At 71.0% G+C, this 112,869-nt stretch carries 110 protein-coding genes, 1 tRNA gene and 1 pseudogene (1 of these 112 cut by a window edge); 40 read left to right on the top strand and 72 right to left on the bottom strand.

Features of this window, described 5'->3' with window-relative positions:
- The 17 genes and pseudogenes from nuoF to paaA all read right to left on the bottom strand — a co-directional run.
- Window positions 1-960 carry the 5' portion of an NADH-quinone oxidoreductase subunit NuoF gene (gene nuoF, locus OH804_RS26290; RefSeq protein WP_196920662.1) on the bottom strand. It extends 357 nt beyond the left edge of the window, so 960 of the gene's 1,317 nt are visible here — the first part of the coding sequence; it begins with the start codon at window positions 958-960; its stop codon lies off the left edge, out of view.
- Entirely contained in the window at window positions 957-2,156 is a 1,200-nt protein-coding gene (gene nuoE / locus OH804_RS26295) for an NADH-quinone oxidoreductase subunit NuoE (protein ID WP_196920661.1), read from the bottom strand. Before nuoE ends, nuoF begins: the two co-directional genes overlap by 4 nt.
- The gene (locus OH804_RS26300) at window positions 2,153-3,478 is read right to left on the bottom strand and encodes an NADH-quinone oxidoreductase subunit D (protein ID WP_196920660.1); all 1,326 of its coding nucleotides are present in this window, start codon (window positions 3,476-3,478) and stop codon (window positions 2,153-2,155) included. Before OH804_RS26300 ends, nuoE begins: the two co-directional genes overlap by 4 nt.
- Window positions 3,475-4,212, bottom strand: a complete 738-nt coding sequence (locus OH804_RS26305; RefSeq protein WP_196920659.1) for an NADH-quinone oxidoreductase subunit C — start codon at window positions 4,210-4,212, stop codon at window positions 3,475-3,477. The genes OH804_RS26300 and OH804_RS26305 overlap by 4 nt, the downstream gene beginning before the upstream one ends.
- Window positions 4,209-4,886, bottom strand: coding sequence for an NADH-quinone oxidoreductase subunit B family protein (locus OH804_RS26310; RefSeq protein ID WP_088986765.1), 678 nt, complete (start codon window positions 4,884-4,886; stop codon window positions 4,209-4,211). The genes OH804_RS26305 and OH804_RS26310 overlap by 4 nt, the downstream gene beginning before the upstream one ends.
- A 14-nt stretch (window positions 4,887-4,900) precedes the next feature.
- Window positions 4,901-5,266 (bottom strand): NADH-quinone oxidoreductase subunit A, encoded by a 366-nt coding sequence (locus OH804_RS26315; protein ID WP_007454588.1) that lies wholly within the window; start codon window positions 5,264-5,266, stop codon window positions 4,901-4,903.
- Window positions 5,267-5,401: 135 nt separating this feature from the next.
- A complete protein-coding gene (locus tag OH804_RS26320; RefSeq protein ID WP_406060165.1) occupies window positions 5,402-6,679 on the bottom strand; it encodes a geranylgeranyl reductase family protein in 1,278 nt (425 codons plus the stop codon).
- A 139-nt stretch (window positions 6,680-6,818) separates the two neighbouring features.
- Entirely contained in the window at window positions 6,819-7,043 is a 225-nt protein-coding gene (locus OH804_RS26325) for a hypothetical protein (RefSeq protein WP_196920657.1), read from the bottom strand.
- A gap of 87 nt (window positions 7,044-7,130) precedes the next feature.
- Entirely contained in the window at window positions 7,131-7,841 is a 711-nt protein-coding gene (locus OH804_RS26330) for a demethylmenaquinone methyltransferase (protein WP_196920656.1), read from the bottom strand.
- 738 nt (window positions 7,842-8,579) lie between these two features.
- Window positions 8,580-9,665: pseudogene (locus tag OH804_RS26335) on the bottom strand (cell wall anchor protein); the annotation flags it as partial.
- A 374-nt stretch (window positions 9,666-10,039) separates the two neighbouring features.
- Window positions 10,040-11,230 (bottom strand): cyclic dehypoxanthinyl futalosine synthase, encoded by a 1,191-nt coding sequence (mqnC, locus tag OH804_RS26340; protein WP_196920655.1) that lies wholly within the window; start codon window positions 11,228-11,230, stop codon window positions 10,040-10,042.
- Window positions 11,231-11,304: 74 nt separating this feature from the next.
- Window positions 11,305-11,706, bottom strand: coding sequence for a hypothetical protein (locus OH804_RS26345; protein ID WP_406060168.1), 402 nt, complete (start codon window positions 11,704-11,706; stop codon window positions 11,305-11,307).
- Complete coding sequence (gene paaE, locus OH804_RS26350) at window positions 11,703-12,812, bottom strand: 1,2-phenylacetyl-CoA epoxidase subunit PaaE (RefSeq protein WP_406060170.1); 1,110 nt, start codon at window positions 12,810-12,812, stop codon at window positions 11,703-11,705. Before paaE ends, OH804_RS26345 begins: the two co-directional genes overlap by 4 nt.
- Window positions 12,809-13,285, bottom strand: a complete 477-nt coding sequence (gene paaD, locus OH804_RS26355) for a 1,2-phenylacetyl-CoA epoxidase subunit PaaD (RefSeq protein WP_406060172.1) — start codon at window positions 13,283-13,285, stop codon at window positions 12,809-12,811. Before paaD ends, paaE begins: the two co-directional genes overlap by 4 nt.
- Entirely contained in the window at window positions 13,282-14,007 is a 726-nt protein-coding gene (gene paaC / locus OH804_RS26360; RefSeq protein ID WP_406060174.1) for a 1,2-phenylacetyl-CoA epoxidase subunit PaaC, read from the bottom strand. Before paaC ends, paaD begins: the two co-directional genes overlap by 4 nt.
- A gap of 34 nt (window positions 14,008-14,041) precedes the next feature.
- Window positions 14,042-14,362 (bottom strand): 1,2-phenylacetyl-CoA epoxidase subunit PaaB, encoded by a 321-nt coding sequence (gene paaB / locus OH804_RS26365; protein WP_406060176.1) that lies wholly within the window; start codon window positions 14,360-14,362, stop codon window positions 14,042-14,044.
- Entirely contained in the window at window positions 14,359-15,435 is a 1,077-nt protein-coding gene (paaA, locus tag OH804_RS26370) for a 1,2-phenylacetyl-CoA epoxidase subunit PaaA (protein WP_406060178.1), read from the bottom strand. Before paaA ends, paaB begins: the two co-directional genes overlap by 4 nt.
- Before the next feature lie 371 nt (window positions 15,436-15,806).
- On the opposite strand from paaA, the gene OH804_RS26375 reads away from it, so the two are divergent.
- Window positions 15,807-16,796 (top strand): hypothetical protein, encoded by a 990-nt coding sequence (locus tag OH804_RS26375; RefSeq protein WP_406060180.1) that lies wholly within the window; start codon window positions 15,807-15,809, stop codon window positions 16,794-16,796.
- A complete protein-coding gene (locus OH804_RS26380) occupies window positions 16,796-17,758 on the top strand; it encodes a hypothetical protein (protein ID WP_406060182.1) in 963 nt (320 codons plus the stop codon). The genes OH804_RS26375 and OH804_RS26380 overlap by 1 nt, the downstream gene beginning before the upstream one ends.
- 54 nt (window positions 17,759-17,812) lie before the next feature.
- Here the strand turns inward: OH804_RS26380 and OH804_RS26385 are convergent, their stop codons facing one another.
- From OH804_RS26385 to OH804_RS26395, 3 genes are read right to left on the bottom strand one after another with little or no spacing between them, the layout of a single operon-like run.
- Window positions 17,813-18,664 carry a menaquinone biosynthetic enzyme MqnA/MqnD family protein gene (locus OH804_RS26385; protein ID WP_196920646.1) on the bottom strand — a complete coding sequence of 284 codons (852 nt, stop codon included), beginning with the start codon at window positions 18,662-18,664 and terminating at the stop codon, window positions 17,813-17,815.
- Window positions 18,616-19,986 (bottom strand): MFS transporter, encoded by a 1,371-nt coding sequence (locus tag OH804_RS26390; RefSeq protein ID WP_196920645.1) that lies wholly within the window; start codon window positions 19,984-19,986, stop codon window positions 18,616-18,618. The genes OH804_RS26385 and OH804_RS26390 overlap by 49 nt, the downstream gene beginning before the upstream one ends.
- Window positions 19,987-20,028: 42 nt before the next feature.
- Window positions 20,029-20,610, bottom strand: a complete 582-nt coding sequence (locus OH804_RS26395) for an ArsR/SmtB family transcription factor (protein ID WP_406060185.1) — start codon at window positions 20,608-20,610, stop codon at window positions 20,029-20,031.
- A 161-nt stretch (window positions 20,611-20,771) separates the two neighbouring features.
- Between OH804_RS26395 and OH804_RS26400 the strand changes: the two genes are divergently transcribed.
- Window positions 20,772-22,022: a DUF222 domain-containing protein gene (locus tag OH804_RS26400; protein WP_406060187.1), complete on the top strand. Its 1,251-nt coding sequence runs from the start codon at window positions 20,772-20,774 to the stop codon at window positions 22,020-22,022.
- A gap of 331 nt (window positions 22,023-22,353) precedes the next feature.
- Here OH804_RS26400 and OH804_RS26405 read toward each other — a convergent pair whose 3' ends face one another.
- Entirely contained in the window at window positions 22,354-23,640 is a 1,287-nt protein-coding gene (locus tag OH804_RS26405) for an IS256 family transposase (protein ID WP_406060189.1), read from the bottom strand.
- Between the two features lie 93 nt (window positions 23,641-23,733).
- Window positions 23,734-24,861 (bottom strand): IS30 family transposase, encoded by a 1,128-nt coding sequence (locus OH804_RS26410; protein ID WP_406060139.1) that lies wholly within the window; start codon window positions 24,859-24,861, stop codon window positions 23,734-23,736.
- A 362-nt stretch (window positions 24,862-25,223) separates the two neighbouring features.
- On the opposite strand from OH804_RS26410, the gene OH804_RS26415 reads away from it, so the two are divergent.
- Window positions 25,224-27,401: a HelD family protein gene (locus OH804_RS26415; RefSeq protein ID WP_406060191.1), complete on the top strand. Its 2,178-nt coding sequence runs from the start codon at window positions 25,224-25,226 to the stop codon at window positions 27,399-27,401.
- On the opposite strand, the gene OH804_RS26420 is transcribed toward OH804_RS26415, so the two are convergent.
- The 4 genes from OH804_RS26420 to OH804_RS26435 are packed head-to-tail and all read right to left on the bottom strand — an operon-like array spanning window position 27,390 to window position 29,673.
- Complete coding sequence (locus OH804_RS26420; protein WP_406060193.1) at window positions 27,390-28,001, bottom strand: hypothetical protein; 612 nt, start codon at window positions 27,999-28,001, stop codon at window positions 27,390-27,392. The genes OH804_RS26415 and OH804_RS26420 overlap by 12 nt on opposite strands.
- The gene (locus OH804_RS26425) at window positions 28,001-28,345 is read right to left on the bottom strand and encodes a YbaB/EbfC family nucleoid-associated protein (RefSeq protein ID WP_196920641.1); all 345 of its coding nucleotides are present in this window, start codon (window positions 28,343-28,345) and stop codon (window positions 28,001-28,003) included. Before OH804_RS26425 ends, OH804_RS26420 begins: the two co-directional genes overlap by 1 nt.
- A gap of 9 nt (window positions 28,346-28,354) precedes the next feature.
- Window positions 28,355-29,281 carry a WXG100 family type VII secretion target gene (locus OH804_RS26430; protein ID WP_406060195.1) on the bottom strand — a complete coding sequence of 309 codons (927 nt, stop codon included), beginning with the start codon at window positions 29,279-29,281 and terminating at the stop codon, window positions 28,355-28,357.
- The gene (locus OH804_RS26435) at window positions 29,278-29,673 is read right to left on the bottom strand and encodes a type VII secretion target (protein ID WP_406060197.1); all 396 of its coding nucleotides are present in this window, start codon (window positions 29,671-29,673) and stop codon (window positions 29,278-29,280) included. Before OH804_RS26435 ends, OH804_RS26430 begins: the two co-directional genes overlap by 4 nt.
- Before the next feature lie 135 nt (window positions 29,674-29,808).
- On the opposite strand from OH804_RS26435, the gene OH804_RS26440 reads away from it, so the two are divergent.
- The 5 genes from OH804_RS26440 to OH804_RS26460 all read left to right on the top strand — a co-directional run bounded on the left by OH804_RS26440 (window position 29,809) and on the right by OH804_RS26460 (window position 33,336).
- Window positions 29,809-30,453 carry a transporter gene (locus tag OH804_RS26440; RefSeq protein ID WP_406060199.1) on the top strand — a complete coding sequence of 215 codons (645 nt, stop codon included), beginning with the start codon at window positions 29,809-29,811 and terminating at the stop codon, window positions 30,451-30,453.
- Window positions 30,450-30,761 carry a transcriptional regulator gene (locus OH804_RS26445; protein ID WP_366605853.1) on the top strand — a complete coding sequence of 104 codons (312 nt, stop codon included), beginning with the start codon at window positions 30,450-30,452 and terminating at the stop codon, window positions 30,759-30,761. The genes OH804_RS26440 and OH804_RS26445 overlap by 4 nt, the downstream gene beginning before the upstream one ends.
- Entirely contained in the window at window positions 30,758-31,729 is a 972-nt protein-coding gene (locus tag OH804_RS26450) for an ABC transporter ATP-binding protein (RefSeq protein ID WP_406060202.1), read from the top strand. The genes OH804_RS26445 and OH804_RS26450 overlap by 4 nt, the downstream gene beginning before the upstream one ends.
- A gap of 10 nt (window positions 31,730-31,739) precedes the next feature.
- On the top strand, window positions 31,740-32,477 hold the full coding sequence (locus tag OH804_RS26455) for an ABC transporter permease (protein ID WP_196920636.1): 738 nt from the start codon (window positions 31,740-31,742) through the stop codon (window positions 32,475-32,477).
- Window positions 32,478-32,571: 94 nt separating this feature from the next.
- Window positions 32,572-33,336, top strand: coding sequence for a VOC family protein (locus OH804_RS26460; RefSeq protein WP_406060204.1), 765 nt, complete (start codon window positions 32,572-32,574; stop codon window positions 33,334-33,336).
- Between the two features lie 16 nt (window positions 33,337-33,352).
- Here OH804_RS26460 and OH804_RS26465 read toward each other — a convergent pair whose 3' ends face one another.
- The 4 genes from OH804_RS26465 to OH804_RS26480 all read right to left on the bottom strand — a co-directional run bounded on the left by OH804_RS26465 (window position 33,353) and on the right by OH804_RS26480 (window position 38,417).
- On the bottom strand, window positions 33,353-34,171 hold the full coding sequence (locus OH804_RS26465) for an ABC transporter ATP-binding protein (protein ID WP_406060206.1): 819 nt from the start codon (window positions 34,169-34,171) through the stop codon (window positions 33,353-33,355).
- Window positions 34,168-35,238: a FecCD family ABC transporter permease gene (locus tag OH804_RS26470; RefSeq protein ID WP_406060208.1), complete on the bottom strand. Its 1,071-nt coding sequence runs from the start codon at window positions 35,236-35,238 to the stop codon at window positions 34,168-34,170. The genes OH804_RS26465 and OH804_RS26470 overlap by 4 nt, the downstream gene beginning before the upstream one ends.
- 13 nt (window positions 35,239-35,251) lie before the next feature.
- Entirely contained in the window at window positions 35,252-36,181 is a 930-nt protein-coding gene (locus tag OH804_RS26475; protein ID WP_406060210.1) for an ABC transporter substrate-binding protein, read from the bottom strand.
- A 355-nt stretch (window positions 36,182-36,536) separates the two neighbouring features.
- Entirely contained in the window at window positions 36,537-38,417 is a 1,881-nt protein-coding gene (locus OH804_RS26480) for a M14 family metallopeptidase (RefSeq protein ID WP_406060212.1), read from the bottom strand.
- Window positions 38,418-38,627: 210 nt separating this feature from the next.
- On the opposite strand from OH804_RS26480, the gene OH804_RS26485 reads away from it, so the two are divergent.
- The gene (locus OH804_RS26485) at window positions 38,628-39,965 is read left to right on the top strand and encodes a C39 family peptidase (protein ID WP_406060214.1); all 1,338 of its coding nucleotides are present in this window, start codon (window positions 38,628-38,630) and stop codon (window positions 39,963-39,965) included.
- A gap of 78 nt (window positions 39,966-40,043) precedes the next feature.
- Here OH804_RS26485 and OH804_RS26490 read toward each other — a convergent pair whose 3' ends face one another.
- The 3 genes from OH804_RS26490 to mqnE form a co-directional block, all read right to left on the bottom strand.
- Window positions 40,044-40,334: a DUF4229 domain-containing protein gene (locus OH804_RS26490; RefSeq protein ID WP_196920629.1), complete on the bottom strand. Its 291-nt coding sequence runs from the start codon at window positions 40,332-40,334 to the stop codon at window positions 40,044-40,046.
- Between the two features lie 73 nt (window positions 40,335-40,407).
- Window positions 40,408-40,845, bottom strand: a complete 438-nt coding sequence (locus OH804_RS26495; RefSeq protein ID WP_366630363.1) for a hypothetical protein — start codon at window positions 40,843-40,845, stop codon at window positions 40,408-40,410.
- Between the two features lie 23 nt (window positions 40,846-40,868).
- Window positions 40,869-42,038, bottom strand: coding sequence for an aminofutalosine synthase MqnE (gene mqnE, locus OH804_RS26500; RefSeq protein ID WP_091395685.1), 1,170 nt, complete (start codon window positions 42,036-42,038; stop codon window positions 40,869-40,871).
- Window positions 42,039-42,277: 239 nt separating this feature from the next.
- Between mqnE and OH804_RS26505 the strand changes: the two genes are divergently transcribed.
- The 4 genes from OH804_RS26505 (at window position 42,278) to OH804_RS26520 (ending at window position 48,546) form a co-directional block, all read left to right on the top strand.
- On the top strand, window positions 42,278-43,846 hold the full coding sequence (locus OH804_RS26505) for an NlpC/P60 family protein (protein WP_406060217.1): 1,569 nt from the start codon (window positions 42,278-42,280) through the stop codon (window positions 43,844-43,846).
- A gap of 114 nt (window positions 43,847-43,960) precedes the next feature.
- The gene (locus OH804_RS26510) at window positions 43,961-45,571 is read left to right on the top strand and encodes a hypothetical protein (RefSeq protein ID WP_406060219.1); all 1,611 of its coding nucleotides are present in this window, start codon (window positions 43,961-43,963) and stop codon (window positions 45,569-45,571) included.
- Window positions 45,572-45,768: 197 nt separating this feature from the next.
- Window positions 45,769-47,823: a DEAD/DEAH box helicase gene (locus OH804_RS26515; protein WP_406060221.1), complete on the top strand. Its 2,055-nt coding sequence runs from the start codon at window positions 45,769-45,771 to the stop codon at window positions 47,821-47,823.
- A gap of 102 nt (window positions 47,824-47,925) precedes the next feature.
- Complete coding sequence (locus OH804_RS26520) at window positions 47,926-48,546, top strand: putative glycolipid-binding domain-containing protein (protein WP_196924734.1); 621 nt, start codon at window positions 47,926-47,928, stop codon at window positions 48,544-48,546.
- Window positions 48,547-48,571: 25 nt separating this feature from the next.
- Here OH804_RS26520 and OH804_RS26525 read toward each other — a convergent pair whose 3' ends face one another.
- Genes OH804_RS26525 through OH804_RS26535 form a run of 3 tightly spaced genes read right to left on the bottom strand, consistent with a single transcriptional unit; the run spans window position 48,572 to window position 51,035 of the window.
- On the bottom strand, window positions 48,572-49,663 hold the full coding sequence (locus OH804_RS26525) for a PLP-dependent cysteine synthase family protein (protein WP_406060223.1): 1,092 nt from the start codon (window positions 49,661-49,663) through the stop codon (window positions 48,572-48,574).
- Between the two features lie 32 nt (window positions 49,664-49,695).
- Complete coding sequence (locus OH804_RS26530; RefSeq protein ID WP_406060225.1) at window positions 49,696-50,526, bottom strand: SDR family NAD(P)-dependent oxidoreductase; 831 nt, start codon at window positions 50,524-50,526, stop codon at window positions 49,696-49,698.
- A gap of 50 nt (window positions 50,527-50,576) precedes the next feature.
- A complete protein-coding gene (locus tag OH804_RS26535; protein ID WP_196920624.1) occupies window positions 50,577-51,035 on the bottom strand; it encodes an Lrp/AsnC family transcriptional regulator in 459 nt (152 codons plus the stop codon).
- 270 nt (window positions 51,036-51,305) lie between these two features.
- Here OH804_RS26535 and OH804_RS26540 point away from each other — a divergent pair, with 270 nt between their 5' ends.
- A complete protein-coding gene (locus OH804_RS26540) occupies window positions 51,306-51,572 on the top strand; it encodes a BldC family transcriptional regulator (RefSeq protein WP_007454516.1) in 267 nt (88 codons plus the stop codon).
- A 124-nt stretch (window positions 51,573-51,696) separates the two neighbouring features.
- On the opposite strand, the gene OH804_RS26545 is transcribed toward OH804_RS26540, so the two are convergent.
- Window positions 51,697-52,326 (bottom strand): UbiX family flavin prenyltransferase, encoded by a 630-nt coding sequence (locus OH804_RS26545; RefSeq protein ID WP_406060228.1) that lies wholly within the window; start codon window positions 52,324-52,326, stop codon window positions 51,697-51,699.
- A gap of 152 nt (window positions 52,327-52,478) precedes the next feature.
- On the opposite strand from OH804_RS26545, the gene OH804_RS26550 reads away from it, so the two are divergent.
- Entirely contained in the window at window positions 52,479-53,462 is a 984-nt protein-coding gene (locus OH804_RS26550) for a terpene synthase (protein ID WP_406060230.1), read from the top strand.
- Window positions 53,463-53,484: 22 nt separating this feature from the next.
- Here the strand turns inward: OH804_RS26550 and mqnP are convergent, their stop codons facing one another.
- Entirely contained in the window at window positions 53,485-54,396 is a 912-nt protein-coding gene (gene mqnP / locus OH804_RS26555) for a menaquinone biosynthesis prenyltransferase MqnP (RefSeq protein WP_196920622.1), read from the bottom strand.
- Window positions 54,396-55,856 carry a menaquinone biosynthesis decarboxylase gene (locus tag OH804_RS26560; protein WP_196920621.1) on the bottom strand — a complete coding sequence of 487 codons (1,461 nt, stop codon included), beginning with the start codon at window positions 55,854-55,856 and terminating at the stop codon, window positions 54,396-54,398. Before OH804_RS26560 ends, mqnP begins: the two co-directional genes overlap by 1 nt.
- Before the next feature lie 376 nt (window positions 55,857-56,232).
- On the opposite strand from OH804_RS26560, the gene OH804_RS26565 reads away from it, so the two are divergent.
- Window positions 56,233-57,108, top strand: coding sequence for an alpha/beta fold hydrolase (locus OH804_RS26565; RefSeq protein WP_406060233.1), 876 nt, complete (start codon window positions 56,233-56,235; stop codon window positions 57,106-57,108).
- A 24-nt stretch (window positions 57,109-57,132) separates the two neighbouring features.
- Here the strand turns inward: OH804_RS26565 and OH804_RS26570 are convergent, their stop codons facing one another.
- On the bottom strand, window positions 57,133-57,687 hold the full coding sequence (locus OH804_RS26570) for a carboxymuconolactone decarboxylase family protein (RefSeq protein ID WP_406060235.1): 555 nt from the start codon (window positions 57,685-57,687) through the stop codon (window positions 57,133-57,135).
- Between the two features lie 82 nt (window positions 57,688-57,769).
- Here OH804_RS26570 and OH804_RS26575 point away from each other — a divergent pair, with 82 nt between their 5' ends.
- Window positions 57,770-58,246, top strand: a complete 477-nt coding sequence (locus OH804_RS26575; protein ID WP_112586377.1) for a MarR family winged helix-turn-helix transcriptional regulator — start codon at window positions 57,770-57,772, stop codon at window positions 58,244-58,246.
- Window positions 58,247-58,378: 132 nt separating this feature from the next.
- On the opposite strand, the gene OH804_RS26580 is transcribed toward OH804_RS26575, so the two are convergent.
- From OH804_RS26580 to hemL, 8 genes are all read right to left on the bottom strand, one after another.
- On the bottom strand, window positions 58,379-58,567 hold the full coding sequence (locus tag OH804_RS26580; RefSeq protein WP_196920618.1) for a DUF397 domain-containing protein: 189 nt from the start codon (window positions 58,565-58,567) through the stop codon (window positions 58,379-58,381).
- Window positions 58,558-59,259 (bottom strand): DUF5753 domain-containing protein, encoded by a 702-nt coding sequence (locus OH804_RS26585; RefSeq protein ID WP_406060238.1) that lies wholly within the window; start codon window positions 59,257-59,259, stop codon window positions 58,558-58,560. The genes OH804_RS26580 and OH804_RS26585 overlap by 10 nt, the downstream gene beginning before the upstream one ends.
- A 90-nt stretch (window positions 59,260-59,349) precedes the next feature.
- Entirely contained in the window at window positions 59,350-60,327 is a 978-nt protein-coding gene (gene ccsB, locus OH804_RS26590; RefSeq protein WP_406060240.1) for a c-type cytochrome biogenesis protein CcsB, read from the bottom strand.
- Entirely contained in the window at window positions 60,327-61,964 is a 1,638-nt protein-coding gene (locus OH804_RS26595; RefSeq protein ID WP_406060242.1) for a cytochrome c biogenesis protein ResB, read from the bottom strand. Before OH804_RS26595 ends, ccsB begins: the two co-directional genes overlap by 1 nt.
- On the bottom strand, window positions 61,964-62,782 hold the full coding sequence (locus tag OH804_RS26600; protein WP_406060244.1) for a cytochrome c biogenesis CcdA family protein: 819 nt from the start codon (window positions 62,780-62,782) through the stop codon (window positions 61,964-61,966). Before OH804_RS26600 ends, OH804_RS26595 begins: the two co-directional genes overlap by 1 nt.
- The gene (locus OH804_RS26605) at window positions 62,782-63,348 is read right to left on the bottom strand and encodes a TlpA family protein disulfide reductase (protein ID WP_406060246.1); all 567 of its coding nucleotides are present in this window, start codon (window positions 63,346-63,348) and stop codon (window positions 62,782-62,784) included. Before OH804_RS26605 ends, OH804_RS26600 begins: the two co-directional genes overlap by 1 nt.
- Window positions 63,348-63,995 (bottom strand): histidine phosphatase family protein, encoded by a 648-nt coding sequence (locus tag OH804_RS26610; RefSeq protein ID WP_091395739.1) that lies wholly within the window; start codon window positions 63,993-63,995, stop codon window positions 63,348-63,350. Before OH804_RS26610 ends, OH804_RS26605 begins: the two co-directional genes overlap by 1 nt.
- Window positions 63,996-64,058: 63 nt before the next feature.
- Window positions 64,059-65,396, bottom strand: coding sequence for a glutamate-1-semialdehyde 2,1-aminomutase (gene hemL, locus OH804_RS26615; RefSeq protein ID WP_196920612.1), 1,338 nt, complete (start codon window positions 65,394-65,396; stop codon window positions 64,059-64,061).
- A 178-nt stretch (window positions 65,397-65,574) separates the two neighbouring features.
- Between hemL and OH804_RS26620 the strand changes: the two genes are divergently transcribed.
- Window positions 65,575-65,910: an STAS domain-containing protein gene (locus OH804_RS26620; RefSeq protein ID WP_007454492.1), complete on the top strand. Its 336-nt coding sequence runs from the start codon at window positions 65,575-65,577 to the stop codon at window positions 65,908-65,910.
- Between the two features lie 14 nt (window positions 65,911-65,924).
- Here OH804_RS26620 and OH804_RS26625 read toward each other — a convergent pair whose 3' ends face one another.
- A complete protein-coding gene (locus OH804_RS26625) occupies window positions 65,925-66,479 on the bottom strand; it encodes a two-component system response regulator (protein ID WP_196920611.1) in 555 nt (184 codons plus the stop codon).
- Complete coding sequence (locus tag OH804_RS26630) at window positions 66,476-70,843, bottom strand: HAMP domain-containing protein (protein WP_406060249.1); 4,368 nt, start codon at window positions 70,841-70,843, stop codon at window positions 66,476-66,478. The genes OH804_RS26625 and OH804_RS26630 overlap by 4 nt, the downstream gene beginning before the upstream one ends.
- Before the next feature lie 282 nt (window positions 70,844-71,125).
- On the opposite strand from OH804_RS26630, the gene OH804_RS26635 reads away from it, so the two are divergent.
- Window positions 71,126-73,198 (top strand): SpoIIE family protein phosphatase, encoded by a 2,073-nt coding sequence (locus tag OH804_RS26635; protein ID WP_406060251.1) that lies wholly within the window; start codon window positions 71,126-71,128, stop codon window positions 73,196-73,198.
- A gap of 49 nt (window positions 73,199-73,247) precedes the next feature.
- Window positions 73,248-73,655, top strand: coding sequence for a hypothetical protein (locus OH804_RS26640; RefSeq protein WP_406060253.1), 408 nt, complete (start codon window positions 73,248-73,250; stop codon window positions 73,653-73,655).
- 21 nt (window positions 73,656-73,676) lie between these two features.
- Here OH804_RS26640 and OH804_RS26645 read toward each other — a convergent pair whose 3' ends face one another.
- The gene (locus tag OH804_RS26645; protein WP_196920607.1) at window positions 73,677-75,035 is read right to left on the bottom strand and encodes an FAD-binding oxidoreductase; all 1,359 of its coding nucleotides are present in this window, start codon (window positions 75,033-75,035) and stop codon (window positions 73,677-73,679) included.
- A gap of 96 nt (window positions 75,036-75,131) precedes the next feature.
- Here OH804_RS26645 and OH804_RS26650 point away from each other — a divergent pair, with 96 nt between their 5' ends.
- Together OH804_RS26650 and OH804_RS26655 are read left to right on the top strand one after the other, a co-directional pair.
- Window positions 75,132-77,228 (top strand): S9 family peptidase, encoded by a 2,097-nt coding sequence (locus OH804_RS26650; RefSeq protein ID WP_196920606.1) that lies wholly within the window; start codon window positions 75,132-75,134, stop codon window positions 77,226-77,228.
- Window positions 77,229-77,247: 19 nt separating this feature from the next.
- The gene (locus OH804_RS26655; RefSeq protein ID WP_406060255.1) at window positions 77,248-77,403 is read left to right on the top strand and encodes a hypothetical protein; all 156 of its coding nucleotides are present in this window, start codon (window positions 77,248-77,250) and stop codon (window positions 77,401-77,403) included.
- A 33-nt stretch (window positions 77,404-77,436) separates the two neighbouring features.
- On the opposite strand, the gene OH804_RS26660 is transcribed toward OH804_RS26655, so the two are convergent.
- The 6 genes from OH804_RS26660 to OH804_RS26685 all read right to left on the bottom strand — a co-directional run bounded on the left by OH804_RS26660 (window position 77,437) and on the right by OH804_RS26685 (window position 83,638).
- A complete protein-coding gene (locus OH804_RS26660; RefSeq protein WP_406060257.1) occupies window positions 77,437-79,557 on the bottom strand; it encodes a bifunctional polysaccharide deacetylase/glycosyltransferase family 2 protein in 2,121 nt (706 codons plus the stop codon).
- Window positions 79,557-79,988, bottom strand: a complete 432-nt coding sequence (locus OH804_RS26665) for a hypothetical protein (protein WP_406060259.1) — start codon at window positions 79,986-79,988, stop codon at window positions 79,557-79,559. Before OH804_RS26665 ends, OH804_RS26660 begins: the two co-directional genes overlap by 1 nt.
- Window positions 79,989-80,093: 105 nt before the next feature.
- On the bottom strand, window positions 80,094-81,617 hold the full coding sequence (locus OH804_RS26670; protein WP_406060261.1) for an FtsX-like permease family protein: 1,524 nt from the start codon (window positions 81,615-81,617) through the stop codon (window positions 80,094-80,096).
- The gene (locus tag OH804_RS26675; protein ID WP_406060263.1) at window positions 81,614-82,315 is read right to left on the bottom strand and encodes an ABC transporter ATP-binding protein; all 702 of its coding nucleotides are present in this window, start codon (window positions 82,313-82,315) and stop codon (window positions 81,614-81,616) included. The genes OH804_RS26670 and OH804_RS26675 overlap by 4 nt, the downstream gene beginning before the upstream one ends.
- Window positions 82,312-82,848 (bottom strand): PadR family transcriptional regulator, encoded by a 537-nt coding sequence (locus tag OH804_RS26680; RefSeq protein WP_196920601.1) that lies wholly within the window; start codon window positions 82,846-82,848, stop codon window positions 82,312-82,314. The genes OH804_RS26675 and OH804_RS26680 overlap by 4 nt, the downstream gene beginning before the upstream one ends.
- 205 nt (window positions 82,849-83,053) lie before the next feature.
- Window positions 83,054-83,638: a TIGR03086 family metal-binding protein gene (locus tag OH804_RS26685; protein ID WP_196920600.1), complete on the bottom strand. Its 585-nt coding sequence runs from the start codon at window positions 83,636-83,638 to the stop codon at window positions 83,054-83,056.
- 31 nt (window positions 83,639-83,669) lie between these two features.
- Here OH804_RS26685 and OH804_RS26690 point away from each other — a divergent pair, with 31 nt between their 5' ends.
- Window positions 83,670-84,497, top strand: a complete 828-nt coding sequence (locus OH804_RS26690; RefSeq protein WP_406060266.1) for a DUF6597 domain-containing transcriptional factor — start codon at window positions 83,670-83,672, stop codon at window positions 84,495-84,497.
- A gap of 21 nt (window positions 84,498-84,518) precedes the next feature.
- Here OH804_RS26690 and OH804_RS26695 read toward each other — a convergent pair whose 3' ends face one another.
- From OH804_RS26695 to OH804_RS26720, 6 genes are read right to left on the bottom strand one after another with little or no spacing between them, the layout of a single operon-like run.
- Window positions 84,519-86,048, bottom strand: a complete 1,530-nt coding sequence (locus tag OH804_RS26695) for a SpoIIE family protein phosphatase (protein WP_196920598.1) — start codon at window positions 86,046-86,048, stop codon at window positions 84,519-84,521.
- 13 nt (window positions 86,049-86,061) lie between these two features.
- Entirely contained in the window at window positions 86,062-87,423 is a 1,362-nt protein-coding gene (locus OH804_RS26700) for a sensor histidine kinase (protein ID WP_406060268.1), read from the bottom strand.
- Window positions 87,420-88,433 (bottom strand): SpoIIE family protein phosphatase, encoded by a 1,014-nt coding sequence (locus OH804_RS26705; protein ID WP_406066678.1) that lies wholly within the window; start codon window positions 88,431-88,433, stop codon window positions 87,420-87,422. Before OH804_RS26705 ends, OH804_RS26700 begins: the two co-directional genes overlap by 4 nt.
- Complete coding sequence (locus OH804_RS26710; protein ID WP_406060270.1) at window positions 88,430-88,849, bottom strand: anti-sigma regulatory factor; 420 nt, start codon at window positions 88,847-88,849, stop codon at window positions 88,430-88,432. The genes OH804_RS26705 and OH804_RS26710 overlap by 4 nt, the downstream gene beginning before the upstream one ends.
- Window positions 88,846-89,256, bottom strand: coding sequence for an STAS domain-containing protein (locus OH804_RS26715; RefSeq protein WP_196920595.1), 411 nt, complete (start codon window positions 89,254-89,256; stop codon window positions 88,846-88,848). The genes OH804_RS26710 and OH804_RS26715 overlap by 4 nt, the downstream gene beginning before the upstream one ends.
- Entirely contained in the window at window positions 89,256-90,116 is an 861-nt protein-coding gene (locus OH804_RS26720) for an STAS domain-containing protein (RefSeq protein WP_406060272.1), read from the bottom strand. Before OH804_RS26720 ends, OH804_RS26715 begins: the two co-directional genes overlap by 1 nt.
- Window positions 90,117-90,279: 163 nt before the next feature.
- Here OH804_RS26720 and OH804_RS26725 point away from each other — a divergent pair, with 163 nt between their 5' ends.
- A complete protein-coding gene (locus OH804_RS26725; RefSeq protein ID WP_196920593.1) occupies window positions 90,280-90,636 on the top strand; it encodes an STAS domain-containing protein in 357 nt (118 codons plus the stop codon).
- Between the two features lie 13 nt (window positions 90,637-90,649).
- On the opposite strand, the gene OH804_RS26730 is transcribed toward OH804_RS26725, so the two are convergent.
- Window positions 90,650-91,930 (bottom strand): MFS transporter, encoded by a 1,281-nt coding sequence (locus OH804_RS26730; protein ID WP_406060274.1) that lies wholly within the window; start codon window positions 91,928-91,930, stop codon window positions 90,650-90,652.
- Window positions 91,931-91,980: 50 nt separating this feature from the next.
- Here OH804_RS26730 and OH804_RS26735 point away from each other — a divergent pair, with 50 nt between their 5' ends.
- From OH804_RS26735 to OH804_RS26750, 4 genes are all read left to right on the top strand, one after another.
- Entirely contained in the window at window positions 91,981-92,697 is a 717-nt protein-coding gene (locus tag OH804_RS26735) for a FadR/GntR family transcriptional regulator (protein WP_406060276.1), read from the top strand.
- A gap of 39 nt (window positions 92,698-92,736) precedes the next feature.
- Window positions 92,737-93,210 carry a large conductance mechanosensitive channel protein MscL gene (mscL, locus tag OH804_RS26740; RefSeq protein ID WP_124823134.1) on the top strand — a complete coding sequence of 158 codons (474 nt, stop codon included), beginning with the start codon at window positions 92,737-92,739 and terminating at the stop codon, window positions 93,208-93,210.
- Window positions 93,211-93,291: 81 nt separating this feature from the next.
- The gene (locus tag OH804_RS26745; RefSeq protein ID WP_030486188.1) at window positions 93,292-93,543 is read left to right on the top strand and encodes a hypothetical protein; all 252 of its coding nucleotides are present in this window, start codon (window positions 93,292-93,294) and stop codon (window positions 93,541-93,543) included.
- 258 nt (window positions 93,544-93,801) lie between these two features.
- A complete protein-coding gene (locus tag OH804_RS26750) occupies window positions 93,802-94,173 on the top strand; it encodes a hypothetical protein (protein ID WP_184180542.1) in 372 nt (123 codons plus the stop codon).
- 67 nt (window positions 94,174-94,240) lie between these two features.
- Here OH804_RS26750 and OH804_RS26755 read toward each other — a convergent pair whose 3' ends face one another.
- On the bottom strand, window positions 94,241-95,479 hold the full coding sequence (locus OH804_RS26755) for a benzoate/H(+) symporter BenE family transporter (RefSeq protein WP_406060280.1): 1,239 nt from the start codon (window positions 95,477-95,479) through the stop codon (window positions 94,241-94,243).
- A 55-nt stretch (window positions 95,480-95,534) separates the two neighbouring features.
- Here OH804_RS26755 and OH804_RS26760 point away from each other — a divergent pair, with 55 nt between their 5' ends.
- The 4 genes from OH804_RS26760 to OH804_RS26775 all read left to right on the top strand — a co-directional run bounded on the left by OH804_RS26760 (window position 95,535) and on the right by OH804_RS26775 (window position 99,626).
- The gene (locus tag OH804_RS26760; RefSeq protein ID WP_307788562.1) at window positions 95,535-96,095 is read left to right on the top strand and encodes an XRE family transcriptional regulator; all 561 of its coding nucleotides are present in this window, start codon (window positions 95,535-95,537) and stop codon (window positions 96,093-96,095) included.
- A gap of 115 nt (window positions 96,096-96,210) precedes the next feature.
- Window positions 96,211-96,930, top strand: coding sequence for a PP2C family serine/threonine-protein phosphatase (locus OH804_RS26765; protein WP_124770664.1), 720 nt, complete (start codon window positions 96,211-96,213; stop codon window positions 96,928-96,930).
- 121 nt (window positions 96,931-97,051) lie between these two features.
- Window positions 97,052-98,242, top strand: a complete 1,191-nt coding sequence (eis, locus tag OH804_RS26770) for an enhanced intracellular survival protein Eis (RefSeq protein ID WP_406060283.1) — start codon at window positions 97,052-97,054, stop codon at window positions 98,240-98,242.
- A gap of 199 nt (window positions 98,243-98,441) precedes the next feature.
- Complete coding sequence (locus OH804_RS26775; RefSeq protein WP_406066680.1) at window positions 98,442-99,626, top strand: hypothetical protein; 1,185 nt, start codon at window positions 98,442-98,444, stop codon at window positions 99,624-99,626.
- 11 nt (window positions 99,627-99,637) lie between these two features.
- Here the strand turns inward: OH804_RS26775 and OH804_RS26780 are convergent, their stop codons facing one another.
- The 4 genes from OH804_RS26780 to OH804_RS26795 all read right to left on the bottom strand — a co-directional run bounded on the left by OH804_RS26780 (window position 99,638) and on the right by OH804_RS26795 (window position 102,745).
- Window positions 99,638-100,720, bottom strand: a complete 1,083-nt coding sequence (locus tag OH804_RS26780; protein ID WP_406060285.1) for an NAD-dependent epimerase/dehydratase family protein — start codon at window positions 100,718-100,720, stop codon at window positions 99,638-99,640.
- A gap of 145 nt (window positions 100,721-100,865) precedes the next feature.
- Window positions 100,866-101,168: a hypothetical protein gene (locus OH804_RS26785; RefSeq protein ID WP_406060286.1), complete on the bottom strand. Its 303-nt coding sequence runs from the start codon at window positions 101,166-101,168 to the stop codon at window positions 100,866-100,868.
- A gap of 108 nt (window positions 101,169-101,276) precedes the next feature.
- Complete coding sequence (locus tag OH804_RS26790; RefSeq protein ID WP_406060288.1) at window positions 101,277-102,326, bottom strand: GlsB/YeaQ/YmgE family stress response membrane protein; 1,050 nt, start codon at window positions 102,324-102,326, stop codon at window positions 101,277-101,279.
- Window positions 102,323-102,745, bottom strand: a complete 423-nt coding sequence (locus OH804_RS26795; RefSeq protein ID WP_406060290.1) for a PadR family transcriptional regulator — start codon at window positions 102,743-102,745, stop codon at window positions 102,323-102,325. The genes OH804_RS26790 and OH804_RS26795 overlap by 4 nt, the downstream gene beginning before the upstream one ends.
- A gap of 246 nt (window positions 102,746-102,991) precedes the next feature.
- Here OH804_RS26795 and OH804_RS26800 point away from each other — a divergent pair.
- The 3 genes from OH804_RS26800 to OH804_RS26810 all read left to right on the top strand — a co-directional run bounded on the left by OH804_RS26800 (window position 102,992) and on the right by OH804_RS26810 (window position 105,533).
- A tRNA-Lys gene (locus tag OH804_RS26800) sits at window positions 102,992-103,063 on the top strand.
- A gap of 487 nt (window positions 103,064-103,550) precedes the next feature.
- Entirely contained in the window at window positions 103,551-104,435 is an 885-nt protein-coding gene (locus OH804_RS26805; RefSeq protein WP_406060292.1) for a DUF1963 domain-containing protein, read from the top strand.
- A 339-nt stretch (window positions 104,436-104,774) separates the two neighbouring features.
- Window positions 104,775-105,533 carry a hypothetical protein gene (locus OH804_RS26810; RefSeq protein WP_406060294.1) on the top strand — a complete coding sequence of 253 codons (759 nt, stop codon included), beginning with the start codon at window positions 104,775-104,777 and terminating at the stop codon, window positions 105,531-105,533.
- Window positions 105,534-105,664: 131 nt separating this feature from the next.
- On the opposite strand, the gene OH804_RS26815 is transcribed toward OH804_RS26810, so the two are convergent.
- The gene (locus OH804_RS26815; RefSeq protein ID WP_406060296.1) at window positions 105,665-106,126 is read right to left on the bottom strand and encodes a hypothetical protein; all 462 of its coding nucleotides are present in this window, start codon (window positions 106,124-106,126) and stop codon (window positions 105,665-105,667) included.
- A 92-nt stretch (window positions 106,127-106,218) separates the two neighbouring features.
- On the opposite strand from OH804_RS26815, the gene OH804_RS26820 reads away from it, so the two are divergent.
- From OH804_RS26820 to OH804_RS26835, 4 genes are all read left to right on the top strand, one after another.
- Entirely contained in the window at window positions 106,219-106,440 is a 222-nt protein-coding gene (locus tag OH804_RS26820; protein ID WP_406060298.1) for a hypothetical protein, read from the top strand.
- Between the two features lie 270 nt (window positions 106,441-106,710).
- Complete coding sequence (locus OH804_RS26825) at window positions 106,711-107,481, top strand: IclR family transcriptional regulator (protein WP_406060299.1); 771 nt, start codon at window positions 106,711-106,713, stop codon at window positions 107,479-107,481.
- A gap of 438 nt (window positions 107,482-107,919) precedes the next feature.
- Window positions 107,920-109,350, top strand: a complete 1,431-nt coding sequence (locus tag OH804_RS26830; RefSeq protein ID WP_196924727.1) for an extracellular solute-binding protein — start codon at window positions 107,920-107,922, stop codon at window positions 109,348-109,350.
- Window positions 109,351-109,475: 125 nt separating this feature from the next.
- Complete coding sequence (locus OH804_RS26835; protein ID WP_406060302.1) at window positions 109,476-111,383, top strand: ABC transporter permease subunit; 1,908 nt, start codon at window positions 109,476-109,478, stop codon at window positions 111,381-111,383.
- Window positions 111,384-111,450: 67 nt separating this feature from the next.
- On the opposite strand, the gene OH804_RS26840 is transcribed toward OH804_RS26835, so the two are convergent.
- Both OH804_RS26840 and OH804_RS26845 read right to left on the bottom strand, forming a co-directional pair.
- The gene (locus OH804_RS26840; protein WP_406060303.1) at window positions 111,451-112,062 is read right to left on the bottom strand and encodes a dihydrofolate reductase family protein; all 612 of its coding nucleotides are present in this window, start codon (window positions 112,060-112,062) and stop codon (window positions 111,451-111,453) included.
- 109 nt (window positions 112,063-112,171) lie between these two features.
- On the bottom strand, window positions 112,172-112,816 hold the full coding sequence (locus OH804_RS26845) for a TetR/AcrR family transcriptional regulator (RefSeq protein ID WP_406060305.1): 645 nt from the start codon (window positions 112,814-112,816) through the stop codon (window positions 112,172-112,174).
- Window positions 112,817-112,869: the final 53 nt, after the last annotated feature.

Raw genomic sequence — 112,869 nt, forward strand, 5'->3', positions numbered from 1 at the left:
GAGGATCGAGCCGGCCGCCGCCACCCCCTCGAAGTCCAGTGGCACGTCCAGGTGCTCGGCGGCGAGCAGCGGGGTGGACGAGCCGCCCGGGGTCCAGAACCGCAGGTTGTGGCCGGGCTGCATGCCACCGGCCAGCTCCAGCAGCTCGCGCAGCGTGACACCCATCGAGCACTCATACTGGCCCGGGTTGGCGACCCGGCCGGAGAGCGAGTAGATCATCGGCCCGGAGGACTTCTCGGTGCCCATGCTCTTCCACCAGTCGGCCCCACCGAGCACGATCGGCGGCACGCTGGCGATGGTGCCGACGTTGTTCACCACAGTCGGGCTCGCGTACAGGCCGTGGGTGGCCGGGAACGGCGGGCGCAGCCGGGGCTGACCCCGGAACCCCTCCAGCGAGTCCAGCAGCGCCGTCTCCTCGCCGCAGATGTACGCCCCGGCGCCGGAGTGCACCACCAGCTCCAGGTCGTAGCCGCTGCGCAGGATGTTCCGGCCCAGGTAACCCTTGTCGTACGCCTCCTGGACCGCGTTGCGCAGCCGGCGCGCGGCGTGCACCGCCTCGCCCCGGATGTAGATGTAGGCGCGGGCGGCCCGGATCGCGTACGACGCGATGATCACGCCCTCGACCAGCGCGTGCGGGTCGTGGGTCATCAGCGGCAGGTCCTTGCAGGTGCCCGGCTCGCCCTCGTCGGCGTTGACCACCAGGTAGTGCGGCTTACCGTCGCCCTGCGGAATGAAGCCCCACTTGAGGCCGGTGGGGAAGCCTGCGCCACCTCGGCCCCGCAGCCCGGAGTCCTTGATGAGCTGGATCAGGTCGTCCGGGTGGGCCTTGAGCGCCTTGCGCAGCGCGGCGTAGCCGTCCAGCTGCTCGTACGTGCCGATCTGCCAGGCGTCCGGCGACAGCCAGCGCTTGGTCAGCACCGGCGTCAGCTTGGCCAGCGTCTCCGGGCGGGGAGTGGTCACTTCTGGGCCCCCGTTTCGTTCGCGTCCGCCGGTCCGGCGCCGTCGGCGTCCGTCCCAGCCTTCGCTTCGGTGAGGTTGCGCTCCTGCGCCCCGGCCTCGTCGCCGGCGGGCTTGCCGTCGCCGGCCGGCGCGTTGGCCGCCACGCCGGCGGCCTCGGCCGCCCGCGCGTCGCCAGCCTCGGGCGCGGTGCCGGTGCCGTCCGTCGGGACCTTGGTGCCGGGGGCGTCCGGCACTGCGGTGCCCGCGTCCGGCTGCCGGGTCTCGGCGGTACGCACCTGCGGCGACTTGTCGTCCGGTGCCTTGACGTCCCGCGTGGTGCTGCCGGTGGCGTCTGCCGGCTTCGCCGGCCCGGTGGCGTCTGCCGGCTTCGCCGGCTCGGCGACCCCGGCCGCCCCCGTCGGGGCGGACGCCCCGTCGCCGCCCTTGACCGGCGCCGCACTGGCCTCGACGGGCGCCGGCTTGGCGGCCTCCGCCTTCGCCTTCGCCTCAGCGGCGGCCTTGTCGGCCTCGGCCTTGCTGCGGATCGGGGTGTTCGGGTCGAAGCCCGGCACGGAGACGCCGTGCTGCTGGGCCAGTCGCAGCCCGCGCAGGGTGGGCTCGCCCGGCCCGCCGTCGGCGACCGCGCCGTCACGCTCGTCGGCGAAACCGGCGAGCTGCACCGCCATCTCCTTGAGGGTGCAGAGCCGGGCGCCCCGGGTCGGCATCGGCCGGCCACCGGCCCGCAGCTCGTCGACCACACCGACAGCGGTGGAGGCGTCCACGCCGTCGAAGAAGTCGTAGTTGACGGTCATCACCGGGCCGTAGTCGCACGCCGCCAGGCACTCGGCGTGCTCCAGCGTGATCGTGCCGTCCGCTGTGGTCTCGTCGTGCCCGACGCCCAGGTGCTCGGCAAGGGTGTCGTAGACCTCCTGGCCGCCGAGCACGTTGCACATCGTGTTGGTGCAGACGCTGACCAGGAAGTCACCGGTCGGCTTGCGCTTGTACATCGTGTAGAAGGTGGCCACCGCGCCGACCTGGGCCTTGTTCAGCCCCAGCACCTCCGCGCAGAAGGCCACCCCGGCCGGGGAGACGTACCCCTCTTCGGCCTGCACCAGGTGCAGCAGCGGCAGCAACGCCGAGCGGGACCGGTCCGCCGGGTAACGGGCGATGATCTCGCGCGCCCGCTCCCGGGTCTCGTCAGTGAAAGTCGTCGTCATCGGTCACAACCACCCATCACGGGGTCCAACGAGGCGCCGCCGGCGATCACGTCGGCGATCAGGCCGCCCTCGGCCATCGCCGGGAGGGCCTGCAGGTTGACGAAGCTCGGCTCCCGGTAGTGCACCCGGTAGGGCCGGGTGCCGCCGTCGGAGACCGCGTGGACGCCCAACTCGCCGCGGGGCGCCTCGATGGCGACGTACACCTGGCCGGGCGGGACCCGGAAGCCCTCGGTCACCAGCTTGAAGTGGTGGATCAGCGACTCCATCGACTGACCCATGATCTTCGCGACGTGCTCCAGCGAGTTGCCCATGCCGTCCACGCCGATGGCCAGCTGCGCCGGCCAGGCGATCTTGCGGTCGGCGACCATCACCGGGCCCGGGCGGAGCCGGTCCAGTGCCTGCTCGACAAGCTTCATCGACTCCCGGATCTCGGCGAGCCGGACCTGGTAGCGGCCCCACACGTCACCGTCGGGGTGGGTCGGCACGTCGAACTCGTACGTCTCGTAGCCGCAGTACGGCATGGTCTTGCGCAGGTCCCAGGCGAGGCCTGCGGAACGCAGCACCGGGCCGGTGATGCCGAGGGCCACGCAGCCGGTGACGTCCAGCACCGCGACGTTCTTCGTCCGCTCGGTCCAGATCGGCTGGCCGGAGAGAAGGTCCTCGTACTCCTTGAGCTTCTTCGGCATCATCTTGAGGAACTCGCGGATCTTGACGATCGCGTCGTCCGGCACGTCCTGCGCCACACCGCCCGGCCGGACGTACGCGTGGTTCATCCGCAGACCGGTGATGGTCTCGAAGATGTCGAGGATGTACTCCCGCTCGCGGAAGCCGTACAGCATGATCGAGATCGCGCCCAGCTCCATGCCGGTGGTGGCCAGCCAGACCAGGTGCGACGAGATCCGGTTGAGCTCCATCATCAGCACGCGGATCGTGGTGGCCCGCTCGGTGATGTCGTCGGTGATGCCGAGCAGCTTCTCGACCGCGAGGGCGTACGCCGTCTCGTTGAAGATCGGGGCGAGGTAGTCCATCCGGGTCACGAACGTCGAACCCTGGACCCAGTTGCGGTATTCGAGGTTCTTCTCGATGCCGGTGTGCAGGTAGCCGACGACCGAGCGGGCCTCACGGACCGTCTCGCCCTCCAGCTCCAGGATCAGCCGCAGCACCCCGTGCGTGGACGGGTGCTGCGGACCCATGTTGACCACGATCCGCTCGTCGTTGATCGGGTCGGTGCCCGCGACGATCGTGTCCCAGTCCCCACCGGTGACGGTGAAGACCCGGCCCTCGTCGGTCTCGCGCTCGCTGGCGTAGTTCGACGTCGTCACTGGTACGACCTCCGCTCGTTCGGCGGTTGGATCTCCGCGCCCTTGTACTCGACGGGGACGCCGCCGAGCGGGTAGTCCTTGCGCTGCGGGTGGCCCTCCCAGTCGTCCGGCATCAGGATCCGGGTCAGGCTGGGGTGGCCGTCGAAGACGATGCCGAACATGTCGTACGCCTCGCGCTCCTGCCAGTCCGCAGTCGGGTAGACGGCGGTCACGCTGGGCAGGTGCGGGGCCTCGACGGAGACCGCGGCCTCCAGCCGGACCCGCCGCCGGTACGTCATCGAGGTGAGCAGGTAGACCACGTGCAGCCGGCGTTCGTCGGCGCCCAGGTAGTCCACGCCGGACACCGAGGAGCACAGCTCGAACCGCAGCGCCAGGTCGTCCCGCATCACCTGGCAGACCTCGGCGATCCGCTCCGGGCGTACGTGCAGGGTCAGCTCACCCCGGTCGACCACTACCTTCTCGATCGCGTCACCGAAGGCCGGGTACGCCTCCTCCAGCGCGTCGCGGACCTCGTCGAAGTAGCCCCCGTACGGGCGGGACGCCTCCTCGATGGGCTGGCGCTGGCGGACCAGGCCGCCGTAACCGGACACGTCGCCGGTGCCCTGGTTGCCGAACATCCCGCGACCGGCCGGGCTGGCCGGCGGAAGCTCGGCGGGGGCACCACTGGTGGCGCCGGCCGGCACCACCGGCACCGGCACCCCGCCGTCGTTTGGCTTGTCCGTGGGTGACGTCATTTCGGGCCTACCTGCGGGTGGAGGTGGTTCTGAGCGTTCATCCAGTTCTCGATGCGCAGCTGCTCCTCGCGGCCCTCGCGGACCGCCCGGGTCCACTCGGCGCGCCGCGCCTTGTCGCTGCGGTACGAGGAGGGCATCGAGCCGTAGGGCACTACCGGAACGTCACCGCGCTCCTGGCGGGCAGCGAGCATCTTGCGACCGTTCGGGCCCAGCGGCTCGTACATGATCTTCTCGCGGAGCTTGAGGATCGCGTCGATGAGCATCTCCGGCCGGGGCGGGCAGCCGGGGAGGTACATGTCGACCGGCACCACGTGGTCGACGCCCTGCACGATCGCGTAGTTGTTGAACATGCCGCCGCTGCTGGCGCAGACGCCCATCGAGAGCACCCAGCGCGGCTCGGCCATCTGGTCGTAGATCTGGCGCAGCACCGGGGCCATCTTCTGACTCACCCGGCCGGCCACGATCATCAGGTCGGCCTGCCGGGGCGACGCCCGGAAGACCTCCATGCCCCAGCGGCCCATGTCGTAGTGCGGACCACCGGCGGCCATCATCTCGATGGCGCAGCAGGCCAGGCCGAAGGTGGCGCCCCACACGGACGACTTCCGAGACCAGTTGACCAGCTTCTCCACCGAGGTGAGCAGGACGCCGGCGGGAAGCTTCTCCTCGATGCCCATCTGACGTTCCTTCCTCAGTCCCAGTCCAGGCCGCCGCGCCGCCACACGTAGGCGTACGCAACGAAGACCGCGACGATGAACAGGACCATCTCCACGAAGCCGAAGATCGGCAGAGCGTCGAACGAGACCGCCCAGGGGTAGAGGAAGATGATCTCGATGTCGAAGACGATGAAGAGCATCGCCGTCAGGTAGAACTTGATCGGGAACCGCCCGCCGCCGACCGGCTGCGGGCTGGGCTCGATGCCGCACTCGTAAGCCTCGAGTTTGGCCTTGTTGTAGCGACGGGGACCGGCGAAGCGGGCGGCGCCAACGGAAAACAGCGAGAACGCCGCGGCGAGGGCGAACAGCCCGATGATCGGTGCGTAAGGCGAGAGCGACATCGTTTTCTCCTGCTCGTCCTTCCCTGCCCTCGGTGCTTGACGAAAATCACACTATTCACGTCCCTCGCAGTGGCAGTCGGCGGGGGTCGATCTTTGTCGGCATCGGGGCTGTGACCAGCACCGATGCCGTCCTACTTATACGGCTGGGGCTGCCTTCGTCATCGCGTTGATGACCCGGTCCATCGCATCCCCGCCACGCGGGTCGGTCAGGTTGGCCAACAGCTTGAGGACGAAACGCATCAGCGTCGGGTGCGGCATGCCGTGTTTGGTGGCGATCCGCATGATCTCCGGGCGGCCGATCAGTTTCACGAAGATGCCGCCCAACCGGTAGTAACCGCCGAGTCGGGCCTTCAGCTCGTTCGGGTACGCCATCAGCGCCCGCTCCCGCTCCGGGCCGGCCGGCCGGGCGAGGGCCTGGACCATGGCCTCCGCGGCCAGTTCGCCGGACTCCATCGCGTACGCGATGCCCTCACCGTTGAACGGGTTGACCATGCCGCCCGAGTCACCGACCAGCAGCACGCCACGGGTGTAGTGCGGCACCCGGTTGAAGCCCATCGGCAGCGCAGCACCGAGGATCGGGCCGTCGGCGTTCGTCTCGTCGGTCATCCCCCAGTCTTCCGGGGTGTTGGCGAGCCAGTCGGTGAGCAGCCGGCGGTAGTTGGTCTTGCCGAACGCCGAGGACGAGTTGAGCACGCCGAGGCCGACGTTGACCCGCCCGTCACCGAGGCCGAAGATCCAGCCGTACCCGGGCAGCAGGTTGTCGCCGCTGTCCTTGCTGCGCAGCTCCAGCCAGGACTCCAGGTAGTTGTCCTCGTGCTTGGCCGGCGAGCGGTAGTAGCGGCGGACGGCCACGCCGATCGGCCGGTCCTCCCGCTTGGCCAGCCCGAGCGCGAGCGGGAAGCGGCCGGAGACGCCGTCCGCCGCGACGACCAGCGGGGCACGGAAGGTGGTGGGCTCCTTGCCCGGACCGACCTCCGCCTCGACACCGGTGACGCGGCCATCGTCGTCGAGCACCGGGCCCAGGACGTTGACGCTGGTCCGCAGCTTCGCGCCGGCGGCCACCGCCCGCTGGGCGAGCAGGTCGTCGAAGTCCAGTCGGGTGCGCACCAGACCGTAGTTGGGGAAGCTGGCCAGCTCCGGCCAGTCCAGTTCGAGGCGCACCCCACCACCGATGACCCGCAGGCCGCGGTTGTGCAGCCAGCCGGCCTCGGGCGAGGTGTCCACACCCATCCGGATGAGCTGGCGCACCGCGCGCGGGGTCAGCCCGTCGCCGCAGACCTTCTCCCGGGGGAACTCGGTCTTCTCCAACAACAGCACCCGTACGCCGTGCCGGGCCAGGTGGTACGCAGTCGCTGATCCACCGGGACCGGCGCCCACGACAATGACGTCGGCGTCGTGTTCCACCGCGGTCATTCGCGCCTCCTCCCGCACGCTCGTGAAATGCTTCACAAGCCAGACGGGACGAGTGTATGACCGGCGTCATACCAGCGCAGGATCAGGGGTACCTAACTCGCCGATGTGACAGCCCACCACCGTCCACAGCAGTCAGGTGTCAGGTCGAGCTGGCGGCGTCCAGGCCCGCGTCGACCCGGATCGTCTCCGGCAGATGCTCCCGGAGCGCTCCGCCCGCCGCGCGGTCCAGCGCCGCCAACACCTCGGCGACCACCTGCCGGACCTCCACCGGGTCGGCCCCGGCCAACTCGCGCAACTGGGCGATGAGTTCGGCCGCGTCGTCGTCGGTGGCGGCCACCGGGTCCGCCGGGTCTGCTCCGGTCATGCGATCGAGCGTACGGGGCAAAGTGGACTAAAGGCTGATATTAGCGAAACCTGACTAATGTCCGTGCCCGGTGGTGCGGTCCGTCCGCTACTCGCGGATCCCCCGGTGCAGGGCCACCACACCACCGGTCAGGTTGCGCCACGCCACGCGCCCCCACCCGGCCGCGGCCACCCGGCCGGCCAGCGCGGACTGCGCCGGCCAGGCCCGAACCGACTCGGCGAGATAGACGTACGCCTCGGGGTTGCTCGACACCGTGCGGGCCACCGCCGGCAACGACCGCATCAGGTACGACAGGTAGACCGTCCGGAAGACCGGGTTGACCGGGGTGCTGAACTCGCAGACCACCAGCCGGCCCCCCGGCCGGGTCACCCGGGCCAGCTCACGCAGCGCCGCGTCGGTGTCGTTGACGTTGCGCAACGCGAAGGAGATGGTCACCGCGTCGAAACTGGCGTCGGCGAACGGCAGCCGCAGCGCGTCTCCGGCCAGCAGCGGCACCTCGGGCCGGGCCCGCTTACCGGTGTGCAGCATGCCCAGCGACAGGTCGACCCCGACCGCGTACGCCCCGGACTGGGCCAGCTCGCGCGTCGAGACGCCGGTGCCCGCGCCCACGTCCAGCACCCGCTCGCCCGGCCGCAGCCCGAGCGCCGCCCGGGTGGCCCGGCGCCAGGAGCGGTCCTGGCCCAGCGAGATCACCGTGTTGGTCAGGTCGTAACGCTCTGCCACGCCGTCGAACATCGCGGCGACCTCGTGCGGCTGCTTGTCCAGACTGGCGCGCTGGCCCTGCGGGGTACGGCTCACCCCTTCACTCTGCCAGCCGCCCGCCAACCGACGCTCGCTGGGTGGCGCGGCACGCACCCGTACGCGAAAGGGCGGGGTGGTCGCCCACCCCGCCCTCACGTCGTGCCTGCGTTCGTGACACCTCGGTCAGAACGCCTGTTGCCATCGCGACCCGTCGCGGTCGCGCCTCTTCCGCGCGCCCCGGTCAGGGCGTCGGTGTCAGTCGGTCGACTTCTCGTCGGCCGGCGAAACCAGGACCACCTTGCGGCGACGGGTGAGCACCAGCAGCACCCCGCCCACGAGCAGGATGACGATGCCGATCCCACCGATCAGGCCGACCTGCACACCGGTCACCGGCAGGCCGCCACCGCCCGTGCCGCCACCGCCGGAGCCGCCACCGGCGCCCGGCGAGACGGTGGTGCCCGGCGTCGGCGTACCGCTCGGGTTCGGCGTCGGGCTGGCCGTCGCGGTCTGGGTGGCCGTCGCGGTCGGGGTCGGCGTGACCGTCGGGGTCGGCGTCGGGGTCGGCGTCTCCGTCGGGGTGACCGTCGGCGTCAGGGTGACCGTCGGCCTCGGCGTCGGCGTCTCCGTCGGGGTCGGGGTCTCCGTCGGGGTCGGCGTCATCGTCGGCCTCGGCGTCTCCGTCGGGGTGACTGTCGGCGTCGGCGTCGGCGTGACCGTCGGCGTCGGCGTCTCCGTCGGCGTGACCGTCGGCGTCGGAGTCGGCGTTGGCGTCTCCGTCGGGGTCGGCGTCTCCGTCGGCGTGACCGTCGGGGTCGGGGTCGGCGACCCGGTCGGCGTGAGCGTCGGCGTCGGCGTCGGCGAATCCGTCGGCGTGACCGTCGGCGTCGGAGTCGGGTCCACGGCCAGGTCGACGAAGACGTCGAAGATCGCCTGGTTGTCGCCCTCGTCGACCTCGGTGAAGGCCTTCCGCTGAGCGGTGCTGGCCCGTCGCGGCTGCTCCTCGGGCTTGCCGGCTGCCGCGTCCAGACCGTGCGCCACCAGCTCGCCGACCCGCAGCACCGGCTCGGTGACGTCAGCGCCGACTGTCACCTTGATGTCCGCCGTGTAGTAGTCACCGGGCCGGATCACCGCGCCGTCGTCCTGGCAGAGCGCCTGAGCGACGCCGAAGGTCTGCGTGATGCAGGTGTCCGGCAGGGTGTCGAAGGTGACGCCCGCCGGCAGGGTCAGCACGTAGGCGAGGCCGGTGGCCTTACGGCTGCCGTCGTTGTAGACCGCCCAGTCGACAGGCACCGTCTCGCCCGGCCGCACCGGCCGCAGGTTGGGGTCGTCGCCGTTGACGCCGTTCAGCACGACGTTCGCGTTGACGTCCTGCACCCAGCTGGTCAGGTCGTACCCCGGCTCGGTGACGGTGATGTCGTGCTCGACCCTGTTGTCTTCCTCGTTGGGGTCCTCGGTGGCCGAGCGGATGGTGACCACCAGGGTGCCGGCGGCGCCCTTACCACCGGTGGAGAAGATCGGAATACCGAAGTCCTCGCTGGTGCCGGCGGCCAGGTCGCCGAGGCGGCAGGTGAACTTCTTGCCGTTCACCCGGCAGCCGTCGGGCACCACGACCCGGACCTTGTTCGTCTTCAGCTTGCTGGTGTCCACCGTGTAACTGACACCCTTGGCGTCTTCCTCGCTCCGGGTGTTGTCGACAGTGAACTTGAACGGCTTGCTCCTGGCCTCCGTGACACCCTTGGCCAGGTTGTAGCTGAGCGGCACCAGAGCCAGATCGGCCTCCTCGGCCGCCAGCACTGGGGCGGCCACGGCGGCGATGCCGCCGGCCGCCAGCAGCGCCACGACACTGGCGCGAACCAGCGTCGAGCGGTGGAACGCTGTCATCAGTCCCCCGGGGGTAGGGAAGAAAGAATGGTTGCGGAACGAGCGGACGCTATCGGAGGCCGATCTTCCACGCCAGCAGGCGGACCCGTTTTCAGCCGTCCGGTTTGAGCTGGGCAGACAGTACGGGCGGGATGGTCACCCATCCCGCCCGTACTGCCGTGCGTTATATGAACGACCCGCAGCGGGCCGATGGAGGACAGCCCCATCCGTCGACGGTGGTGACGGATATGAGCCGGGACGCTAGCCGCCGACGATCATCTCCACCAGCCCCGCACCGGACAGCCTGACGCTGCGGCGGCCGGGACCACCCGTACCGCCGGGGTGATCCGGCGGGAGCATGAGCGTCGATCAGCCGAACGGTCGGGTGTCGACAGTCAGCTGACGTCGACCAGGGGGAGGGACTTCCCCGCGCCGCCGCCGGGCAGCGCGATCGAGGAGAAGTGCGAGACCACCCGCTCGTCGGTCGGGTCGTCGGCTGGCGTGTGGTGCACGGCGAGCCGGTTGTAGAGGGTGTCGCGCTGGGCGGGGATCCGGTCCGCGGAGCGGATCATGCCGATCAGCTCGTGCAGGTTGGAGCGGTGCCGGGCACCGGCGGAGGAGATGACGTTCTCCTCCAGCATGATCGAGCCGAGGTCGTCCACGCCCATGTGCAGCGCGAGCTGCCCGACGTCCTTGCCGGTGGTCAGCCAGGACGCCTGGAGGTGCGGCACGGTCTCGAAGAAGAGCCGGGCCACCGCGACCAGCCGCAGGTATTCCAGCGTGGTCGCCTGGGTGCGGCCCTTCAGGTGGTTGTTCTCCGGCTGGTACGTCCACGGGATGAAGGACCGGAACCCGCGGGTGCGGTCCTGCACGTCCCGGATCATGCGCAGGTGCTCGATCCGCTCGGCGTGCGTCTCGCCGGTGCCCATCATCATGGTGGCTGTCGACTCGATGCCCTGCCGGTGGGCCAGCTCCATGACCTCCAGCCAGCGCTCGCCCGACTCCTTGAGGGGCGCGATGGCCTTCCGGGGGCGCTCGGGCAGCATCTCCGCGCCGGCGCCGGCGATCGAGTCCAGGCCGGCGGTCTTGATCCGGGCGATGGCCTCGTCCAGGCTCACCCCGGAGACCTTGGCCATGTGCAGGATCTCGCTGGGGCCGATCGAGTGGATGACCAGCTGCGGGTACGCCTGCTTGACCGAGGAGAACAGCTCCTCGTAGTACTCCACGCCGTAGTCCGGGTGGTGCCCGCCCTGGAGCATCACCTGGGTGGCGCCCAGCTCGACCGCCTCGCCGCACCGGCGCAGGATCTCCTCGGTCGGGTGGGTCCACCCTTCCTTGTGCTTGGGCGCGCGGTAGAAGGCGCAGAACTTGCACGCCGTCACGCAGACGTTCGTGTAGTTGATGTTGCGGTCGATCAGGTACGTGACGACGTTGTCCGGGTAGCGTCGCCGACGCACCGCGTCCGCCGCCTCGCCCAACGCGTGGAAGGGCGCCTCGGTGTAGAGCAGCAGCGCCTCCTCGGGCGTGATCCGCCCGCCGTCCGCGCCGCGCTGCAGGATGTCGTCGATCTCCCGGCTCACCGTCACACCCCGAGCCTACGTCGGCCCACCCGACTCGACCGCCGGACCCCGGTGGGGTGCGGCACGTCCCACAGCCGCCGTCAGCTCTCGCGTACCTCGACGTGTATGCCGTAGCTGTCCCGTAGCTCCGCCGCAAGCTCCGGCCCCGCCCACGCCGGCACGTACGCCTCCCACCACGGACGCTCGGAGCCCCCCGGCATCGGCTGCTCGGAGAGCAGCGCTCGAAACCGCTCGTCCGCCGCCCCGATCCGCTCCCGGACCCACCCCATCTGCGGAAAGCCGAACAACCGTTCGTCGGTCAGTACCCTCTCGATGGCGTCCCGGATGCTGAGGTCGGACCAGTACTCGTCGAGGATGTCGTCGTAGCCCTCCTCGCAGAACTCGACGAACTGCTCCCACCCCTCCACGTAGCTGGTCGGACGCCGTCCTCCGGTGACCTCGGCGAACCGCTCGACGAACTCCCTGTCGTTCGGCGCCGTCATGCGTCGTAGTCGACAGTGAGCTTGTCGGTGGTCGGGCTGGACTGGCAGGTCAGCACGTAGCCGGCGGCCAGCTCGTCGGGCTCCAGCGCGTAGTTGCGGGCCATCGTGACCGCCCCGTCGACGACCTTCGCCTTGCAGGTCGAGCAGACGCCACCCTTGCAGGCGTACGGCAGCTCGCCGCGCACCTTCAACGCGGCGTCAAGCACCCGTTCCTCGCGGCCCATGGTGAAGCTCGACGACCTTCCGTCCAGCACGATGGTCACCTCGGCCCCGGCGCCCGCCTGCTCGACGGGTCGGCGCACCGGCTCCGGCGGCGTGTCGACGTGGAACAGCTCGGTGTGCACCGCCGACTCGGGCAGCCCGCGTGCGGTCAGCACGTCCCGGACGTCGACCACCATGCCGTACGGGCCGCAGAGGAACCACTCCTCGATCAGGTCGCCCGGCACGATGGTGCCCAGCAACCGGCTCAGTCGCTCGGCGTCGATCCGACCGGAGAGCAGCGGCGACTCGCCCTGTTCCCGGGAGAGGACGTGCACCAGGTGCAGCCGGGTGGGGTAACGGTCCTTCAGGTCGGCCAACTCCTCGGCGAACATCACGGTGTTCGCCGTGCGGTTGCCGTACACGAGGGTGAAGGTGCTGGCCGGCTCGACGGCCAGGGCGGTCGCGACCAGCCCGAGCACCGGCGTGATGCCGGAGCCGGCGACGACCGCGCCGTAGTGCCGCACCCGGTCCGGCGCGAACGCCGTGGTGAAGGTGCCCAGCGGCGGCAGCACCTCGACGGTGTCGCCCCCGCGCAGCGCCCCGCAGGCGAACGCCGAGAAGGCGCCGCCGGGGATCTCCCGCACCCCGATCCGCAACCGGCCGTGCCGGGCCAGGTCGTCGGGGGTGGAGCAGATCGAGTACGACCGGCGCACGTCCGCGCCGTCCTCAGCGACTCGCCGCACGGTGAGGTGCTGGCCGGCGCGGAACGCGAAGGTCTCCCGCAGTTCCTCGGGTACGGCGAAGGTCACCGCCACGGAGTCGTCGGTGACCCTGTCGACGGCGGCGACGGACAACGGGTGGAAGACCGGCCGGCGGCGAACCGGGCGGGTGATGGTGACAGTCACAGCGCCTTCAGGTGGTCGAAGGGTTCGGAGCAGGAACGGCACCGCCACAACGCCTTGCACGCTGTGGAACCGAACCGGCTGACCTGCTCGGTCTCCGGTGAACCGCACTGCGGGCAGCGGACCGCGAGCGTCACTGACACGACGCCGGCGGTGCGTACCGGGGCCGGCGGGGCGATCCCGGCGGCGGCGAGCTTGGCCCGCCCACCCTCGGAGATCCAGTCGGTGCTCCACGGTGGGCTGTAGACGGTCCGGACCTCAGCGTCAGGGTGGCCGGCGGCGGCGAGCGCGCGGCGGATGTCGGCCCGGATCACGTCCATCGCCGGGCAACCGGTGTAGGTCGGGGTGATGGTGACGGTGACCCGGCCAGTGGCCGGATCCTCCTCGACCGCGCGCAGGATTCCCAGCTCGTCGATGGTGATGACCCGGATCTCCGGGTCCACGACGCTGGCGGCGGCCGTCCTCGCGTCACTCACCACCTAGCTCCGGGGTGGGCGCGGTGCAGCACCTGCATCTCGGCGAGCAGGTAGGCCAGGTGCTCGGTGTGCACACCGGTCCGCCCGCCGGCCGGGGCCCAGGCACCATCCGGCTGGGTGAGCGTCGCCTCGGCCAGCACCGGGCCGACGACCTCGTCGAACGCCGGCCGCACTGTCGCCGGGTCGACCGGCGCCGCCGGGTCCGCGGCGAACAGCTCGTGGGTGTACGGCCACACCTGGTCGACGGCCGCCTGCATCCGACGGTGCGACTCCTCGGTGCCGTCACCGAGCCGCTTCACCCACAGCGCGCCGTGGTCCAGGTGGTACGCCGACTCCTTGCGCGCCTTCGCGCCGATCGCGGCCAACCGCTCGTCCGCGCAACCGGCCAGCGCGGTGTACAGCGGCAGTTGGTACGCCGCCAGGAAGAACAGCTTCGCCATCGTTACCGCGAAGTCGCCGTTGGGCAGCTCGACCAGTAGCGCGTTGCGGAACTCGCGGTCGTCGCGCAGGTACGCCAGCGCGTCCTCGTCGCGCCCGGCGCCCTCCAGCTCGCCCGCGTACGACAGCAGCAGGCGCGCCGCGCCGAGCTGGTCGAGGGCGATGTTGGCCAGCGCGATGTCCTCTTCCATCTCCGGGGCACGAGTGGTCCACTCGGCCAACCGCTGGGCCGCGACCAACGCGTCGTCGGCGAGAGCGAGGGTGAAGTCGAAGGGCCCGTTCACGCCGTCACCTCGCTGCTCTCGCTGGTTCGCTCGCTCACAGGTGGGCCACCCCGTCCGGCACCTCGTAGAAGGTGGGGTGGCGGTAGACCTTGTCGGCGGCCGGGTCGAAGAAGGCATCCTTCTCGTCCGGGCTGGACGCGGTGATCGCGCTGGCCGGCACCACCCAGATCGACACGCCCTCCTGGCGGCGGGTGTAGAGGTCACGGGCGTTGCGCAGAGCAAGCTCGGCGTCGGGGGCGTGCAGGCTGCCGACGTGGGTGTGCGACAGCCCGCGCCGGGCCCGCACGAAGACCTCCCACAAAGGCGAATGACTCGTCATGCCGGGTTGCTCGGCTTGCTCGCTACGCTCGCTCACGCGGCCACCGCCTCCTTCTGTCCCGCCCGCTTCGCGGCGTACGCCGCGGCGGCCTCGCGTACCCAGCTGCCGTCGGCGTGCGCGGCCCGGCGGTGCGCGATCCGTTCCCGGTTGCACGGCCCGTTGCCGGAGATCACGCGCATCAGCTCGTCGTAGTCCGGCTGGGTGTAGTCGTACGCCTGCCGCTCGTCGTTCCAGCGCAGGTCGGCGTCGGGGATGCGCAGCCCGAGGATCTCGGCCTGCTGGACGCACATGTCGACGAAGCGTTGCCGCAGGTCGTCGTTCGAGAAGCGCTTGATCTTCCAGGCCATCGACTGGGCGGAGTGCGTGGAGTCGCCGTCCGGCGGGCCGAACATGGCCAGCGACGGGTACCACCAGCGGTCCACCGCCTCCTGGGCCATCGCCTGCTGCTCGGGGGTGCCGTGCGCCAGCGTGTGCAGGATCTCGTAGCCCTGCCGCTGGTGGAACGACTCCTCCTTGCAGACCCGGATCATCGCTCGGGCGTACGGGCCGTAGGAGCAGCGGCAGAGCGGCACCTGGTTGACGATCGCCGCGCCGTCCACCAGCCACCCGATGGCGCCCACGTCGGCCCAGCTGAGGGTGGGGTAGTTGAAGATCGAGCTGTACTTCTGGCGGCCGTCGAGCAGCAGTTGGACCAGCTCGTCGCGGCTGATGCCGAGGGTCTCGGCGGCGGCGTAGAGGTAGAGGCCGTGACCCGCCTCGTCCTGCACCTTGGCCAGCAGGATCGCCTTGCGCTTGAGCGACGGCGCCCGGCTGATCCAGTTGCCCTCCGGCTGCATGCCGATGATCTCGGAGTGGGCGTGCTGGGCGATCTGCCGGATCAGCGTGCGCCGGTACGCGTCGGGCATCCAGTCGCGGGGCTCGATCTTCTGCTCGGCGTCGACCACCTCGGCGAAGTACGCCGCCAGGTCCTCGTCCGGCGCGGGCCCGCCGCGCCGCCCGCGCGCCGCCGCTGCCCGCAGCTCGGCCTCGGCGGCCTCGACCTCGCCCAGCAGGCCGCCGGGCGAGTCGTCCGGGGCGCCGTTCGGGGCGGAGAAGTCGTTGCCATACATGAGGCTAAGTGTTACAGCTTGCGCCGCGTTGCACCAGGGGGTGTAACAGGAATCCGCCCATCCCATCTGTAAGCGGATGAGTGCTTTGTGCTACCTGAGGGCCGACAGTTCGCCGTGACGTAGGCCACGAAACAAAGGTGAATCACTGCAAAAACCTCATACCGGCCCCATATCCCGCCTTTATCCCAGGTTGCCTAGTGTCGAACCCTGGCGGTCCGCCGGTCCGGACGTAGACTTCTGCCGGACAACCGATCAGGTGCCAGCATCGACATCTCCACAGAGGCCACCTCCCCCGGCCTCGGCGATCGCACCCGATTCGTCCCGACGACAAGCCGGTCCCCCCGGCCCTGACACCTGGAGTTCACCCACTCATGCGATCTCGCGTGACCCTGGTGCTCGCCATCACGGCGGTCGTGCTCGGCGGCGTCCTACTGGTCCCCACCGCGTACGCCCGACTCGCCAGTGACGACGGCAGCGGAGGCGGCGGAGGCGGCACGTCGAGCGTCGCCGCGCCCGCGCCCGCCCCACCACCACCGCCCACCCTGGCGGCCGGCCCGGTGTCGGTGAGCTTCAAGGGTGAATTCTTCTCGTGGGCCCTGCTGGATCGGAAGACCGGCAAGATCTCCGGGTCGCCGAACATGACCGCGACCAGCTCCACCGAATCGATGATCAAGGCGTGGATCGTCTCCGACTACCTGCGACAGCTCGGCGACAAGGAGCCGTCCGCAGCGATGAAGGAAGCGGCTCGAGTCGCCATCATCGACAGCAACGACGGAGCGGCCAACAAGGTCTACGCCGCTGCGGGCGGCTCCTACAAGGTGCCGCCGAACGGGCTGCCGGGACCGGTCATCCAGCGGGCGATCAAGATCTGCGGGCTGACCGACACCAAGCGCGGCAACGTGCCGAAGTACGAGGGCTGGTGGAGCTTCACCCGGATGTCCCCCCGCGACGCGGTCCGGGTCGGCGACTGCATCGCCGACGGTAAGGCCGCCGGTCCGAAGTGGACCAAGTGGGTGTTGGACCAGATGAGCAAGGTCCGGGGCACCACCGCAGCCAAGGACCAGAAAGCCTCGTCCGGCGGTGGCCGCTGGGGGATCATCGACGGCCTACCGAAGTCGATCACCGCTCAGGGCCCGGTCAGCATCAAGAACGGCTGGACCCCCATCTACGGCGATGGCACCTGGCACGTCAACTGCCTCGCCGTCACCAGCAAGTGGAGCCTCGCGGTGATGCTGCGCTACCCGATCAGGACCGGTCTGGACTACGGCGCGAAGGTCTGCGCCAGTGTGACCACCCAACTGGTCACCCCGCAGCCGGGCGCCGCGCTCAAGGTGCCGCAGCAGCCGGTCGGGAAGCTCTGATGGCCGGTAACCGTCGGGTAGACCGGCGCAACGGCGGCGAGGCCTCCCCGATTCGGCTGATCGCCATCGCGGTCATCCTGATCGGGCTGGTGCTGGTGTCGCTGCGGCTGCTGCCCGGGTCGCCGTTCCAGTCGTCCGCCGCGGCCAAGTGGGGCGACGCCGGCTCCGGCACGAGCGACCGCCCCACCGGCGCCGGCACCGACCGCAGCGCCCGCCAGCCGTCCTCGCCGTCACCGAGCCCCAGCCCGTCGCTGGAACCGCTGCCCTTCGTGGCCAAGGACCTCAAGCTGAACATCGAGGGCTGGTATTCCTGGAGCGTCCTCGACCGCCGCACCGGAAAGATCATCGGTTCGAAGAACATGGGCGAGACCAGCACGACCGCCTCGCTGATCAAAGCCTGGATCGTCGCCGACTACCTGCGTCGCGCCGCCGACGACGGCCGGACCCCGAGCGACGCGAAGCTCGCCGACGCGACGCGGATCATCCGGGACAGCGACAACACCCGTGCCGAACAGTTCTACAACCAGGTCGACCGGGACGCCTCGATCAAGCGGCTCATCTCCATGTGCAAGCTGACCGACAGCAGCGTCGCCCCCGACGGCGGCTGGAGTCGGACGGCGCTCTCCCCCCGGGACACCGCCCGGATGGGCAACTGCATCGCCACCGGCACCGCCGCCGGGCCGAAGTGGACCAAGTGGCTGCTCAACGAGATGAAGCAGGTTCGCGGTGCCGGCGACTTCGGCATCCGCAAGGCGTTCCCGGCAGCCGAGCAGAAGAAGATCGCCATCAAGAACGGGTGGATCGACCGGACCAAGGAGCAGGAGATGCACATCAACTGCCTGGCCATCGGTGACACCTGGACGATGGGCGTGATGGTCAAGTACCCGATCAACATGGGCTACGACTACGGCATGAAGAACTGCGAGAAGATCACCGAGGCCCTGCTCCGCCCCGGCACCTGAGCCGCTCAGGCTGACGTTGCCGGCCCGGGCCACTGACGGGCCGGCGGGCGACGGTCAGCCGGCGAAGAACTCCGGGCCGCCGTCCGGCAGTGCCGGGGCCTCGCCGATGGCGGCGGCCCGTCGGGCCCACTCGCGCAGCCCGGCGACCTGCCGGTCGCCGAGGGAGAAGTCGAGGGTCCGGAAGTACGTGGCCAGCGTCTCCGCGTCGAAGGTCTCCCAGCGGGCCGCCGCTTCGGCGACCTGGTCCAGCTCCGCCAGGCAGAGGTCCCGCGAACGCAGGAAGGCCTCGTGCACCTCCTTGACGAGGCCCGGGTGGGCGGCGGCGAAGTCGCGGCGGACCGCCCAGACGGCGAAGACCATCGGCAGGCCGGTCCACTCCCGCCACGCCTGCCCGAGGTCGGTGACAGTGAGGCCCTTCTGCGGTGCCTCGTAGTACGCCCGCAGCGCCACGTCCCCGATCAGCACTGCGGCGTCGGCCTCCAGCAGCATCTGGGTCAGATCCGGCGGGCAGCGGAAGTATTCGGGCCGCACGTCGTACTGCTCGGCGAGCAGCAGCTGAGCCAGCATGACCCCGGTCCGCGAGGTCGAACCGAGCGCCACCCGGGCGCCGTCCAGCTCGCCGAGGGGCCGGGTGGAGACCATGTTGACCGAGAGCACCGGGCCGTCGCTGCCCACCGCCAGGTCCGGCAGGAGCAGCAGCTCGTCGGCGTGCTTGAGGTACTCCAACAGCGTGATCGGGCCGATGTCGAGGTCACCGGCGACCAACGCCGCGCTCAACCGGTCCGGTGAGTCCTTGTGCAGGTCCACGTCGAGCAGGGCACCGGAGCGCATCAGACCCCAGTAGATCGGCAGGCAGTTCAGGAACTGGATGTGCCCGACCCGCGGGCGTGCGATGCGCTCAGCCATGGCCCGACCGTATCCCCGGCCGCTGGCTCCGGCTCGGCGGGCCGGCCCGGAGTGGCCAACCCCGCACTTGACGACCGTCGTACCGCCCGGGCCACGACCGGCACGAAGGCCAGCACCACCAGCAGCCCGACCACACCGGCGCCGGCGATCAGCGGCCGAGGCGGAACGGCCGCGAGCAACGCCCCGCCGACCAGGAAGCCCGCCATCGAGCCGCCCTGCACCGCCGCGCCGTAGGTGGCGTACGCCCGAGCTCGCATCGCCTCCGGCACCCGCCGAGCGGTGAGCAGGTTGGCGAAGACGTTGTCGCCGCCGTTGGCCGCGCCCCCCACCAGCCAGAGCGGCACCAACACGCCCGCCGCCGGCACCGTCGCCGCGAGCAACACCATCAGGCTGCACACGGCCAGGGTGGCCAGCACCCCCCGTACCAACGCGCCGTCGTCGTCGAGCCGCCTGGCGAGTCGTACGGCAAGCCAGCTCCCCGGCAGCATGCCGGCCATCCATGCGGCACTGACCAGGCCGTACGTGGTTGCCGAATCCCCAAGCGTCTCCCGGATGAAGAAGACCTCGATCACGTTGATACCGCCGATCGCCGCGATCACCACGGCGGTGCTCACCACCATGACGAGCATCAGCGGGTCGCGGCGCAGCCGCCAGCCCATCTCCGTACCCCCGGCGGTTGCCACGCCGGCCTCGCTGCTGGCAGCGGCCGGGCTGGCATTGGCGGCGGTCTGGCTGGCGGTGGGTCGGCGGCCGCCGCGTCGGGTCCGCAGCAGCAGGCCGGCGACCACGAGCGCCAGGTAGGTCGCGGCATCGAGAAGCAGCGGTACGCGGGTGCCGAACTGCCCCACCAACAGGCCGGCCAGCACCGGGCCGCCGAGCGCACCGAGCGAGACGGCGGTCTGACTGATCGCGCTGGCTCGTGGCAGGTCGGCTGGGCGGACCATCGCCGGCAGCAGCGCCGCCAGGCAGGGTTGGGTCACCGCGAGCCCGCAGGCCAGCACTGCGACGAGCCCGACCACCAGGACCGGCTGTTCGACGACGGCGAGGAGCGCACAGATCGCGGCCTGCCCGAACCCGACGGTCACCAGCAGGGTACGGCTGTCCGTCCGGTCGGCGAGTCGGCCCGCGAGCGGGGCGAGCACCACCAGCGGCAGCGTGGCGGCCAGCAGCAGCCCCGACACGGCCAGCCCGCCGGCACCGGCACCCTGTAGGGCCAGCGCGAGCGCGGTAGCGGCGAGGAAGTCACCGCAGATGGTGGTGCCCCGAGCGGCAGCGGCGAGCCAGACGTCCGCCCAGCGCGACTCGTCAGTTGTGAAGGACATACTTCGAAAATAATCCTTCACAACTGATTCATGCAACCCCGCCTATGCCAAGGGCACCGTCCGGTAGTGCACGGCGACGGTTCGCGCCCCCGGCGGTGGGTCACCTTGCCGCCGTCGCGGGTGGTACGGCCGGAGCAGCGCCAGGACCGCCTCGTTCAGCTCGGCCAACTCCTCCGCGGTGAGCAGCAGCAGCGAGTCGTTGAACAGCGCCTTGTCGTACCACTCGGCGGGCTCATCCGCGGCGCGCCGCGACCAATCCCGAATCCGCTCCATCCCCCGGAGCGCATGTGCCTCCACCACCGCCTGCTCGGCCGCACGTGCTGCGGGCCCGGCCTCGCGACCTGCGTCGACCATCCAACCCGCAGTCAACACACGCCACACCCGCTCGCGGGCGTCCCCCCTGCTCGGCGCCGCTTCGACGAGGCCGAACTTCGCCAGCGCCCGGAGGTGGTAACTGGTCGCGCTCGGCGACAGCCCGACAATCTCCGCGAGCTCGGTCGCGGTTCCGCCGCTCTCACGACTGCTCAGGTATTCCATGATCGCGATCCGGGCCGGGTGGGCCAGGGCCCGCATCACCTGCGGGTCACTGATCATCCGGCGCGCATCGGGACGGGCCTCGGTCATAGGCCCATGATCCCGGCCGGCCCCCCAACCTGCCACCACCCCCACGTCCCGCTCAGACCACGAGTAGGGCGTGGGCAGCTCGCCATGGTCGACGAACTCGGTGTCCATCCATTGATCGACACTGACCTGAAAGTGTCGTACACCAGTTCTATTGTGGGTCCATGCTGGAGGCGTTGGAGCAGGTGGGCGGTGCTGTTGACGACTGCGCCGAAACCACGCTCTGGGGGCTCTCCGATGACGAGTTGCTTGCTTCTCTCGACGCGACTCAGGTGTTGTCGCAGCGGCTGGCAACCGTTCAGCTCGGCCTGGTCCGCGAGTTGGACGGTCGCGGCGTGGCTGTCGCGCAGGGTGCCTCGTCCACCGCGGTCTGGCTGCGGGAGCGACTGCGGCTCTCCGGTCGCAACGCGCGCCAGCTGGTCCAACTTGCCGCCACCATCGACGCCGCCCCGCCAGCGGTGCGCGACGCGCTGCTCAGCGGCGCCATCACCGTCGAGCAGGGGCGAGTGGTTGCCGAGACGATCGCCGCCCTCCCGGTCGAGGCTGGTCCCGAAGTCGCCGACAAGGCCACTCAACTGCTTGTCACCTGGGCCGACCGTTTCGATCCGACAATCCTCAGTCGGCTCGGCGAACGCGTTCTCACGCATGTCGCCCCGGAGCTGGCAGACCAGGCTGAGCTGAAGGCTCTGGAGCGGGCCACCGAGCGGGCCGAGGCCCGCCGGCACGTCACGCTCTCCGAGCAACAGAACGGGCAGGTACGCCTCAGCGGCAACCTCGACACCGAAACCGCGAGCCTGCTCCGCGAGGCGATCGATCCGCTCTGCGCCCCAGCCGGTGAGCACGACGACCGCAGTCATGGTCAGCGCCGCGCCGACGCCTTGGGCGAGATCTGCCGACTGGCGCTCCGCACGGGCCAGCTGCCCGACAACGGCGGCGACCGTCCTCAGCTGGTGGTGACCGTGTCGCTGGACGAGCTGGTCAACGGCGTACGCGCCGGAACACTGGAGACCGGCACGCGCCTCACGCCCGGTGCGGTCCGCCGCCTTGCCTGCGACGCTGGCGTGCTGCCGGCTGTGCTCGGCGGCAACAGTCAGGTCCTGGACGTCGGTCGCCAGCGCCGGCTCTTCACCGGCCCCCTGCGGCGCGCGCTGGTCCTACGCGACGGCGGTTGCGCCTTTCCTGGTTGTGATCGGCCGCCGAGGTGGTGCGACGGCCACCACGTCCGACACTGGGCCGACGGTGGGGCGACTGCGCTGGGAAATGCGGTGCTGCTCTGCGGCTACCACCACCGGCTCATCCACCGCGGTGACTGGGAGGTCCGTATCGCGGCGGACGGTCGACCTGACTTCCTCCCGCCCAGCTGGCTCGACCCGCTGCGCATCCCACGGCGCAGCCTCTACCACCTGCGCTGCTGACGCCGCCGACCACGCCCACGCCACCCAAGACCGCGACCGGCGACCGCGACCCGCGCCGACCGCGACCCACGCCCCGCGACCGCGACACGCGCCGACCGCGACCACGGCCCCGCGACCGCGACCGCGACACGCGCCGACCGCGACCCACGCCCCGCGACCGCGACACGCGCCGACCGCGACCCACGCCCCACGCCCTTGACCTTGACCCGCGCCAGACATACGACAACCCCGCTGGCCTGCCGCCCCAAGTCGCGTCTCCCGTTGATCGACTCGATTTCCTGGAAACCGGGCCGTGGGGCTGTCTCGCTAACGGTGTTTCCGGCGATCTTGGTTAGTAGGTTTCAGCGGCTGGGAAGCGGTCGCTGAAGGTGATGGCGAAGGCGTTCAACGCGGGTTTCCAGCGCATCGTCCATCGGGTTCTGCCTGCTCCGGTGGGGTCCAGGGACCGGGTCACCAGATACAGACACTTCAACGCGGCCAGCTCGTTGGGGAAGTGGCCGCGGGCCTTGACCGCCCGCCGGTAGCGGGCGTTCAACGACTCGATCGCGTTCGTGGAGCAGATGACTTTGCGGATCTCCACGTCGTAGTCGAGGAACGGGATGAACTCGGCCCAGGCGTTGTCCCACAGGCGGATCACCGCCGGATACCTGCCGCCCCACTTCTCGGCCAGGTCGTCGAACGCGGCCCGGGCCGCGGTGGCGTTGACGGCGGTGTAGATCGGTTTGATGTCGTGCTTGATCGCGTCCCAGTACTTGCGGGAGGTGAGCCGGAACGTGTTGCGGATCAGATGGATGATGCACGTCTGGACCACGGTCTGGGGCCACACGTTCGTGACCACCTCGGGCAGGCCTTTCAACCCGTCGCAGACGAGGAAGAACACGTCCTTCACACCCCGGTTACGCAGGTCGGTCAGCACGCTCATCCAGAACTTCGCACCCTCACCACCGGTGCCGGCCCACAGTCCGAGGATGTCTTTCTCCCCGTCGAGGGTGACTCCGATCGCGGCGTAGAACGGCCGGTTGGCGACCTGCCCATCACGGACTTTGACCACGATCGCGTCGATGAACACCGCCGCGTAGATCTCATCCAACGGCCGGTGCGACCAGTCGGTCATCTCCTCGATCACCTTGTCAGTGATCCGCGAGATCGTCTCCTTACTGACCGAAGCGCCATAGATCTCAGCGAAGTGAGCACTGATCTCTCCGGTGGTCAGCCCTTTGGCATACAGCGACAACACCACCTCGTCGACCCCGGACAACCGGCGCTGCCGCTTACGGACGATCTGCGGCTCGAACGTGCCAGCCCGATCCCGCGGCACCTCGATGGGCACCGGCCCCGACGCGTCGGTCAGCACCGTCTTCGACCTCGTGCCGTTGCGGATGTTGCCCGACCCGGCGCCCACCGCGTCGTGTTTCTCATAGCCGAGGTGCTCGGTCATCTCCTCGTTCAGCGCGGTCTCCAGGACCGTCTTGGTCAACTGCTTGAGCAGCCCGTCCGGGCCGGTCAGCGACAGGCCCTGTTCCTTGGCCGCCCGAACCAGCTCGGCCGCGGCCTTCGCCTCCGCCGACGGCTCAGGCCGCTTCCTTCGTCCGGTCTGATCGTTCAGTGTCGCGGTCATCACGGCACCCTCCTCACCAGGCACAACGCCCGATGGGTCAGGCCGGAAACACCGTTAGATCCACAGACCCCGGGCCGTCCCAACGGGGCGGTTTCAAGCGGCTGTTGCGACCAGGTGTTTGTGGAGTACCTCGGCTGGATTCTGCCAGTCGAGGGTTTGGCGTGGTCGTCCGTTGAGTTCGCGGGCGACGGCGTCGAGGTCGTCCTGGGTCCAGGTGCGGAAGTCGGTGCTGGAGCGGGGGAAGTACTGGCGCAGGAGGCCGTTGGTGTTCTCGTTGCTGCCGCGTTGCCACGGGCTGTGGGGGTCGCAGAAGTAGACCTTGCAGTCGGTGGCCAGGGTGAAGACGGGGTGCTGGATCATTTCGATGCCCTGGTCCCAGGTCAGTGTCTTGCGCAGCTCGGCCGGCAGGCGGCGCATGAGGCCGGTCAGGGTGTCGATGACCTGTTCACTGACCCGCGATTCGGGCAGCGCGCCGAGCATCACGTATCGGGTGGCGCGTTCGACCAGGGTGATGATCGCGCTGGAGCCTCGGGCGCCGATGACCAGGTCGCCTTCCCAGTGCCCGGGCACGGCCCGGTCTTCGACCTCTGCCGGGCGAGTCGAGATGTGAAAGTCACGCACCCACGGGCGGCTTCCCCGCCCCGCGCTGGCCTGACGCGACTGAGGCCGCCGTAACGCCCGCCCAGAGCGCAACGCGACCTGCCGGGCTAACTCCTGGCGCATCCCACCTCGGGCCTGGAAGTAGACCGCCTGATAGATCGTCTCGTGTGACACCCACATCTCCGGTCGCTCAGGAAACTCCCGCCGCAGCGACCGGGCGATCTGCCACGGCGAGTGCCGCTGCGCCAGACGATCCTTGACCGTCTGCCACAACGGCGGCCACGCCCGCCCCCGACCCGGACGCAACTTGCCCTCACGAGGACGCCGCGCCCGCGCGTCCGCCTTGCCCTGAGCATTGCGGTGAGAGTACTTCCACCGATACGCCCCACCCCACCCCTTCGGATAGCCCACCCCAGCCACATAACCAGGATCCGCACCATGCGGATGCCGCTGACCCACCGGCACCCGACCCCCCGTGCCGCAGTGATTACGCGACAACTCCCGCCACACCGTCGAGCGATGCCGCCCGATCACCTGCGCGATCTGCGGGAACGTCAACCCCTGACCGAACAACACCTCAATCTGCGCCCGCTCCGCGGACGACAACCTCTGCCCCGGCATGACCCCTCATCCTGACGAGAATCCACCCCGTTGCAACAACCACTTGAGCCCAAGCGGCCCAGACACCGCGACTTCTTGAAAGCCGAGTCGATCACCGGCTCTCTCGGCGGTCGCGGCGTGAGAAGCCACGGCGCTGGGGTGGAGCGTGATCGCCCGGGGGACACCCGACCGGGCAACACGCCGTCTCGGAAGGGTGGACGCGTCGGTAATTCGCTGGATGCGGCGGGTCGGGGAGCGTATGGTTGCAGGCCGCTTGACGGCCGAGGTGAGCTGCACCGGAACGGACGTCTTCGCGCCGGGTGGCCGGCCATCCGCCCCCGGACACGCGAGCGCGCAGCAGATGTGAACGATGGGACGTCAGCATGCCCGCACTTGACCTCGACCCCCAGCTCGACCCCCAACTCGACACCGACCTCGACGCGGACCTGGCCGCCGAACAGGCACACCTCACCACCTCGCGGGCGGCGCTGGCTCGGATGCGGGAGCGGGCCGAGTCTCTGTTCGCCACCGGTGACCAGGTGGCCGGCGACGCGTACGCGGCCGAGACGCTCGGCCGCACCCTGGCCCGTCGGGTGGCCGAGCTGGCCGACGACCCGACCACTCCGCTCTTCTTCGGCCGCCTCGACTTCGCCGACGCCCCGAACAACGGCACCACCGACAGCGGCACCACCGACAGCGGCACCACGAGCGCCAGGCCCACAGCCAGCAGGCCGGCGAGCGACCCGACCGCGCCCGACCACAGCGGTGATCATCACGGGCGGCGGTATCACGTGGGGCGGCGGCATGTCACCGACGATCGTGGCGAGCCGTTGGTGCTGGACTGGCGGGCGCCGGTCTCCCGTTCGTTCTACCGGGCGAGTGTGCGGGATCCCCAGGGGGTGGCGGTTCGGCGGCGGTTCGGGTTCAGCAATGGTGTGTTGACCAGCTTCGAGGATGAGCGGCTGGATCGGGGCGAGGAGCTCGGTACGACCAGTCGGATCCTCACCGCCGAGATCGAGCGTCCGCGCGTCGGGCCGATGCGGGACATCGTCGCCACGATCCAGCCGGAGCAGGACGAGCTGGTCCGGGCTGATCTCGCCGACTCGATCTGCGTGCAGGGTGCGCCGGGTACGGGGAAGACGGCTGTGGGTCTGCACCGGGCCGCGTACCTGCTCTACCTGCACCGGGAGCGGTTGCGGCGGGCGGGTGTGCTGATCGTCGGGCCGAACCGGGCGTTCCTGTCGTACATCGCGGCGGTGCTGCCGGCGCTCGGTGAGGTGGAGGTCGAGCAGGCCACGGTGGAGGAGTTGATCTCCCGGGTGCCGGTGCGGGCGGTCGAGGCGCCGGCGGTGGCCGCGCTCAAACACGACGTACGGATGGCGAGCGTGCTGCGGCGCGCGGTGCAGGCGCAGATCAGCACCCCTACCGAGTCGATCACCGTGTCGGACGGGTCGTTCCGCTGGCGGATCGGGATCGAGCCGTTGCACCGGATCGTCGAGGAGACCCGCCGGGAGGGGCTGCCGTACGGCACGGGTCGGGAACGCGTGCAGGCGCGGGTGGTGAGCCTGCTGCAACGGCAGGCCGAGGCGCGGCGTGCGGAGTCGCCCAGCGATGCCTGGCTTCGTCGGATGGGCCGCTGCCGGCCGGTGCTCGACTTCCTGGACGCGGTCTGGCCGGCGCTCACCCCGGAAGGGCTGGTGCACGGTCTGTTCTCCGATCCGGCCCGGCTCTCCGCCGCGGCGGACGGCCTGCTCAGCGACTCCGAGCAGGCGCAGCTGACCTGGGCGAAGCCGGCCCGCACGCCGAAGGCGACCCGCTGGACCGCTGCCGACGCGGTGCTGATCGACGAGGCGACCGGGCTGCTGGAACGGCTCTCCGGTTTCGGGCACGTGGTGGTGGACGAGGCGCAGGACCTCTCCCCGATGCAGTGCCGGGCCATCGCCCGGCGCAGCGAGCACGGCTCTGTCACGCTCCTGGGTGACCTGGCCCAGGGCACCGCGCCGTGGGCGGCGACGGACTGGAGGGAGTCGCTTGCCCACCTGGGTAAGCCGGACGCGGTGGTGGTGCCGTTGACAATCGGTTTCCGGGTGCCCGCCGCGGTCGTCGCCTTCGCGAACCTGCTGCTCCCGGCGCTCGCTGTGGATGTACCGCCGGCCGAGTCGCTGCGCCACGACGGCGGGCTGGACGTGCGTACGGTGACCGACCTGACCTCGGCGACGGTGGCCGAGGTGCGCGCGGCGCTCGCGCACGACGGCTCGGTGGGTGTGATCGCCGCGGACGACGCGGTCGACGGCCTCCGCGCGGCGCTGGCCGAGGCCGGTGTCGAGACCGCGACCGCCGACGACGTGGCGGCCGCGGAGCGGGTCACGGTGGTGCCGGCGACGCTGGTCAAGGGCCTTGAGTACGACCACGTGGTGGTGGTCGAGCCGGCCGCGATCGTCGCGGCCGAGCCGCGCGGGCTGCACCGGCTGTACGTGGTGCTCACCCGGGCGGTGTCCCGGCTGGCGGTGCTGCACGTTGCGCCGCTGCCCGCACCGCTCGTCGACGCGTCAGCCGGCTGACAGGGCGGCCGCGATCTCCCGCAGCGGGCGGCCGGACTCGGCCAGCGGCACGTGGAACGACAGCCACGAGCCGTCGGCGAAGTCGAGCCGCAGCCGCTTCCAGTTCAGCCGGTACCTGCCGAACCGGGCGGTGACGGTGGTGCGTGGGACGGACCCGAGCAGTTCGATGTCGGCCTGCGCCCGTTCGTCCGCCGCCGAACTGGAGAGCAACCCGACGGGTGCTGTAGCGCCGAGCAGCAGCCGCTGGTCGGTGACCGCCAGCACGAGGGTTCGGAGGCCCGTGCCCTTCGTCGCCACGGTCACTGCATGGTGCAGCACTGATGCCTGGGAACCTGGCTCGCCTCGACCTCCGACGCCGAAGAAGAGCCAGTCGACGGCGTTGTCCGCACGACCGAAGGTGATGTTCGGTGACAGCACGTTGAGCAGGACGCCCAGGAAGCCCGGCCCACCCGTGACGGGTGGCGTCGACGGCTGCGGGGGTGGCGCCGGGGTCAGCCCGCCGCCCGCTCGAACCTGGGCCACCGCGCGAACCTGCTCCCCGGCCGGCAACAGTCGGGTGATCCCGTCGACGTACCGTGCCTGGCTCTCGTCGACAGTCATCAGCGCCCCTCGTGGTCGTCGGGCTGGCGCGGCCCGGCGCCCGGAGCGCCGATGACCTCACCGACCAACTCCCGGACCTGGGCTGCGGCGGCCTCCTGCGCCCGGTTGGCGGCGGCGGTGAACTCCTCGGCGAGGCTGTAGGAATCCAGTCGCATCGCCCGCGCGTTCAGCTCCGTGGAGACGATCTTGCCGTCGGCGGCGGCGGTGACCCGCACCAGGCCGGAGTCGCTGACGCCCTCGGCGCTGGTCTGCTCCAACTCCGCCATCCGGTCGGCGAGTTGCCGCTGCCATCCGTCCAGGTTGCGAGCCAGCGCCTCGATTCGGTCCAGGGCGGGGAAGGTCATGGCTGCCTCTCAGTTCACGATGGAGTCGAAGACATTCTGCACACCCACTGTGTACGGGCCCAGGTCTTCGCTGTACGTGCCGTCCACCAGGTAGTTGCGGTCCTTGTGCCCGTCGGAGATGTCGTGCAGACCCACGCCGGTGTCCAGCAGGGCGCCGCCGAAGCCGGGGATGTTGACCGGCGAGACCTGGTTGATGACGAACTTGCCGGGAAAGAGGGTCTTGAACTTCTCGACCTGGAAGGCACGCCCCTCGGGCGTCCAGCCGCCCTTGCTGAGCAGCTTGTACTGCTTCTTCCGCCGCTTGATCTCCATGACGGCGTCCGCGTACTTGCGGAGCTGACCGGCGACCTTGCCCAGCCGGGCGGCGAGGCGGGTGAGCACCTCGGCGAAGCGAGCGACGATCTTGACCATCCGACCCACTGTGGTGGCCAGCCGGGCCAGCACCCGGACCACAGTGGCGGCCAGCGAGACGCCGGCGCTCAGCGCCGCGGCCACCGCCGCGATGATCACCTCGGTGAGGAACCAGAGCAGGAACTCGAGGATCAGCTCGACCAGCAGGTTGAACGCGTCCACCGCCGCATTCGCCGCCTCGACCAGCACGTCCTTGGTGCCGTCGAGCCCCTGGGCCAACTCCTCGATCGCCGCCTCCACCGACTCCATCGAGGCATGGAAGCTCTCGGCGGCGTCGCCCGTCCAGGCGCCGCGCAACCGGGCCCGGTCGGCGATCTGGTCACCGGCGATCTCCCGGACCGCCGCGCCGGTGTCCAGGCAGAGCTGCGCGGCCCGCATCAGGTCGTCCGGTTCGCCGGCGACCAGCTCCAGCAACTGCTCGAACGGCCAGAGCACCGCGTTGGAGAGCGGCTTGAAGGGGTCGGGCGTGCCCGACACGATCTGCTCGAAGTAGGTCTTGTTGCGCTGCAACGCCTCGGTGCTCATGCGGGCACCGGCCCGCTCGGAGCGGCGGTGCCACCCGACCACGGGCCGGGCGCTATGACGTCGGGGGCGGGCGGGCGGCCGGGCACGAACAGGTCGGTGGTGGCCGCGTCGGTGCCGGTGTAGGCGGCGGCGGTGTCGCTGACCCCCTCGGCGATGTCCGCCATCATCTCGGCGCCGTCGGCGAGCCCCTGAAGGCACGCCTCGAACTGCTCGGCGTACGTCGCCGCGAGGTTGAAGGACGCCGGCATCACCCCGAAGGCGTGCCGGGGCACGTGGCCGTCGCCGAAGGCGCGGTGCAGCTCGCGGAAACGGGCCGCCCGATCCTTGGACCCCGCGGCGAACGCCGTCAGGGCCTCCGGCTGGACCTCCAGCTCATTGCTCGGGCTTGACACGGACCCTCCCCTGTGGCCTGTGCGACGGGTCAGTCGCCACGACTCCCCACCATAGGCACTGCCCGCCGCGAGCGGGGGTCCCGACCGGTGATGACGGGGTCACCCAGCTCAACTTTGTGCCGTAAAGTAGTTTGCGTGGACCTCGACGATGATTCACCGCCTACCGACGCCGCGGCGGCACTCCGGTTGATCCAGGACCAACGGTCGGCGACGGCACGCCGGCTCGATCCCGATGCCCGCCTGCTCTACTGGCCGTGGGGTGTCGCCTGGCTGGTCGGCTTCGGGCTGTTCTTCCTGCGGTTCTCCCCCGGTGACCGGGCGCTGGTCCACCTGCCGAGCTGGCTGCCGCTGACCGTCCTCTTCGTACTGCTCGCGACCGCCGGAGCGATCCAGGCAGTGGTCAGCGTGCAGGCCTACGGCCAGGTGACCGGCGACTCCGCCCGGCGAGGGCAGTGGTACGGCTACGCCTGGGCCCTCGGTTCGGTGAGCGTCTACGCGGGGCTGGGCCGGATCTCCGAGCACCTGCCGCACGACCTGGCGGCGCTGCTCTGGTCGGCGACCGCCGTCGGGCTGACCGGCGCGCTGCACATGGCCGGCGGGGCGGTCTGGCTGGACCAGGACCTGTTCCGCCTCGGCGTCTGGATCAGCGTGATCAACCTGATCGGGGCGATCGCCGGGCCGGGCTGGCACCCGCTCGTCGTGGCGGTGGCCGGCGGCGGCGGAATGCTGGTGGCCGGCGCGCTCGCCAGGCGGCGACAGCGACAGCGACAGCAGCCGTGACCGAGCTGGATCCGGTCATCCACGCGCAGGCCCGGCTACGGGTGGTCGCCAGCCTCTCCGCTCTCAACGTCGGCGACAAGATCGCGTTCCCCCGCCTCCAGGAGCTGCTCGCGATGACCGCCGGCAACCTCTCGGTTCACCTGCGCAAACTCGAGGACGCCGGCTACGTGGAGATCAGCAAGACCCATCGTGGACGCACGCCGGCGACCCTGGTCGGGCTCAGCCGGCGAGGCCGGCTGGCGTTCGAGGAGTACACCGAAGCTATCCGCGCCCTGCTCGACCCCACCCCGTCGAAGGAGCAGCCATGACCCTCGCCCGCGCCGACCAGGCCAGCCGCCGGTACGGCGACGTCCTCGCCCTCGACCGTGTCGACCTGGAAGTCCGGGCCGGTGAGCTGGTCGGCCTGCTCGGGCCGAACGGCGCCGGCAAGAGCACTCTGATGAACCTGCTGGTGGGTCTGCGCCGCCCCAGCTCGGGGCGGGTGGAGCTGTTCGGTGGCGACCCCCGCGACCCGGCGAGCCGGCGGCAGATCGGGGTCACCCCACAGGAGACCGGTCTGCCCGGCACGCTGCGCGTCGGCGAGGTCGTCGACTTCGTCTCCGCGCACTATCCCGACCCGGTGCCCCGGGCGGAACTGCTCGACCGCTTCGGCCTCGCCGACCTGGCCCGACGGCAGACCGGAGGGCTCTCCGGCGGCCAACGCCGCCGGTTGGCGGTGGCGTTGGCGTTCGTCGGCCGGCCCCGGCTGGTGCTGCTCGACGAACCCACCACGGGCCTCGACGTGGCCGCCCGGCACACCCTGTGGGACGCGATCCGGGCATTCCACGACGACGGCGGCACCGTGCTGTTGAGCAGCCACTACCTGGAGGAGGTGGAGGCGCTCGCCCACCGGGTGGTGGTCATCGGGCAGGGCCGGGTGCTGGCCGACGACACGGTGGACGCGGTGCGCGGCATCGTGGGCGTACGCCGGGTCAGCCTGGTCGCCGACGACCTGCCCGACCTGCCCGGGGTGGTCCGCAGCGAACGGATCGACGGTCGGCTGCACCTGCTCACCACCGACGCCGACGAGCTGGTCCGAGCGCTGGTCACGGCCCGAACCCCGTTCACCGACCTGGAGGTACGGCCGACCTCGCTGGAGGAGGCGTTCCTCGCCATCACCAGCGGCGACGTCACCAGCGGAAACGTCACCAGCGGAAACGTCACCAGCGGCGACGAGCCCGCCGGCACCGGCCAACCCACCACTGCCGCTGCCGGCGGCCGACCCACCACCGTCTGAGGAGGCGACAGTGCAGCTCGCCCTGGTCCACGCCCGCTACCAACTCCTGGAGATCATCCGGATTCCGGTGGCCGTCTTCGGCAGCGCCTTCTTCCCAGCTGCCGCCATGATCTTCTTCGTGGTGCCGTTCGCCGGTGACGATGCGGTCGGTGCCACCTACGCCACCGCGTCGATGGTCACCTTCTCGGTGATGAGCGCCAACATCTTCCAGTACGGCGTCGGTGTCGCCGAGGACCGCGACCAGCCCTGGAACCCGTACACCCGGACCCTGCCGGCCGGACCCGCGCCGCGGTTCGCCGGCCGGGTGCTGGCCGGCCTGGCGCTGACCTACCTCTCGCTGATCCCCGTCGCGGTGATCGGCGCGACGCTGACCGCGGCCCAGCTCACCCCGGCGGCGTTCCTGCTGGCTCTCGGCACGGTGGCCGTCATCTCGGTGCCGTTCACGCTGATGGGCCTCGCCATCGGCTACTCGCTGCCGAGCAAGGCGGCGATCGTGGTGGCGCAGGTGCTCTTCCTGCCGCTCGCGTTCGGCGGCGGCCTGCTCTCCGCGCCGGGCGACGCGCCCGGGTTCATCGAGACGATCGCGCCGTACCTGCCCACCAGGGGCGCGGCCGAACTGATGTGGGCGGCGGTGGGCGACTACGACGTGGAGCCGCTGGCACTGATCATGCTCGGTGTCTGGGTGGTGCTGCTCGCCGCGCTCGCCGGCTGGGCGTACCGGCGGGACGAGGGTCGCCGGTTCAGCTGACGATTCGTCCGTTTCCGCCCCGGACCGCGGCGGGACGGTGCCAGGATTCCGGCAGGGGGCCGTCGTGGCCGCCCGGGCCGAGAGGGGTCTTGACGTGAGCACCGTCCCGCCGGGTACGCCCTGCTGGGCCGACCTGGCCACCCCGGACCTGACCGACGCGCGGCGTTTCTACCCGGAGCTGTTCGGGTGGACCGGCCAGGTCACCCCGGAGCCCGAGGCGGGCGGCTACACGGTCTTCCTGCTCGACGGCAAGCCGGTGGCCGGCGCCGGCCCGCCCGCGATCCCCGACCAGGTCCCGATCTGGTCGACGTACCTCGCCACCGACGACGCCGAGCTGGTCGCCGGCCGGGTCGAACGGGCCGGCGGGCAGGTCGTCGTACCCCCGTTCGAGGTCTTCGACAAGGGCTGGATGGCGGTCTTCGCCGACCCGGCCGGCGCCACGTTCAGCGTCTGGCAGCCGCTGGCCATGACCGGTGCCGAGGTGTTCAACGTGCCGGGCGCGATGAGCTGGAACGAGCTGGTCACCCCCGACCCCGAGGGCGCGAAGGTCTTCTACGAGCTGGTGTTCGGCTGGCAGCCCGACGACCAGGCGGTGGGCGCCATGACGTACACCGGGTGGCGGCTCGGGACGCAGATCGTCGCCGGGATGATGCCGCCGCTGGCCGACGACTTCCCGGGCGACCTGCCCGCGTACTGGACGGTGTACTTCGCGGTGGCCGACGCGGACGCCGCCGCGGCCCGCGCCGCCGAGCTGGGTGGAACGATCCTGGTCCCGCCCCGTGACATCCCGGCGGGCCGCTTCGCCGCCCTCCGCGATCCCCAGGGCGCCCTCTTCTCCGTCATCGACCTGGGCCCCTGACCCTGGGAGAGCGTGCTCAGGGGCGGGTGGGGCGGACGGGGACCACCAGCGGGCCGTGGGCGCCGGGGACCACCCGGACGCTGGCCCGGTAGTGGGTGGCGAGCAGCTCCTCGGTCAGCACCTCGGGCGGAGTTCCGGCGGCCACCACCTGACCGGCGGCGAGCATCACCATCCGGTCGGCGTACTCGCCGGCCAGGGAGAGGTCGTGCATCGTGGCCAGGACGGTCAGGCCGTGCTCGCGGCGCAGCTGGTCGACGACTTCGAGCACGTCCTGCTGGTGGCCGATGTCGAGCGCGCTGGTCGGCTCGTCGAGCAGCAGCAGCGTCGCGCCCTGGGCGAGCGCGCGGGCGAGGAACACCCGCTGCCGTTCACCGCCGGAGAGGGTGGCCAGTTCGCGACGGTGGAAGCCGGCGAGGTCCAACTGCCCCAGCACCTCGTGCACGGCGTCGACGTCGGCGGTCGACTCCCGGCCCAGGGTCGGGATGTACGGGGTGCGGCCGAGCAGCACGTAGTCCAGCACCGACATGCCGGGGGGCACCACCGGGGACTGTGCCACCGTGGCCACTATCCGGGCGCGGTCCCGACGGCGCAGCGCAGCACTCGGCGTACCGAAGAGAGTGATCGCCTTCGGCGCGGGCAGCAGGCCGCCGACGGCGCGCAACAGTGTGGATTTGCCGGCGCCGTTCGGGCCGATCACGGTGACCCACTCGCCGACGGCGACGGTGAGGTCGACGCCGGTCAGGATCGGCGTGCCACCGAGGGCGACATGCAGCCCGCGCACCTCGACGGCCGGCGCACCGGCGGCGGGTTCGCGGCTGGCGGATTCGTGGCTCACGTGAGCACTCGCCGTGCGGTCCGCAGCACGAGGACGAAGAACGGGCCACCGAGCAGGGCAGTCACCACTCCGATCGGCAGCTCGGACGGAGCGGCGACGGTGCGGGCCACCACGTCGGTCAGCGCCAGGAACGCGCCGCCGAAGAGCAGTGACATCGGCAGGATCACCCGGTAGCTGGACCCGGCGAGCAGTCGGACGGTGTGCGGCACGATGATGCCGACGAAGCCGATCAGGCCGGTCGCGGAGACCGCCGCCGCGGTGCCCAGGGAGGCGGCGGCGATCAGCAGGTAGCGGGTGCGCTGCGGGTGCAGGCCGAGGCTTCTCGCCTCGTCGTCGCCGACCGCGAGGACGTCCAGCTCGCGGCGGTGCAGCAGCACCACCACTGTGGTCAGCGCGGCGTACGGCAGTACCAGCAGCACGTCGTGCCAACCGGCGGTGGCCAGCCGGCCGAGCAGCCAGGAGTAGACCGGTTGGATGCTGTCGGCGTGTCGTTGCAGGAGGTACGTCTGCCCGGCGGAGAGGAACGCGGAGACCGCCACCCCGGCCAGGATCAGCATCGCCGGCGCCCCGCGTCGTCCACCGGCCGCGCCCAGCACGTAGGTCATCGTGACGGCGAGGAGGGAACCGGCGAACGCGGCCAGGGGAATGGTCATCGGCAGCCCGGAGAGCGTGCCCTGCTGGCCGGCGCCGCCGAGGGCGATCGCCGCGGTGACAGCGAGGCCGGCGCCGGCGGCCACCCCGAGCAGGTACGGGTCGGCCAGCGGATTGCGGAACACACCCTGGTAGCAACCACCGGCGAGAGCGAGCAGACCGCCGACGAGCAGGCCCAGCACCACCCGGGGCAGGCGCAGCTCGGTGACGATCGCGATCTCGCGCTCGGTCAGCCCGCTGTCGAGGTGCACCCCGGGAAAGAGGTTGAGCAGTTCGGCGGCGACGCTGCCCGGGGGCAGGCTCACCGGGCCGAGCGACACCCCGACGACGAGCGCGACGAGTACCGCGAACACCCCCGCGAGCAGCCACCGCTTGCGCAACCCGGCAGGCCGGGCCGCAGACAGCAACCCGGTCACCGACGGACGACTGTCACGCGGGCACCTTGGCGACCGCGTCGATGATGACCCGGAGCAGGTCCACGACCCGCGGGCCCCAGCGGGAGGCGACGTCGTCGTCCAGGGCGACGACCTGGTTGTTCTTCACTGCGGTGAGGCCGGCCCAGCCACTGCGCGCCTTGACCGTGTCGGCGCTCTGCTGGCAGCACTTGGCGTCGGCCAGGAAGACGAAGTCCGGGTCGGCCTTGACGATGAACTCCTGGGACAGCTGCGGGTAGCCGAAGTTCTTGCCGTCCGCGTCGGCGGGGTCGGCGATGTTGGTCAGGCCGGCCTGGCTGTAGAGCGAGCCGATGAAGGTCTTGCTGGTGGCGCTGTACAGCTCCGGGCCCAGCTCGTGGAAGTAGGTGAGCTTCTCGGTGCGCTGCGGCAGGTCCTTGACCAGCTTGGCGATGTCGTCCTTCATCCGGGTGGTGACGTCGGTGGCCTGGTCGGCGTGCCCGGTCAGCGTGCCCAGCTCGGTGATCTGCCGGTACGAGTCGTCGAGCGTGGTCGCCGCCGGGGTCTGGTACACCGGGATCTTCAGCTTGCCGAGCTGCTCGACGATCTTGTTGCGGTCGTCGGAGAGCACCACGAGGTCAGGGTTCTTACCGGCGATCGCCTCGGCGTTGGGCTGGAAGGCGGAGAGGTCGGTCTTGGGCACGTCGGCCGGGTAGTTCGACTGGTCGTCGACGGCGGTGACCTGCGGGCCGGCGCCGATCGCGAAGAGCATCTCGGTGGCGGTTGGCGACAACACGACGATCTTCTCGGGGCGCTTGTCAAGGGTGAGCGCGCCGACCGTGACCGGGTACGCGGCGGCCGCGGTGCCGGCGCTCGGCTGGTCGTCGGTCTTCTCGGCGCAGGCGCCGAGGGCGAGCGCGGTGACCGCGAGGGTCGCCGCGAAGAGCCGAGGGGTACGTCTGAACATGGGGGCCTCCTGTCGGTCGAGGAGTGTGGTGCTTCGCCGACAGGGACTTTCGTACGCCCGCCCACGAGGCGCCCTTCCTCGAGAGCGCGTATCGCGACCGATCCGTAGGCGACCTGGCTCGTCCCCACCGACCGGTGGGGCATCACAGTTGCGGGACAGCGCCGGGTTTCGCACCGGCTTCGCTGCGGACTGGTCGCTAAGACGGTAGCGCACCGCCAGGACGTGCCGGATCGATCAAGGGTCGATCGGCGCTGGACGATCGAGCGGACCGCCGCACAGTCAGGATATGTCCCGTATCTGGAGGCTCGGGAACGGGTGGTGGGGCCCCGCCGGGGCGGGACGGGGCCCCACCCGATCAGGAGGACGTGATGGTGACGTTGTCCACAGCCGCCTCGACCAGGCTGGCTCCGGACGCGTCCGCCGCCTCGACGAGCACGCGGACCGACTGGCCGGCGTACGGGGTCAGGTTGAGGTTGGCGAGCGCCCAGCTCCCGTTACGGTTGCTGGCCGCGCCGGACTGGGTGAGCAGCGCTGTGGTGCCACCGTTGTGCACCACGCTCACCCGCAGGTAATCCGCCGACGAGGCGTTCGAGCCGTGTGCCAGGTACCAGGCGAGCGAGAGGGTCAGCGTGCCGGACGACGGCAGGGTCACCGCCGGGGACCGGGCGCTGGTCACGCCGCCGTCGACGTCGTAGTCACCGGCCGCCGAGCCGGCCAGCCGACCGGTGACCAGGTCGTTGGACCCGGCGTACGGGGTGAGCTGCTTGGCTCCGGAGGACGTGGTCGCCTGGGCGGCGCCCCGCTCGAACGCGCCGACCGTGGCGGTGTCGGTGCCGCCCGGGTTGACGGTCCAGCCGGTGGCGGTCTCGAAGGTGTCCGACCAGACAGTGGTGCCACCACCGCCGCCGCAGTACTGCGCCTGCTTGCCGATCGCCCGGTACGGACAGTCGGCGTACTCGCTGAGCAGCAGCACCGCCTCCCGGTTGCGCGAGGTCTGCGCCGGGATGACCTCGTCGGGCGGGTAGAAGCCGCCGCCGCCGGACGAGCCCGGGTACATCTCGAAGGTGTACGCCCAGATGTTGTGGGTGGCCCACATCCAGTCGATGCTGTCCCCGTCGGTGATGTAGAGGTCGCTTGACTGTTGCGGGGTGTAGTTGTTGGTGGCCGCCATCTGCTGTCCGATGGTGGCGAAGGTGTTGTACTGGTCCGCGTTCATCCCGGTCGCGGTGTTCGCCGTGGTGTAGCCGTACGGCCAGAGCACCAACTGCGAGTACGTGTGGAAGTCGATGTTGGCCTTGATCTGCTGCACACCGCCGACCACCCGGCCGTTGACGAAGTTGCGCAGCGCCTGCGTCTCGGGCGCGGAGAACGCCGACGGCCCCCGGTAGGTCTCCGACGAGGTGGTGCCGGACGAGCCGCCGCAGCATCCCCAGTTGTAGGACCAGTTGCGGTTCAGGTCGGTGCCGACGTTGGACGAGCCGCTGTTGGGCTGCCGGTTCTTGCGCCAGGACCGGTACGAGCCGGTGGCGATGTCGTACTCGCTGCCGTCCGGGTTGACCGTCGGCACGATCCAGATCTCCCGGCCGTTGACGATGTTGGTGATCCGGGAGTCGCTGCCGTAGCTGTCGGTGAAGAGGTTGAGCAGGTAGATCGCCATCTCGACGGTCAGGTGCTCACGTGCGTGCTGCTGGGAGTTGAACAGGATCTCCGGCTCGTTCTCGTCGGTGCCGACGTTGTCGGAGATCTTCACCGCCATCAGGTCGCGGCCCTCGTACGACGAACCGATGCTGATCTTGCGGGCGATCGCCGGATGGTCGGCGACGACCTGGTTCACGACGGCTGTCAGTTCCGCGTAGTCGTGGTAGTTGGAGTCGGCCGGCGGGAAGGCCAGTGCGCCGAAGTCGCCGGCGCCGCGCTCGGCGTTGGGCGGCGGGGCGAGCGGTTCCAGCCGGAAGCCGAGCTTGCCGATCGCGGCGGCCTCGTCCGCGGTGGCCGAGATGTGCAGCACGCCGTGTTCGGAGTAGTCGATGGCGGCTCCGGTGCGGGCCACCGCGTTGCGGTCGGCGAGGGTCCGGGGCCCGAGCACCCGGTAGCCGGCGGCGGCGGCCGGCTCGGCGGTGCGGTCCGGTGCCGGTCGGGCGGCGACCGGACCGGCGGCGACTGTGACGATGCCCAGCCCGGTGACGACAGCGAGCACCAGGACACGGCGGAGGGGGATGGGCGTGCGGAGGGCCATTGACTACCTCCTCGATGGGCGGGAGATCCCGCTCGGTGAAGGACACTTCACCACCTGTCACATGGTCATATCAATATTGATCGCTGCGTTGTCCATCCCAAGCGGACCATCACGGCGGCAATGATTTTCCACCTATCAACATCTGGCGAAACTTCCCTCCAAGCGGAAAACTGACCAGCGACGATGCCCCCTCGACACCGCGGAGCACCCATGGCCAGATCCCGCCTGCGCGCGGCCGCCCTCGCCGGCGTCACCACGCTCACCCTGCTCACCAGCGCCGCGCCCGCGCTGGCGGCCCACCCGCCCGCACCCGCCCACGACGAGCAGATCACCTACCAGGACTGGTCCGGGCCCGCCGACTGGCACCGGGGCAGCCGGGCCGGCACCCGCGTCGTGCCCGGCGCCCGAGCGGGCGTCACCCTGGCCCGCCCGGCCGGCACCACCGAGTACGCAGACCCGCACACCGGCGTCACCCGCACCTGGGAGTACGGCACCTGGACCTCGCCGGTGACCCGGATCGGGTTCGACGCCACCGAACTGATCGCCTCCTGGAACGCGGAGACCCCCGCCGGCACCTGGATCCAGGTGGAGATGCAGGGCAACTACACCAGCGGCGACCAGACCCCGTGGTACGTCCTGGGTCGCTGGGCGTCCGGCGACAACGACATCAAGCGGACCAGCGTCAACCGGCAGGGCGACCCCTTCTCGACGATCTGGACCGACACCTTCAGCATCGACGACGCCACCGTCGGGGTGCTGCTGCGGTCGTACCAGCTCAAGCTGACCCTCTACCGGGCACCCGGGCAGACCGCCGCCCCGGTGGTCCGGATGCTGGGCGCGATGAGCTCCACGGTGCTGGACCGGTTCACTGTGCCGCCGAGCGCCGGGCACATCGCCTGGGGTGTCGAGCTACCGGTACCGCGCTACTCGCAGAACGTGCACTCCGGGCACTACCCCGAGTACGACGGCGGCGGAGAGGCCTGGTGCTCACCCACCTCGACCGAGATGGTGGTCGAGTACTGGGGTCGTAAGCCGTCGGCCGCCGACACCTCCTGGGTGGACCCGACCTACCCCGACCCGACCGTCAACCACGCGGCGCGGATGACCTACGACTACGCGTACGACGGCGCGGGCAACTGGCCGTTCAACACCGCGTACGCGGCCAGCTTCCCCGGGCTGGAGGGCCGGGTGACCCGACTGCACTCGCTGGACGAGCTGGAGCGTTTCATCGCCGCCGGCATCCCCGTGGTGACCAGTCAGTCCTTCCTCGCCAGTGAGCTGGACGGGGCGAACTACGGCACCTCCGGGCACCTCTTCGTGGTGGTCGGCTTCACCGCCGACGGCGACGTGATCGTCAACGACCCCGCGTCGTCCAGCAACGACGTGGTACGCAACGTCTACAAGCGGGCGCAGTTCGAGCAGATCTGGCTGCGGACCAAGCGCACCAACGCCAGCGGCGGCGTCTCCGGCGGCTCCGGCGGCATCGCGTACCTGATCAAGCCCACCACAAAGCCCTGGCCCAAGGTCCCCGGCTCCACCAACTGGTAGCCCCGGTGCCCGCCTGAGCACATGTTGATCAAGAGGTTTGCGTCACCGGATGCCGTCCTGGTGACGCAAACCTCTTGATCAACGCGGGGAGTCTGGGGTTTGGGGGTCGGGGGTTTGGGTGGGGTGGTCTTCGCCGGCCAGGGCGGAGCGGAGGCGTTCCTTTTCCGTGCGGCGGCGCTCGGCTGCTTCGGCGATCTCGCCGGCCATCTCGTCCCGCCACCCGCGCAGCAGAAAGAAGGAGAGCGCGGCGGAGAACACCAACGCCAGCATCAGCTTCAGGAACACGTTCATGTCGATCAGCCAGAGGCCGGCCAGCACGGCGATGAACAGCCCGATCCGGCCCAGCGTGTACTTGAGCGCGGCGCTCACCCGCACCACTCCGTTCTCTCCGTCGCCCGCCACTGCCGGCGGAAGGGTCGAGCCGCCCGGCGGGCGGTCGTGGTCAGCCGGTCCGGCGGGCCAGCCAGCGGACGCCCGGGAACCAGAGGGCCGCGTACGCCACTGTGAACGCCCCCGCCGCCAACGCGCCGGAGAGCAGCGGCGGCAACCCCGCGCCCAGACCGGCGATCAGCAGCCCCGCGAACACCCCGACGGCAGCGGCGACCACCGCCGCCACCACCCGGGCGGCGCCGAACTCCCAGGCGCGGAAGTCGTCCCAGAACAGCCAGGCCGGCAGGATCACCGCCAGCCAACCGTTCGTGTGCCCGAAGTCGCCGGCGCCGATCGACGCGAACGCCCAGTCGAACAGCACCAGCGCGAGCACGCCGATGACCAGGCCGGCCAGGCACACCCCGAGCAGATCGCCCAGGGTACGGATGCGCCCTTCGGCGTCCCGGCGGGGAAACCCGCCCTGCTGCTCAGGTCCTCGTTGCTCGGTCATCGACTGCGAGGGTACGTGGCGGCTCAGGCCCAGACCTGCTGCGGCTCGGCGCGCCGCTCGGCCAGCGACGGTGCCTTGTCGTACTCCCGGACCACGTTGTAGCGGGTGTCCCGCTCGACCGGCTGGAAGCCGGCGTCCCAGATCAGGTGCAGCAGGTCGTCGCGGTGCATGGTGTTCGGGGTGCCGTACGAGTCGGCGTCGTGGGTGATCTTGTATTCGACGACGGAGCCGTCCAGGTCGTCCACGCCGAAGTTCAGCGAGAGCTGGGCCACCGACAGCCCGTGCATCACCCAGAAGTTCTTCAGGTGCGGAACGTTGTCGAAGAGCAGCCGGGAGACCGCGAACGTCTTCAGCGACTCGGCCGGGGAGGCCATCGTGGTGCGCGCCTGGATCCGGTTACGGATCTTGCCGTCCGCCGAGTCGACGAAGTCGTGCTGGTAGCGCAGCGGGATGAAGACCGCGAAGCCGCCGGTCTCGTCCTGCAACTCACGCAGGCGCAGCACGTGGTCGACGCGGTGCCGGGGCTCCTCGATGTGGCCGTACAGCATCGTCGCCGGGGTCTTCATGCCCTTGCTGTGCGCCAGGGCGTGGATGCGCGACCAGTCTTCCCAGTGGCAGGCGTGGTCGACGATGTGCTGCCGGACCTCCCAGTCGAAGATCTCCGCGCCGCCACCGGTCAGCGACTCCAGGCCGGCGTCCATCAGCTCGTCGAGGATCTCGTCGGCGCTCAGGCCGCTGATCTTCTCGAACCACTGCACCTCGGTCGCCGTGAAGCACTTGAGCTTGACGTTCGGCAGCGCCGCCTTCAGCTCACGCAGCACCTTCGGGTAGTAACGCCAGGGCAGCGTGGGGTGCAGGCCGTTGACGATGTGCAACTCGGTGAGCTGCTCGTCCTCCATCTCCTTGGCCTTGCGGACCGCCTCGTCGATGCGCATCGTGTACGCGTCCTTCTCGCCCGGCTTGCGCTGGAACGAGCAGTACGCGCAGGACGCCGAGCAGACGTTTGTCAGGTTGAGGTGCCGGTTGACGTTGAACATCACCCGCTCGCCGTTCAACTCGGTGCGCTTGTGGTGCGCCAGCCGCCCCAGCCAGGTCAGGTCGTCGCTCTCGTAGAGGGCGACACCGTCCTCGCGGGTCAGCCGCTCACCGGCGTACACCTTCGCTTCGAGCTCACGCTTGAGTCCGGCGTCCATGGCACGTCCCTTCCACCTGCGGTCCGGATCGAGCGTACGTCGCGCTGCCGACCGGTCCGGCGGCACGGTCGCCGGCAGCGACCCACTTCACCAGACTCTCAGCCTCCCGTAACCCGGCAACGCATCGACAAGGGTGGCGAGGTGCGGTAGTAACAAGGTGGGGCGGAACACACACACTGGTACCGTCCCGACGGTCGCGCCCACCGAGCGCGACGAGAGGCAGTCGGACGGGGAGCGGCATGGTCTACAGCGGGCGCGGGCGACGGCAGCGACGACGGAGCCCGGTGATCTCGCCGGTCCTGCGTCCGAAGCTCTGGGCCGCCCTGCTCGGCGCGATCGCCGCGGCCGTACTGGCCACTCCCGCGTACGCGGAGCCCGGCGTGCCGACCACAGTGCCGGACACCGGCTCACGCCCGGCGGTCACCGGCTCACTCCAACTGCCCGGCGGCGCACCGGTCGCCGGTGTGCCCGCCCCGCCGGTGGTCAACATCGGTAACGGCCCACTGGCCACCGCGATCTCCGCCGGCGAGGCCCAGGTCGGCGCGCTCGGCGAGGCGTTGCTGCTGACCCGGCAGAAACGCGTCGACGCGCAGGCGCAGCTCGACGCGGCCGGCAAGGCGCTGGCAACCGCACAGGACGCCCTGCTCCGGGCCCAGCAGACCGCCGACACCGCCGCCGCCGAGGCCGTCAAGGAAGCCGCCGCGCTGCCGCCGGGCGACCTCGCCCAGGACATCCGCGGGCTGAGCCGCCTCCAGGCGATCACCCGTGGCGAGAAGGTCGACGGCGGCACCACCGGAGTGGCCGGGGAGCTGTCCCGGGCGCGCGCCGGTGAGCAGGCCGCGTACCAGAAGCACAGCGAGGCCAAGGCCCTGCTCGCCACCGCCGAGGTGGAGTTCACCACCGGTGAGACGGCGCTGCGCACCGCCGAGGCGAGCCTGCTCAAGCTGCGCCGGGACAACGCCGCCGCGCTGATCGAGATCGAACGCCAGCAGGAAGCCGCCGAGCAGCAGATCGGCGCCGGCTACGTCTCCAACCAGAACATCAGCGGCATGGCCGCGCACCCCCGGGCACTGGCCGCGGTCCGCTACGCGCTCGCCCAGCTCGGCGACCCGTACAAGTGGTCCGAGGAGGGGCCGGACCAGTTCGACTGCTCCGGCCTGATGTGGGCGGCGTACCGGTCCCCCGGCGCCGACTACTTCGACCTGCCCCGGGTCTCCCGTGACCAGTACCGCGCCACCCGTGGCCGCACCGTTCCGCAGAGCGCACTGCTCCCCGGCGACCTTCTCTTCTTCGCCTCGGGCAGCAGCTGGACGACGATCCACCACGTCGGCATGTACATCGGCAACGGCAAGATGGTGCAGGCGCCCACGACGGGCGACGTCGTCAAGATCTCGGTCGTCCGCTGGACCCGGCTGTACGCCGCGACCCGGGTGATCGGCGCGGTGCCGGCACCGGTCGTGACCAATCCGACCCCGCCCGTCTCGACCCCGAAGCCGCCTCCCACACCGTCGCCGTCACCGACGAAGACCACCAAGCCGACGCCCACCCCGTCGCCCACGAAGCCCACGCCGACGCCCACGAAGCCCACCACACCGACGCCCACGCCGACGCTGACGACCAGCCCGACGCCCACGCCGACCGCCAGCAGCACGCCGAAGCCGGCGAACACCCCGAGCAACACTCCGACGACCCTGCCCCCGGCTCCGACCACGGCCCCGACCAGCGCGTCTCCGACGACCACGCCGAAGGTCAGCACGAGCGCGACGGGCACTAGCAGCGCGACGGGCAGCCCCAGCACCGCGGGCTGATCCGCCACGACCGCCTCCGGCTGTCCGCTCGGGAAGATCTGTGGCACCGTGACAACCAGGCACATCCGACTCGACGTCACGGGTCCGGGTGCGAGCATGGCGCGGAGGGCGGAAATGGCCGAGCAGAGAGATCCGGCGGAGACTGTCGACCCCGTGGTCGACCAGGCCGGCCCACCAGGGCCGGAGACCGTCGACCCGGTGGCCGCCAACGCCACCAGCCCGGCAGGCAGTGACGCCAGCTCGACTGACAGCAGCCCCGCCGCCAGCGACGCCAGCCCGGCCGCCAGCAGCCCGGTCGACGGCGGACCGGCACCGGTCCTCGCGGACGCCTCGACCGACGCCGCTGACGACGAATCGACCGGCGACGACGTACCCGCCGGTGTCGACGGCGCTTCCGGCGGCGCGGACGCTGCCGGGGCCGACGCTTCCGGTGGCGCGGATGCCGCCGCGGACGTTTCCGGTGGCGCGGACGTTTCCGGGACCGACGCCGGGGAGTCGGCAGCGGTCGACGCGCGCCCGGATCAGGACGCCGCACCGGTACGCGCACGCGCCAGCGTGGTGACCGCCGGGGCCCTCCGCAGTGACCTGCCGGCCAACGCTCCGGTCACCGCGACCACCTACCGTGCGACCGGCTCGGCCAGCCCCGCCGAGGTGTCGTTGCCGGGGCAGCGGAACGCCTCCCCCGCGCCGGCCCGGGCCAGCGCCACGGTTCCGAGCAGCAGCCGGGGCGCGGCCGGCGCCCTGGGCACCCCGGACCGTCGCGAGAGCGCGCCCGCCGTCTACCGAGCCGCGCCGGTGGGTGCCGAGCCGGCCCAGCCTCCGACGCCGTCGACTCCGGAGCCGGAGCCCTCGCCACCGGGTCCCGGGCCGACCCAGCCGCCGCCCCCGGAACCGGAGCCCGCGCCGGCCCCGGGGCCGTACCCGCCCGCGCCGACGCCGACGCCGAGCCCTCGGCCCACGCCGCCGCCCGGTCCGGTTCCGCCGGTTCCGGGACCGCCCACCCCGCCGCCCTCGCCGGTGCCGCCCATCCCCGGCCCGCCGTCGCCGCCCGTCCCCAGCCCGCCGCTGCCGCCACCCGGTCCGCCGGTGCCGGCACCACCGGCCCCTCCCGGCCCGATGCCGGCACCGCCGTTTCCGCCGCCGCCGGCCATGAACGACACGCCCGGCGTACGGGCCAGCGCGCCGGTTTCCGCGCCGCCGGCCGGGTGGCCGTCCATCCCCGCGGCGACCCGCCCGACGTCCGGTGGGGGATGGACCGGCACGGCTCCCTCCGCGCCGCCGGTGGTGCCCGCGCCCGCGCTGCCGAACTGGCCACCGTCCACCGCCGGGGCGCCTTCGTCGACCCGGAACAGCACCGGAAACTCCCGGATGACGGCGCCGCCGAGCAGCCCGTCGGCGGGTTCCCCCGGCCGCGACGCGGCCGGGGCCCGTGGTGGGCGGCACGACGGCGGCACCGATCTGGCCGGCACCGTCTACGGCAACGGCGAGGGGGCTGGCTTCACCACGATCGCGATACCCGCCAACGCGGTGGAGACTTCCGGCTCGTTGACCGGGCACATCCTGGCCCAGGGCTGGTCGGACACGCCGGCCGAGCGGTCCAGCAACGCCCGGGTGATGATCGTCCTGGCCGCCGCTCTGGGGCTGCTGGTGGCGATCAGTGTGGTGGTCGTTCTGCTGGCCGGCGACGCCCTGGACGGTCTGGTGGGCAGCGTGCTCAACGGGTGAGCCAGCGAGTGGCAACGATGGTGAGTCCGCCCACTACCGTCGGTCAACCGGCTGGCGGGTTCGTCAGACCGCCGTACACTGGCTGAGATCACTGACCCGGCGCGCGTGGTGTGCGCCCCTGGGCGATCTTGCGGGCGATCCGGCGGTACAGCCGCGGCAGGCCATCGCGAAGATGCGCCCCGCTCGAAAGGTTTTTGTTGACCACCTCTGCTGACCCCAGCACCGTTACGTCCGTTTTCAACTCAGTCCCGGCGGCCGACACCGCCCGGGAGCAGCTCGACGTCGCCGCGAGCGAGGCCGGCACCGCGCCGGCAGCGACCGCGCAGGCCGAGCCGACCGAGACCACCGAGCCGATGAGCTTCGCCGCTCTCGGCCTGCCCGAGCCGCTGGTCCGCGCACTGGCGCAGCAGGGCATCACCAGCCCGTTCGAGATCCAGCGGGCCACCGTTCCGGACGCGCTCGCCGGCCGCGACGTGCTGGGCCGTGGGCAGACCGGTTCGGGTAAGACGCTCGCCTTCGGTCTGCCGATGATCGCCCGGCTGGCCAACCGCAACCGGGCTCGGCCGATGCGTCCGCGCGCCCTGGTCCTGGTGCCCACCCGCGAGCTGGCCATGCAGGTCAACGACGCTCTGGTGCCGCTGGGCAAGTCCGTCGGCATCTTCCTCAAGACCGCCGTCGGTGGCGTTCCCTACGACCGTCAGATCGACGCGCTGCGCCGCGGCGTGGAGATCATCGTGGCCACTCCTGGCCGCCTCGGCGACCTCATCGAGCGGGGCATCTGCCAGCTCGACGACGTCGAGGTCACGGTGCTCGACGAGGCCGACCAGATGGCCGACATGGGCTTCCTGCCCGAGGTGACGGAGTTGCTGGCGAAGACGCCCGCGAACGGTCAGCGGCTGCTCTTCTCGGCCACCCTGGACGGTGACGTCGACGCGTTGGTCAAGCGGTTCATGACCGACCCGGTCACCCACTCCACCGCGCCGTCCACCGCCTCGGTGTCCACCATGGACCACCACATGCTGTTGATCCCGCCGCACGAGAAGTTCCCGGTGGCGGCCTCGATCGCCGCTCGGGATGGCCGGACCATGGTCTTCGCCCGTACCCAGCTCGGGGTGGACCGGCTGGTCGAGCAGCTCGCGGCCGTCGGCGTACGCGCCGGTGGGCTGCACGGCGGTAAGACCCAGCGGATGCGCACCAAGACGCTCGCCGAGTTCCGTGAGGGCCGGATGAACGTGCTGGTCGCCACGGACGTGGCGGCCCGGGGCATCCACGTCGACGGGGTCACCCTGGTGCTGCACGTCGACCCGCCGAAGGACCCCAAGGACTACCTGCACCGCGCGGGGCGTACCGCCCGGGCCGGCGAGTCGGGCGCGGTTGCCACGTTGGTGCTGCCCAAGCAGCGCCGCACCACCCTGGCGATGATGGAGAAGGCCGGCGTCGCGCCGGCCGAGACCCGGGTCCGGGTCGGAGACGCGGCGTTGGCCGAGCTGGTCGGCGCCCGCGAGCCCAGTGGCGTCCCGGTCCGCGTCGAGGCGGAGCCCCGGGGCTACGGCGACCGCTCCGGCGGCCCGCGCCGGTACGACGACCGCTCCGGCGGCCCGCGTCGGTTCGGCGACCGCTCCGGCGGCGAGCGTCGCTACGGCGACCGCCCACAGGGCGACCGGCGCTTCGGCGACCGCCCGCAGGGTGAGCGCGGCGGCTACGGCGACCGCCCACAGGGCGACCGGCGCTTCGGCGACCGGCCCGCCGGCGAGCGTCGCTACGGCGACCGGCCACAGGGCGAGCGCGGCGGCTACGGCGACCGCCCGCAGGGCGAGCGCGGCGGCTACGTCGACCGGCCGCAAGGCGAGCGCCGCTACGGCGACCGCCCGCAAGGTGAGCGCGGCGGCTACAGCGACCGCCCACAGGGCGACCGGCGCTTCGGCGACCGGCCCGCCGGCGAGCGCCGCTACGGCGACCGCCCGCAAGGCGAGCGCGGCGGCTACGGCGACCGCCCACAGGGCGAGCGTCGGTTCGGTGACCGGCCGCAGTTCGGTGACCGGGACGGTCGGGGCGACCGGCCGACCGGCGAGCGGCGCTTCGGTGACCGGCCGCAGGGCGAGCGGCGCTTCGGCGACCGGGACGCTCGGGGTGGGTTCCGCCCGGAGAGCCGGGTCCGGGACGACCGGCCCCGCGACGACCGGCCGCGTGACGACCGCCCGCGTGACGATCGACGCGGTTTCGGCGGGCGACCGGCGGCACGTACCCACTGATTGATCCACCGAACGCCGTCGTGAAGCCCAGGCTTCGCGGCGGCGTTCGCGCATGCCCTGCCGATGCCGAGCAGGTCGCGTAACGTCCGGCCCATGCCGACCATGCCGAAGTCAATCTTCTGGTCCCGGACGGACACCGCCGGCAGCGAGCAGGTTCTGCTCGACGACGGCCACGGGTTGGCGGCCCGTGGCACTCTGCTCGCCGTGGACCCGATCCCGTGGACCGCCCGCTACCAGCTGACCACCACGCCGGACTGGGCCACCACCCGGGTCGAGGTCGAGGCCGAAGGGCCCGGCTGGCTGCGCCGGGTGACGCTGGAGCGGGCCGCGGGGCGCTGGCGGGTGACCACCGCCGAGCAGGGCGACCTGGACAAGGCTCTGGTCGCGGCCGGTCATCCCCGGGCCGGCCTGCCCGGCACCGACGACCCGGACCGGCTGGCCGACGCGCTCGACGTCGACCTGAGCGGCTCACCGCTGTTCAACACCCTGCCGGTCCACCGGCTCCGGATGGCGGCCGAGCCGGCCGATGTGGCACACCGGATCACCGTCGCCTGGGTGCTGCTGCCCGGCCTGGAGGTGGTGCCGGCCGAGCAGATCTACACCGGGCTCGGGCCGGGTCGGGTGCGCTTCGCCAGCGGCACCTTCACTGCTGACATCGACCTGGACGACAGCGGCTACGTGGTGCGCTACCCGGGGCTGGCCGAACGGATCGACCCGCGCTGAGCGATGCCCGGCCCCACTGGGCGGTTCAGGCGGGCCAGGCTCCGCTGGCCAGGAAGCGGTCGATGGTGGCCAGGTGCGGGGTCAGGTCGAGGCCCTGGGCGGCCACCCAGTCGTCGGCGTAGTAGGTGTCGGCGTACCGGTCGCCCGGGTCGCAGATCAGGGTGACCACCGAGCCGGTCCGACGCTCGGCGAGCATCGCGGCGATCAGGCCGAACGCGCCCCACAGGTTGGTGCCGGTGGACCCGCCCACCCGGCGGCCGAGCAGCGCCGACCCGGCGCGCATGGCGGCCAGTGACGCCGCGTCCGGCACCTGCACCATCCGGTCCACCACCGAGGGTAGGAACGACGCCTCCACGGTGGGCCGGCCGATCCCTTCGATGCGGGAGCCCTTCCCGGTCCGTACCGACCAGTCGGCGGCCAGCCAGGCCGGGTAGAACGCCGAGTTCTCCGGGTCGACGACGCAGAGCTTGGTGGCGAGCCGGCGGTACCGGGCGTACCGGCCGATGGTCGCGCTCGTGCCCCCGGTGCCGGCGCCCACCACGACCCAGGCGGGGATCGGGTGCCGCTCCAGCTCCAACTGCGCGTAGATCGACTCGGCGATGTTGTTGTTGCCCCGCCAGTCGGTCGCCCGCTCGGCGTAGGTGAACTGGTCCATGAAGTGCCCGCCGGAGTCCTCGGCGAGCCAGCGGGCCTCGACCACCACGCTCGCCGGGTCGTCCACCAGGTGGCACCGGCCGCCCTGGAACTCGATCTGCGTGATCTTCTCGGGCGAGGTGGAGGCGGGCATCACGGCGATGAACGGCAGGCCCAGCATGCGGGCGAAGTACGCCTCGGAGACCGCCGTCGAACCCGACGACGCCTCGACGATAGTGGTGCGCGGCCCGATCCAGCCGTTGCAGAGCCCGTAGAGGAACAGCGAGCGGGCCAACCGGTGCTTCAGCGAGCCGGTGGGGTGTGACGACTCGTCCTTCAGGTACAGGTCGATCCCCCATTCCCGGGGCAGCGGGAACGGCAGCAGGTGGGTGTCGGCGGACCGGTTCGCGTCCGCCTCGACGGCGGCGATCGCCTCGGTCACCCAGGTCCGGCTGGCTTCGTCGCACCGGTCGAGATGAGTCACGCTCGGAAACCTAGCAAGCCGGCCAGCGGTGGTCAGCGCCGGTCCGGCGGCGTTGACCTGCGGCGTTGGCGGCGCTGACCGGCCCGGCCGGCGGCCCGGACCAGCGGGGTCAGTGCGACGGCCAACCTGGGCAGCGCATCCAACAGGCGCACCTGCGCTCCCCGCCAGCGGGGCAGGCTGACCACCGGACGTGGCCGGCGGGCCAGCCGGACCGCCCGGGCCGCCACCCGCTGCGCGGTCAGCATCGACCCGGTGAACGAGGCCACCGCCCCCGGGTCGTCCAGCCGGTCGTGCAGCATCGGGGTCCAGATGCCGTCCGGGCAGAGACAGGAGACGTGCACCCGCCGGTAGCCGGCCATCCGCAGGTCGGACAGGGTGCCGAGGCTGAACGCCAGCAGGGCGTGCTTGCTGGCCGCGTACACCGTCTCACCGGGCGCGGCGACCAGCCCGGCCAGCGAGACGACGTTGAGCACGTGGCCGTGGCCCTGCCCACGCATCACGGTCAGCGCGGCGAGGGTGCCGTTCATGGCACCGAGGGCGTTCACGTCGAGCACCCGACGGCGCGTCGGGGCGTCGTGCTCCCAGGACGCCCCGGTGACCAGGATGCCGGCGTTGTTGACCCAGAGGGCGAGGTCGCCCCGGCTCGCGGCGGTCGCGGCGATGGCGGCGCAGGCGTCCTCATCCCGGACGTCCAGGGCGGCCGACCAGCCGCCGAGCGTCGCCGCGGCGGTCCGCACCGCCGCCGGGTCGAGGTCGGTGAGCAGCACCGACCAGCCGTCGGCGTGCAACGCGGTGGCGATGGCGTGACCCAGGCCGCCGGCAGCGCCGGTCACCACGGCCACGGGACGCGCCGGCGGGGTCATCGGCGCACGCTACCGCCGGCCGCCCGGGTGACACCAGGGGTACGCGGCGGTCAGGCGGCGGGCGGGCCGACCGGCTGGGGGCGGTTCTCCCACTTGGTGGAGAGCGCGATGGCGGTACGGGTGGAGGCGACCCCGGGCGTCCGGTTCAACCGCACGATCAGCTGCTCCAGCTCGGCGATCGTGCCGACCCGCGCCTTGAGCAGGAACGACTCCACGCCGGCCATGAAGTAGCAGGACTCGATCTCGGGGAGCACCCGCAGCGATTCGAGCATGTCGTCGGTGTCGGCGCCGGAGTCCTCGACGATGCCGATCAGCGCTGTGACTCCCAGCCCGATCGACTCCGGGGCCACGTCCGCGCGGTAGCCCCGGACCACGCCGCTGCTCTCCAGCTTTCCGACCCGCTCGTGCACGGCCGGGGCCGAGAGGCCCACCTGTCGGGCCAGCTCGGCGTACGAGAGTCGGGCGTTGCCGCGCAGCAGGTCGACGAGGTTCAGGTCGATGGCATCCACAGAGAGTGACCCTAACCGCTGACGCGTAACGTGCGGCCTTCGGCACCCGTTGGACTGAGCGGTGAGTCACTGTTCATAAACCGCCGGTCAGGGCCGAGGTAGCACCAGTAACATTACTAACTCCCCACTCAGTGCATTTTTCGCGTTTGGGCGGACAGGCCATGTCCCTGGTGCTGTAATTGCCATACGTCCCTCATGACGGCTCTGGGCTACGCACCAGCCGGGGGCAGTGTGTTCAGCCGGGGGCTTCGTCGACGCGAGGAGGGGGCTGTGGACACTGGAGATCGCCTGCTGACACCGGGTGAGGTCGCCGCGCTGTTTCGGGTAGACCCGAAAACTGTGACGAGATGGGCGGCGGCCGGCCGGATAGGAAGCATCCGGACTCCAGGCGGGCATCGCCGGTTTCGGGAATCCGAGGTGCGAGCCCTGCTTGAGGGGGAGGGCATGCTGGACGAGGTGGATGAGGTCGGAAAGCCACGCAATGTGGGGCCGGCCGCATCCACGGGGCCGGGTCCGGCCAACGCCGGCATGTACTGAACTGGTGCGGACAACGCCACGCGGACCGGACAGCAGTCCGGTCCGCGTCCCGCCTCGGCCAACCGCCGGGCGGCTACACCGCTCGTGCTGAGCGGCACGACGGTGCCCAGCATGAGCGGACGACTCAGCCTCGGGCTGCGCCGAGCTGGCCGGACCACCGCCGGAACAGGGTGTGCGGGACGCCGAGCGCGTCCAGCACCTTGCCGGCCACGAAGTCGACCAGTTGCTGTGCGGTGGCCGCCGCGCCGGCGCCGTAGAAGCCGGGGCTGGCCGGCAGCACCACCGCGCCGGCGTCGTGCAGCGCGATGAGGTGCTCCAGGTGGCTGCGGGTCACCGGGGTCTCCCGGGGGACCAGCACCACGGGACGGCGTTCCTTGAGGTTGACCTCGGCGGCGCGCTGCAACAGGTCCTTGGAGAGCCCGATCGCGATGCCCGCGCAGGCTGCCGTGCTGGCCGGGACCACTGCCATCCCGCGTACCCGGTAGGAGCCGCTGCTCGGCCCGGCGGCCAGGTCACCGGCCGGCCAGTGCCGCACATCGACGGTGGCCAGGTCCCGGTCGAGCCAGGCGGCGAGGTCCTCGGCCCAGTGCCCGTCACGGAAGGGTCGGCCGGTCTCGTCGAGCACGGTGAGCCGTGCCGCCCGGGACACGATCAGATCCACCGGCTCGCCCGCGTCGAGCAGTCCGCCGATGACGGCCGCCGCGTACGGCGTACCGGAGGCACCGGAGACCCCGACCACCCATGGTTCCCGCATGCCCCCAGCCTGCCTGGTCCGGCTGGTCCGCTGGTGGGCACCCCCGGGGTTGGTCCGGTCCGACATGTCGGGCGGGGCACCTGCACATCCCAACGACCTGAGATGCTGCGCTGGGCGATTCGCACCGGAACCATCTCGCAGAGGAGGCATCGGTGACGACCGGTGAAATGCTCCGGGCGCTGCGCGCCGAATGTCCGATCCCGTCCCGGCTCCCACCCCACGCCGATCGCGTGCAGGCCTGGCTGCTCGGTGTGCTGCCCGAGCTCGGCCTTCCGCTGGACGACGCCGCGCTGCACCGCCTGTCCCGGGGAGCCTTCGCCCGGTACGCCGGGCGGCTCTACCCGGCGGCGACCGAAGCCGACCTGCGGGTGCTGACCGCGCTGTTCACCTGGTTCTTCCTTGTCGACGACGCCTGCGACGGGCCGAATCGGTTGACCCCGGAGCAGATCCGGGCGCTGCGCAACGGCACGCTGGCGCTGCTGCACGACGGCACCCGGGTGCGGCAGACCGGGCTGACCGGCCCGCTGCGGCGACTGCTGGTGCTGGCCTGGCGGGAGCCGCGCCGCCGGATGCCGGCCCGGTGGCGGCAGCGCTTCGCCGACGCGGTGGCCCGGCACCTCGACGGCACCTGGCAGGAGGCGGTCAACAAGGAGACCGGCCGCCGTCCCAACATCGACGAGTACGTCGAGCTGCGTCGGTCGACCTCGGCGGCGGAGGTGTCGTACCCGCTGGTGGAGTTCGTCAGCGGTCGACCGTTGCCGGACCCGGTCTACCACCACCCGCTGCTGCGTCAGATCGCCCGCACCGGCAACGACCTGCTCTCCTGGTACAACGACCTGGCCTCGCTGGAACGGGACCGGACGACCGCCGGCGGGCACAACCTGGTCCTCGCCGTCCAGGCCGAACTGGCAGTACCGGAGGCGGAGGCGGTCGAGCGGGCGGCCGAGCGCTGGCGGGAGGCGATGCGACGCTTCGTCGCGCTGCGAGCTGCGGTGCCGTCGTTCGGCCCGGCGTTGGACGAGGCGGTCGCCGACCATCTCGACGGGATCGCGTACGCCGTGCGCGGGACCATCGACTGGACCTTCGAAAGCGCCCGCTACCCCGTCAGCACCACCCCGCCGGCCTCAGGGCCGTAGGCCCAGCCTGACCGGCCCGGCCTCAGGGCCGTAGGCCGAGCCGGATCACCAGGTCGAGCAGGGCGAAGAGGAACAGCGCGATGCCGACGAACCCGTTGGCGGTGAAGAACGCCCGGTTGACCTTGCTGAGGTCGGTCGGGGTGACCACCACGTGCTGGTAGGCGAACGCCACAGCGGTCAGCGCCAGCCCGATCCACCAGAGCCAACCGAGACCGATCAGCGCACCGAACCAGATGAACAGGGCGAAGGTCACCACGTGCGCGACGGTGGAGGCGTGCAGCGCGAAGCGCCGACCGTACCGGGCGGGCACGCTGTGCACGCCGATCTCCCTGTCGATCTCGGAGTCCTGGCAGGCGTAGATCAGGTCGAAGCCGCCGATCCACAGCCCCACGGCCGCGCCGAGCAGCCAGGCCGGCCCGGAGCCGTCCAGGGTGCCGGTGACCGCCAGCCAGGCCCCGACCGGGCCGACCGCCTGGGCGATCCCGAGGATGGCGTGCGGCCAGTTGGTGAACCGCTTGGCGTAGGGGTAGACGACCAACGGCACCACGGCGAGCGGCGCGAGCACCAGGCAGAGCGGGTTGAGCAGGGCGGCAGCGACCAGGAAGACCACCAGCGCGACGGCCGCGCCGGTCCAGGCCGTCCGCACGCTCACCGCTCCGGTGACCAGTTCCCGGCCGGCGGTACGCGGGTTACGTGCGTCGATCTGGCGGTCGAGGATCCGGTTGGCGGCCATCGCGAACGTCCGCGCCCCGACCATCGCCACGGTGATCAGCAGCAGGTCGAGCCACCGCACCCGCCCGCCGTTGACCTGCATCGCGGCCAGCGCCGAGAGGAACGCGAACGGCAGCGCGAACACGGAGTGCTCGACGGCGACGAGCTTCAGGAAGGACTTGGTCCGGCCCGGCTTCGCCGTCGGTGCGTCGAGGACGGCCATCAGATTCCGTACTCCTTCCAGCGCTTGTCGACCAGAGCCGCGACCTCGGGGGCCATGGTCATTTCCTCCGGCCAACCGCGGGTGTAACCCTCGGTGGGCAGCTTGCGGGTCGCGTCGACGCCCGCCTTGCCGCCCCAGAACTGCTGGTACGACGAGTGGTCGAGGTGGTCCACCGGACCCTCGGTGAGCAGCAGGTCGCGGGCGTAGTCGACGTTGCCGAAGGCCCGGAAGGCGACCTCGTTGTAGTCGTGCACGTCGCAGTCCTCGTCGACGATCACGATCAGCTTGGTCAGCGACATGAGGTGCGCGCCCCAGATCGCGTTCATCACCTTCTGGGCGTGCTTCGGGTAGCGCTTGCGGATGGAGACGATCGCGCAGTTGTGGAAGACCCCGGCGGCCGGCAGGTCGTAGTCGACGATGTCCGGGATCATCAGCTTGAGCAACGGCTGGAAGATCCGCTCGGTGGCCTTGCCGAGGCCGTGGTCCTCCTGCGGCGGCTTCGAGGTGACGATCGAGTGGTAGACGGGCTTGCGCTGCATTGTCATCGCCTCGATGTGCAGCACGGGGAACGGCTCGACCGGCGTGTAGAAGCCGGTGTGGTCGCCGAACGGCCCCTCGGGCAGCCGCTCACCCGGCTCCAGGTAGCCCTCCAGCACGATCTGCGCGTGCGCCGGCACCTGCAACGGCACGGTGAGGCAGTCGACCATCTCCACCCGCTCGCCGCGCAGGAACCCGGCGAACAGGTACTCGTCGATGTCACTGGGCAGGGGCGCGCTGGCCGCGTACGAGACGACCGGGTCGCAGCCGATCGCGACCGCGACCGGCAGGCGCTGCCCGAGCCGCTCGGCGACCGCGTGGTGGGCCGTCGAGTCCTTGTGGATCTGCCAGTGCATGCCCAGGGTGTTGCGGCCATGCTGCTGGAGTCGGTACAGGCCGAGGTTGCGCTTGCCGGTCTCCGGGTGCTTGGTGTGGGTCAGCCCGTAGTTGTGGAAGATCCCGCCGTCGTCGGGCCAGACCTGCAACCCCGGCAGCCGGTTGAGGTCGACGTCCTCACCGCGGTAGACGACCTCCTGGCAGGGGGCGGTCTTCACCTTGCGCGGCGGCACCGACTTGAGCTGCATGACCTTGCCGAGACCCTCCCGGATGCCCGACCAGCCGACCGGCAGCTCCGGCTTGATCATCGCGCCGATCCGGGCACCGACCTCATCCAGCGAGTCGACGCCGAGGGCCATCGCCATCCGCTTCTCGGTGCCGAACAGGTTGATCGCCACCGGCATCTCGCCCCGGGTCGGACGCTCGAAGAGCAGCGCCGGGCCGCCGGCCCGCACCGTGCGGGTGACCACCTCGCTGATCTCCAGGGTCGGATCGACCGGGACGGTGACCCGGCGCAACTCCCCCGCGCGCTCCAGCGCCGCGATGAAGTCCTTGAGATCGGTGTACGGGAAGCCACGAGCCGCCATGTCGCCCAGTCTCCCGCACCGGCTCCCGCACGGCCCAAGCCGGGTGCTGTGACGCTCGCGATTGCCCGCCGCGGGCGGCGGGCGGCGGGGCGGCGGGGCGGCCTGCTACTTGATCCACTCGGGTTTCATGAAATCGCGGCGTCCCGGGCCGCAGGACACCGCGACTTCCTGGAAGCCGAGTGGATCAAGTAGCAGGGCCCGCACCTCGCGGGCATGGCGGGCGGTTGAGCGGGTAGCCGGGCAGGCGGCGGGCGGACGAAAGGCCGAAGCGCGCTGCGGACGAAAGGCCGAAGCGCGCGGGGCGGACGGCAGACCGAAGCGCGCGGGGCGGACGGCAGACCGAAGCGCGCGGGGCGGACGGCGGACGGAGGCGGCGATGGGCGGGGAGCGGGTTCCGGCGGGGTTCAGCGAGCAGCGGGCGCGGGTCGGCCAGATCAGCATGAACTACGTCCGTGGCGGCACCGGCCCACCACTGGTGCTGCTGCACGGGTACCCGCAGTGCTGGTACATGTGGCGGCACCTGCTGCCCGAGTTGGGGCGGTCCTTCGACGTGGTCGCGCCGGACCTGCGCGGCTTCGGGGGCAGCGACGCCCCGGACGGCGGGTACGACAAGAAGACGGTCGCCGCCGACCTGCACAGACTACTCGACCAGCTCGGTCTGGTCAGTGACCTTCGGCTGGTCGGGCACGACCTGGGGACCATGGTGGCGTACGCGTACGCCGCCGCCCATCCGCAGCGGGTGAGTCGGCTGGTGCTCAGCGAAGCGCCGATCCCTGACGAGAGCATCTACACGTTCCCCGCGCTCACCTCGGCCGGGCCCGGGGTGTGGAACTTCGGCTACTTCTCCATCGGCAACGGTCTTCCGGAAGCGCTTGTCAACGGGCGGGAGTCGCTCTGGGTGGACCGCTTCACCGACGCCCTGATGGTGCGCAAGGGCAGCATCGCCGCGCCCGACATCGAGGAGTTCGCCAGCCATCTGCGCGACCCGGCGCACCTGCGGGCCAGCTTCGCCTACTTCCGGGCGTTCGAGCAGGACATCGCCGACAATGCGGCGTACCGGGACACGAAGCTGACGATGCCGGTGCTGGCCGTCGGCGCGGCGGCCAGCCTCGGCGGGCAGGTCGCCGAGCAGGTTCGCCGCTACGCCGACACCGTCCGCGGCGAGGTGATCGAGGACTGTGGGCACTGGCTGTACGAGGAGCGCCCGGACGAGATGCTCGCCCTGCTGCGGGACTTCCTCGGGACGGCCTGAGCAGCGGCTGGCAGGCGCTCTCGGTCAGGCGGCGGGCGTCCAGGCGTGGGCGGCCAGCGGTGGGTCGAGCGGCGCCTGGGTGAGCCGGTTGGCGAAGGTGGACATTGTGTACGCGCCGACGCCGAGCACCACGTCCAGCGCGTGCCGGGGCTGGTAGCCAGCGGTCAGGAAGCCGTCCAACTCGTCGTCGGGCACGGCGCCTCGGTGGTCGAGCACGGCCAGCGTGAACCGGCGCAGCGCCTCCAGTCGCGGCTCGGGCAGCGCCGAGCCGGCACGCAGTGCGGTGATCAGCTCGGTGGTCGCTCCGAGTTGGGTGAGCTTGCCGGTGTGCAGGGCGACGCAGAAGTGGCACTCGTTGGTGGTGGAGACCGTCAGGATGACCACCTCCCGCTCGAGCGGGGCGAGGTCGGTCTGCTCGAAGCCCGCGCTGGCGGTGAGGAAGCCGGTGAGCAACTGTGGCGAGTCGGCCATCAGCGCCACCGGGGTGGGCAGCCAGCCGAACCGGCCGCGTACGCCCTCGATGGCTCGTCGGGCGGTGGCGGGCGCGGTCTCGGTGGTGTGCGCGGTGAAGACGGGCATGGCTGCCTACTTTCCAGAGCTTGGATCGGGGAACGTAAGATGGTCAACGTGGTTGACGAAATAGTAAACGTGGTTGTCGAACATGGCAACCGCTGATCCCGCGCGGCCCGGCTTCGCGCTACCGCTGCTGCTGTTGGCCGGCTTCCGGACGCTGATCGACGACCTGCACGCCGAGCTGGCCCGGGAGGGGCATCCGGAGCTGCGACCGCTGCACGGGTTCGTGCTCCAGGCCGTCGGCGCGGACGGCACCACCGCCACCGAGCTGGGCCAACGGCTGGGCATCTCCAAACAGGCCGCCGGCAAGACCGTCGACCGGTTGGTGGCCGTCGGCTACCTGGAGCGGGTCGACGACCCCTCCGACGCCCGACGGCGGCTGGTCCGGGTGACCCCGCGCGGCGCCGACGGGCTACGCCGCTCGGCCGAGATCTTCGACCGGCTGCGTGCACAGTGGGCGGACACGCTCGGCCCGGAACGGGTCACCGCGATGGAAGACGACCTCGGCACGATGGCCTCGGCCAACTGGTTCCGGCTCGACGTGCCAGGCTGGTTCGGAGGCTGACTGCAGTTGCTGCACAGGCATCTGCCGGCGGCGAATCGTGGACCTGATCGACGCCATTTCGCCGAGGTGACGGTTGCCGGGCGACCCAGGCGAGGTGCGGTGCCGCCTGCGGTTGCCCGGTTCAGCGCACGGTCAGCGGGTGCGGGCCAGCTCGACGAAGGCCCGCCACGCGGCCGGGGTGAAGGTCAGCAGGTCGCCGTCGCGGTCCTTGGAATCGCGGACGTGCACCCGGCCCGGCAGGTTGTCGGCGACCTCGACGCACGCGCCACTGTTGTTGCCACTCCGGGTGGACTTGCGCCAGCGGGCTCCGGTCAGATCCATGGCTTCACGATCTCCTCGAGCAGGTCGATCGACTGCTGCCGGGGCAGCGCGTCACTGCGCAGACTCTCCCACCTTCCGAGCAGGGTCGCCACCTCGAAGATGTCGTCCACTGCCGTGCCGCCGGTCTGGTTGTCGAGGAAGCCGAGCCAGCTGCCGTCGGCGGTGCGGCCGAGGATGAACGGCCCGAAGAGGCCGGCGTGCAGCCCCACACCCTGCGGCAGCACGTGCACCCGGATGTGCGGGCGGCGGGCGCACGCCACCAGGTGCCGGAGCTGCTCGGCCAGCACCCCGGCGCAGCCCTCCGCGAAGCGCTGCAACGCGGCCTCGTCGATCACGGCGGTGAGCTGCGGCGGGTGCTCCCGGTCGAGGATCGTCTGCCGCTCCAGCCGGGCCGCCACCAACTGCTCCACCCGGTCGGCGGTGAGCCCCAGGTCGAGCCGGAACACCGCCCGCGCGTAGTCGGCGGTCTGCAACAGCCCGGGGATCATCGTCGCGCCGAAGCAGCGCAGCTGGGTGGCCACCCGTTCGACCTCCAGCCAGGGGCGGAACCAGACCGGCTCGCCGTCGCGCCGACCCAGCTCGCGCAGCGAGACCAGCAGGCCGCCGGTGTCGAGCACCTCGTCGGCCCGGATCAGGTACGCCTCGTTTGGCGCCGTGTGCCCCAACTCGACGGCCGACACCGCAAGATCCACTCGGGTTCCAGGAAGTCGGGCCGTCCCAGGGCGCAGGACACCCCCACTTCCTGGAAGTCGAGTGGATCAACGGCTGACCAGGCGCCAGGATCAGTCCAGCCCGCCGTACGAGTGCAGTCCGGTGAAGAAGATGTTCACGCCGAACAGGTTCATCAGCATGGTGAGGAAGCCGAGCACCGCGATCCAGGTGGCCACGTTGCGCTTGACGCTGGGCGTCGCGCGGGCGTGCAGGTAGCCGGCGTACACCACCCAGGAGATGAACGCCCAGGTCTCCTTCGGGTCCCAGCCCCACGGCCGACCCCAGGCCGCCTCGGCCCAGATGGCACCGGCGATCACCGCGAAGGTGAAGATCGGGAACGCGAAGGCGTGCAGCGTGAAGGTCAGCCGCTCCAGGCCCACCGCGCCGGGCAGCCGCTTGGCCAGGGTGTACGGGAAACTGCGCTTGCCCTGCTCGTACCCGTTGCGCATCAGGAAGCCGACCGCCGGCACCACGCCGAGCAGGAAGATGCCGGACGCGAAGACGATCGTCGAGACGTGGATGACGAACCAGTACGAGTTCAGCGCCGGCACCAGCGGCACGATCGGCACGTACAGCACCAGCTCGGCGGTGGCGACCAGCAGCACCATCACCAGGGTGAGGAACAGCCCGAGCTTGCGGAGCGACTGTCGCTTCCAGAGCACCACCAGCCAGGCGGCGACCCCGATGAACGTCACAGTGAGCACGAACTCGTACATGTTGCCCCAGGGCATCCGGTCGGCGGCGAGCCCCCGGGTGACCAGCGCCGCCAGGTGCAGCGCGGCGGCGACCGCTGTGGCGCCCACCCCGATCAGGCCCGCCAGCCGGGCCCGCCCGGCGGAGCGGTCGACAGCGGGCGACGTCGGGACCGGCGCGGCCGGCGACTTGACGACACCGCCGCCGGCACCGACGCCGACCAGCTCGCGCGCCGGAGCAGCCGCGGCGACCCGGGTACGCGCGTTGCCCAGCGCGTACTCGACGGCGTGGCCGATCATCGCGACCAGGTAGGCCAGGATCGCGAAGGTCACCAGATTGTCGGAGAGTGCGGACATCACTCGGCTCCTTCTCGCACGCCGGCCCGCTCAGTGGAGTCAGCTTCAGGCTGTTCGGCACCGTTGATCGCGGCGACGAGCTGGGTGAACTCGTCGGCGAACCCTGGGTAGTCGGTACGCGGCAACCCACCGACCTCCATCAAGCTACTACCGCTCGTCGGAGATCCTTCCCCGGGGTCGGCCGGCACCACCCGGAAGAACACCCGACGACGCTTCCCGAACAGCGAACCCATCAGCCCGACCAGCAGGACACCGCAGCTGACCAGCAACATCGTCGAGCCCGGATCGTGCCGGATGGAGAGGGTGACGTACCGCTCGGTGCCCAGGAACTCGACTGTCGTGCCGTCGTCCAACGTCCAGGTCTCGCCCTTGCGGAGCAGTTTGGTGCCGACCTCCTTGACCTTGCCGGTCCGCACCTGCCGCTGGTCGAGCTGGTAGACCGAGCCGGGGATGCCGGCGTCCAGGCCGAGGTTGCCCCGGTAGGCGACCAGGTTCAGCGCCGGGTTGCGCTCGGTCGGGTACTGCGACCTGACGAACGGCGCCTGCTCGGGCGCCGTGGGCAGGTAGATGCCGGTGAACGCCATCTGCAGATCCGGTGCGCGCTGGCCGGTCGCCGGGTCGACGTTCGCGTCCGGGAAGGCCGCCAGCCCTTCGCTGGTCAGGCCCATGTCGCCGGTGGTCAGGAACGGTTCGTCACTGATCTGGCTGTTGCCGAACCGGTCGGTGTAGCGGATCACCGGGGCGTACCCGTGGCCGAGCAGGTAGACGCTCGCGTCGTTCAGCCGCAGCGGCGAGTTCACCGAGAAGTCGGCACTGCGGGTCGGCTCGTCCGGGCCGTCGACGGTGACAGTGGCGTTGAAGAACTCCGGCTGGCCGGACGGCAGGAACCGGGCCTGGAAGTCGTCCAGCCGCAGGCAGAAGCGGGGCAGGTCGGCGCTGTCCACCTGCGGGCCGAGCTTCGCCTCGGCGTACTGCTGACGGGTGTTGCAGAACGCGTTGTCGGCGCCGGCCACCAGCAGGCGGTTGCCGCTCCAGCCGTACCACGAGCCGAGCGCCACCCCGATCAGCACCGCGATCAACGAGGTGTGGAACAGCAGGTTGCCGGTCTCCTTGAGGTAGCCCTTCTCGGCGGAGACCTCGTCGCCGCGCACCTCGACCCGCCAGCGGCGCTTGCGCAGCATCTCGGCGATCGCCGCCGCCCCACCAGGCGGGGCGGGCAGCACCGTGTGCTGCGGCAGCCGGGCCATCCGCTTCGGCGCGGCCGGCGGCCGGGACCGCAGCGCGCGGACGTGGTCGCGCAGCCGGGGTGTGATGCAGCCGATCAGGGAGATGAACAGCAGCAGGTAGATCGCGGAGAACCAGACCGACCCGAAGACCTCGAACGCGCCGATCCGGTCCAGTCGGGGGGCCCAGTCCGGGTGGTCGACGAAGTACTCGTTGACCTTCTCGGGGCTGATCCCGCGCTGCGGCAGCACCGAGCCGGGGATGGCGGCGATCGCGAGCAGGAAGAGCAGGATCAGCGCCGTACGCATGCTGGTGAGCTGCCGCCACGAGTTGCGCAGCAGGGCCAGCAGCCGGTTGGGCCGGCGGCGTGGCGCGGGCGCCACGGTCTCCGGTCGGTCGTCGACGACCGTCATCAGATGCTCACCTCGCCCACCCCGACGGTGGTCTGCAGCCAGATCACGAAGCTCTGCCATCCGCCGGTGACCAGGGCCAGGCCGATCAGGATGAGCAGGGCGCCGCCGACCCGGGTGACCCAGCGGCTGTTGCGCCGGACGGCGCGGAAGACCCCGAGCAGGCGTTCGAAGCCCAACCCGAAGACGATGAACGGTATCCCCAACCCGAGGCAGTACGCCACGGCGAGCACCACAGCGCGGTCGCTCTGGCCGCTGGCGGTGGCCATGCCCATCACCGCGCCGAGCGTGGGGCCGGTGCAGGGCACCCAACTGAGGGCGAAGACCGCCCCGAAGACCGGTGCGCCGAGCAGCCCTGCCGACGGCAGCCGGGAGATCCGGAACTCCCGTTGCAGGGCGGGGATCATCCCGAGGTAGCTCAACCCCGCCACGATGATCAGCACGCCCACGCCGATCTGCAGCTCGCGCTTGTAGTCGAAGAACACCCGGCCGATGCTGGCGAAGAGGATCGCGGTGGCCACGAAGACGACTGTGAAACCGCCGATGAAGAGCAGCGTCCCGGCGAGCACCCGACCCTTTACCGCGCCGACCCGCGCGACCCGTTCCTTGACCGCGACACCCCCGGTGGCCGGTGGGGGATCGTCCGCCGGTCGGCGACCCTCCAGGTCGGCGCCGGCCAGGCCGGTCACGTACGACAGGTAACCCGGGACGAGCGGGAGCACGCACGGGGAGAGGAAGCTGACCAGGCCGGCGAGCGCCGCCGCGCCGATGGCGAGCAGCAGCGGCCCGCTGAGGGCCAGTTGCTCGAAGGTCTCGCCCATCAGTTCGGGGCCGGCTTCTCGGCGACGATCCGTTCGACGATCGGTTGCAGCTCGTCCCTGGTCACAGCGCGACGGATCACCACGGCGATCCGGCCGTCACGGTCGAGGACCACCGTCGCCGGCGTCGTGTTGGGCGGGATGTCGAAGTTCAGCGCCTGGCTGCTGGACGGGTCGAAGATGCTCGGGTAGGTGGCCCGCCCCCGCTCGAAGGCGATCGCCTTGTCCTTGCTGTCCTGCACGTTGACACCCAGGAAGGTGACCCCGGACGCCTTGGTGGCCTGGTAGGTGCCCTCCAGGTCGTCGGCCTCCGCACGGCAGGGCGCACACCAGGAACCCCAGAAGTTGACGACAACGACCTGGCCGCGTGCCTGGGAGATGTCGTACTGGCCGCCGGTGAGCAGTTCACCCACGACCTTCGGGGTCTTCGACCGCTCGTCCTGCGCACAGGTGATCGTGAGGCCGTCGCTGGTGCAGCGCTTCTCCCCGCCGCCCCCGGAGGAGCAGCCGGCCAGCGCCACCGCGGCGACGGCGGCGAGCAGACCTGCGGTCCACCTCCGGGCGTTCATCAGGCCCCCTTGGCCGTCCGGGCGGTCGCGGAGAGAGCGATCAGGTGCGCGGCCGGCTCGCTGTAGCCGATGCCCGCCACCTTCGCGCCGTCGAAGTGGAACGAGGTGAGGCTGGCCAGCCCGCACTGCCGCTTGCGCGGGTCGTGCCAGAGCCGCTTGCGCTCGACGTAGCGGCGCAACGTCCAGATCGGGAGCTGGTGCGACACCAGCACCGCCTCGCGGCCCTCGGCGGCGACCCGGGCGGCGTGCACGGCGGCGAACATCCGCTCCGCGATCACCCGGTACGCCTCACCCCAGGACGGGGTCACCGGGTCGCGCAGCACCCACCAGTTGCGCGGGTCGCGGAACGACCCGTCACCCGGGGAGACCTTCTTGCCCTCGAACCAGTTGGCGCTCTCGATCAGCCGCTCGTCCACCCCGACCGGCAGCCCGAACTGGGCGGCGATCGGCTCGGCGGTCTGCTGGGCGCGCTCCAGGGGGCTGGCCACCACGTGCACGATCTCCCGCTCGGCCAGGCCCTGCGCAGCGGCCTTGGCCATCTGCACACCCAGCTCGGAGAGGCGGAAACCGGGCAGCCGGCCGTAGAGGATCTGGTCGGGGTTGTACACCTCGCCGTGCCGGAGCACGTGGACCACCGTCTTGCTCAAGGCTGCGCTCCCTTTGTTCCCGACTGCGGGGCTCGCAAGAGCGGCTCACTCCTCGCGCTCACGCTAACCCCCGTGACCGGCCGCTGCCGCCGCGTTCGCCGCCGTCGGCAGCGCGTCGGCGATGTGTTCCAGAGCGGCGTCGTCGAGCGCCGCCGACACGAACCACGACTCGAACGCGCTCGGCGGCAGGTAGACGCCGGCGGCGAGCATCGCGTGGAAGAACGCCTTGAACGCCGGCACCTGCTGGGTGCGCGCGCTGTCGTAGTCGACCACGTCGGCGTCGGTGAAGAAGACCGAGAACATGCTGCCCGCGTACGACAGGCGGTGCGGGACCCCGGCGGAGGACAACGCGTCGGACGCCAGCTTGCCCACGACGGCGGCCGTCTCGTCGAGGCGCTGGTACAGCGCATCGTCGGCGAGCCGCAGGGTCGCCAGACCGGCGGCGCAGGCCAGCGGATTACCCGAAAGGGTGCCAGCCTGGTAGACCGGGCCGGCCGGCGCGAGCCGCGCCATGATGTCCGCGCGCCCGCCGAACGCCGCGGCGGGCAGGCCACCACCCATGACCTTGCCGTACGTCCACAGGTCCGCGTCGGAGGCGTCGAGGCCGTGCCACCCGGCGCGGGAGACCCGGAACCCGGTCATCACCTCGTCCACCACCAGCAGGGCGCCGTGTGCGTGGGCGATCCGGGCGAGCTGCTGGTTGAAGCCGTCGCGGGGGGCCACCACGCCCATGTTGCCGGCGGCAGCCTCGGTGATCACCGCGGCGATGTGCGGGCCCTCGGCGGCGAAGGCCTCCTCGACGGCCCGGATGTCGTTGTACGGAAGAACGATCGTCTCGCTGGCCGCCGCGCCTGTCACACCGGGCGAGTCGGGCAGGCCCAGGGTGGCCACGCCGGAGCCGGCGGCGGCGAGCAGCGCGTCGACGTGGCCGTGGTAGCAGCCGGCGAACTTGACGATCTTCGAGCGGCCGGTGAAGCCGCGGGCCAGCCGGATCGCCGACATGGTCGCCTCGGTGCCGGAGTTGACCAGGCGGACCTGCTCGACCGGGGTCCGGGCGACGATCTCGGCGGCCAGCTCCACCTCACCGGGGGTGGGCGTGCCGAAGCTGGTGCCCCGGGCGGCGGCGGCCTGGACGGCCTCCACCACCTCCGGGTGGGCGTGCCCGAGGATCAGCGGACCCCAGGAGCAGACCAGGTCGACGTAGCGGCGACCGTCGGCGTCGTACAGCCACGGGCCCTCGCCACGGACCATGAAACGCGGGGTGCCGCCGACCGCCTGGAAGGCGCGCACAGGGGAGTTCACCCCGCCCGGCACGATGGCGCGGGCGCGGTCGAACAGGGCCTCGGAGGCCGGCGCGTCGGCTGGGTAGCGGCCGGACCCGGCGGGAAAGATGTCGGTCACGATGCCGCCATTGTGACAGCGCCGGACGGTCAACGAGCAGCCACCCCGTGCTGGGGTTACCCGGCTCACCCATGGCCGACGGCGGTCGGCAGCGGCGACACCGAGGGCTCTCGAGCACGACGGCGATGGCTCGCGGCCTCGACAGGCCAGGTCGGTCGGATCGCGCTAGGCTGACCGGGTGGATCGTGCCGAACTGTCCATCACGCTGCACCGGACGGGCGACGAAGCAGTCTTGCGCCTGGCCGGTGAGATCGACATGCTCACGGCGGCTCAACTCTCCACCGTCGTCAACGAGGTGCTGGCCGACCCGCCCCCGCGGATCGTGCTCGACCTCGGCGGCGTCACCTTCTGCGACTCGCAGGGCCTGGGCACCCTTGTCGTGCTCAGCCGCAAGGCCAGCCACGCGCAGAGCCTGCTGATGCTGACCCACGTGGGCGACTTCCTGATCCGCGTACTGGACATCACCGGCCTGCGCAGCGCCCTGATGATCCGCAACGACCAGCCCACCGGCTGAGCCGCCCCGCCGCGTCAGGCGGTGTTGCCCCAACGGGCCTGTTCGAGCATCCGTACCGCCCGGTCGCGGACCTCCGGGTCGTCCGAGCGGAGCAGCGTTGTCGCCTCGTCCACCGCGTCGGTGAGCCGCCGCCACTGCGTGTCGCGCTCCCGGACCAGGTCCGACTGGGTGGCGAGCTGCCGGGTCTTCACCCACAGCTCGACGAAGACCGACACCTTGGCCCGGAGCACCCACGGGTCGAACGGCTTGGTGAGGTAGTCCACGGCACCCACCTGGTAACCCCGGAGGGCGAGCTGGGCGTCCCGGTCGGCGGCGGTGAGGAAGATGATCGGCACGTGCCGGGTCCGTTCGCGGCGCTTGATGTGGCTCGCCGTCTCGAAGCCGTCCATGTCCGGCATCTGCGCGTCCAACAGGATCACCGCGAAGTCGTCCACCAGCAACTGCTTGAGCGCCGCCTCGCCGCTCTCCACCGCCACCGACTGGACCGGCAGGCCCTGGAGGATCGCCTCCAGGGCCGTCAGATTCTGCCGCCGGTCGTCCACGAGCAGCGCCTTGGCCATCTGGGTCACGAAGTCTCCTCGGTCCGGCTGCCGTTGATCCAGGACGACATCAGTTCGATCAGGTCGTCCAGGTCGACCGGCTTGGTGATGTAGTCGCTGCCCCCGGCAGCGAGCGCCGACTCACGGTCACCCGGCATCGCCTTCGCGGTCAGGAAGACCACCGGCAGGTCGGCGAACCGGTGGTTGCGGCGAATCTGACGGGTCGTCTCGTAACCGTCCTGGTCGGGCATCATGGCGTCCATCAGCACGATGTCCACCTCCGGGTGCTCGGCCAGCAGGCGGACACCGTCCGCCCCGTTGTCCGAGTACAGCACGGTCATCCCGTGCAGCTCCAACGCGCTGGTCAAGGCGAAGACGTTACGGACGTCGTCGTCCACGATCAGCACTGTGGCGCCGTCCAGTTGACGGGTGGCCGGTGCCTCCGGCCGGTCCGGCAGCAGTTCCAGCGGCGGCATCAGCAGCGACGACGGCAGGCCGGCGCGCTGCGGAGACGGAGCCTGGGGCGCGACAACGGCGTCCGGGGCCAGCACGTGCGGCACGAACAGGGTGAAGGTCGAACCCTGACCGGGCGCGGACGAGACGGTGATGGTGCCGCCGATCAGTCGGGCCAGATCGCGGCTGATCGACAGGCCCAGGCCGGTGCCGCCGTACCGGCGACTGGTAGTGCCGTCGGCCTGCTGGAACGCCTCGAAGATGATCGACAGCTTGTCGTCGGAGATGCCGATCCCGGTGTCGATCACGGTGAACGCGATCACCTGCTGGGCGTTCGTCAGCGCCGGCACGTCGAAGACCGCGTTCTCCGCGGCCGGGGCGATCCGCAGCGTCACGGCGCCGTTGTCGGTGAACTTCACCGCGTTGGAGAGCAGGTTGCGCAGGATCTGCTGCAACCGCTGCGCGTCGGTCACCAACGCCGGCGGCAGATCCTTGCTCACCCGTACCTGGAAGTCCAGGTTCTTCTCCTCGGCCTGCGGCGCGAACGCCTGCTCGACGTAGCCGCGCAGCTCGGTGAAGCGGACCTCGGTCGGCTCGACGTCCATCCGACCCGCCTCGATCTTGGAAAGGTCGAGGATGTCGTCGATCAGACGCAGCAGGTCGGAGCCGGACCCGTGGATGGTCCGGGCGAACTCGATCTGCTTCGGGCTGAGGTTCTGCTCCGAGTTCTCCGCCAGCAGACGGGCCAGCAGCAGCAACGAGTTCAGCGGGGTCCGCAGCTCGTGGCTCATGTTGGCCAGGAACTCCGACTTGTAGGCCGACGCCCGGGTCAACTGCTGCGCCTTCTCCTCCAGGCCCAGCCGCGCCAGCTCGATCTCCCGGTTCTTCGTCTCGATGTTGCCCTTCTGCTCGGACAGCAGAGTGGCCTTCTCCTCCAACTCGGCGTTTGTGCGCTGCAACTCCGCCGACTGCTCCTGCATCTCGTGCGCCAGCCGCTGCGACTGGGCCAGCAACTCCTCCGTACGCCGGTTGGCCTGGATGGTGTTGACAGCGATGCCGATGGTGAGCACCAGCCGCTCCAGGAACGACAGGTGCAGCTCGGAGAAGGCCGACACGCTGGCGAACTCGATCACCCCGAGCAGCTCACCCTCGAACAGGACGGGGAGCACCACCAGGTCGGACGGGGGTGTCTCGGCCAGACCGGAGCGCAGGGTGAGCCGGCTGTTCGGGGAGGCGCTGACCCGGATCGTGCGCCGGGAGAGCGCGGTCTGCCCGACCAGCCCCTCGCCCGGCCCGAAGGTGACGTCGTGCCCCCGGGCCACGTACCCGTAGGAGGAGGTCAGCCGCAGTCGCATGCTGCCGTCGGCGTCGTCGGCCAGGAAGAAGGCGCCGAGCTGGGCGTCGACCAGCGGGGTCACCTCCGTCATGATCATGCGGCAGACCTCGCCGAGGTCGCGTTGGCCCTGCAACAGGCCGCCGATCCGGGCGAGGTTGGAGTCCAGCCAGCCCTGCTCGGCGTTCTTCTTTGTCGTCTCCCGGAGGGTGACGATCATCTGGTTGATGTTGTCCTTCAGCTCGGCGACCTCGCCCTGCGCCTTGACCGCGATCCGCTGGGTCAGGTCGCCGCGGGTCACCGAGGTGGACACCTGGGCGATGGCCCGCAGCTGCGTGGTCAGCGTCGAGGCGAGCTGGTTGACGTTCTCGGTGAGGTCACGCCAGGTGCCGGAAACACCCTTCACCTGCGCCTGACCGCCGAGCTTGCCCTCGATACCGACCTCGCGGGCCACCCGGGTCACCTCGTCGGCGAACGACGACAACTGGTCGACCATCGTGTTGACAGTCGACTTCAGCTCCAGGATCTCGCCCTGGGCGTCCACCGTGATCTTCTGCGACAGGTCGCCCTTCGCCACGGCGGTGGTCACCGAGGCGATGTTGCGGACCTGGCTGGTCAGGTTCGACGCCATCGAGTTCACGTTGTCGGTCAGGTCCCGCCAGGTGCCGGAGACGCCCTTCACCTGCGCCTGACCGCCGAGCTTGCCCTCGGTGCCCACCTCACGCGCGACCCGGGTCACCTCGTCGGCGAACGACGACAACTGGTCCACCATCGTGTTGACAGTCGACTTCAGCTCCAGGATCTCGCCCCGCGCATCCACTGTGATCTTCTGCGACAGGTCACCCTTCGCCACCGCTGTGGAGACCTGGGCGATGTTGCGGACCTGGGCGGTCAGGTTGGAGGCCATCGAGTTCACGTTGTCGGTCAGGTCCCGCCAGGTGCCGGCGACCCCACGCACCTGCGCCTGACCGCCGAGCTTGCCCTCGGTGCCCACCTCACGCGCGACCCGGGTCACCTCGTCGGCGAACGACGACAACTGGTCCACCATCGTGTTGACAGTCGACTTCAGCTCCAGGATCTCGCCCCGCGCATCCACTGTGATCTTCTGCGACAGGTCACCCTTCGCCACAGCGGTGGTCACCGAGGCGATGTTGCGGACCTGGCTGGTCAGGTTCGACGCCATCGAGTTCACGTTGTCGGTCAGGTCCCGCCACGTGCCGGAGACACCCTTCACCTGCGCCTGACCGCCCAGGTTGCCCTCGGTGCCCACCTCACGGGCCACCCGGGTCACCTCGTCGGCGAACGACGACAACTGGTCCACCATCGTGTTGACGGTGTTCTTCAGCTCCAGGATCTCGCCCTGGGCGTCCACTGTGATCTTCTGCGACAGGTCACCCTTCGCCACCGCCGTGGAGACCTGGGAGATGTTGCGGACCTGGCTGGTGAGGTTGCCGGCCAACTGGTTCACGTTCTCGGTGAGGTCCCGCCAGGTGCCGGAGACGCCACGCACCTGGGCCTGACCACCCAACTTGCCCTCGATGCCCACCTCACGGGCCACCCGGGTCACCTCGTCGGCGAACGACGACAACTGGTCCACCATCGTGTTGACGGTGTCCTTCAGCTCCAGGATCTCGCCCTGCGCCGCCACCGTGATCTTCTGCGACAGGTCACCGCGCGCCACCGCCGTGGAGACCTGCGCGATGTTACGGACCTGCGCGGTCAGGTTCGACGCCATCGAGTTGACGCTGTCGGTCAGGTCCTTCCAGGTGCCCGCCACGTTGGGCACCTCGGCCTGGCCGCCCAACTTGCCCTCGGTGCCCACCTCACGGGCCACCCGGGTCACCTGCTCGGCGAAGAGCCGCAGCGTGTCGGTGAGGTAGTTCATCGTGGCGGCCAGCTCGGCGACCTCACCACGCGCGCTGACCGTGATCTTCTGCGACAGGTCGCCCTTGGCCACAGCCGTCGCCACCTGCGAGATCGACCGCACCTGCCCGGTCAGGTTCGACGCCATGGTGTTCACCGAGTCGGTGAGGTCCTTCCAGGTGCCAGCGACGCCCCGCACATCGGCCTGGCCGCCCAACTTGCCCTCGGTGCCCACCTCACGGGCCACCCGGGTCACCTCGTTGGAGAACGACGACAGCTGGTCCACCATCGTGTTCACTGTGCGCCCGATGCGCAGGTACTCACCACGCAGCGGCCGACCGTCGATCTCCAACGCCATGTGCTGGGACAGGTCACCGTCGGCGACCGCCACGATCACCCGGGCGATCTCGGTGGTCGGCCGACCCAGGTCGTCGATCAGCGAGTTGATCGCCCGCTGCCCCTCCGCCCAGGAGCCGTCCAACCCCTCGTCGTCGAGCCGCTCGGTGAGCCGGCCGTCGCGGCCGACGATCCGGCTGATCCGCCGCAGGTCCAGGTACTGCCGCTCCTGCAGCGAGACCACCTCGTTGAAGGCGTCCGCCACCTCACCGGCAGCGCCGGCGCGGCGGGGAAGCCGGACCTTCAGGTCGCCGCGACCGATCCGTCGCAGTGCCTCGGCCAACTCACCGAGGAGCGCCTCGTGGTCGGCTGCGGACGGATCCGCAACCGACTGCTTCGCCGTGGTCATCATTCCTCGCTCAACTCGGGGGCGCCGGTCCGTGCGGACACACCGACACCCCATATTGTGCCCGCGCGCGCCGCAGTGCCAGGGTGCGCGACCCGCCAGGTGGCATCGATCGCCTGCCGGACCCGCCCGATCCGCGTCGGGCCGGCACGGCACGCCGCAAACCTCGCCCGACTCCCGGACCTGTCGATTCGACGCGTCCACACGTGCGCCGTTGACCGACGCGACAGCTTGCGATCCGTGATCGGCTTGGCACCCGGTAGGGGGACGGTGGAGGATACGGGGGTGTCAGCCGAGGCGGGGGCCGCGACGGCCGGGGCCCGGGACGGGGCCGTCCGGCGTGTCCGGCTGCCCGCCGACCGCCGCACGCCGGCCGCCGCACGCGCCGTGGTCCGCTCGGTGTTGACCGAGTCACACCTGGACGAGCTGGCCAACGAGGCGCTGCTGCTGACCACCGAGCTGACCACGAACGCCGTCGAACACGCCCGTACCGAACTGGACATCGAGGTCGTCGCGGACGAGATCGGGCTGACCGTCACCGTCTCCGACTTCGCCCCCGGCTCCGGCGACGAGCTGACCGTCGGCGACCGCAACGACTCCACCGAGATCAACGAGGTCTCCGTGCGGGGCCGGGGCCTGCTGCTGGTCGACCACTTCGCCAGCCGCTGGGGCACCACGTACCTGCCCACCGGCAAGGGCGTCTGGTTCCGGCTGGACCGCCCCGGCGCCGACCCGCCCACCGGGGGCACCGTCGGCGAGTCGACACCGGCCAACGCCGGCCCGCGGACCAGCACCGACGGCTCCGCGCCGAGCGCCAGCGCGATGAGCGAACTCATGCAGACCGCCCCCGACCTGTACGGGGACGACCCGCTGCCCGACTTCGCCACCAGCCTGCTCAGCCGGGTTGCCGAGATGGTGGGCGCAGCCGGCGGCACCATCCGGCTGGACCGCGGCGACGGGCAGGGCAGCCAGGTGCTGGCCCGCTTCGGTCGACCGGCCCGCCCCGGCAGCGACCTGCTCCGGGTGCCACTGACGGTGCACCGCCCGTACGCCGGGGAGCTGGAGTTGGACGCCGCGCCGTCGGCGTACGCCCAACCGTTGGCGGTGCTCACCGCCGAGCGGCTGTCGCTGCACCTGGAGAACGACAGACTGCGCCGGGCCGACGTCCGCCGGCAGGTGTGGCTGACGTTCCTGGCCGAGGCGAGCGAACTGCTGGCCCAGTCGTTGGACGTCGACCTGACCATGGCGCTGGTGCCCCAGTTGGTGGTGCCGCGACTCGGTCAGTGGTGCGCGGTGCACACCACCGACGAGTGGGGCCGGCTCCGGTTGGCGGCGGCCAGCCACGCCGACGAGTCGATGCTTCCGCAGCTGCACAAGGTGCTGGCCGAGACCGGGCCGGATTCGATCTCGGCGCGCCTCCGCGAGGCGTCCCGCAGCGCGGCGCAGATCCCCCTGGGCGGGCCGATGGAGGGTTTCGCGGTCCCGCTGATCGCCCGCGGGCAGCGGCTCGGCACCCTCGCGGTGGGGCGGCACCAACGCCACCGGCACGACCCGGACGAGGTGGCCGTCCTGGAGGACGTGGCCCGGCGGGCCGCGCTGGCCATCGAGAACGCCCGCATCCACGCCGAACGCCGCCGGGTGGCGCAGACCCTCCAGCAGTCTCTGCTGCCGCCGGTCCTACCGCTGGTGGACGGAATCGGTTTCGCCGCCGAGTACGTCCCGACCGGCGACGACGCCGAGGTGGGGGGCGACTTCTACGACGTGGTGCCGCTGCCCGACGGGCGCTGGCTGGTGGTGATCGGTGACGTCTCGGGCAAGGGTGTCCAGGCCGCCGCGGTGACCGGGCTGGTCCGGGACGTGATCCGGGTGCTGGTCGGCGACGGCAAGCCGTTGCCGGAGGCGCTGGCGCGGCTCAACGAGACGCTCGTCGAGCGCGGTGGCGGCCGTTACTGCACGCTGGCGCTGGCAGCGGTCGGGCCGGGCGAGGGCGACCAGTTGGACGTGTCGCTGCACCTCGCCGGGCACGACCGGCCGGTGCTGCTGGCCGCGGCGGGCGGCGCCGGGTTCGTCGGCGCCGGCGGCACCGCGCTCGGCCTGCTCGACACGATCACCTCGCCGACGGCGGAGATCACGCTCGGGCCGGGCGACTCGCTGATCTTCTACACCGATGGCGTCACCGAGCGGCGGCGTGGCCGCGAGTTGTTCGGCACCGACCGGCTGCGCGACGCCGCCGCGCCCCTGGCCGGATACTCGGCCGACGTGGTGGCCGCCCGGCTGCGCGCCGCCGCGATCAACTTCTCGGTCGAGCCACCCAGGGACGACATCGCCGTCCTGGTGCTGCGCAACGACGCGACCTGACCCTCGCACAGGCCCCCTGGTCTCGGGTCCGCTCGGTAGATTCACGGCCATGACGAGCGCCGCGCAGGTCACCCCGTACTCCCGGCCGGCGGTCCGGGCCCTGATCGTCGCGCAGTTCGCGACCATCGGCGCGTTCGTCGCCGTGCTGCTGCTCTACATCGGTCGGATGACGACAGCCGGCGTCGGCCCCGCCGAGATGCTGACCGGCGCGTACGACCCGAAGGACGTGGCCTTCTTCGGGATGCTCCACCCCCTGGTGGCGGTGCTCTACCTGACGGGTGCGGTGCTCGGGCTGCCGTTGGCGATCGTCGCGGTGGCGCTGGTCGCCCGGGAGCGCGAGGCCCTGCCCCGGGCGACCCGGTCACTGCTGCTGGCCGGCGCGGTCGGCGGCCTGCTGGTGCTGGTGGCCCGCTTCACCCCGCCGCTGCTGGACATGCACCGGTGGTGGATGGACTGACCTCGGCCGGGCCGTCGGATTTCACAGGCCGCCGGGGAGTCGTCCGGGTGCGAGCCGGTGCTCCGGATCCAGGTGCCGCTTCGCGGCCCGCAACTGGGCCAGGCCGGCCAGCTCACCCCAGAGGTCGACCGCCTGGCGGACCGCCGCCGGAGCGGAGACCACCACGCAGCGGCCCTGCCGGGCCAGCAGCACCCCTCGGACGGCGGCCAGGATGGACGCCACCCGGTCGGCTGGCAGCGCCCCGGGCAACGCCGCGTGCACCACGCCCAGCCCGGCGGACCCGCGCACCGGCACCGGCGCGCCGGCCGCGTCGCGGAGCGCGTAGACGGCCGCGTGCAGGTCGCCGATCGGCACTTCCAGGCGCAGCGCCGTGTCACCGGGCGCGAACGGGTAGCGGCGCCACCACGTCGGCGCGGAGTGGGCGATCGTCGCCTCACCGTGCAGCAGGCCGACCAGCCGCTCGGCACGCTCGGTGACGTCGGCGGGGCCGCCTTCCAGCAGCACCACCAGGCTGCCGGCCCGGGACGGGGCACCGGCCCGGCCGGACATCGACGGATGGCGCTCCCGAGCGGTGGCCGACGGGTGGCCGGGCGGGTACGGCGTACGGGGGCGGGGGGTGCCTCCGGGCAGGTCCAGCTCGATGGCCGACGGCTCCAGCCGGGCGGCGAGGATCGTCCGGATCAGGTCGTGCACCTCCAGCGGCGTCCACACCGGGCGGGACACCCAGAGCCTGCTGGCCGGCACCGGCTGCACCCGCAGGCTCGCCGAGACCAGCACGCCGAGCGCGCCCTGTGAGCCGCAGAGCAGGCGGGCCAGGTCGAGGCCGGGCGCGCCACCGCCGACGCTGATCAGCTCGCCGTCGGCGGCCAGGTAACGCACACCGAGCAACTGGTCGCAGGGGCTGCCGTGGCGGTGACGCAGCGGGCCGGCCTCGCCGGCGGCGAGAACACCGCCAAGGGTCGCGCCGGGTGACGGGGCGTCCATGGCGAGCCGCTGCCCGGTGCGCTCCAGGGTGGCCTGCACCGCCCGCAGCGGAGTGCCGGCCCCCACGTCGGTCACCAGCGAGTCGACCGGATCGTGACCGATGCCGGCCAGCCGGCCGGTGTCGAGCAGGATGTCGACCTGGACCGGCGTGGCACCCCAGTCGATCTTCGTGCCCGCGCCTCGGGGCACCACCGTCAGGTCGTGCTTGGCGGCCAACCGCAGCACCTCGGCGGCGGCGTGCGGGCCGCCCGGAACGGCCACCCAGCGGGCCGGCCGGCCCGCCACCTCGTCGGCGGGCCCGGCCAGCCGGGAGAAGGGTGGACCGCAGATCGCCGCCAACCGCCGGGTGATCTCGAGGGCTCCGGACCGGCCGAGGGAACTCGCTGCTGCCGCCATGCCGGCCATCGTACATGTGTTCGAAAGACGTGGTGGCGAGTATCGGGATGCCGCTGGTCCGGCGCGCTGCGCCTGCCGGCCGGTAACGTGGCCGCCGTGACCACCGAGACTGCCCCGCCCGCGGCGAAGCGGGTGCCCAGCGAGCGCACCCACCACGGCGACACCGTCGTCGACGAGTACGCCTGGCTCGCCGCCAAGGACGACCCGGAGACGATCGCCTACCTGACCGCCGAGAACGAGTACACCGACGCGCGCACCGCCCACCTGGCCGACCTGCGCGCCGACCTGTTCGAGGAGACTCGCCGACGCACCCAGGAGACCGACCTGTCCGTGCCGACCCGCAAGGGCGGGCACTGGTACTACACCCGGACGGTCGAGGGGCAACAGTACGGAGTGCAGTGCCGCCGGGCGGTCCGCGACGGTGAGACCGACCCGCCGGTCAGTGCAGACGGCGCCCCGCTCGACGGCGAGGAGGTGCTGCTCGACGGCAACCTGCTGGCCGAGGGGCACGACTTCTTCTCGCTCGGCGCGTTCGACGTCAGCCCGGACGGTCGCTGGCTGGCCTACTCCACCGACTTCTCCGGCGACGAGCGGTTCACCCTGCGGGTGAAGGACCTGACCACCGGCGAGTTGCTGCCCGACGAGGTGCCGGACACGTTCTACGGCACCGCCTGGTCGGCCGACGCGTCGGTGCTGTTCTACGTGACTGTGGACGACGCCTGGCGGCCGAACCGGGTCTGGCGGCACACCGTCGGCTCCGCCGCCGCCGACGACGTGGTGGTCCACCAGGAGGACGACGAGCGGTTCTGGGTGGGGGTGGAGCTCACCCGGTCGGAGAAGTTCATCCTCATCGACGTGCACAGCAAGGTGACCAGCGAGGTGCTGGTGATCCCCGCCGGCAACCCGACCGGCGCGCCGGCCGTGATCGCACCCCGCCGACAGGGCGTGGAATACACGGTGGAGCACCACGGCCACCGCTTCCTGATCCTGCACAACGACGGCGCGGAGGACTTCGCGCTGGCGTTCACCTCGGCGGACGTACCGGGCGACTGGGTGCCGCTGATCGAGCACACCCCCGGCACCCGACTGGAGGCGGTCGACGCCTTCGCCAACCACCTGGTGGTGTCGCTGCGCACCGATGGGCTCACCGGGCTGCGGGTCCTGCCGGTGGGCAGTGACGACGGGTACGACATCGACTTCCCCGAGCCGCTGTACAGCGTCGGGTTGGACGCCAACCCGGAGTACCGCACCGGTCAGGTCCGGCTGCGCTACTCCTCGCTGATCACCCCCGACTCGGTGTACGACTACGACCTGGTCACCCGGCAGATGGTGCTGCTCAAGCAGAAGCCGGTGCTGCCCGGGCCGGACGGGCGACCGTACGACCCGGCCGAGTACGAGCAGTTCCGCGACTGGGCGCTCGCCGACGACGGCACCCGGGTGCCGATCTCGCTGGTCTGCCGTGTCGGCACTCCACGGGACGGGTCGGCGCCCTGCGAGCTGTACGGCTACGGCTCGTACGAGGCCAGCATGGATCCGTGGTTCTCGGTGGCCCGACTGTCCCTGCTGGACCGGGGCGTGGTCTTCGCCGTGGCGCACATCCGGGGCGGCGGTGAGCTGGGCCGACGGTGGTACGACCAGGGCAAGCTGCTGGCCAAGAAGAACACCTTCACCGACTTCGTGGCGTGCGCCAGGCACCTGGTCAAGGCGGGCTGGACGGCCAGCGACCGGCTGGTCGCCCGGGGCGCCTCGGCCGGTGGCCTGCTGATGGGCGCGGTGGCCAACCTCGCGCCGGACGCGTTCACCGGGATCGTGGCGCAGGTGCCGTTCGTGGACGCGCTCACGTCGATCCTCGACCCGTCGCTGCCGCTGACAGTCACCGAGTGGGAGGAGTGGGGCAACCCCCTCGACGACCCCGAGGTGTACGCGTACATGAAGTCCTACACACCGTACGAGAACGTGGCTGCCGTGGACTACCCCGCGATCCTCGCGGTGACCAGCCTCAACGACACCCGGGTGCTCTACTCGGAGCCGGCGAAGTGGATCGCCCGGCTGCGGGCTGTCGCCCCGGCCGGCGACTACCTGCTGAAGACCGAGATGGGCGCCGGGCACGGCGGCCCGAGCGGTCGCTACGACTCGTGGCGCGAGGAGGCGTTCATCAACGCCTGGATCCTGGACCGCATCGGCCGGGCCTGACGGCGGGGCGGCGGCGGCGATGACGAACGGGGACGAGCCGGGGCCGACGCCCCGGCGGGCGTCCGCCTGGGTGATCCTCGCAGTGGTCGCCGCCGCTCTGCTCGTCTGCTGCTGCTCCGCCGCCGTCGGCCTGCTGATCGCCTGGTCGGCCGGCCTCTTCCACACCCCGACCTGACCGGTCGGGGGCTGACGCCGCGTCGCGGTGGCGTCAGCCCTGGCCGGCCCCCACCAACGCCGCCGCCTCACCGGTCCGCACCATCCGCTGCCAGCGCAGCCGGTTACCGACCAACGCGGTGACCACCGACTGCACCACCACCAGGTACATGAGCTGCCGGTAGACCAACTGCTGGAACGGCAGCGCCCACAGCGGGCCGTACCGCTCCCGGTCCAGTCGCAGCGCGTACGCGGCGGTGGCCGCTTGGAGCAGCAGCAATCCCGCCCAGGCCAGGGCGAGGGTCGACCAGGGCAGGAAGAGCAGGCCGTACACGGCGAACACGTCGACCGCCGGCGCGGTGAGCGGCAACACGATCTGGAACACCGTGAGGTACGGCAGGCCACGCCGGCCCAGTTTGCCTCCGGCACCCGACTCGCGCAGCGCGTGCCGATGTTTCCACATCGCCTGCATGGTGCCGTAGCACCAGCGGTAGCGCTGCCGCCAGAGTTGGCGCAACGACGACGGGGCTTCGGTCCAGGCGATGGCCGACTCCTCGTAGACGACCCGCCAGCCGGCCCGGAGCACCTTCATGGTGAGGTCCGTGTCCTCGGCCAGCGTGTCCGACGGCACCCCTCCCACCCGCAGCAGCACCTCGCGGCGGAACGCGCCGATCGCGCCGGGGATGGTCGGCATGCACTCCAGCACGTCGTACATCCGTCGGTCGAGGTTGAAGCCGATCACGTACTCCAGGTGCTGCCAGCGACCGAGCAGCCGACGCCGGTTGGCGACCTTGGTGTTGCCGCTGATCGCGCCCACCGACGGGTCGGCGAAGCCCTGCACCAGGCGGTGCACCGTGTCCGGCTGGAAGACGGTGTCACCGTCGACCAGCACCAACAGGTTCGCCCGGGCCGCCCTGATGCCGGTGTTCAGCGCCGCCGGCTTGCCGGCGTTGGCCTGCCGGATCACGCGCACCCCGCGCAGTCGCATCCGCTCCACGATGTCGGCGGTGCCGTCGTCCGACCCGTCGTCCACCACGATCACCTCCAACGCCGGGTACGCGCTGGCCAGCAGGGAACGAACAGTGGCGGCGATGTTCGCGGCCTCGTTGTACGCGGGCACGATCACCGACACCGGTACCCGCACCTCAGGACGGTCCCGGCGGGGTCGGCGGACCCGGCGCACGTGCCGCTGGGCGCAGAGCACCTGCACGGCCAGACGCGCCACCCCGAGCACGAGTGCGGTGGCGAGCAGGAAGTTCATCACCTCGGCTGACCAGCGGGCACCGGTCTGGGTCCAGCGCAGTGCGGTTCCGCTCAGCCGGGCACCGGTGCCCGCCGGAACCATCGACGGCGAGGCGTCGATGCCGGCGGAGACGGTGGTGAACCGGTAGCCCTGATCTCCGAGCGCCGGCAGCAGGCGGTCCAGCGCGGCAAGCGTCTGTGCCCGGTCACCGCCTCCGTCGTGCATCAGCACCACAGCCCCCTGGCCCCGCTTCGGGGTGGCGGCCCGCACGATCTGGTCGGTGCCGGGGCGTTGCCAGTCCTTGGTGTCCAGGTCGGTGAGCACCGCGACGTGCCCGGCACTGGCGGCGGCGCGCAACGCGGCGTACTCGGACCCGGTCAGCGCTGTCGGCACCGAGGAGAACGGCGGCCGGAGCAGTGTCACTTCCCGGCCGGTGGCCGACGCGACCGCCTTGCGGGTCAGCGACAGTTCGAGGTCACGCCGCCACGGCGACACCTCGGCGAGGTCGGCGTGGGTGAACGTGTGCGACCCGATCTCGTGCCCCTCGGCGAGGATCCGCCGGAGCAGTTCGGGGTGTTCGTTGACCCGGGCTCCCACCACGAAGAAGGTGGCGTGCGCGCCGTGCCGTCGCAACACGTCGAGGACCTGTGGCGTCCAGCGCGGGTCCGGCCCGTCGTCGAAGGTCAGTGCGATGGTGCGGTCCGGCAGCGCCCGGCTGACCGGTTCCGCACGATCCAGCCGGAGCACCGGGCCACCCGAGCCGACGGCGGCCGGCACGTCCGACGCGGGCCGTGCGGTGGCGTTTCCCGAGCCGCCCGCGAGACCACTCAGCAGGCCGTTGACGGTGAGCGCCGCGAGCAGCAGGAGCAGCCCGAGCAGGAGCAGCAGCCAGTGCGCACGGGGGTCTCGCCGGGCGACGTGTCTCGCCATCATCACTGCGGCTTACCGGGCGACCTGCTCGGCTTGGCGGTCCTGCGGCGCTCGTCGCCACGGCCCGGTTGGTCGGTGGCGGATGGCGTCGGAGTGGCCGTGGCGGTCGTACCGGCCGTCGGGGATCGGTCGCTGGTCGGGGTGGTGCGCGGCAGCGGCGCCGACGTACGGGCCGCCGGCGACGGCGACGGCGACTCGGCCACCCGGGGCGGGTTGACGCCGTCCACGCCGGCCTCCACCGGGCGCGTCCCCCGGGAGTCGTCCGACCAGCCGGGCAGCGGCACCGACGTGTCCAGGAAGAGCCCCGCGGCGATCAGGACGAGGCTGGTGAGCAGGCCAAGGCCCATGGCGGTGCCCGCGATGACGGTCAGCCGGCGGCGACGCCCGGTGCCGTCGACGAACACCGGCGGGACAGGGCCCGGTTGACTGTGCATCTGGCAAACTCCCACCGTCACCACGCCGGCAACCGACGTCGGAGACCCGATGGGCCGGGTCTCCGTTGCACACAGCGGCCCCGCCACCAGCGGTGTTACATCGACTCAGGTCGTCCGCAGCTCGTCCAGGGCGGTGCTGACACGCAGGAAGAGCAGGCCGACACCGACAGTCACCAGCACCGCCGCCACCGCGCCGGCGCCGAGCCACGCCAGGTGCTCCAGGGGTACGGGAACGGCACGCTGCACCTCGGGGAAGTACACGATTCGGGAGTACTGCTCCCGGGTGGCAGGGTCGTCACAGAGCGCCGCCGTGGCCTCGCAGATCAACGTCGACCCGCCACCCGCTGACACTTCCCCCACGAGCCCTCGGCCGAGCAGCGTGCCCACGGTGAGCGCGAGCAGGATCGCGGGCACGGCCGGCGCCAACGCCTGCCAGGCCACCGAACGGCTCAGCGTGGCGCGGGGCACCCCGGTGGCGACCAACGCGGCGTAGGCGCGTCGGCGGGCAACGATCCCCTCGACCAGCGCGACGATCAGCCCGCCCGTCGCGATCAGGATGGCCACGGCGATCGCGCCGTCGACAAGATCCATCGTCGACAGATAGAAAGGGTTGGCGCCACCGTCGCCCGCCCCGGCGAGTCGGCTCTGCTCCCGGTCGAGCTGGTCCTTGGTGGCGAAGTAGGCGCGCTGAGCGGCCGCACCCCCGCCGAAGATCAGGGCGGCGAGCAGCGCGGCGAACGTGCGGCTGCCCGCCCACGGGTCGGCCATCAGCCGGCCCGCCGCGAGCAGCGCCGGGGCACGGCGGGCGTGCCGGCGCAACAACCGCCCGCAGTGGTACGAGATCCAGCCGGTGCCGATCACCACCCCGATCATCGCCGCCAACGCACCCCCCGCGAACAACAGCGGCACCAGCCAGGTCAGCTCTCCGCTGTCGTCGAACTGATTGGCCGCCGGGCGGATCAGCGCGAACGAGGCCACGCCGAACCCGATCAGGAGCCCGGCCCACGGGCCTGGACCGCGCTCGCGGGCGGCCTTCCGGCTCACCCCGAGCGGGCTGGTGGTGACCGTACGCAGCATCAGGGCGGTGGCCAGCGCCGCCACGACCGGCAGACCGAGCACCACGCCGGCCAGCGCGCCGGGCGACGGCAGCACGTCGGTGGGCACTGCCAGTTGACCCCGCGCGTCCGGTCGGTGCAGCAGGTCGCGGCCAACCAGGTAGACACCCAGCCCGACGAACGTGCCGAGCAGAGCGGCCACACCGGTCTCCAGCACCACCAGCCGGGTGACCTGCCCGGGTGTGGCGCCGGCCAACCGGATCGCGGCCAATCGGCGGTCCCGGGCCGGCGCGCCGAGCCGGGCGCACTGACCGGCCAGCGCCAGCACCGGGACCATCAGCATCAGCAGCGCGAACGCCGTACCGCCGCGCAACCCGGGCTCCCGCAGCAACGCGTTGCGGTACTGCTCGGACTGCGCCCAGGCGTCACCGGCCGGTTTCTCGATGGCCAACACGGTGAGCGCCGCGAGCCCGGCCAGGGTCGCCAGCAGGGCGCTGAGCGCGGTGAGCACCACCCGGGCGGTGTCGGTGCGGGTGCCGGCGAGCGCGAGGCGAACCAGCGTCGTCGGCCTCACCGGGCACCGCCGGCCAGCGGGACGTCGAGCCCCAGGCCGGTGTGGTCCACCAGGCCGTCCCGCAGCACGACCTCCCGATCGGCGTACGCGGCGATCCGCGGCTCGTGGGTGACCAGCACGACGGCGGTGCGCTGTTCACGGGCGAGCCGGACCAGTTGCGTGAGGACCTGCTCGCCGGCGAGCGTGTCCAGTGCGCCGGTCGGTTCGTCGGCGAAGAGCACCCGAGGCTCCGTCACCAGCGCCCGCGCCGTGGCGCAGCGTTGCTGCTGACCCCCGGACATCTCCCCCGGCCGGATGTCGGCCACCTCGGCCACCCCGAACCGTTCCAGCCAGGTGAACGCCGCCGTCCGTGCCTCTCGCCGCCCCGTGCCGGCGAGGAGCAGGGGCAGAGCGACGTTCTCGGCGGCGGTCAACTCGGCCACCAGTTGACCGAACTGGAACAGCACCCCGAACTCGGTGCGCCGCAGCCGGGATCGTGCCGCCTCCGACAAGGTGTCGATGCGGTGCCCGCGCCAGGTGACCTCGCCGACGTCCGGCCGGAGGATCCCGGCCAGGCAGTGCAGCAGTGTCGACTTGCCGCAGCCGCTCGGCCCGGTGACGGCGACGATCTCGCCCTCGGCCACGTCGAGCGTCACGCCGCGCAGTGCGGGCGTCGGGCCGTACGCCCGAACCACGCCGCGAGCCTGAAGTTGCGTCACGGATGCACCTCCCGGTGCCAGTCGGCGACCCGGCCCAGGGTGGCGTGCAGCCACCGCAGATCCGCGTCGAGGTGGGCGATCGCGAAATCGGCCGCGACCACGTCGCTGAGGGTGGCGGCCGGGTCGGCCTTGACCACTGTCAGCTCGCGCAGCCGTGCGGTGTGCGCGGCCCGCTGGGCGATCAGATAGGACTGGGCCCGTTCGACGTCGGCCACCAGCAGCGCCACCACGACCTTGGCGAAGAGCGTGCTGACCACGTACGGCATGGGCGGCTCCACAGTGGACAGCCACTGGTCCAGCGCGTCCCGCCCCTGGTCGGTCAGCGCGTACGCCGTGCGATCCGGCCCGGCCACCCGGTCCTGCCCGGCGGCGGCCACCAGCCCGTCGCGTTCGAGGCGGCCGAGAGTGGCGTAGACCTGCCCGAACGCCAGCGGCCGAGCCCTTGGCAGCCGCTCGTCGTGCGCACGCTTCAGCTCGTAACCGTGCCGGCTGCCCCCAGCGAGCAACCCGAGCAGAACATGCGGCGTGGACACCCCGTCCACTATTCACCCAGCGAATACCCCAGTCAACAACCACCCGCCGAACCCCACCCCCGCCCCGCCCTGCCCCGCCCACCCCCGCCCTGCCCCGCCGCGCCCGTCGATCATGGAGTTGTGGTGGGTGACAAAGGGCCTGTGTCACGCCAAACCAGGCACCACAACTCCATGATCGACGAGGGCGGGGCGGGGTGGCAGGGGGTTAGGGGGTTTGGGGCCAGGTGGGGGTGCGGCCGGTCTGGGTCAGCAGGTGGGCGAGGTTGGGGGTCAGGTCGGGGGTTGGGGTGGGGGTGGGTAGTGGGTCGGCGAAGACGCCCATCTTCCGGGCCGTCGGGCCCAACTGCTCCACCAGTGTGTGCAGCTCGGCCACCGCCTCCGGGGCCGGGTGGTACGGCTGGCCGGTGGCGACGGCGAGGTCCCAGCCGTGCACTGTCAGGTCCAGCAGGGCCATACCGCCGATGGCGGACTGCGGCATGGGCATACGCGGTGACATGCCCTCCACGCTGGACGGGTCCGACCAGGCGACGATCAACCGGCCGGTCTCCACCTCGAAGCGGTCCCGCCAGCCGTCGCCCAGGTGGTCGGGCTTCTCGGCCCACTCCACCTGTCGCTTCTGGGCCAGGTCCTGAAAGTTGACCACCACCTGGAAGAGATGGTTGAGCAGATCACGGACCAGGTAGTCGCTGCACGGTGTGGGCAGGTCCAGTTGGTCGTCGGAGATACCCCGTACGACATCGACGGTTCGCGGCGCGGCGGCCGCCAGCAGCTCGCTAGTCTGAGTGGACATAGGGCCAGCGTATGAGGGTGGTCTTGAACAAATGCGACAGCGACCGCGTGGCGACAGCCGGGGCATTCTCGACCCCGGGCGTCTGCTGCGCGAGGTGCGCTTCCGCCGACACCTGCCGGCGGAGTCGCTGCGCCAGTGGGTCGAGCACTACTGGTTGATCGACTGGGGGTTGAGCGCGCCGTTCGAGCAGCGGGTCGTGCCGCACCCGGCGGTGAACGTGGTGTTCCAACGGGACGACGACGGGCCCGAATCCGGCGAGGTGGCCGGGGTGGGCCGCGACCTGTTCCGGATCACGCTCAGCGGCACCGGTCGGGTGTGCGGGGTGCAGTTCCGCCCCGGCGGCTTCCACCCGTTCTGGCGCCGGCCGGTCAGTGAGCTGACCGGCCATAGGGTGCCGCTGCCCGCCGGCCGGCTGACCCGCCCGGACGTTCCGGTGTGCCCGAACAGGTCAGCGGGGCCACCCGCCTCGGCGGCCAGCGACGACGAGCGCTGCCGGGCACTGGACGCCCTCCTCACCGCCTGGCAGCCGGAGCCGGACCCGATGGCCGAGGAGGCCGTCCGGCTGGCCGAGGCGATCCGTACCGACCGGACGGTGCTGCGCGTCGACGACTTCGCCGCGCGACACGACGTTCCGGTCCGCCGGTTGCAGCGACTCTTCCTTGAGTACGTGGGGGTCGCGCCGAAGTGGGTGATCCGCCGCTACCGGCTCCAGGAAGCTGTCGAACAGGCCGCCGGTGGTCCGCTGAGGTGGGCCGATCTCGCCGCCGACCTCGGTTACAGCGACCAGGCCCACCTGGTCCGCGACTTCACCGCCGTGGCCGGGGTGTCCCCCGCCGCGTACGCCCGCTCGGTGCGCTGAGGAAGCCCGAAAGGTGACGGATCAGCGGCGGCGCAGGACGACAACTGCGACGTCGTCCTGGATCTCCGGTGGGGCCAGCTCCACCAGCAGTCGGGCGCAGAACTGGTCCAGGTCACCGTCGACCGTCGCGGCGCTCGCGGCCAGCGCGGCCAGCCCCTCGTCGATGGTGGCGTCCCGCCGCTCGATCAGCCCGTCGGTGTAGAAGACCAGCGTGGCTCCGGCCGGCACCACGAATTCCAGGTCGGCCGGGCGCGGCGCGCGGACGCCGAGCAGCGGCGCGGAGTGCTGCACGAACTCGACCTTGCCATCCATGATCATCAGCGGCGGAAGGTGCCCGGCACTGGCCAACCGGACCCGTCCGGTCGGCGGGTGCAGCAGCAGTACGCAGAGCGTCGCCAACTCGTTCGGCAGCAGGGTCCGCATCAGCTCGTTGACCCGGTGCAGGATCTCGCCGGGCTGGTGGCCCTCGACCGCGTACGCCCGCACCGCGTGCCGCAGCTCGGCCATCACGGTCGCCGCGTGCAGCGAGTGGCCGGCGACGTCCCCGATCGCCAGCAGCAGGTGCCCGTCGAGCATCACCAGCTCGTAGAAGTCGCCGCCCACCTCGGTCTGCGCGCTGGCCGGCTCGTAGCGCACCGCGAGGTCCAGGCCGGCAACGGTCGGCAGCCCGCGCGGGAGCAGGCTGCGTTGGAGGGTGACAGCGATCCGGTGCTCCTCGTCGAACGAGCGCTGCCCCTCGACGGCCGCCGCCACCGCCTGAGCCAGCTGCTTGAGCACCGGGGTCCGCGCGGTCTGGGTGGCGGTCGGGACCACCACGTACAGCGGGGCCCGGTCCTCGCGCAGTCGGGCGGCGGCGACGGTCACCGTGTCGTCGGTCGGCCAGTCGACGAGCGCCCAGTTCGCCGGGGCCTCCACCCGGACCGTGGCGCCGGTGGGCACCCCGGTGTCGTCCACGACCCACGGCACCACGGCCGCCACCGCGCCGGGACCGGCGCAGACGCCCGCGAGGCAGTCACCGTCGAAGGTTTCCGCGATCACCGCCGCCGGGCTCTTGAAGATCTGGGCGGCGCCCTCGGCAGCGGCCTCCAGCAGGCGCGCGAAGGTCGGCGCGGCGTGCACCGCGACGGTCGTGTCGGCCAACCCGAGCAACCGCTCGGCGAGCAGTTCGGCGCGCTGCCGCGCCTGGTAGTAGCGCAGCACCGCCCGGGTGGTGGCGATCAGCTCCTCGGGCTCGATCGGCTCGGTCAGGTACGCGTCCGCGCCTCGGGTCAGCCCCTGGGCGCGGTCGGCCACGTCCACGGCGTGCGCCGACACGTGGATGACCGGCATCGCCGGATGCCGCGCCTTGATCTGCTCGCAGACCTCGTAACCGCTCAGATCGGGCAGCCGGACGTCGAGGACCACCAGGTCGATCCGGTCCACCTCGACCCGAGCCAACGCCTCGGCGCCGTTCTCGGCCTCCAGCACTGTGAACCCGGCCCGGGTCAGCCAGCTGACCAGCAGGTAACGCTTGGTACGACTGTCGTCGACCACCAGGATGGTTGTCGGCATGCCGTCCACGCGGTCACGCCCCGCCGGTGGGCAGGGAGACGGTGAATGTGCTGCCCTCGCCGGGCGCGCTGGTCAGCTCCAGTGAACCGCCGAGCAGCGTCACCAACCGCCGGGCGTACGGCAGACCGAGGCCGGTGCCGCCGACCCGGGTGGCTCCGGGGATCTGGTAGAACTCCTCGAAGATCCGGTCCTGCAGCTCGGGTGCGATGCCCGGCCCGGTGTCGCTGACCTCGAACTGCCAACGGTGGCCGTGTTGGCTGGCCCGCAGTCGCACCTCGCCCCGCTCGGTGAACTTCAACCCGTTGTGCAGCAGGTTGCGCAGCACCTGGCCGAGCAGCACCTCGTCGGTGCGCAGCAGGGCCGGCCCGGCGGGCTCCTCCACGACCAGCTCCACCCCCGGGCGGGTGGCCAGGGCGCGCAGGGTGCCGCGCAGTTGACCGAAGACCGGCCGCAGGTCGACCTCGGTCAGGTCCGGCTCGATCCGGCCGGACTCCGCCTTGGCCAGGTCGAGGAGTTCGTTGACCAGGTTGAGCAGGTCTGCCGCCGACGAGCGGATCAGATCGACCTGGCGGCCCTGCTCGTCGGTGAGCGGGTCGGAGGCGGAGTCGGTGAGCAGCCGCCCCAGGCCGATGATCGCGGTGACCGGGGCGCGCAGCTCGTGGCTCACGTTGGCCAGGAACCGGCTCTTCGACTCACTCGCCGCACGGAGCTGGGCCGACTTCTCGTCCAGCTCGGCGTAGAGGGCGACGACGCCGCGGTTGGTCTCCTCCAACTCCTCGGTGAGCTGGTTGTAGAGCGCCAGCACGCCGCGGTTGGTCTCGGCCAGCTCCTCGTTCAGCACGGCCAGCTCGTCGCGCTGACTGCGCACCTCGTCCAGTGCGGCGATGAGCTGCCCGTTCTGCACTGTCAACTCGTCCAGCGCACTGGCCGGCGCGGTGCGGCCGAGTTCGGTACGGAACTCGGCCAGCCGCTCCGGGGTCGGCGTCGGCGCGTTGGCCGGGACTCGTCGGGACATCCTCACGACCGTAACCCCCTCGACGGTCGACACGCTCAGTGTGTCGACCAGACGGGACACCGCGCCGGACTGCGGTTGGTAGCTACCGTCCGGCAGTGGGGACACCGGGGCCAGGTCGGCGCGCAGGTGGAACCGGCCATCGGCACCCGCGTCGACGTGGAACGAGACATCGGCACCGCCGACCGTGCGCAGCAGATCCCGGGCGACCTCGCTGAGCGCGGTGGCGATCCGCACCTGGTCCTGATGTTCCAGGCCGACCACCGCGGCCACCTCGCGCCCCCGCTGGCGGATCACGAAGATGTCCTGCTCGACCCGCAGCGCCATCTGGAGCAGCGGCAGCCCGGCCGGCTCCCCGCTCATGCCCACGACCTCGCAACCAGTACGCAGGCGTCGTCACGTCGCACACCGGCGTCACGGAGCAGAGTCGCCGCCATGACCAGCGGGGATCGCTCCGCCAGGCCCGGGTAGTCGGTCATCCGCCACCGGTCGACCACCCCGTCGCTGTGCATCACCAGCCGGGCGCCGGGACCGAACGGGTAGTCGTACTCCCGGATCGTGGGCCGTTGATGGCCGGCGATGCCGGGCAGCGACACCAGCCCCCGGCGGCGGCCGTCACCCTCGACGACCACGCCGGCTATGTTGCCCAGGCCGGCGTAGTGGAGCACGCCTGCCTCCGGCATCAGCTCGCCGACGGCGAGCGCGGCGCCCCGCGTGTGCGACATGCTCCGGTGCAGGTGACCGACCACCATCGCCGGCGGGCCGGACGGGGCGTCGCGGAACGCTGCCAGCGCCGCCTCGGTGGCGGCCCCGGCCAGCGGCCCGTGCCCCAACCCGTCACTCACCAGCACCTGGTGCCGCCCGTCGACGACCCGCACGGCGTAGCCGTCGCCGCTGATCGTCTCGCCGGTCAACGGTCGGGTGAGAGCGCCGGCCCAGGACGGCCGAGCCGCCTCGGCCGGCCAGACCTGCACGGCGAGGACGGTGCCCCGGCCGGGCAGCGAGTATCCGTCGAACCAGCTGGCCTGCCGGACGATGGCACCCAGACCGATGCCGAGTGTGCCGGTGGTGGAGTGCCCGTCCTGGGACGAGACGGTCAGGTCGGCCATGCCGGGCCCGGAGTCGATGGCCACCAGCTCCACACCGGCCTGCCCGGCGCGGCGTACCGGCCGGAGCAGCAGGACACCCTCGTCGGCGTGCTTGACCAGGTTGCTGGTCAGCTCGGCGGCGACGATGGCCAGGTCCGCGATGCGCGCCTCGCCCATCTCCACCTGCGTGCCGAGACGTTCGGCGGCCCGCCGGACGGCGCTCGCCGCGCTGCTGGCCTCCACCCGGAACCAGATGCCACTGTCGGTGACCGCGTCGGCGTTCACCTGGACCACTTGGTGACCGTGATCCGCGTACCGGCCTCCGCTGACGTCTCGATCTGGAACTCGTCGACCAGGCGTCGCGACCCGCTGAGCCCGAGGCCGAGGCCGCCGCCGCTGGTGTAGCCGTCGGTCATGGCCAGGTCGAGGTCGGCGATGCCCGGCCCGGAGTCGGCGAACACGATCTGCACGCCCTTGCGTCGGCCGTTGTCCACGACAGTCACCTCGACCGAACCGCCGCCGCCGTACACCAGGGTGTTGCGGGCCAACTCGCTCGCCGCGGTGACCACCTTGGTCTGGTCGACGAGGGACAGCTTGCTGGCCACCGCCACGGCGCGGACCAACTGCCGGACGCGCACCACGTCCTCATCGCTGCGGACCGACTGCGCCTGTGGCTGGCCCAGGTCGATGCCCGCGGTCACGGCGTGGCCGTCTCGGCGTCCGGATCGTCGTCGAGCTGGTAGTCGAGCTCGTCGGCGTGGGCCGCCGCGATCAGCTCCATGCCGCGCTCGACGTTCAGCGCGGTACGGATGCCGTTCAGCGACAGCCCGAGTTCGACAAGGGTGATGGCGACGGCCGGACGCATCCCGACCACCACCGTCTCCGCGTCCAGCACCTTGGAGATCGAGGCGATGGTGGAGAGCATCCGCCCGACGAAGGAGTCGACGATGTCCAGTGCCGTGATGTCGATGATGACGCCGTGGCAGCCGGTGGCGACGATCCGCTCGGCCAGGTCTTCCTGGAGCGCGACCGCCGTCTGGTCGGACATGTCGAGCTGGATGGAGACGAGCAGGATGTCACCGATCTTGAGGATCGGCACCCTCTCCATCAGGCGTCCCGACGCGGCTGGCGGCGAGCGGTCTCCACCCCGTTGAGCCGCAGCACGTGGCGCAACGCGTCGGCGAGGCTCGCCTTGGTGGCGATGTCGCCGAACTCGATGCCGAGCGCCACGATGGTCTGCGCGATCTGCGGGCGGATGCCGGAGATGATGCAGTCGGCGCCCATCAGTCGGGCGGCCACCACGGTCTTCAGGATGTGCTGGGCGACCTGGGTGTCCACCGCCGGTACGCCGGTGATGTCGATGATCGCGTACGGCGAGCTGGTGTCGACCAGGGTCTGGAGCAGCCGCTCCATGACGACCTGGGCCCGGGCCGAGTCCAGGGTGCCGACCAGCGGCACGGCGACGACGCCCTCCCAGAGCTTGACCACCGGCGTGGACAGCTCGAGCAGCTGCTCGGCCTGGTCGGCGATCAGGCTCTCCCGGGTGCGGACGAAGCTCTCGAACGTGAACAGCCCCATCTCGTCGACCAGCTTCGAGAAGGCGACGTAGTCCGGGAGCGCGTTCGGGCCACCGGTCTCCTGCACCAGCTCGGCCAGCACGTCCTTCAGCGCGAAGATGCTGACAGTGGTCTCGGTGGCGGAGAAGCCCTGCCGGGCCCGGCCACGAGACAGCTCGGAGAGCGCGGCGCGCAGTTCGGCGGCGTTCTCGGCGGACAGGTCGATGATGCCCTGCTCGCCGGTGGAGACGATGGCGCGGTGCAGGTCCTGGACCTGTCGGCGCAGCTCCGCCTGGCTCAGCCGGCCACGCAACGAACTGGTGACGATCTCGGTCCACCGAGTCGTGACCCGTTCGTCCTGCCCGCTGAGCAGCGCGGCGAGCCGACCACTTTCTTCGGCGCTCAACGCCATTTCGAACCCCCTTGACCTGGACCGGGCGGACTCTATCACCGGGGTCTGATCAACTACTTGCCCCGTAGCAACAGAATGACGATGGCCACCGGATGACGGCTCCCGTGCTACCTCCGACCATGGTCGTGGGATACCGTTCCCCCGATAACAGGAGGTCTGGCGAATGTCGTTGACGGTGCACACGGAACAACGCGGCGACGTGGTCGTCGTGTCGGTCGCGGGCGAGCTGGACATGGCCACTGCACCGCAGTTGCAGGACCAGATCACCGACCTGCTCGACAAGGGCCGCAACCGGCTGGTGTTCGACCTGGCGGACGTCTCGTTCTGCGACTCGACCGGTCTGTCGGTCTTCGTCCGCGCCAAGAACAGCTGCGACGAGGCTGGCGGCGTGGTCCGGCTGGCCGCCCCGCAGCGCGGTGTGCTGCGCATCCTCGAGGTGAGCGGGCTGGTCGAGGTGCTGCACACCTACCCGACGGTGGATGAGGCAGTCGCCGGCGAATCGACGCCCGCTTCCTCCTGACCGTCAGCGTTCGTCACTCGTCCTCGACGTAACGGGGACGAGCGATCGCCATGCCCGCCGTCGTCTGCACGGCGAGGGCGCCCAGCAGGAACCCGATCGGCGCGGTCCAGCCGCCGGTGGCCTCGTAGAGGATGCCGACCATCAGCGGGCCGAGGGCGGCGATCACGTAACCGGTGCTCTGCGCGAACGCGGAGAGCGCGACGGTCCCCTCGGCGGTGCGGGCGCGCAGGCCGATGGCGGTCAGGATCATCGGGAACGCGCCCTGCCCGATCGCCAGGAGGGCGACCCAGAGCAGCGCGGCACCGTGCGGTGCGAGCGCCAACCCCAGGTAGGCCAGCGCCGACGCGGTGGTCAGCCCGAGCACCAGCGGCCGCAGGGTGCCCAGCCGGCCGGCCAGGGTGGGCATCAGCAGCGCGATCGGCACGCCGAGAGCGGTCACCCCGGCGAGCAGCAGCCCGGCCGACTCCGGCTGGTAACCGGCGTCGCGGAACAGTTGGGCCAGCCAGCCCATGATCGCGTACCCGCTGAGCGACTGGGCCCCGAAGTAGACGGCCATCGCCCAGCCGAGCCGGGTCCGCGCCGGCCGGACCCGCGTCGGCGTGGCGACGATCGCCGTCGGGGTCGCCCGCCGCGCCGCGGCGCGGGCCCGCAGCGCCAGCGGCACCCACGGGAGTACGGCCACCGCGGCCATCGCGGCCCAGACGCCGAGCCCGGCCCGCCATGACCCGAAGGCGTGCGCGATCGGCACCGCGGAGGCGGCGGCCACCGTCGTACCCACTGTCAACGCCATCGTGTACGCCCCGGTGACCAGGCCGGTACGGTGCGGGAAGTGCTGCTTGACCAGCATCGGAAGCAGAATGTTGGCGACCGCGATGCCGGACAGCGCCAGTGCGCTGGTGAGCACGAAGATCAAGGCCGAGTCGGTGGCGACCCGGAGCACCTGGCCGACGGCGAGGGCGAGCATGGCGACCACCAGCACCCGGGCCGGTGCCACCCGGCGGACCAGCCACGGGGTGAGCGCGCCGAGGCCGGCGAACGCGATGGTCGGCAGGGTGGTGACCAGACCGGCGGTGACGCCGGAGAGGCCCAGCCCGTCGCGGACCTCGTCGAGCAGCGCGCCGAGGCTCGTCACCACGGCCCGCAGGTTGAGCGCGACCAGCAGCATCCCGACCAGCACCAACGCGCCACCGGTCGCCGGGTGCGTCCGCCGGCCGGCGCCGGGGTCCCGCGTCGGGCGAGGGTGGACGGCGACGGGGGCGGGCAGCGCCGGAGCGGCGGTTGGTGGCGGGGTCATGACCCTTAACCTACAATCATGGGATGAATTTGGGACCGGTGATGTAACCAGTGCCACCGTCGGTTGAATTCCCCTCCGCGCCGCCGGCGCCGCCCCCCGGCCAGCCCGCCGTGCCACCCCGCGGGCACCGGGTCCGGCAGACCACAGAGCAACTCCGCGCCCGGATCCTCGGCGGCGAATGGCCCGTCGGCGGGCGCATCCCCACCGAGCCACAACTGGTCGCCGCACTGGGCGTCGGGCGCAACACGGTCCGCGAGGCCGTCCGCGCCCTGGTGCACGCCGGAGTGCTGGAGTGCCGGCAGGGCTCCGGCACCTACGTGGTGTCCACCGACGAACTGGCACCCGTGGTCGCCCGCCGACTCGGCGACGACCGGATGACCGAGGTCATCGAGGTACGCCGCGCCTTCGAGGTGGAGGCCGCCCGGCTCGCCGCGCTGAGGCGTACCCCGGAGGACCTGGCGGCGCTCGACGGCGCGCTCGCCCAGCGCGAGGCCGCCTGGCACGGCGGCCGGGTCGACGCGTTCGTCGAGGCCGACGCGGCACTGCACACGGCAGTGGTCGCCGCCGCGCACAACGCCATGCTCGCCGAGCTGTACGCCTCGGTCGGCACCGCCCTGCGCAGCACCGTCGCCCAGGCCATGGGTGGAGCGCTCACCCCGGAGCGCTACGTCGACCACAGTCGGCTGGTCGAGGCGATCCGGGCCGGCGATCCCGCCCGGGCGGCGCTGGAAGCCGGCGCTTTTCTGGAACCCGCCGAACGGGCATAGGTTGTGCCCGACAGAAAAGCGGACACCTCGGGAGTACGAATGCTCAAGGGCTTCAAAGACTTCATCATGCGCGGCAACGTCGTCGACCTGGCGGTCGGTGTCGTCATCGGCGCCGCGTTCACGGGCGTGGTCACCCAGCTCACCAAGTCGTTCCTCGAACCGCTGGTCCGGGTAATCATCGTGTTGATCACCGGGAACAAGAACGGCCTCACCGGCTCGGTCCCCACGTTCCGGGAGATCCCGTTCGACTGGGTGGCCTTCGTCAACGCGGTGATCACCTTCCTGCTGACCGCGCTGGCGCTCTACTTCCTGGTCGTCTACCCGATGAACCGGCTGGCCGAGCGGCGCAAGCGGGGCGAGGAGCCGCCGCCCTCGGCGCCGAGCGAGGAGGTCAAGCTGCTCACCGAGATCCGGGACGCCCTGGTCTCCGCCGGCCACACCACCCCCGGCCAGCAGCGCGGGGCGCTGGACGACGTGCTGGGCCGCCGCCCGGAGCCGCCGACGCAGCGCTGACCCGAACGGATGCACATCGGCCCCTGTGGGATTCCCGCAGGGGCCGCACCTTCTCGTACGTGTGTTCGATAGAGTCCCGCCATGGAGCAGCGAAAGCACTGGTGGAACGGGAAGTGGGGGCGGCTCGCCCGACGGGACGTCTTCCTACGGGTGGACGCCGACCGGTGGCACGTCGAGCAGCGGGCCGGCGGAGCCGAGGGCATCTCCCGTTTCTACGAGTACGGCAGTGCGGACGAAGCCGAGGACACCGTCCGCGCGCTGCTCGACGGCCCGGACACCTGGCGGGAGTTGTCCCCCCGCCCGCCCGGCGGCTGGACCCTCCCGAACAGCTGAGTGGGCGGGTGCAGCAGACAGTACGGGGGCCCTTCGTCCGCCACCGTGGCTCCGCCTCCCGGTGGCGGTACTGCTCTTTATGGTGGTGATGACTCTGAGGCATATTGATGCCACACAGTCATCACGCTCTCCGGCCCATCGCCTCGAGCCACTGCCGCTACCCCATCGGCGAGCGGGCCAAGCGGCGCGCGCCAGCGAAGCGGCGGTGCCTGCGAGCGACGGCGTTTAGCGGCGCGCCGACCTGGGAACCGCAGCGGGATGGACCAGCAGGACGAGCAGCAGGCGACCATCTCGCGGATCACCACCGGGATGCCGGTGATCGATTCCGCCGGCACCGAGGTCGGGACCGTGGACCTCGTCCAACGGGCTGACCCGAACGCGGTGACCGTCCAGACGCCGACCGCCGACCCGGGCAGCAGCCTGGACGAACTGATCGAGGCGACCGCCGTCGAGGAGCCGGACGTTCCGGCCGACCTGGCGGCGCGGCTGCTGCACAGCGGCTACCTGAAGGTTTCGACCGACCTGACCCGCACCGGGGCTGTCTACGTACCGGCGGACCGGATCGGGTCGGTGGCCGACGGCCGGGTCCTCCTGGCCGTCGGTGTGGCCGACCTGCCGCCCGAGGAGTGACCCCACCACCCTGATCGACTCGGGCTCAAGGAAGTCGGGGCATCCGGAGCCTTGGGACAGCCCGACTTCATGAAACCCGAGTGGATCTTTCCGCCGCCGCGGGGGCGGCGGGCTGCTCCGGCGCGGCGGGGGCGGGCTGCTCCGGCGCGGCGGGTTGGCGGCGGTGGAAGAGCAGCAGCATCAGGCAGCCCGCGACCAGGCCCCAGAACGCGCCGCCCACGCCGACCAGCGTCACCCCGGACGCGGTCACCACGAAGGTGACCACTGCGGCCTCGCGGGTCGCCGGGTCGGTCACCGCCGAGGCGAGGGCGGTGGCGAGTGCGCCCAGGAGCGCCAGCCCGGCGACCGCCTCGATGAGGATCGGTGGGGCGACAGCGACCAGGGTGGTGGCCACACCGGCGCCCAGGCCGAGCACGGCCAGCCCAGCCCCGGCGGTGACCGAGGCGATCCACCGGCGCTCCGGGTCCGGGTGGGCGTCGGGGCCGGCGGCGAGCGCTGCGGTGATCGCCGCGAGGTTCACCGCGTGCCCGCCGGCCGGCGCGGCGAGCAGACTGGCCAGGCCGGTGGTCCGCAGCGCGGCGCCGAACGGCGGCCGGTAGCCGTAGCCGACCAGTACCGCCATGCCGGGCACGTTCTGCGCGGCCATGGTGACCAGGAACAGCGGCAGGGCCAACCCGATCAGCGCGGACGCGTTCCAGGCCGGCGCGGTCAGCGTGACCGACGGGATCAGCGCGGCGCCGGTCAGGCCGGCCGGCGGTGTGGTCAGTGCGATCGCCGCCACCGCCACCACAAGCGCGCCGGGCACCGCCCAGCGGCGGGCGAACCGGTGCAGCAGCAGCCAGCCGACCACCACCGGCCCGGCCACCATCGGCAGCTCGACCAGCGCGCGGACCGGGGCCGTACACAGGGGTAGCAGCACCCCGGCGAGCATCGCGCCGGCCACCGGCTTGGGGATGGCGGCCACCGCCCGGCCGAGCGGTGGGAACAGCCCGGCCGCGACGATCAGCGCACCGGAGACGAGGAAGGCGCCCACCGCCACCGGCCATCCGCCCGGTGGCGTCCCGGTCGCCACCAGCAGCGCCGCGCCCGGGGTGGACCAGGCCGCGCTCATCGGGATCCGGTACCGCCAGCCCAGCCAGGCGGCGACGAGCCCGCTCGCCACGCAGAGCGCCAGCAGGCCGGAGGCGGCCTGGGCGTCCGACGCGCCCGCCGCTCGAAGCCCGGCCAGCACGACTGTGAACGAGCTGGCGAAGCCCACCAGCGCGGTCACCACCCCCGCCAGCACCGGTTGCACGCGTCCGGCCATGCCACCCTCCCGACTGTTCCGTTTACGGAACGGAAGCGTGTAGCACGATAGCCGGGTGCCGCACCCACCACCAGAGCCACGTCCGGGCCTCGACGTGGATCCCGCAGTCGTCGGCCGTCGGGTCCGCGCCCTGCGCGAGGAACGAGGGCTCTCGCTGTCCACACTCGCCCGGCTCGCCGGCGTCGGAAAGGCCACCCTCTCCGGCCTGGAGCACGGCACCCGCAACCCGACCCTGGAGACGCTCTGGGCGGTCACCGCGCAGCTCGGCGTACCGTTCACCGCCCTGCTGGCCGAACCAACGGCCGAGCCCACCGTGCACGGCACCGCTGTCACCGCCACCCTGCTGGAGGTGTTCACCGACACCGACGCGACCTACGAGCTGTACCGGATGCGGGTCGCACCCGGCGTCACGCAACTCTCCCCCGCCCACGCGCCGGGAGTCACCGAGCACGTCACCGTCTTCGCCGGGGTGCTGCGCGCCGGGCCGGCCGACGCACCGCTGACCGCCCCGGCCGGCGGTCATCTCCGCTGGGTGTCGGACGTGCCACACAGCTACGCGGCCGTGGGTGACGAGGAGGTCGCCGCCAGCCTGCTACTGCGCTATCCGCGCCGCTGAGGCCCCGCCGATCGGTCACGCACCGTCGGACCCGGCGACGAAAATCGCAATCATTTCTCGACCTAGGTAGGAGGCGTAGAGACGAATGCGGGTTGTTCTTGGCAAGCTTGACCCCATGACGCTGATCCTCCGCTCGGTCATCCTCAACGACATCGGCTTGGTGCGCACCAACAACGAGGACTCCGCCCTCGCCGGTGACCGCCTGATCGCCGTCGCCGACGGCATGGGTGGGCTGCCTGCGGGCGAGGTGGCGAGCGAGATCGTGATCCGGATCCTGGACGAGCTGGCTCCGCCCACCGACCCCGACGGGGCCGCCGACGCGCTGCGTGCCGTGGTCAGCACCGCCAACCAGCGCATCCACGCCGCGATCACCGTCGACCCGAGCCGGGACGGCATGGGGACGACGCTCACCGCGGCGCTGCTGGCCGGCGAGACGCTGGTGCTGGCCCAGGTGGGCGACTCCCGCTGCTACCTGCTGCGCGACGGGGAGCTGACCCAGCTCACCCGGGACGACACGTTCGTGCAGGCGCTTGTCGACCAGGGCACCCTCTCTCCCGAGCAGGCCCGCCACCACCCGCAGCGGTCCCTGGTGACCCGGGCCGTGCAGGGCGCCGACACCCCACCCGCTGTCGGTGTGCTCACAGTGGTCCCCGGCGACCGGCTGCTGCTGTGCAGCGACGGGCTCTCCGACTACGTCGAGGACGAGGCCATCGCGGCAGCCCTGGGCATGTACGCCGACCGTCAGCAGTGCGGTGAGCAGTTGGTGAAGCTGGCCCACCACGCCGGCGCACCGGACAACGTCACAGTCGTGGTCTCCGACGTCGTCGCCCGCTGACCGGTACGGCTCACTCCGCGGCTCGCCCGAACCGACCGGTTCGGGTTCCGCCGGCCGCCGCGGGGCCGCGGATCGGGCCAATCCGGTTGCTGCCACCCGCGCGGCGGGTTGAGATGGGCGAATGACCATCCGCCGGGTGACCGACGACGACCGTCTCACCACCAGCTTCCCGCTGGCCGCCTACGCCTTCGAGTCCTCGCCGCTCAGTGCCGCCCGGACTGCGGAGTTCCGCGACTACCTGCCCTACAACCAGGGCAACCGGACGCTGATCGCCGAGGAGGACGGCACCACGTTGGCCGCCGTCTCGGCCATCCCGATGCGACAGAACCTGCGCGGGGTGGTGCTGCCGATGGCCGGTGTCGCCGGGGTGGCGACCCATCCGCTGGCCCGCCGGCAGGGGCACGTGCGGACGTTGCTGCACCAACTCCTCGACGAGATGCGCGACGAGGGGCACCCGGTCAGCGCGCTCTATCCGTTCCGGCCCAGCTTCTACGCCCGGTTCGGCTACATCGGGCTGCCCAAGCCGCGCCGGGTCACCTTCACTCCGGCCAACCTGGCCGCGCTGCTCCGGGTGGACCTGCCCGGCGAGGTCGGCTGGGAACGCATCGCCGCCGGCTATCCGGCGTGGAGGGCGTTCACCGAGCGCAACCTCCAGGAACGACACGGCTTCGCGATCTTCCCGGACCACCGGGCGGTCGGAATGCGTGACCGTGACGAGTACTGGCTGCTCACCGCCCGGGTCGGCGGGGAGGTCACCGGCGCTGTGACGTACCGGATCGACGAACACGGCGGCACGTTGCACGGCAACGAGCTGCTGGTCACCGATCCGCTCGCGCGGACGCTGCTGTTGCAGTTCTTCGCCCGGCACGTCGACCAGATCGAGCGGGTCACCGTCCAGGTTCCGCCCGACGAGTTGCCCGAGCTGTGGCTGACCGACCTGGACGTGCACGTCGAGGCCCGCACGGCCGTGCCGGGTTCGTCCGCGCCGATGGCCCGACTGCTCTCCCTGGACGCGTTGAGCGGCCTACCCGCCGGCCCGGGGCGGGTACGGATCGAGCTGACCGGGGACCGCTGGCTGGCCGGCACGCACCTTCTCGACGGCACGACCGGCGCGCTGGAACTGGTCGACGACACCACCGGCCGGGCGCCGACCGCCACGCTCACCGCCGCCGGGCTCTCCGCCCTCGCGTACGGGGTGCTGGACCCGGCCGAGTTGCCGCTACGCGGTCTGGGTGAGGTGCCGGTGGACGCGGCCACGGAGCTGCGCGGCCTCTTTCCCCGCCGGGTGCCGTACCTCTTCGCCGACTTCTGAGCCCTCCTCGTTCGAGTTGATCGCTGGGGCGCATGCGCAAGGCGGGCTGCTGCCCACCGCTCTCGGCGCTGCCGTCGGTGCGGTGGTCTACACAGTGGCCAACCGCGCCACAACCGGCGGGCGTGGCTTAGCTGTGCATTAAACCGGCCCGGCGGATTCGTCGCGATGCCGTCGCGGCTCCTAGCATCACGGGGTGCGCATGACGTCGCTTGCCGCTCTCCTCGTCCTCGGTGTCGCCACCGCGACCCTGCCCGCCTGCGCGCCCAACGACCCGGCCCCCGCCTTCGAGGCCGGCTCGTCCGCCTCCCCGACGGCGCTGCCCACCGGCGGTCAGAGCGAGACGCCGGGTGCGCGGGACGGCCTCGGCGGCCCGGGGGCCAGCGCCAGCCCGAAGCCCGCCAACAAGGTGCTCGCCGCCGGCAACCCGAACGGCAAGGCCACGGTGCCGGCCGAGGCGCGGGCGGTGGACACCTCGAAGCCGACCCGGACCATCGGCACCGGCACCCCGGCGAGCTGCACCTCCGCGGCGGTCGTGAAGGCCGTGGCGGCTGGCGGCGTCATCACGTTCAACTGTGGACCAGCCCCGGTGACCATCAAGATGGCCGCCACCGCGAAGGTCCGCAACGCCAACGGCCCGAAGATCGTGCTGGACGGTGGCGGCACTGTCACGCTGAGCGGCCAGGGGCGGCGCCGCATCCTCTACATGAACACCTGCGACGAGGCCCAGGGCTTCACCACCTCGCACTGCCAGAACCAGGACCACCCGCAGCTCACCGTGCAGAACCTCACCTTCGCCGACGGCAACTCCACCGGCGAGAAGGCCGAGGGCGGCGGCGGTGGGGCGATCTTCGTCCGCGGTGGACGGCTGAAGGTGGTCAACTCGCGCTTCGTCCGCAACCGCTGCGACCGCACCGGTCCCGACCTGGGTGGCGCGGCCGTACGGGTGCTGAGCCAGTACGAGAACAAGCCGGTGTACGTGGTGAGCAGCACCTTCGACGGCGGTTCCTGCTCCAACGGAGGGGCGCTGAGCAGCATCGGCGTGTCGTGGGTGGTGCTGAACAGCCTGCTCAGGAACAACGAGGCGATCGGCAGCGGCGCCAACCCGGCCAAGTCCGGTACGCCCGGCGGCGGCAGCGGCGGCGCGATCTACTGCGACGGCAACGAGTTCACCGTACGGATCGCCGGCACGATCATCGAGAACAACAAGGCCAACGAGGGTGGCGGCGCTGTCTTCTTCGTGAGCAACAACCGCACCGGCACGATGAGGATCGAAAACTCGACGCTGCGCCGCAATCCCAGCGCCAAGTTCGAGACCCGCGGCTTCCCCGGCATCTTCTTCCTCGGCGCCCGCAATCCCACTGTCACCAACTCCAAGCTGAGCTGACGCCGCGTACCTCAGTAGGGGTTTCCCTGGCCGGGTGGGCGGGCGTGGAGGAGAGCGGCAGGGCGGCCGGGTAGGTCCCGTGCGCCGGACATCGGTGGGCTAGCCGTGTGGTCGCCGTCGGCCATTCCGGCGAAGAGTTCCTTGAGCGCCGTCAACGCACTGATCTTGGGGTGCCAACCCAGCTCGGTCTCCGCGCGCTCGCTGGACATCAGCGGGGCGTTCAGACCCAGCTCCACCCAGCCCGCGTCGACCGGTTGCAGCCGCGCCCGCCAGGTCAGCGCCGCCGCCGCCCGCAGCACCGGCGCGGCGACCGGCACAGTCCAACCATGGAAGTGCCGGGCCACCAACTCCGGAGTGAGCACCGGGTCCGCGGCGACGTTGAAGGCGCCGCGCGCATCACCCAACACCGCCCTGGCGTACGCGTCGGCCACGTCATCGGCGTGCACCGCCTGCATCCGCAACCGGCGGTTCGTCGGCACCAGCGGGATCCGCCCGTAGCGCAGCAGCCGCACCGGCGCCAGCGGGCCGAGGAAGTACCGCGTGATCTCCGCACCGGCGGCCCGCTGGAAGATCAACCCGGGTCGCATCCGCACCACCCGCAGCGCCGGTTGATCGCGTTCGACCTCGTTCAGCAGCGCCTCCACCTCCGCCTTGTGCTCGCTGTACGACGAACCGGGCACACCGGTGGCCGGCCACCGCTCGCTGATCGGGTGGTCCTTCGGGCCGGGCGCGTAGGTGCCGACCGACGAGGCGTACACCAGGGCTGGCACCCCGGCCTGGACCACCGCGTTGATCACCGCCCGACTGCCCTCGACGTTGGTCCGCCGAAGCAACCGTTGGTCGTGGCTGGGCTGGATCTGCCAGGCCAGGTGCACCACCGCGTCCGCACCCGCGAACACCTCGGCGAGTTGCCCGACCGCGCCCGGCGCGCCGATGTCGCAGGAATGCCACTCCACCTGGTCGTACGGCTCGCCCGCGTCCGGGCCGGGCAACCGTCGAACGACCCCGGCCAGCTCCACGCCCCGCTCCCGGCGCAGCCGCCGCAGCAGCGCCGTACCGACGTTGCCGCTGGCCCCCACCACCACGATCCGCATGCCCGACCCCGTACCCGCCCAGCAGCAGCTCAACCACCCATCAGCGCGGCGAGGGCCAGCGGCCTGCCACTTGATCCACTCGGCTTCCTGAAGGTCGGGGCATCCGAGCGCTCAGGACCACCCGACTTCCGGGATCCCGAGTCGATCAAGGGCGAGGGGACTCCCGTACCCAGCCGTGTTTCTCTTTCCCTCGCCTACCGGCGGTGGCGGCCAGGCAGCGTGGGCAGATCCAGCCGACCGCGTCCGCCTCGGTGAGCACATCGGTACCCGAGTAGTCGAAGGGCACATGCGGGAAGCGCCGCAATCGGGTCCGGCTCACTGCCAGGCCACAGACCGTCTGGTTCTGACCGGGCAGCCAGGCGTGCACCTCCCCACCCGGCTGACGTACGCCATCGCGCCCGACCTCCTCCCCGGAGGCCGCCACGGCCGGCAAGCGGCTTGCTCCCATGCCGGTCCTGGTTCCCCACCGACCCGCACCCATGCACTGCCGCGCGAGGTTGCTTGATCTACTCCACTACACGACCCGGCCCCCACCACAGCGTTGATCATGCCGAGGTCAGGTCCGTGTCATCGCAGTCGAGCGGTGTCCGCAGGTCGGGCAGGCGCTGTCGAGCGCTCGTCGACGTACGGTCTGATGTCGCGCGGCCTGGCCGGCGAGAGCCGCTGCCAGCAGCGCAGCGCCGACAACAAGGACCGACCCGGTGGTGACGGCAAAGGCCGTCGGGGTGGGTCCGCCGCCGCTGGTGCCCCAGATCGCCTGGCTGAGCTGGTCGGCGCCGAGCAGGCCGGCCGGGGTGGCGAGCAGCAGGGTCGCCCAGAGGCCGGCGTCGTCGGCTCGCAGGGCGCGACCGAGGCCAACGAGCAGAACCAGTGCGAACATCAACCCCCCGGCCATCGCCAGCAGCTCGGGAGTCGAGCCGTACGAGACGAACATGCCCCCGCCGCTCTCGGCGGCGCTGAATGCCACCGATGCGGCCGTCACACAACCGGCCGTGAGGGGCGGCAGGCTACGCGCGACCCAACCGGGATGGGAGGGCAGCGCAAGCGTGGCAAGGCCAAGCGCGACAGTGGGAACCAGCACGAACAGCGGCGGCCCGGGTTGTCCGATGAGGGCGGCCACGGGCGGCACGCCGATGGTCAGCAGGAGATTACCGGCTGCGGCGGTTCGGGCCCAAGGCCCGGGCAGCGCCGAGGCGGTGAGGCCGACGACCAGCCAGCCCAGCCAGATCACCGCCCCGAGGGTCTGGACCGGACCAACCGGGTCCAGCCCAGCGAAGCGGGGATCTTCGAACTCGACCTGCGAAAGAAAGAACGCGGCGACAGCGACCAAGGTGTTCAGCCCGGCGGCCGCTGCCAGCGGAAAAGCCGCAGCCAGCCCGAGAGCGCCGTACCCGCGCAGTCGCTCCCGGAGCCCGGCGCCGAGCAGGTCGACCGCGTCGTGCGGGGATGGCCAGCGCCGCCCCGGATCGACGGTGTCGAGGTACGTCCCGACGATTTCGTCGCCCCGCTCAGCCTGGTAGTCACCCGGGTAGGCCCACAACAGCCGCCGATAGCGGGACTCCAGCGGCGACCCGGCCTGTTCCTGCGCGGGGTTGGGCTGGTTCATGCTGGGCCTCCGGTCGGTCGAAGGATGGGGCGGGCCGCCGTTCCGGGGATATTGAGAGGGCCGCGTGAGGTGCCGTCGGCGGTGCGGGCGCCCGCAGGCCGAGCACGTAACCGCTGCGTGGCGGCCTCGACGTTGCGGCGCAATCGTTCGGTCTCGGCGGTGAGCACGGAACGGCCCGCTTCAGTGAGCCGGTAGTAGCGGCGCAGCCGCCCCTCGACGACCTCCTCGTGGGCCCGCTCCACCAACCCCTCGTCGGCGAGGCGGTCGAGTGCGCCGTAGAGAGTGCCGGGCCGCAGCGCCAACCGCCCACCGGAGAGGGCCGTGACGTCGCTGATGATGCCGTAGCCGTGCATGGGCTCCCGCGCGAGTGCGGTGAGGATCAGGAAGGTGGGTTCCCGCAGCGGCGTGGGTGTGGCCATGACCCCCAATATATCGGTGGCGAAGCTATACCGGTGGCGAAGTGGTGAGAAATTTCGGCGCACGGTCACGGCATTGCGAACGCGACCCACTTGGCCAGTTGGCCGCCTCGGCGGGCCGCCCAGCCGTGCGCCACCAACGGCTGTCGCCCCACGGCCACACCCGTCATGGGTGTAGATCAGCATCGCTGCTCTACACCGGGGGCGGACATCAGCCGGGGCACGGACGGTCGGGTAACCTGAGCGCGCGGGCCGCTAGCTCAATGGCAGAGCTGTGGACTTTTAATCCATAGGTTCAGGGTTCGAGTCCCTGGCGGCCCACTTCCAAGCAGGTCAGCGACCCTTTGCGGGGCCGCTGTTGGCGTCAATCGGGCCGGTACAGCAGCGAAGTACAGCAGTCGACCCTCGCCGGTCCGACTCTTGCCGAGCCGCTGGGCATCTCGCACGTCAACTACCGGCAGAGTGAGCCGATCAGCTCTTCGAAGCCGGGGAACTCTTCCCGCGCTGCGGCGATGACCTCATCCGCCGACCTGCGATGCGATGGTGCCCAGCGTTGGGCGATCTCCGCGAGGCACTCATCCGTGCGCGGCTCATGGTCATGATCGGGATAGGCCGTTGCTTCCCATGGACCGAAGCCGTCGGCGAGAAGCCACAGGGAAGTCGGAGCCGTCAAGCTGCGCATTTCCCGTCCACGCCCTCCACCACTCGGCAATCTCGCCCGAGTCGAGGAAGTGGGAGTACGGCTCGAAGCCAACGCCGGCCGCCGGGCTCGCCCTCTGGTGTTGTCTTCGTGGCACCATGTTGCGCTGTGGATCATCAGGGGCAGTTTCATCGTGCAGCGCTCGCGTTGGGCATCCCGGACGACGAGGTCAGCCGGTTCATCCAGCACCTCCGTTTGTCGATCCGGTTGAGCGGAGGATCCAGCGGTGTTCCGGTGGGGCAGTTCGGTGGGTTGCCCCGGCTGCCGGTGGGCGTGGACTGGCCATCCGACGGGGTCAGTCCGTTGCCGTTCATCTTCTCGGTCGACTGTGCGGTGCTGCCAAGAGTCGACGGCTTCGGTCTGCCGGCAGACGGCTCGCTGCTGTTCTTCCTGAATCACGAGCAGGCCGCTGCCACCGGGGAGCGAAGGTATGGGCGAGTCGTGTATGTGCCGGCCGGTACCGATACCGAGGTGGCGACAGGATCCACCGACGACGCGTTCGTCGGCGAGCAGTACGACGTCGGCGCCACGCTGCGCGCGGAGTTCCCCGATTGGTTCGGGGCGGACGACGAGGACGAGGAGGACGACGACGACCTGTCGCCCTTCCAGCAACAGTTGGCCCGTGACCTCGAGCGTGACCTGCCGCACCTTGACGAACTCTGTGCTCTGGCCAACGATCTCTGGCCGCCTGACAACGGGTACGCCAGCGCCTATATCGGCGGGTATGCCGACGAGGAGGTAATCAAGAGTTTTGCGGAGCAGACTCTCGCGTGGCGCGAGAAGACCGGCGAGATCGTCATCCCGGTCGCGAAATGGTATTCCCATGTGGAGAAGGAAACGCACCGGCTGACGAGTGAGTGGGTGTCGCTCGCCCGCTTTCCCGTAGACAACGAGCTCTATTACCGGAGTGATGGGAGTTTCGTGATCCGTCACGACGACCTGGCTGCTAGTCGGCTGGACGAGGCACTTTCCGTGGCTGAGTCGATCCCATAGAACACCGGCGGCGGCTGTCACCCGTCAAGTGAAGCCGATGGGCGGTGGCGGACTGGCGCTCATGGTGGCCTACCTGCGCCGGGCCGGGCCGATCACCCGGGCCCGATTCATGGAGGCGTGGACCCGGGGCTACATCGGGCGGGGAGCCTAGCGGCTGCGTGAGCAGCCAAAAGAGCAGCCAAGCCAGCGATGACGGGCGGATCGGCGCAGGGTCGGCCCGACTGGTGATGATTATTGGTGGGGGGGCTGCGAGCCAGATGCGCTTTAGGGTGCGCGATGGCTGACGTCACGCGCGTTGGTAGCCTGACGCGTTCTCGCGCGAGAGGTGGGGTCTGCCCGGTGCTCAGGATGGTGCTGCGTAGGTCAGTCGCGGTGGTGGCCGTCTGCATGGTGACCGCGTGCGATTCTTCAACTGCTCACCCAACAGATCGATCCGCGGGCGAAACCACCCCCTCCACGGCGCAGGCGACCGGCTCGGCCACAGCAATGAAGCCAGCAGTTCCGGCGACCGGCGGATCCGGCTACTCCCCTACGCTGTCCACACGCCTGGTGACCACGGACTCACTGCCGGCCGGATTCACTGTGCAGATCGCGACAACCATGGCGCGAGATGCTGGAGACCAGCGCCCGGCCGCCAACGTGTCCTGTTCGGACATGATCCCGCTGCTGTCGGGCAGGCGGCTAACCGGGAGCCCGTCAGCGATGGCCGCAGCCACCCTCAGTTATGACGCGGACCCCGATTGGTCCTGGGTGGCAAACGAAGTCCTCAGGACCTACGCCGATGACGGCGCACGACGAGCAATGACCGACCTGCGGACCTTCATCGGCCGTTGCCCCACCGTCGTGGTGTCGTCCGGCCTTGGCATCGGCGACAGGTACCGCTACGCAGTGGCGCCAGGGCCGCGGCTGGGCGATGACAGTATTCACCTTAGCTGCCGCACGTCTGGTTCCGAGACGCTGGAATGGGACAGCATACTCATCCGGATCGGAACCGCTCTGGTGGTCGTCCAAGAGGAGGGAAACAAACCCGGCGGCGACACATACCTCACCCAGCTCGCCGAGGCTGCGCTCCGCAGATTCCAGACGACCGGATCCTGAAGGGCCTTACGCGCCCCGGAGAGCGCCATTTGCGCCACGGTGACGTCCGCACCAGCAGTTGCCGGTCAAGGACTCGTCGTACCCTGCGCGGTCCCTCGCGGTTCCGGTCATCGACCTATATCCCGAGCGGGTCAGAACGAGAAGTGTTTGACCACTGCCCAACCCCGCTCGGCGGAGCTGGCGTACAAGGCTCTTAGGTCCTCGTGGTGCTGAGCCAGGCGCTCCCGCAGCTCGTCGTCGGACTCGGACGAGGGCAGTTGGCGCCATTCCTCCCACAGGTCCGGGAACGAAACTCTTCCCAGGTGCGCCGCGGTCCGCACCACTTCCGGCGGATCGAGCGTCACGTGGCCCGGCCCGCCGGCGGGGTCGGGTATGTGCCGGCCTCCGAAGACGGGAAGTTCCCGCTCGGCACCCAGCTGCGATTGGAGCAGGTAAAGCTCGTTCAGCTGGAAGAAGCCGCGCTCCAGCCATGCTGCGGTACCTGCCCGGACCCGCCGGCGCAGCTCGTCGAACTCGACATCGAACAGGGCGTCAAAACCTGCTGGGTCTACGGGCAGGTCGGAGGATTCGAGCCCTTGCAGGTAGATCCACATACTCACTTTCGGCAAACTACCGGCTGCCGATGGTGTGCCACGATCTGCCCGTGTGCGCCTGGGACGGACTGAGCCATGAGGAGCAGTGCCTCATGGTCAACGCTCAGGAGCATGACCTTCTGCCGAGCGTGCTCTGGGACTGGCGGACCGATCTCGACCAGGAAGACAAGCTGGCCCTGCTGCCGGTGCTTGCCGCTGCCCTGGTCGCTCTGGTCGATGAGGGGCTCATCGAGGTACGCCGGCTGCTCGTCGACGGCAGCGGCAGCTACGAGGTGGTTCCCCGCGGACAGCTTCCTGACCTGCTCGCCGACTAGGCTGCGTGGGAGTACACGGATCACAGTTGGATCCATCGCGACGAGGGCCTGATGATCGTCGAGACCCAGGCGGGGCGAGAGTTGTCGCGCACCGCTCGCTGGGGCGTGCCGGATCCCCAGAGCTCGAACCCCTACCTGAAGTAGCCGGGTGTCGGAGGGGTGCGGGGTTCGAGTTCCTGGCGCCGGACGCTGACGTAGATATCCTCTTCAGGTGCTGGCCCGCGTGAAGATCGTTGACACGGGTCCGGCACTGCGAAGGGACTATCGAACATGCCCCGTGTGGTACCGGCGGTCATCCGCGCACTCGACGTCCTCGAACTGTTCCTGGACTGCCCCCAACTGTCGGCCCGCCAGGTGATGGAGCGACTCGACCTGCCCCGCACGACTGTCCACGAGTTGCTCGTGACGCTTGAGGCTCGCGCGTACCTGATCTCCGTACCGGGTCAGCCTGTGCAGTATCGGCTCGGCATGCCGCTGTTCCAGCTGGGCGCGGCGTTCGCGGGCCGGCTTGATCTGGTACGCGAGGCGCAGGGCGTGGCGCGGGACGTGGCCGCCGCGTGCGACGAGGCCGTTCATGTGGCGGTGCTCGACGGCGCCGATGTCATCTATCTCGTCAAGTTCGACAGCACCCACCCCGTTCGGATGGTTTCCGGGGTCGGGCTGCGGCTGCCCGCGCACTGCACGGCCGTCGGGAAGGTACTGCTGTCGGCTCTCGATCAGGCGGACCTAGACGCCGTCCTGCTGAAGGACCCCCTGCCGGGCATGACGCCGGACAGCATCACCGACCCGGATCTTCTTCGTGAGCATCTGAACCGTGTCCGGGCGGAGGGTGTCGCGGTCGACATCGGCGAGTCGGACACCGCGATGCGCTGTGTCGCTGCGGGGATCCGGGACCATACCGGCGCCATCATCGCTGGGATGAGTCTGTCCGCGCCGATCATTCGTTGGACGCCTCAGGTGCAGGTGGAGTGGACCGGGCTGGTTCGCGAGGGCGCGGCCGTGTTGTCGGCTCGCATGGGCTACCGGGCGCAACCTCGGTAGGCAACCTCCCGCTTTCGGTTCGAAACAACATCGAAACATTGACATTGCTCATCGGGCTGCCCTAGCGTCGCGACCACTCGATACGGTATATCGAACCTAGTTCGAAATCTCGAACGGCGGTGGTCCTGTGACCCGACCGAACTGGAACGTCAGCGCTACTGCCTCGGCCCGGTCGCCGATCGCCTCAGCCTCGTCGCGCTACCCGGAGAGCGCCACCCGACATGTCTCGGGTGGCTCCGACGAAGCGCGCGTGAGCGGACGTCCCACGGTGACGGGCGGGCCCGCTCACCACCGTAGGAACCCACGAACGAACTGATCTCGACGGGCGCCCCTCGGTGGTCGCCGGCAGAAACCAACTGCAACACAACCATCGCGGTGTTCGCCAGCTAGACCTTCGGCGTGCAGCCGTGCGCGGGAAAGAGAAGGAGGCGGGTGTCCATGGAGGACAAGTCGGCGTGGTCACGGCGCGGCTTTCTGGGGATGGGGGTGGGGGTGCTCGGCGCGGCCGGTCTGGCCGCGTGTGGGGGCAGCTCCGAATCACCCAGCAAGGTGCAGCCAGAGGTTCCGCAGGAGCTGATCGACGCCGCGGCGGCGATGAAGGGCTCCTCGATGGGCATGCTGTCGCAGAAGCTGTACTCGACGGCGGCGAACGAAGCCCTTGACAGCTCGATCAAGAAGTTCGCAGACACCACCGGAACGAAGATCGAGAACAGTCTGGTCCAGGCCGACGCCGGCGACGTGGTGGCCAAGATCGACGCCGAGGTCAAGGGTGGGGTGGCCCGTGACCTGGCGTTCATGACCGACTCGCGGTTCGTCGCGCAGTTCCAGTCGCTGGGCGACCTGGAGGACGTGACGGACGTCGTTCAGGCGCTCACCGCCAAGTACGGCGAACCCTGCGCCGAGGCCAAGAACTTCTGCGTCTTCGACGGCAAGTGGTTCGCCATCCCATACCACTTCATCGGGATCGGGTCGTTCCTGCGCAAGGACTGGATGCAGGACAAGGGCATCTCCCCCAAGGACATCTACAGCTGGGAGGAGCTGCGGGACCTGTGCCTGGAGATCTCCGATCCGACCAAGCGCCGGTTCGGCTGGGGCATGACGGTGAACCGGTCCGGTGACGGCAACGGCATGATCGAGGCGCTGATCAACGCCTACGGCGGGTCGATCGCCTCCAACGACGGCCGGAAGGTCACCTTCAACTCCCCGGAGACGGTGCAGGCGGTGACCTTCCTCGGCGACATCTACACCAACTCCAAGTACAAGCCGATGTTGCCGCCGGGGATCGCGAGCTGGACCGACACCAGCAACAACGAGAACTGGCTCGCCGGGATCCTCGGCTACACCCGCAACCAGTTCAGCGTCTACGCGGACTCCCGGACCAAGAAGAACCCGGTGCACGCGAACACCCACGTGTTCTCCGACTGCATCGGGCCGGCGACCGACAATCCGCTGCTGCTCGGCCAGTCGCAGGGCTTCGTCGTCTTCAAGGGCGCCAAGAACCCGGCGCTCGCCAAGCTCCTGGCGCAGTATCTGGTCAGCGCGCCCGCGCTGCTCGGGGTGGCGAAGGAGGCACCCGGCCTGGTGATGCCCGCCTGGGAGAAGGTCTGGGACGCCGACCCGTTCTTCACCAGCGGCGACGCCGCGTTCCCCATGCTGCGCAGGATCACTGAACTGAAGCTGCCGCTGAACACGAAGAACGGGCTGGCCTTCCCGCAGAAGGCCAGCGCGGGCCAGCAGGCCGTGGGTTCGGCCTACGTCCTCACCGACATGATGCAGCAGGTAGTGCAGGGCACGGCGCCGGCGCAGGCCGTGACGGCCGCCCACGCGAAGATGGTGCAGATCTTCAACCAGCAGGGGCTGCGGCAGTGAGGTCGGTCCGCCCTGCGCGGGTCCCGGCGGCGAGGAAATCCCCGCCGCCGGGACCCGGCTCCCTCACGGCGGTCCAGCGGCGGCTGGGTCGTGACTGGCGACTGGCGGCACTGTTCCTGGCGCCGATGGCCGTGCTGGTCGGCGGGCTCGTCCTCGTGCCGATCGCCCGGTCGATCATCACGAGCACCACGGAACGGCACGGGCAGGACACCGTCTTCGTCGGCCTGGACAACTACCTGGCGCTCGTCGGCGACGACCAGTTCCACACCGGCGTGGTGAATTCGTTCGTCTTCACCGCGTACGCCGAGGTTTTCAAGGTCGTGCTGGGGTTGGCGGCGGCCCTGCTGCTGCACCATCGCCGCCGCGGGCGGGCCGTGCTGGCGGGGTTGCTCCTGGTGCCGTGGGTGGTGCCGACGGTGGTGACGGCGTTCAGCTGGCGTGCGCTGCTCGACCCGATCTTCGGCAGCGTCAACACGCTCCTCACCGCCACCGGGATCGGGCCACTGCTGGCCAGCGCGCACCTGGTCGACAGCTGGCCCGCGGGCTGGCTCTCCGACCCGGAGCTGGCCATGCCGTCGGTGATCCTCGTGAACGTCTGGAAGGGAGTGCCGTTCTTCACCGTGTGTTTCCTGGCGGGGTTGAAGGCCATCCCGGCGGACCTCTACGAGGCGGCGACCATCGACGGCGCCTCGTCGTGGCAGCGGTTCAAAAACGTGACGCTGCCCGGACTGCGCCACGTGATCACCGTGACGGTGACCCTGTCGTCGATCTGGACGTTCAACAACTTCGACCTCGTGTGGTTGCTGACGCAGGGCGGCCCGGGTGACGTGACAGCGCCGTACGTGCTCATCGCCTACTCGAAGGCGATCCTGCAACTCCAGTACGGCGCGGGCGCGGCGGTCACTCTCGTCATGCTGCCGATCATCGGCGGGCTGGTGTTCGTCCTGGTCCGGTTGCTGCGCCAGGACACCACCATCAAACTGCCCCGGCGACGTCGGACAGCCCGGTGGATCGGCACGCGGCGGTGGGCCGGGACGGCGCGGAAGGCGCTGCCGTGGGTCGTCACCGCGCTGGTCACCGGTCTGCTGGCCTGGGCATCACCGCAGATCTTCTGGAAGGCGGCGGTGGTCCTCGGGGTGATCCTGCTGATCGCGGCGGCGGTCGGCCGGGTCGTCTCGACCCTCCAGTCCCGGGGTGGTCGCCGGTCGTCCTCAGCGGTGTCGGGCCTGGGGTCCTGGGCCGCGCTGGCCGGGTTGCTCTTCTTCGTGCTGGGCCCGCTGTACTGGATCGCCGTCACGGCCTTCAAGTCCGAGGGCCAGGTCGTCATGCGTACCGACGACCTGTGGCCGACGCCGTGGACCTTCGAGCAGTTCGGCGCCCTGTTCGACAACCAACCGTTCGGCCGCTGGTACCTCAACACACTGCTGGTGTCGGCGGCATCCACGGCGGTGGCACTGGTCTGCGCCGCCCTGGCGGGGTACGCGCTGGCCCGGCTGCGGTTCCGGGGTGCGCAGGGCTTCACCGTCACGGTGCTGCTCACCTACGTGATGCCGGGCGCGCTGCTGTTCATCCCGCTGTACCAGATGCTCATCGGCGCCCGGCTCACCGACTCGTTGTGGTCCCTGGTGGTGACGTACCCGACCTTCACGCTGCCGTTCGCCACCTGGCTGTTGGTGGGGTACTTCTCGTCGATCCCCATCGAGTTGGAGGAGGCCGCACTGGTCGACGGTTGCAGCCGCATCCAGGCGTTCGGCCGGGTGGTGCTGCCGCTGGCCAAGCCAGGTCTGCTGGCGGTCGCGCTCTTCACCCTGACCAACGCCTGGAACGAGTTCCTCTTCGCCTTCGTGTTCATCACCAAGGACGAGTACAAGACGCTCCCGGTGGGAATGCAGTCGATGATCGCCGGGGACGTCGTACCGCAGGGACAACTCGCCGCCGCGTCACTGCTCGTCAGCATCCCCGTGGTGATCATGTACGCCCTCGGGCAGCGCTTCCTGACCGAAGGGCTCACCGCTGGCGCTGTGAAGGGCTGAGTTCGCGATGTGAACCGGACGGGCCGCTGGTGTCAGGACCTGCCTCGCACGGTGTCAGGGGACGTGCTCATGCGGACTCGTTTCCGGTCTGTGTGCGCGTGTAGGTGAGGAAGAGAGCGCCACTGTCCAGAACGGTGTGGTCGGTCAGGCGCCAGGTGCGTGGTGCGAAGACGGCGTCGCGGCCGAAGAGCGGGATGCCGGCGCCAATGGTCAACGGGGCAAGCTTGATGATCAGCTGATCGATCTCGGAGTAGAGGGCACCGGCCAGCGCACCGCCGCCGATCACCCAGACGTCCTTGCCGTCGTGCCGCTTCAGCTCTCGTACCGTGGCAATTGGGTCTTGGCCGATGACCTCGACGGCCGGGTCCGGGCTGCTGCCCAGCGTGCGGGAAAAGACCAGGTGGCGCAGGTGCGGGTACGCGTCGGTCACGCCGGCCTTCAGGCCCACCTCGTACGAGTGGCGCCCTTCCAGCACGGTGTCGAACCGGCTGCCCTGGTCGGTGATGCCGAACGCCTGCCGGGCCGGACCGGGGAGCGTCTCCGGATATTCGCTGACGAGGTGGCGCAGATAGTCATCCGGGACGGGCCAGAACCCGCCGGGGCCGGTGGGGTCGGCGCCGTCGGGGCCGGCGATGAAGCCGTCCACTGTGGTGGCGATGTAATACACGAGCTTGCGCACGACGATCTCCTCGTTCAGGCTGCCGGATGCTTCGGCGGCAACGTCCATCAGCCTGCCCGGCGAGGCACCCGGTGACAAGATCACAGCACGCCATGACCGGCGCTCTCCGCTATTCGGCGCCGGCGATGATCGCGCCGCTGACCGTGTCCACATACCACCGCTGGTACTGCTCGATCGCCCATCCGCGTTGCCGGACGAGCCAGTCGAAGTTGCGGACGTCCTGGGCCAACCAGAGGATGTCGGCCACCTGGTCGACGTTCAGGTCGGGGCGGAGGCCTCCGGTGCCGACGAGTTCGGCGGCGAACATGCCCATGCCCCGGCGGCGGTCGTCGACGTTCTTGCGCCAGATCTCGGCGGCGTCCGGATCGGCCGTGGCCGCGCCGGCCAGCGCGAGCATCACCTGGGCCTGCCGGGCGTTGACCTCGGCCAGATGGCGGGCGTAGCGGACGAGCTTGGCGCGAGGGCCGGCGAGCGCGCGGATCTCGGCGACGAAGGGCCGGTCCGGCAGGGCCACCGGTTCGTCGTCACCGGCCAGGGTGACGTCGACCAACTGGGAGAGCAGTTGCCGCTTGTTGCCGAAGACCGCGTACAGGGTCTGGACCGCGACGCCGGCTTCCGCGGCGACGGCGGTCAGCGGTGTGGCCGCGTAACCGGGGTCGACGAACAGCCGGCCAGCCGCTTCGAGGATCGCTCGCCGGGTCTGTCGGGCCTGCTCCTGCCGCCGGGAAGAGTCATAACGCCGCTTGACAACCACGGCCTGAGTGTAGTGCTCTATTGGATAGAGGTTCACTCTATCGAGAGGTGACG

Origin of the sequence: Micromonospora sp. NBC_00860, assembly GCF_045207375.1 — a bacterium.
GTDB classification, from domain to species: domain Bacteria; phylum Actinomycetota; class Actinomycetes; order Mycobacteriales; family Micromonosporaceae; genus Micromonospora; species Micromonospora vinacea.

Coding starts and splice junctions, on each gene's coding strand:
- OH804_RS26825 (WP_406060299.1), top strand. CDS start 106,711: ATGCCCCGTGTGGTACCGGCGGTCATCCGCGCACTCGACGTCCTCGAA.
- OH804_RS26310 (WP_088986765.1), bottom strand. CDS start 4,886: ATGGGCATCGAGGAGAAGCTTCCCGCCGGCGTCCTGCTCACCTCGGTG.
- OH804_RS26605 (WP_406060246.1), bottom strand. CDS start 63,348: ATGAACGCCCGGAGGTGGACCGCAGGTCTGCTCGCCGCCGTCGCCGCG.
- OH804_RS26830 (WP_196924727.1), top strand. CDS start 107,920: ATGGAGGACAAGTCGGCGTGGTCACGGCGCGGCTTTCTGGGGATGGGG.
- OH804_RS26305 (WP_196920659.1), bottom strand. CDS start 4,212: ATGACGTCACCCACGGACAAGCCAAACGACGGCGGGGTGCCGGTGCCG.
- OH804_RS26755 (WP_406060280.1), bottom strand. CDS start 95,479: ATGGCCGGACGCGTGCAACCGGTGCTGGCGGGGGTGGTGACCGCGCTG.
- OH804_RS26645 (WP_196920607.1), bottom strand. CDS start 75,035: ATGGCGGCAGCAGCGAGTTCCCTCGGCCGGTCCGGAGCCCTCGAGATC.
- OH804_RS26375 (WP_406060180.1), top strand. CDS start 15,807: ATGCGATCTCGCGTGACCCTGGTGCTCGCCATCACGGCGGTCGTGCTC.
- OH804_RS26320 (WP_406060165.1), bottom strand. CDS start 6,679: ATGACCGCGGTGGAACACGACGCCGACGTCATTGTCGTGGGCGCCGGT.
- OH804_RS26450 (WP_406060202.1), top strand. CDS start 30,758: ATGACCCTCGCCCGCGCCGACCAGGCCAGCCGCCGGTACGGCGACGTC.
- OH804_RS26425 (WP_196920641.1), bottom strand. CDS start 28,345: ATGACCTTCCCCGCCCTGGACCGAATCGAGGCGCTGGCTCGCAACCTG.
- OH804_RS26560 (WP_196920621.1), bottom strand. CDS start 55,856: ATGGCGGCTCGTGGCTTCCCGTACACCGATCTCAAGGACTTCATCGCG.
- OH804_RS26505 (WP_406060217.1), top strand. CDS start 42,278: ATGGTCTACAGCGGGCGCGGGCGACGGCAGCGACGACGGAGCCCGGTG.
- OH804_RS26315 (WP_007454588.1), bottom strand. CDS start 5,266: ATGTCGCTCTCGCCTTACGCACCGATCATCGGGCTGTTCGCCCTCGCC.
- OH804_RS26630 (WP_406060249.1), bottom strand. CDS start 70,843: ATGACCACGGCGAAGCAGTCGGTTGCGGATCCGTCCGCAGCCGACCAC.
- OH804_RS26480 (WP_406060212.1), bottom strand. CDS start 38,417: ATGGCCCTCCGCACGCCCATCCCCCTCCGCCGTGTCCTGGTGCTCGCT.
- mqnP (WP_196920622.1), bottom strand. CDS start 54,396: ATGGCCGTCCTCGACGCACCGACGGCGAAGCCGGGCCGGACCAAGTCC.
- OH804_RS26530 (WP_406060225.1), bottom strand. CDS start 50,526: ATGACCCCGCCGGCGCGTCCCGTGGCCGTGGTGACCGGCGCTGCCGGC.
- OH804_RS26695 (WP_196920598.1), bottom strand. CDS start 86,048: ATGCCGACAACCATCCTGGTGGTCGACGACAGTCGTACCAAGCGTTAC.
- OH804_RS26785 (WP_406060286.1), bottom strand. CDS start 101,168: ATGGGAGCAAGCCGCTTGCCGGCCGTGGCGGCCTCCGGGGAGGAGGTC.
- OH804_RS26345 (WP_406060168.1), bottom strand. CDS start 11,706: ATGACGGCGCCGAACGACAGGGAGTTCGTCGAGCGGTTCGCCGAGGTC.
- OH804_RS26420 (WP_406060193.1), bottom strand. CDS start 28,001: ATGACTGTCGACGAGAGCCAGGCACGGTACGTCGACGGGATCACCCGA.
- OH804_RS26715 (WP_196920595.1), bottom strand. CDS start 89,256: ATGGAGAGGGTGCCGATCCTCAAGATCGGTGACATCCTGCTCGTCTCC.
- OH804_RS26660 (WP_406060257.1), bottom strand. CDS start 79,557: ATGATGGCGAGACACGTCGCCCGGCGAGACCCCCGTGCGCACTGGCTG.
- OH804_RS26820 (WP_406060298.1), top strand. CDS start 106,219: ATGGTCAACGCTCAGGAGCATGACCTTCTGCCGAGCGTGCTCTGGGAC.
- OH804_RS26405 (WP_406060189.1), bottom strand. CDS start 23,640: ATGACCGCGACACTGAACGATCAGACCGGACGAAGGAAGCGGCCTGAG.
- OH804_RS26575 (WP_112586377.1), top strand. CDS start 57,770: ATGGCAACCGCTGATCCCGCGCGGCCCGGCTTCGCGCTACCGCTGCTG.
- OH804_RS26745 (WP_030486188.1), top strand. CDS start 93,292: ATGGAGCAGCGAAAGCACTGGTGGAACGGGAAGTGGGGGCGGCTCGCC.
- OH804_RS26495 (WP_366630363.1), bottom strand. CDS start 40,845: ATGACCGAGCAACGAGGACCTGAGCAGCAGGGCGGGTTTCCCCGCCGG.
- OH804_RS26485 (WP_406060214.1), top strand. CDS start 38,628: ATGGCCAGATCCCGCCTGCGCGCGGCCGCCCTCGCCGGCGTCACCACG.
- OH804_RS26665 (WP_406060259.1), bottom strand. CDS start 79,988: ATGCACAGTCAACCGGGCCCTGTCCCGCCGGTGTTCGTCGACGGCACC.
- OH804_RS26545 (WP_406060228.1), bottom strand. CDS start 52,326: ATGCGGGAACCATGGGTGGTCGGGGTCTCCGGTGCCTCCGGTACGCCG.
- OH804_RS26725 (WP_196920593.1), top strand. CDS start 90,280: ATGTCGTTGACGGTGCACACGGAACAACGCGGCGACGTGGTCGTCGTG.
- OH804_RS26595 (WP_406060242.1), bottom strand. CDS start 61,964: ATGACGGTCGTCGACGACCGACCGGAGACCGTGGCGCCCGCGCCACGC.
- OH804_RS26655 (WP_406060255.1), top strand. CDS start 77,248: ATGACGAACGGGGACGAGCCGGGGCCGACGCCCCGGCGGGCGTCCGCC.
- OH804_RS26385 (WP_196920646.1), bottom strand. CDS start 18,664: ATGGCTGAGCGCATCGCACGCCCGCGGGTCGGGCACATCCAGTTCCTG.
- mqnE (WP_091395685.1), bottom strand. CDS start 42,038: ATGGACGCCGGACTCAAGCGTGAGCTCGAAGCGAAGGTGTACGCCGGT.
- OH804_RS26325 (WP_196920657.1), bottom strand. CDS start 7,043: ATGACCGGAGCAGACCCGGCGGACCCGGTGGCCGCCACCGACGACGAC.
- OH804_RS26775 (WP_406066680.1), top strand. CDS start 98,442: ATGACGTCGCTTGCCGCTCTCCTCGTCCTCGGTGTCGCCACCGCGACC.
- OH804_RS26750 (WP_184180542.1), top strand. CDS start 93,802: ATGGACCAGCAGGACGAGCAGCAGGCGACCATCTCGCGGATCACCACC.
- OH804_RS26395 (WP_406060185.1), bottom strand. CDS start 20,610: ATGACCGAGGCCCGTCCCGATGCGCGCCGGATGATCAGTGACCCGCAG.
- OH804_RS26415 (WP_406060191.1), top strand. CDS start 25,224: ATGCCCGCACTTGACCTCGACCCCCAGCTCGACCCCCAACTCGACACC.
- OH804_RS26410 (WP_406060139.1), bottom strand. CDS start 24,861: ATGCCGGGGCAGAGGTTGTCGTCCGCGGAGCGGGCGCAGATTGAGGTG.
- OH804_RS26570 (WP_406060235.1), bottom strand. CDS start 57,687: ATGCCCGTCTTCACCGCGCACACCACCGAGACCGCGCCCGCCACCGCC.
- nuoE (WP_196920661.1), bottom strand. CDS start 2,156: ATGACGACGACTTTCACTGACGAGACCCGGGAGCGGGCGCGCGAGATC.
- OH804_RS26475 (WP_406060210.1), bottom strand. CDS start 36,181: ATGTTCAGACGTACCCCTCGGCTCTTCGCGGCGACCCTCGCGGTCACC.
- OH804_RS26580 (WP_196920618.1), bottom strand. CDS start 58,567: ATGGATCTGACCGGAGCCCGCTGGCGCAAGTCCACCCGGAGTGGCAAC.
- mscL (WP_124823134.1), top strand. CDS start 92,737: ATGCTCAAGGGCTTCAAAGACTTCATCATGCGCGGCAACGTCGTCGAC.
- OH804_RS26390 (WP_196920645.1), bottom strand. CDS start 19,986: ATGTCCTTCACAACTGACGAGTCGCGCTGGGCGGACGTCTGGCTCGCC.
- OH804_RS26640 (WP_406060253.1), top strand. CDS start 73,248: ATGACGAGCGCCGCGCAGGTCACCCCGTACTCCCGGCCGGCGGTCCGG.
- OH804_RS26700 (WP_406060268.1), bottom strand. CDS start 87,423: ATGAGCGGGGAGCCGGCCGGGCTGCCGCTGCTCCAGATGGCGCTGCGG.
- OH804_RS26730 (WP_406060274.1), bottom strand. CDS start 91,930: ATGACCCCGCCACCAACCGCCGCTCCGGCGCTGCCCGCCCCCGTCGCC.
- OH804_RS26780 (WP_406060285.1), bottom strand. CDS start 100,720: ATGCGGATCGTGGTGGTGGGGGCCAGCGGCAACGTCGGTACGGCGCTG.
- OH804_RS26795 (WP_406060290.1), bottom strand. CDS start 102,745: ATGGCCACACCCACGCCGCTGCGGGAACCCACCTTCCTGATCCTCACC.
- OH804_RS26720 (WP_406060272.1), bottom strand. CDS start 90,116: ATGGCGTTGAGCGCCGAAGAAAGTGGTCGGCTCGCCGCGCTGCTCAGC.
- OH804_RS26835 (WP_406060302.1), top strand. CDS start 109,476: ATGGCCGTGCTGGTCGGCGGGCTCGTCCTCGTGCCGATCGCCCGGTCG.
- ccsB (WP_406060240.1), bottom strand. CDS start 60,327: ATGTCCGCACTCTCCGACAATCTGGTGACCTTCGCGATCCTGGCCTAC.
- OH804_RS26600 (WP_406060244.1), bottom strand. CDS start 62,782: ATGGGCGAGACCTTCGAGCAACTGGCCCTCAGCGGGCCGCTGCTGCTC.
- OH804_RS26520 (WP_196924734.1), top strand. CDS start 47,926: ATGCCGAAGTCAATCTTCTGGTCCCGGACGGACACCGCCGGCAGCGAG.
- OH804_RS26685 (WP_196920600.1), bottom strand. CDS start 83,638: ATGTCCACTCAGACTAGCGAGCTGCTGGCGGCCGCCGCGCCGCGAACC.
- paaA (WP_406060178.1), bottom strand. CDS start 15,435: ATGTATGGCAACGACTTCTCCGCCCCGAACGGCGCCCCGGACGACTCG.
- OH804_RS26765 (WP_124770664.1), top strand. CDS start 96,211: ATGACGCTGATCCTCCGCTCGGTCATCCTCAACGACATCGGCTTGGTG.
- OH804_RS26380 (WP_406060182.1), top strand. CDS start 16,796: ATGGCCGGTAACCGTCGGGTAGACCGGCGCAACGGCGGCGAGGCCTCC.
- OH804_RS26815 (WP_406060296.1), bottom strand. CDS start 106,126: ATGTGGATCTACCTGCAAGGGCTCGAATCCTCCGACCTGCCCGTAGAC.
- OH804_RS26790 (WP_406060288.1), bottom strand. CDS start 102,326: ATGAACCAGCCCAACCCCGCGCAGGAACAGGCCGGGTCGCCGCTGGAG.
- eis (WP_406060283.1), top strand. CDS start 97,052: ATGACCATCCGCCGGGTGACCGACGACGACCGTCTCACCACCAGCTTC.
- OH804_RS26400 (WP_406060187.1), top strand. CDS start 20,772: ATGCTGGAGGCGTTGGAGCAGGTGGGCGGTGCTGTTGACGACTGCGCC.
- OH804_RS26430 (WP_406060195.1), bottom strand. CDS start 29,281: ATGAGCACCGAGGCGTTGCAGCGCAACAAGACCTACTTCGAGCAGATC.
- OH804_RS26510 (WP_406060219.1), top strand. CDS start 43,961: ATGGCCGAGCAGAGAGATCCGGCGGAGACTGTCGACCCCGTGGTCGAC.
- OH804_RS26690 (WP_406060266.1), top strand. CDS start 83,670: ATGCGACAGCGACCGCGTGGCGACAGCCGGGGCATTCTCGACCCCGGG.
- OH804_RS26565 (WP_406060233.1), top strand. CDS start 56,233: ATGGGCGGGGAGCGGGTTCCGGCGGGGTTCAGCGAGCAGCGGGCGCGG.